Genomic DNA, 87,233 nt, shown 5'->3' on the forward strand with positions numbered 1-87,233 from the left:
AATCTAGACCAGCTTCCCAAGGTCAACAAAGACCAAATAACCAAAATCAATCTAGACCATCATCACAAGGGCAATCACGTCCATCAAATGCTGGTCAATCTCAGCAAAGACCAGGAAGTCAGTCAAATACTCAAGGTTCTAATACTCAAGGTTCAAACAATCAACCAAAGAAAACCTTTACTAATAATAACAAGCCAGGTGGACAAAATCGTCCGGGTGGCCAAAACCAAAACAGACCAGGTGGACAAAACAGACCAGGTGGCCGATTCAACAAGCGTAGAAAAGGACCAACTACTCCTGTTCAACCACCAGTTCCAAGAAAAGAAAGAGAACTTCCAGAAAGAATTACCTTTACGGAATCTCTTACAGTTACAGAGCTAGCGAAAAAATTAGGTCGTGAGCCTGCAGAAATCATTAAAAAATTGTTCTTACTTGGTGTAATGGCAACAATTAACCAGGAACTTGATAAGGATGCAATTGAACTTATTTGTGCAGACTACGGTGTAGAAGTGGAAGAAGAAATTAAAATCGATATTACCGATTTAGAAGTTCATTTCGAAGCTCCTGTTGAAGAAGATGCTGCTAACATGGGTGAACGCCCACCAGTAGTTACAATCATGGGACACGTTGACCATGGTAAAACAACTCTTCTAGATTCAATTAGACACACTAAAGTAACTGCTGGAGAAGCAGGTGGTATCACTCAGCATATCGGTGCATACCAAGTGGTAGACAATGGCAAAAAGATTACTTTCTTAGATACTCCAGGACATGCTGCATTTACAACGATGCGCGCACGTGGAGCGAAAATAACTGATTTGACCATTTTAGTAGTAGCAGCTGATGATGGTGTAATGCCTCAAACAGTAGAAGCTATTAACCATGCCAAAGCAGCGGAAGTTCCAATTATCGTAGCAGTTAACAAAATGGATAAACCATCTGCTAATCCTGATCGCGTAATGCAAGAGCTTACAGAGCACGGTTTAGTACCAGAAGCATGGGGTGGAGACACAATCTTCGTACCAATTTCTGCTTTAAAAGGTGATGGTATCGACAACCTACTTGAAATGGTTCTACTTGTTTCTGAGGTTGCAGAGCTTAAAGCTAACCCAAAACGTCTTGCTTTAGGAACAGTAATTGAAGCTCAATTAGACAAAGGTAGAGGTTCTGTTGCAACGTTATTAGTTCAAGATGGTACATTAAAAGTTGGAGATCCAATTGTAGTAGGGCATGCTTTTGGGCGTGTTCGTGCAATGGTCAATGATTTAGGTCGTCGTGTGAAAGAGGCAGGTCCTTCTACTCCTGTGGAAATTACAGGATTAAACGAAGTACCACAAGCAGGAGACCGTTTCGTTGTATTTGAAGATGAAAAAACTGCTCGTCAAGTAGGGGAAACACGTGCTTCTCATGCTCAAGTGAGCCAACGCTCTGAAAAATCACGAGTAACATTAGATAACTTGTTTGATCAAATGAAACAAGGTGAAATGAAAGAACTTAACCTAATTGTTAAAGCAGACGTTCAAGGTACTGTGGAAGCAATGGCAGCTTCACTTATGAAAATCGAAGTTGAGGGTGTAAATGTACGTATTATCCACACGGGTGCAGGAGCAATTACTGAATCAGACATTAGTCTTGCAGCTGCTTCCAATGCAATTGTAATCGGATTTAACGTTCGTCCAGATACAAATGCTAAACGTGCAGCAGAACAAGAGGGTGTTGACATTCGTCTTCACCGTATTATCTACAAAGTAATTGAAGAAATCGAAGCTGCAATGACAGGCCTATTGGATCCAGAATTCCAAGAGAAAATCATTGGTCAAGCAGAGATTCGTGAAACCTTTAAAGTTTCTAAAGTAGGAACTATCGCAGGATCCTATGTAACAGAAGGTAAAATTACACGTGATAGCGGAGTGCGAGTAATTCGTGATGGTATCGTTATTTTTGAAGGTGAATTAGATACGTTAAAACGCTTTAAAGACGATGCAAAAGAAGTTGCAAAAGGCTACGAGTGTGGGATAACGATTAAAAACTTTAATGATGTAAAAGAAAACGATATTATCGAAGCTTACATTATGGAAGAAATTAAACGCTAATGATTGTCTATGCAGAGTGTGAATTTCTTATTCCTACTGCACATTCATTGAAAGAAAAACGAGCAGTTTTACAACGAATGCTCACTAGAACCAAACAAAAATTCAATGTTTCTGTTTCAGAGTTAGATCACCAGGATGTGTGGCAACGTACCAAAGTTGGAATAGTTGCCATTGCTTCTGACAAGCGTGCGGTCGAACGCGAGCTAATGATGGCCATTAGGTTTTTAGAATCTAACCCTGAATGGGAATGTATTGAAATCAACAAAGAATATTTATGATGAAAATGAGGTGTAGCAATTATGTCAATGCGTGCGAACCGAGTTGCCGAACAAATGAAAAAAGAGTTAGGTGAAATCATAGGACGTAAATTAAAGGATCCTCGTATAGGATTTGTAACAGTTACAGATGTAGCAGTTACAGGAGACCTACAACAAGCGACTATTTATATTACCGTACTAGATGGAGACCGTAACGATACCTTAAGAGCTTTAGACAAAGCTAAAGGCTTCATACGTTCGGAAATAGGACAGCGTATTAGATTACGTGTAACGCCAGAATTATTATTTGAGTTTGATGAATCTGCAGCATATGGAAATCGTATCGATAATCTATTAAGACAGATTAACCAATCTTCAAATGAGGAATAACACATAATACAAAGAAGTCTGCTTAAATTGAGCAGACTTCTTTCGTGTATTTTGAAAAATGGGGTGAGCATGATGTATGAAGGAATATTGCCTTTATGGAAAGAAAAAGGAATGACCTCACATGACTGCGTTTTTAAATTACGCAAAATATTGAAGATGAAACGGATTGGCCATACAGGAACATTAGATCCAAGTGTAGAAGGTGTATTGCCAATTTGTCTTGGTCAAGCTACTAAAGTATCCGAGTATATAATGAATGAAGGAAAAACCTATGTAGCTACTGTAACGATAGGCTCATCTACGACTACTGAGGATGCAGATGGTGATGTAGTAAAGGTAGATTCAAGTGAAAAACAATTCTCTATAGATCAAATAAAAAGTGTCCTTCAACAGTTGACTGGACAGATTACTCAAACTCCTCCAATGTATTCTGCGGTAAAAGTGAATGGTAAAAAGTTATATGAATATGCCCGCGAAGGTAAAGAGGTAGAGCGACCTAGTAGACAGGTGACTATACATTATTTAAATCTTTTAGACGAAGATGATTTTTTTTCAGGTCAAGAAATTTCCTTTCAAATAGAAATTGGTTGCAGTAAAGGTACATATATACGTACACTTGCAGTACAAATAGGTGAACTTTTAGGTTATCCTGCACATATGTCTTCACTTGTTCGTACAGCATCAGGGAACTTTAATAAGTCACATTGTTTAACCCTTCAAGAGGTACAAGAAGCTTTAGAAGAGGGTGTATTGGATAACAATATATTACCTATTAAGCATGCACTCGCTAAATGGCCATCTGAAGAAATGGATGAGTCGTTAAAGAAATGGATTGCGAATGGAGCCGTCTTAGAGTTACATCCTCTCCTCAATACCAATGACAAAGTTGTTTTTACAGAGGAAGGGCAACCAGTTGCAGTTTATATTAAACATCCAACAAAAAATGGTATGATGAAACCAGAAAAAATGTTTTCATCAGAAAAAGGAGTATAATATGAACGTTTATCATTTATCTTATCCAAACCATTTATATAACATAAAGAACAATGAAGGATTTTCCCTAGCAATCGGCTTTTTTGATGGTGTTCATTTAGGTCATCGAGCTGTCATTCAAGAAGCCTTGGACAAAGGGAATAAAATGAATTTAAAAACAGCTGTAATGACATTTGATCCACATCCTTCTCTTGTTTTAGGTGGAAGGAAGGAACAGGTATTTTATATAACTCCCTTGGAGCAGAAAATCGATATTTTGGAACAAATGAACGTAGATACACTGTTTGTAGTGAGATTTACATCTGACTTTGCAAAGCTAACTCCAGTTGAATTTATAGAATCTTTCATTAAACGAGCTAATGTAAAGCATGTTACTGCTGGCTTTGATTTTTCTTTTGGTGCTTTTGGTAAAGGGACAATGAAGGATATGGCGGATCTTTCTGCTGGAGAGTACTCTGTTTCTGTAGTAGGTAAACAAGAAATGGAAGGCGATAAAATTAGTTCTACCAGAATACGTGGAGCACTTAAAGAAGGTAACGTGGAAGACGCAAAAGAACTTTTAGGTCGCCCATTTATGCTTACAGGCGTCGTGGTACATGGTGATAAGCGCGGAAGAACGATTGATTTTCCTACTGCTAATATACAACCAAAAGAAGGTCAGTTTATACCGGCTATAGGTGTTTACGCAGTGAAGATACGCGTGCAGGAACAATGGTATGAGGGAGTGTGTAATGTAGGATATAAGCCTACATTCAATAATCCGGATGAAAAAAAATTGTCTATTGAAGTACATATCATTAACTTTGACCAATCTATTTATGGTGAAGAAGTGGCAGTCCATTGGTACAAGCGCATACGTGCGGAGCAAAAATTCAGTGGAATTGTAGAGCTTAAAGAACAAATCGGCAAGGATAAGCAAGTTGCTATTGATTACTTCAAATTATAATTTTTGAACCAAATGTTTCAGACAAACTGCTACTATGTTTGGAGAAGAAGCGTCTATAAAAGTTGCTTCACGTAACAGATTATGCTATTCTTTATAAGTACAAAATGTACTTAACCTTTCCTTGGCTTTTTCGATTCTCCAACGATTGCTCAGGAACAGGGGATATTAAGAATATTAGGAGGAAACCTACATGGCAATTACACAAGAACGCAAAAACGAACTAATCGCTGAGTACAGAACTCACGAAAGCGATACAGGATCTGCAGATATTCAAATCGCAATCCTTACAGAAGAGATTAACTCTTTAAACGAACATTTACGTACACATAAGAAAGATCATCACTCACGTCGTGGTCTATTCAAAATGGTTGGACGTCGTCGTAACTTATTAAAATACTTACGTGAAAACGAAGTACAACGTTACCGTGAACTAATCGCAAAACTTGGTTTACGTCGATAAGATACACCTAGGAAAGCGGGATTTATCCCGCTTTTTCTATTGGTATAAATTTTAATATATTAGGGAAAATATTATATATTAGTATTAGCAAGTAATTTCTGTTTTTTTAGTAAAATATTTCGCATAGTTCCGATATTTTTGATACACTACTTATGATACATATAACCACTATAGCGCGCTAAACATTAGACTGCGTTATATTTCAAGTTGTATAGAAATAGTAGATGATTTGTGAAAGTGTGCACTTCTAATGAGAAGGAATCTTTCTTAGGATTGTCGAAAAATTTATTATAGCTAATTAAAAAGAAGTTTTTTGAAGTTGAGAGGAGTCCAGATTAATGAGTGAAAAGAAAGTATTTACACACGAATGGGCAGGCCGTCCATTGCAAGTAGAAATTGGACAACTTGCAAAACAAGCGAATGGGGCAGTTCTAGTAAGATATGGTGATACTAGCGTATTATCCGTAGCGACTGCATCTAAACAACCAAAGAATTTAGATTTCTTTCCATTAACAGTGAACTATGAAGAGAAATTATATGCCGTTGGTAAAATTCCTGGTGGGTTTATTAAGCGTGAAGGTCGTCCTTCTGAAAGAGCGATTTTAACAAGCCGTTTAATCGACCGTCCAATTCGCCCATTATTCCCGGATGGCTTCCGTAATGAAGTTCAGGTAATCTCTATTGTTATGTCAGTAGACCAAAACTGTTCTTCTGAGATGGCTGCAATGCTAGGTTCTTCTTTAGCACTAAGTGTATCCGACATTCCGTTTGATGGACCGATTGCAGGTGTTCAGGTAGGCCTAATAGGGGATGAGTTCATCATTAACCCAACGGTAGACCAAATGGAAAAGAGTATTTTAGATTTAACTGTAGCTGGAACAAAAGATGCGATTAACATGGTAGAAGCAGGAGCTAAAGAGGTTTCTGAGGAAGTCGTTTTAGAAGCAATTATGTTTGGGCATAGTGAAATCGTAAAATTGATTGAATTCCAAGAAAAAATTGTTGCAGAAATCGGTAAAGAGAAAAAAGACATTCCTTTATTTGAACTAGACAAAGAACTTTTTGGTGAAATTAAAGAACTATGCGAAGCTAAGCTAGTACAAGCTATCCAAGTACAAGAAAAGCATGCTCGTGAAGATGCAATATCTGAAGTGAAAAATGAAGTGTTAGAGCAATATAAAGAAAAAGAAGCAACAGATGAAACGTTGAAACAAGTGCGTGAAATTCTGGATGCTATGGTTAAAGAAGAAGTGCGTCGCTTGATCACAGAAGAAAAAGTACGTCCGGATGGTCGTGGTGTAGCTGAAATTCGTCCATTATCTTCTGAAGTAGGTGTTTTACCTCGTACGCATGGTTCTGGTCTATTCACACGTGGACAAACTCAAGCTTTGAGTATTTGTACATTAGGACCGCTTGGTGATGTGCAAATTATTGATGGTATTGGCTTAGAGGAATCTAAACGCTTTATGCACCATTATAATTTCCCACAATTCAGTGTGGGTGAAACTGGTCCAATCCGTGCTCCTGGTCGTCGTGAAATTGGTCATGGTGCCTTAGGTGAACGTGCATTAGAAGCAGTTATTCCAGACGAAAATGATTTCCCATATACACTTCGCTTAGTTGCTGAGGTGTTAGAATCAAATGGTTCTACTTCACAAGCAAGTATTTGTGCTTCTACCCTTGCTATGATGGATGCTGGTGTTCCGCTTAAAGCTCCAGTTGCTGGTATAGCAATGGGACTTGTTAAAAAAGGAGAGCATTACACAATCCTAACTGATATTCAAGGAATGGAAGATCACCTTGGGGATATGGACTTTAAAGTAGCAGGTACTTCTAAAGGGATTACAGCACTTCAAATGGATATCAAAATAGACGGATTATCTAAAACAATTTTAGAGGAAGCTCTTGAGCAAGCTAAAATTGGACGTATGCAAATTTTAGAAAGTATGCTTGCTACTATTGGTGAGCCACGCCAAAGCTTATCTAAATATGCACCAAAAATTACAGTTATTAAGATTAATCCAGATAAAATCCGCGATGTTATCGGACCGGGTGGTAAACAAATCAACAAAATCATTGATGAAACTGGCGTAAAAATTGATACAGAGCAAGATGGTACAATTTATATCGCTTCAGCAGATGAAGAAATGATTGCTCGTGCAAAACAAATTATTGAAGACATCGTGCGTGTAGCTAAAGTAGGAGAATACTACTTAGGAAAAGTGAAACGTATTGAAAAATTTGGTGCATTTGTTGAAATCTTCAACGGTAAAGATGGCTTGCTTCATATCTCTGAAATTCAAGAAGAACGTACGAAAAACGTAGAAGACGTTCTGAAACTTGGCGACGAGCTTTTAGTAAAAGTTATTGAAATCGACAACCAAGGCCGCGTTAACTTATCTCGTAAAGTAGTAATTAAAGAAGAAAAAGAACGCGCAGAACAACAAGATAACTAATAATTAAAATATACGTAAACAAAAGGTTGTCCGTAGATCCAATCTACGGCAACTTTTTTAAATAACTAAAGAAAAGCGCAACCGCCTGTCTCTGCCCCGACAGGCAAATGGAAAAAAGCGAGGAGGCAGCTCTACAGCCACCGCAGTATTTTCCCATTTGACCCCGAGGGGAAAGGCGGTGGAGCTAGACATAATAGAAAAGCGCAGGCGCCTATTACTGCCCCGACAGGCAAATGGGAAAATGCGAGGAGGCAGCTCTACAGCCACCGCAGTATTTTCCCATTTGACCCCGAGGGGCAAGGCGGTGGAGCTAGACAACAACCAGAAAAGCGCAACCGCCTGTCTCTGCCCCGACAGGCAAATGGGAAAAAGCGAGGAGGCAGTTCTCAGCCACCGGAGCTTTTAACCATTTGACCCCGAGGGGCAAGGCTGCTTGCGCTACAAATAAAAAATAAATGAATAGATTAGATAGAGGTGCTATATTGATAAAGAAGAAAACGTGTAAGAATGGGTTGCGTATAGTGCATGAGCATATTCCACATGTGCGATCTGTTGCAGTAGGCATATGGGTTCAGGCTGGATCAAGATATGAATTGCCAGAGGAAAATGGGTTAACTCATTTTATTGAGCATATGTTATTTAAAGGCACTAATACTAGAACAGCAAGACAAATCGCCGAAGAGTTCGATCGTATTGGTGGAAATATTAACGCCTTTACTTCAAAAGAAAATACTTGCTACTATGCAAAGGTTCTCGATCACCATGCAAAATATGCTGTTGAGATACTTTCAGATATGTTTTTTAACTCCACATTCGATCCAATCGAATTAGATAAAGAACGACAAGTAGTATTAGAGGAAATCAAAATGGTAGAAGATACCCCTGATGATATCGTACATGAGTATCTATGGCAGGCTATGTTCCCAAATGATCCTTTAGGTGCTCCTATATTAGGAACCGAAGATACATTAAATACATTTACAAGGGAATCCATCATATCTTATATGGAAAAACACTACACACCGAAAAATATTGTAATTTCAGTAGCAGGAAACATTTCTGAGGATCTATTAGGCTATATAGAGTCATTGTTTGGTGATTTTAAGCAACCAATCTTAGAGGTGGCACAATTTAGCACACCTGTTATTAAACCTGTGTATACGGAAAGCCATAAAGATACAGAGCAAGCCCACTTATGTTTAGCTTATCCTGGGCTTAGTGTGAAGGCGGACAATATATACAGTCTTGTAGTGTTGAATAATATACTTGGTGGAAGCATGTCCTCAAGACTTTTCCAAGAAATTCGAGAAGAAAAAGGGCTAGCCTATTCTATTTACTCATATCATTCGTCATATGAAGATACGGGAGTTGTTGCCATTTATGGCGGAACCTCTTGCAATCAATTAGAAGAATTAAAGAGCTCTATTAATGAAACGATTCAAACTGTCTTGGAGCACGGCTTTACGGAGACAGAAGTTTCAAACGCTAAAGAACAGCTTAAAGGAAACCTTTTGTTAGGACTGGAAAGCTCAAACTCTAGAATGAACAGAAACGGTAAAAATGAATTATTATATGGCAAGCATCGCTCATTAGATGAAGTAAGCGATTCAATTGATGAAGTTACTTTGGAGTCCGTAATGGACCTTACAAAAGAAATATTCTCTCATAAGCCTGCTATTTCTGTAATTATGCCTAAAGACGTCGAGTGTTAATCGACGTCTTTTTTATTTTTTTAAAAGCTTTGTTAAAGTTATTGGTTGTTTAGATTAACAATTTTTTATAGTGACTGTAGACATAAACACAGGAACTTTCAAATGGCTATTAAGAACATAAATAGTTATGAAATTGGGGTTGGTGACAGTTATTCAGGTTATTTATGCGAGTAAATTTTTTAGCGATCGATGCTAAAGCTGTTCCATTTATTGATTGGAGCGCCAGACGGCGACTCCTATGGGATGGGTGATGGCTTATCGCTCACCCCGAGGAAAGCGTCCGGCTGGTGCGAAAAATCAACTCTACTCTCTGATTTAAGATTTATTCATATCCTCTCCTGTAGTTACGCTAGGAGCCCATTATTTTAATGGGTTTTTAATTCACTTTGTTTTAAAGATGGCATATACATAAGTAGAGATTAAATGAGGAGGGGACAGATTGTTACTTTCGGAACTTGCAGAAAAAGAGCTTATTCAAGTGAAAGATGGATCGAGATATGGAAGGCTGGCAGACACTGAATTATTATTTAATCCACAAACGGGTAAAATACTTGGGTTTGAATTATATCAAAAATCTTCATCTTTTTTTCAATCCAATAAAGCTCCTAGGAGAAAAGAGTTTATATCCTGGGAAGAAATAATTCTTATTGGTAAAGATCGAATTTTGTTCAATGAAACTGACTCTTCGATAGAAACAAGTGTATACCCATGAAGAAAAAAATTGCAATTATCGGAACAGACCCACGCTTAAATTTTTTGCAACAATCTGTGTCTGACTATTTAGATACTCAATTGTATCCAACGATGACATGGGATACAGAACTCAGAGAAACTATTTTTGCATATGAACCAGAGGTTATTTTTTTACCGATTCAACCAATCCAAACAGATTGCTCCTTGGAATTGCCTCCCAGTTGTCAAACCCTTTTTATAGGTAAAACAAACGAAAGCATTGATAGGGAATCTAAAAAAGATACTATTCAGCCCTTTTATTATTTAGAGGACGAAGAATGGATTTGGGAAAATGCCAACCTCACTGCTGAGGGCTTTATCAATTATTTTTACTTATATGAAAAACAAGCAATTTATAACAAAAAATTCATCATTACCGGATACGGAAGGGTAGGTAAAAGATTAGCACTTGCTTTGCATCATTTGGGAGCCGAAGTTATTATCTCTGTTAGATCGGAGCTTCAACTTTACGAAGCTAAAAGCTCTGGCTATCAAATAGTAACCCTTGATAATGTTTTGGACCAGCAAGGTAAGGACGCCTATCTGGTTAATACAATCCCTACCAAGTGGTTAAAGAATGAAAATGCAGCCTCTTTCAATCGAGTTTTTGACCTCGCCTCCAATCCGGGCTGTCTCTTGGATAACGAAAATAACATCCCTCTGAATTACAGTCTCTCCACCAGCTTGCCAGGTATGTACTTTCCGCAAGATGCAGGACAATTACTTGCCAGGTCTGTTTTGAAGCATCTTGCTTTTTAGAGGAGGAAAAATAGTGTTAGAAGGTCTACGTATTGGTCTAGGAATCACCGCTTCTCATTGTACGTATGAGGAAGTGATACCAATGATTAAGCAATTTACGGATGTTGGTGCGACAGTTGTGCCAATCATCACTTTTTCAGTTTTAACAGCTGCTACTCGTTTCGGTACAGGAGAAGAGTGGGTAGAAAAAATAGAGGCAGCTAGTGGCAATAAGGTAGTTTCCAAGATAGTAGAGGCAGAGCCTTTTGGTCCAACTAATCCACTAGACTGTATGGTTATTGCACCAATGACGGGTAACTCCATAAGTAAGTTAGCTAATGCACAAACAGACTCACCTGTATTAATGGCTGCAAAGGCCACCTTGCGTAATGGTAAGCCTGTGGTGCTAGGTATATCCACAAACGATGCATTAGGCTTAAATGGAACGAATATTATGAAGCTGCTCACTACAAAAAATATTTATTTTATCCCCTTTGGTCAAGACAATCCATATAAAAAACCTAATTCTTTAATTGCAGATTTCACAAAAATTGTACCTACTGTTGAACACGCAATAAATGCAAAGCAAATTCAGCCTTTACTCATTGCCTATCAATTATAAATATTAAAAATAGTGTATTATTATTTAATTTATGATACAATATCGCCAATATGTTTTGATTTTTGAGAGGAGAGCTTTGCATGTCAAAAAATTATACAACAGCTATTGTAGGAGCTACAGGTGCTGTAGGTCAAAAAATTATAGAGCAACTAGTTAAGAGAAGCTTTCCTTTTTCTACCTTGAAGTTATTAGCTTCCAAAAAGTCTGCAGGAAAACAGATTGATATTGACGGGAAAATTTATACAATAGAAGAAGCTACACCAGAAGCTTTCGAAGGTGTTGATATAGCATTTTTTTCTGCGGGGGGCTCTATTTCAAAAGCATTGGCTAAGGAAGCTAGTAAGAGAGGCGCTATAGTAATAGATAATACGAGCGCATTTCGAATGGATCCGGATGTTCCGCTAGTAGTACCAGAAGTAAATAAATATGCTTTAAATGAGCAGCAAGGGATTATTGCTAATCCTAATTGTTCTACTATTCAGATGGTTGTTGCATTAGAACCAATTCGTAAGCATTATGGGCTATCAAAGGTCATCGTTTCGACTTATCAAGCAGTATCAGGAGCTGGGGCTGCAGCTATTCAAGAATTGACAGCTCAAAGTGAGAGAATAATAGAAAGACAACCAAATCCTGAAGTTTTACCTGTAAAAAGTGCAGAGAAGCATTATCCAATTGCAGGTAACGTAATTCCTCAAATTGATGTCTTTAATGAAGATGGTTTTACATTTGAAGAGCACAAAATGATGAATGAAACAAAAAAAATTATGTCACTTCCAGAACTTTCGATTGCTGCTACCTGTGTAAGGGTGCCGGTTGTAACAGGACATTCTGAATCGGTGTATATCGAGGTAGATCAAGAGAATGTATCCGTTTCTGATATTAAACAATTGTTATCTGAAGCAGAGGGAATAGTACTTCAAGATAATCCGAATGAGCAACAATACCCTATGCCTTATTTCTCAGAAGATGAAGATGCAGTTTTCGTTGGACGTATTAGAAAAGATCCTTCAAACGAGTATGGTTTCCATATGTGGATTGTTTCTGACAATCTATTAAAAGGTGCTGCTCTAAACTCCATTCAAATTGCTGAAGCATTAATCGAAGAAAAAATATTGTAAGCAAGAATAGTTTTTAGCTTGTCTAAGAGGTCGCTTGTTTGTGGGGGGATCGATAAGGAACCACCCATCACTTCCAAGTGGTTGTGGTGTTAAGCTTTCTCTTATCCCTACTTGTGGCACCGCTTGCCTTTAATAATGATAAAATATACTCCATTAAATATATTTAGATTTTTAGAGAGAGTTTTTTCTCTATTCATTTGGAAAAGCGCTAGCAGCCTTGCTCCACAGGTCAAATGGATATAAGCTGCTCGTCGCAAACTAAAACGTTTGCGGTGGCTGAGGAACTGCCTCCTCGCTTTATCCCATATGCCTATCGGTTCAAACATAGGCGCCTGCGCTTTTCTTATTGTCTAGCTCCGGCGCCTTGCCCCTCGGGATCAAATGGGAAAACAGTGCTCCTGCGCAAGCTCGTCGCAAACAAAAGCGTTTGCGGTGGCTGAGGAACTGCCTCCTCGCATTTCCCCATTTGCCTGTCGGGCAAACATAGGCGCCTGCGCTTTTCTATTAAATATAGAGAATTAAATAAGAGGTGTGGTTGAATGAATATAGGAAATGTTTCTACAGCAATGGTTACACCGTTTAGTTCAGACGGTTCTATTGACTATCATAATACTGAAATACTTATTGAGCACTTGCTTTCGAATGGAACTGATTCTCTTGTAGTTAGTGGTACGACTGGGGAATCTCCGACATTATCAACAAATGAGAAATTAGAACTTATACAATTTGTAGTGGAAAAGGTTAATAAAAGAGTACCAATCATTGCTGGTACTGGAAGCAATAATACAGCTGCATCCATTGAGCTTTCGCAAAAGGCGGAAGCGCTCGGAGTAGATGCTTTGATGATAGTGACTCCTTATTACAATAAGCCTAATCAACGAGGAATGATTGCCCATTTTGAGGCTATTGCTTCAGCTACTACGCTTCCTATTGTTGTTTATAATATCCCTGGGCGATCAGTAGTCAATTTGGAGCCAGAGTCGGTTATTTCCCTTAGTAAGATACCATCCATTCAAATTGTAAAAGAAGCTAGCGGCAGCCTGGATCAGATGACCAAAATCTTAGCTGGAACAAATGAGGATTTCCTTGTGTACAGCGGGGACGACGGCTTAACCTTACCTTTACTTTCAATTGGGGGGAAAGGAATTATTTCAGTCGCTTCTCATGTTATTGGTAACGAAATGCAGGAAATGATACAGCTGTTTCACCGAGGGGAACATGCTAAAGCTGCTAAAATCCATCAACAAATCTTGCCAGTCATAAAGGCATTATTTCAACATCCGAATCCTGTAGTTGTAAAATATGCACTTTCTAAAATTGGCGTAGAGGTTGGCTCCTTGAGACTTCCTTTAGTTGAGATGAACAAGGAAGAGAAGCTAGATTATGATCGTATTTGGGATAAATTTTTGGAAACGAAATAATGAGATGAGAAGCTGGAGTTCTAACTTCAGCTTTTTTTATTTGTGTGAAACGGTGACGTCCGATATAATAAAAAATAGTGGATGTTGGTCGGGTTAACAATTAGGAGGAAAAGAATTGGTAAAAGCTAAAAATGAACTTATACGTATTATACCGCTCGGCGGAGTTGGTGAAATAGGAAAAGCAATGTACGTAGTAGAAATAGACGATGAAATATTTATAGTAGATAGTGGACTTATGTTCCCAGAAAACGAAATGTTAGGAATCGATATAGTTATTCCAGATGTTACGTATTTAGAAGAAAACAAGGATCGTGTTAAAGGAATATTTTTGACGCATGGACATGAAGACGCAATTGGTTCTATTGCTTACTTACTGCAAAAGATTCAGGCGCCTGTATATGGATCTAAGCTGACGATTGCTTTAGCAAAAACGCATGTAAAGGCTATGCCAGTTAAACAACAAATAAAGTACTTTGAAGTTACAAACAAAAGTCGTATGAACTTCCAAAATACACACGTAACTTTCTTTCATACCACACACAGTATTCCAGACTCTTTAGGTATCGTATTCCATACATCTGAAGGTGCAATTGTGCATACTGGTGAATTTAAATTTGATCAGTCTGCTAGAGGGAAGTACCGTCCTGATATTGCTAAAATGGCTGGCCTGGGTGAAGAAGGCGTATTTATATTAATGTCTGATTCAACAGAAGCAGAAAGACCCGGACACACAACATCAGAGGCAGTAATCGAAAACCAATTATCTGAAACATTCCACGCTGCTAAAGGACGTATTCTAGTATCTTTATATGCATCCAACTTTATAAGAATTCAACAAGTGCTAGACAAAGCAACGGAAACAGGAAAAAAAGTTGCTATTGCAGGCAAAAGCTTGGAAAATATCTTTGCAATAGGGTTAGACCTAGGTTACTTTACGGTGGCAGAGGACACAATCATACCTATAAAGGAAATCTCTAAGTATAACGATGAACAAATAGTAATCATTGTATCTGGTAATCAAGGAGAACCTTTAGAAGCTTTAGAGAAAATGGTACGTAAGCATCATAAAGATATTAAGATTAAAGATACAGATACCGTGTTAATAACATTTACACCATCACCAGGTATGGAGGTTGGCGTATTTAATACGATGAACCTGATTGCCAAGGCCGGTGCCAAAGTGTTGACTTCCAGTAAAAATGTCCATGTATCTGGGCATGGAAGTCAAGAAGATTTAAAAATGATGTTAAATTTAACAAAGCCTAAATACTTTATCCCAATTCAAGGGGAATATCGTATGCTTATTGCTCACTCTAAGTTAGCCCAAGATATCGGGATGTCTAAGTCAGAAATCTTTATTGCTGATAAAGGCGACATCGTGGAATATAAAAATGGGAAGATAAGAATGAGTGGAAGAGTACAAGCAGGTAACGTCCTGATCGATGGCATTGGTGTAGGGGACGTAGGGAATATTGTTTTAAGAGATCGTAAGCTATTATCTCAAGATGGAATATTCATTGTAGTTATTACACTTAACCGTGCACAAAAGAAAATAGCGTCAGGGCCTGAGATTCTTTCTAGAGGGTTTGTATATGTAAGAGAATCCGAAGAGTTGATGGACGAGTCAGCTAAGCTAGTAAGAACAATTGTTGAAAAATATGTGAATAAAGAAACGTTTGAATGGACAAACATTAAACAAGAAATCCGTGATACGCTAAATTCATATTTATTCCAACAAACGAAGAGACGTCCGATGATTATTCCAATTATCATGGAATATTGATATCTAAAAATCAGGATTTCCTTTCCCCAGTGGAAGGAAATCTTTTTTATCTTTTTAAGCTGTTATATTTTACCTGTTAGGGACATCCTAATAGAGAATACTTAATGCAAAGCAGGTGATATTCTTGGCAAAGAAGAAAACAAAGAAAAAAGTTAACAAAAATAAAAGTAAGAAGAAATCCCTTCATCCTTTAATGTTTGAAATAATAGGGCTTCTCATATTGGGAATCGCAGTTATTTCATTCTTTGAATATGGCTTAGTTGGAGAAGTACTCGCTTATATTGGGTATTTTTTATTTGGAAATTGGCATATCGCGATACCATTTATGTTCGTAATTTATGCTCTTATTATAATGATCAAACAATCCTTTCCACCGTGGAATCATCGCTTGTTATTAAGTGGAGCCTTTATTTTAAGCAGCTTACTAATATTTAGTCATTTAGCACTTTTTGAGCAACTGTTTGAGGGCAAGGCACTGATGACGAACTCTGTTCTAAGGGAAAGCTACAGGGTCTTAGTAGAAAGTGGAGGTATTACGAATAGAAGCAGTTCTCTAGGAGGAGGTATGATTGGGGCTATTCTGTTTGCCTCATTCCATGTGTTGTTTGACTCTGCTGGTGCAAAAGTTATTAGCTGGCTACTATTATTAATTGGTATCGTTCTTTTGACAGGAAAAGCACTTGTACCTTATTTGGTAGAAGTATCTCCTAAGATGGCTGAAAGCTTTAAGAACCGACCAAAAGCTGAAAAGAAAAAGCCTTCAACGGAGCAGAAGAAGGTTTCGCGCAGATCTCGTAAAGATGCAGTACAAGAAGAGTCGGAGCAAGCTGTTACCATACTTGACTCCAATCATCCGCCACAAGAAGAACCAGAAATCCCATCTTCTCCGATTATCTCTGCTTTTACAGAGAGAATCACAAGAAAAGAGGAGACAAATGAATCGACAGAACCAACAGAACCTATTGAGATTAATATGGATGCGGATGAACTGGAAAACGAAGATTATCAGTTACCGAGTATTAATCTATTAGATTCTCCAGAGCACAATGATCAAAGTGGAGAGTTAAATGCAATTCAAGCTAATGCTAAAAAGCTTGAGCAAACGTTCTTAAGCTTTGGGGTAAAGGCAAAAGTTATGCAAGTCCATTTAGGGCCTGCAGTTACTAAGTATGAAGTACTACCTGACGTAGGAGTGAAGGTTAGTAGAATCGTAAGCCTTCACGATGATTTAGCCCTTGCTTTAGCGGCTAGAGATATCCGAATTGAAGCCCCAATACCAGGGAAGTCTGCTATAGGGATAGAAGTACCAAACAAAGAAGTAGCAATCGTAAGCTTACGAGAAGTACTAGAGGCAAAAGAGAATAATAAGCCAAGCCAAAAACTATTAATAGGTTTTGGTCGTGATGTTACCGGACAGGCAGTATTAGCCGAATTAAACAAAATGCCTCATTTACTTGTTGCCGGTTCGACAGGTAGCGGGAAAAGTGTATGTATAAACGGAATTATAACAAGCATTATGATGCGAGCAAAACCGCATGAAGTTAAAATGATGATGATTGATCCAAAAATGGTTGAGCTTAACGTCTATAATGGGATTCCCCATTTGTTAGCACCCGTAGTTACGGATCCAAGAAAAGCATCCCAGGCATTGAAAAAAATTGTTTCTGAAATGGAAAGAAGATATGACTTATTTTCCCACACAGGGACGAGAAATATCCAAGGCTACAACGACCATATAGAAAAATGGAATGAAGAAAATGAAGAGAAGCATCCGAAACTTCCATTTATTGTAGTAATAGTCGATGAGCTAGCTGACTTGATGATGGTAGCTTCAAGTGATGTAGAGGATTCTATCACACGACTCGCTCAAATGGCCCGTGCAGCTGGAATCCATTTGATAATAGCGACACAAAGACCAAGTGTAGATGTTATTACAGGAATCATTAAAGCTAATATACCTTCAAGAATTGCATTTGCGGTATCTTCTTCCATAGATTCGAGAACTATTTTGGATATGGGTGGAGCAGAAAAACTTCTAGGTAGAGGGGATATGCTCTTCCTACCAGCTGGCAGCTCTAAGCCTGTTCGTGTACAAGGCGCCTATTTGTCAGATGCCGAAGTAGAGAGAATCGTCGATTTTGTAATTGAGCAGCAAAAGGCAAACTACCAAGAGGAAATGATTCCAGATGAAGTGGAAGAATCTCAGGAGCAGTTAGATCTAGATGAACTGTATGATGACGCTGCACAACTAGTCATGGAAATGCAAACAGCTTCAGTTTCCTTGATCCAAAGACGCTTCCGTGTTGGATATTCTAGGGCTGCACGTATTATTGATCAGCTTGAAATGGGTGGAATCGTAGGACCATACGAAGGAAGTAAACCAAGACAAGTGTTAATATCAAAACAAGATTACGACCAAGATCCATTGTAAAAAAATGTGCTAACCATTTATGAGGAATAACATATGCAAACATACTAAAGATAATCGAGAAGCTCTATACTCGATTATCTTTTTTTAATTACTAAAGAAAAAATAATTTATTTTTTTAAGACACTACAAACATGCGTAAGCAAAGCAGAGTGGTTATCGTGCATTCCTGGAAGGTGACCACCAAAAGTTGGTAAATGTAAAATGCTTCTAAGAAAAATTTGTTTTTAAAGATTTAAAACAGTAAGGCTAAATAAAATTTATTACTATATTTTGAATGTAATTTTTATATATAATTCCTTTTTTTTACTACGATGTGAAGCAATTTAAAACACTGACAAAATTCAGTGTTTTCAAGGGTTTTTATCAATTAGTATCACACATTAAGAGATATATTATGACAAAATGATTACATTTATGTATTAACAACGTAAAAACAAATAAGAATTTCGTAAATAAAGTATTTATTTAAAAGATTAAAAGTGGTATAGTATGTACTGATTAGTAGGAAAGTTTTACATCAGAGGTCTGATCTCTTCATAATGGTGGTGTTTTAAATGACAATAAAAATGGATCAAAGGCATTTATACCTACAAGTAATCGATCGTCTTAAACAAGACATTGAAAAAGGGATTTTCAAAGAAAAGGAGAAATTACCTTCTGAATTTGAATTGGCCAAGCTTCTTGGGGTAAGTAGAGCAACTTTACGAGAAGCTCTGCGAGTGCTAGAGGAAGAAAATATTATCGTAAGAAGACATGGTGTAGGAACCTTTGTTAACTCAAAGCCTGTTTTTACATCAGGGATTGAACAACTCTCAAGTGTTTCGGCGATGATTAGAAACGCAGGGATGGAGCCTGGTACTATTTACCTTAGTTCAATGGAATCAGAAGCATCTGAAGATGATGCAAAACGATTCCAGTGTGAGGAGGATACGACCGTTGTTACAATGGAGCGGGTCCGAACTGCAGATGGTGAACCAGTGGTATATTGTATCGATAAAGTTCCACAATATTATTTACCGGCAGATTTTCTTATAAGAAAAGAAGGCTCTATTTTTACAGCATTGGAGGAATCAGGTGATATAAGGATTTCGCATGCGGTTACCTTCATTGATCCAGTGGGATATCATGAAGTAGCTTCACCAACCTTAAATTGTGATCCAGAGACTTCGTTGCTGATTTTAAAACAATTGCATTATGATGAGAATGATCGTGTAGTTTTATATTCGAAAAATTATTTTCGAGCAGACAAATTTAGCTTTCATGTAGTTCGGAAAAGGGTGTAAAAAAGTAGTTCCTGCTAAGAAGAAGAAAAATAATGGGGGTTTTCAAGTTGACGAAACGTAAATTTGGTTTAGGCTTATCACTTGTTTTAGCTGCTGGTACAATTCTTGGAGCATGTGGTTCTAAAGATGAGGAAACAAAAAAAGACGAAGGTTCTAATGCTGGTACTGGAACTGAAGAAACAGCAGACATCTCAATCGCAATGGTTACAGACGTCGGTGGAGTAGATGATAAATCATTCAACCAATTAGCTTGGGAAGGTATTGAAGCATTCGGTAAAGAGCATGGTCTTAAAAAAGGCGATGGCGGTTACGATTATTTACAATCACAATCAGATGCAGATTATATCAACAATATTACTAACTTAGTTCGTCGTGACTTCGACATAGTTTATGGTATTGGTTTCTTGATGGAAAAGCCTATCACTACAATTGCTGAACAGCAAAAAGATGCTCAATTAGCAATTATTGATGCGGTAGTTGATGCTCCAAACGTTGCTTCTGTAATGTTTAAAGAACAAGAAGGTTCTTACCTTGCTGGAGTAGCAGCAGCATTAATGTCTGAATCAAAACAAATTGGTTTTGTTGGTGGAATGGAAATTCCTGTTATTGAACGCTTTGAAGCAGGTTTCCTTGCAGGAGTTAAAGCAGTTGATCCATCTATTAAAGTAGATGTTCAGTATACTGGTAAATTTGACGATGCAGCTCTTGGTAAAACAACAGCAAATCGTATGTACTCTTCAGGCGTAGACATTATTTTCCACGCAGCTGGTGGAACTGGTAATGGTGTTTTTGCAGAAGCTAAAGAACGTAAAACAAAAGATAAAGATGCTAACGTATGGGTTATTGGAGTTGACTCTGACCAATACGAAGAAGGAGCAGTTGGCGACACTAATGTAACGCTTACTTCTATGCAAAAACGTGTTGATGTAGCAGTACAAAACATTGCAAAAGAAACAATGGAAGGGAAATTCCCAGGTGGTAAAACGGTTACTTACGGTTTAGCAGAAGAAGGTGTTCAGCTTGCTGATTCACGTGGAGCTATTCCTGAGGATGTTTTAGCGAAAATTGAAGAATATTCTAAAAAAATCGCTTCTGGTGAAATCGTAGTTCCTGAAACTGTAGAATAATTTGACTTAACATCATAAAGGCCGACTTGCTCGGTCTTTATGATATTTTAAATTAATGGACGAAAGATTTTAAATATTTAAAGTCTTTCCTGTATTAATTTAGTACTAGTATTCAAGTAGGGAGTGAAATTCATTGGATTATGTAATAGAAATGCTAGGCATTCGGAAAGAGTTTGGAACTTTCGTAGCAAATGATAATATAACCCTTCAATTGAAAAAGGGAGAAATACATGCTCTTTTAGGTGAGAATGGAGCAGGAAAGTCCACTCTCATGAACGTATTATTCGGTCTGTATCAACCAGAAGCAGGCGACATAAAAGTAAGAGGTAAGTCTGTGAAAATTACGGACCCAAACGTTGCCAATGACCTGGGAATTGGAATGGTTCATCAGCATTTCATGCTAGTGGAAAACTTTACAGTTACGGAAAATATTATTTTAGGTAACGAACCAACTAATGGCGGTGTCGTAAATATTAAGGATGCTGCACGTAAAATAGAGCAACTGTCAGAAACTTACGGATTAAATGTAGACCCTTATGCAAAAATAGAGGACATTTCCGTAGGAATGCAACAGCGGGTAGAAATTTTGAAAACGCTTTATCGTGGTGCTGAAATACTAATTTTTGATGAACCGACAGCTTCTTTAACTCCTCAAGAGATTAATGAGCTTATTCAAATTATGAAGCGTCTTATTAAAGAAGGTAAATCTATCATTTTAATAACGCACAAACTTAAAGAAATTATGGATGTGTCGGATAGAGTCACGGTTATTCGTAAAGGTAAAGGAATTGGTACTGTTATAACAGCAGAAACAAATCCAAACGAATTGGCATCGCTTATGGTTGGACGTCAGGTTGAATTTAAAACAGTTAAGGGCGAAGCTAAACCTAAGGAAGAAGCATTGATCATTAAAGACTTAATAGTGACAGACTATAGAGGTATTGAAAAGGTTAAAGGGTTAAACTTAACTGTTCGCAAAGGTGAAATTCTCGGTTTAGCAGGGATTGACGGAAATGGTCAAAGTGAGCTAATTGAGGCAATTACTGGTCTTCGTAAGTCTAAGAGTGGATCTATAAATCTAAATGGAATAGATATTACAAACAAAAAACCTCGTAAAGTGACAGAGGCGGGAGTTGGACATATTCCACAGGATAGACATAGACATGGTTTAGTTTTAGATTTTCCAATTGGTCACAATATTGCTCTTCAAACCTATTATTTAGAGCCTATTTCTAAAAGAGGAATTATAAATTACAAAAAAGTGTCTAACTTAGCGCAAAAAATTATTAAAGAATATGATGTACGTACACAAGGTGAGCATACATTGGCTCGAGCATTATCAGGAGGTAACCAACAGAAGGCCATTATCGGTCGTGAGGTTATACGTGACCCTGAGTTGTTGATCGCGGCGCTTCCTACTCGTGGTTTAGATGTAGGGGCAATCGAGTTTATTCATCAGCGTCTAATAGAGCAAAGGGATAAAGGAAAAGCAGTATTACTTCTTTCGTTTGAACTAGATGAGGTTATGAATGTATCGGATCGTATTGCAGTTATATATGATGGACAAATTGTTGATTCTCTTTTACCTAAAGAAACGACAGAGCAAGAGCTTGGTCTATTAATGGCAGGACAAACAAGAGAAAAAGATAAGAAGCAGGGGGATGTAGAGCATGTCGAATAGAGTAGTAAATATACTTGTCCCTGTTATTTCCGTAATACTAGGGTTAATCGTGGGTGCGATTGTCATGCTAATAAGCGGATACGATCCTATCTTGGGATACGCTGCGCTATGGGAAGGTATATTTGGAGATGCCTATAGAATGGGTGAAACAGTACGTCAAATAACACCATACCTATTATCAGGGCTTGCGGTGGCGTTTGCTTTCCGCACTGGGCTGTTTAACATTGGAGTGGAGGGGCAATTACTTGTAGGCTGGTTTGCAGCGGCTTACGTCGGTATTGCATTTGATCTCCCAATGTACATACATCTACCACTAGCAATACTTGCTGCAGCCGTTGCAGGAGGATTGTGGGCTTTCCTACCAGGATTATTAAAAGCAAAACTTCAGGTGCATGAAGTAATAGTAACGATCATGATGAATTACATTGCACTTCATACAACGAATGCGCTTATTAAAATCGTTGCTGATGGTGGCGACAGTACGGAATCTATTAAACCAACCGCTTCACTGACGTCTGCTTTCTTCCAAAGCATGACAGACTATTCTCGTTTACATTATGGAATATTTATTGCGTTAGCAATGGTTTTATTAATGTGGTTCATTTTAGAGAAAACAACTACTGGATATGAATTGAAGTCAGTAGGATTTAACAAGCATGCTTCAGAGTATGCTGGTATGAATGTCTCTAAGAATATCATCTTATCTATGGTTATCTCAGGTGCTTTTGCCGGTCTAGCTGGTGCTATGGAGGCATTAGGTACATTTGGTTACGCAAGTTCTAAAGGTGCCTTCACAGGTATCGGGTTTGATGGAATCGCCGTGGCTTTACTGGGGGCGAATACACCTCTAGGAGTAATTTTTGGTGCTACACTATTTGGATCTCTAAAATATGGAGCAACTAATATGCCTAACGCTGCAGGAGTTCCGATAGAAATTGTATCGATTGTTATTGCGATTATTATTTTCTTCGTTGCCTGTGGATATGTCATTCGCTATTTCCTTGAAAAGATTAGTAAGAAAAAGGAGGCGAATTAAATGAGCTTTTTAGATGTATTATATTTCATCGTTCCATCAGCAATTTTCTATGCAGCCCCTTTAGTTTTCACTGCTATAGGTGGAGTTTTCTCTGAAAGATCTGGTGTAATTAATATTGGTCTAGAAGGTATGATGGTTATGGGTGCCTTTATTTCCATCATTTTTAACCTGACTTTCGTTAGTACGTTTGGTGCTATGACACCTTGGGTTGCAGTTATTGCAGCCATGATTGTTTCAGGTATATTTGCTTTGCTACATGCAGTAGCATCTGTATCGTTTAGAGCAGACCAAACCATTTCTGGGGTAGCGATTAATATGTTAGGTGTCGCTATTGCATTGTTCACAGTAAAAATGATCTATGACAAAGGACAAACAGATTATATTCAAGAACGTTTTATACGCTTTGATATTCCTGGTTTAAGTGAAATACCAATCATCGGACCAATGTTATTTAAGGATGTCTACTCTACTTCTATTTTAGCTGTTGCAGTAGCTATTCTAGCATGGTTTGTTATTTACAAAACTCCATTTGGTCTTCGCCTTCGTGCAGTAGGTGAGCATCCTATGGCAGCAGATACAATGGGAGTTAATGTAAAGAAAATGCGATACATTGCAGTAATTATTTCTGGTATGCTGGCTGGTATTGGTGGAGCTGTATATGCTCAATCGATTTCAGGAGAGTTCAGTCACACTACAATTAATGGACAAGGATTTATGGCTCTTGCAGCCATGATTTTTGGTAAATGGCATCCGCTAGGAGCACTTGGAGCAGCACTTTTCTTCGGATTTGCGCAAGCTTTAAGTATCGTTGGTGGACAAATACCATACATTGATCAGATTCCAAGCTATTACTTGCACATTTTACCATATGCATTAACTATTCTTGCAGTAGCAGGGTTTATAGGGAAAGCAAATGCTCCTAAAGCGAGCGGTATTCCTTATATTAAAGGAAAAAGATAAATTTTTGCTTAGAATTTACCAATTAATAATAAAAAATATAGCGATTAAAAAGGGACCAATTAAGTTTGGTCCCTTTTGTTTGTATTGATATAATTAGAAGATGTATAGTGAAAAGGTATATGAGTAACACTAGAAAGAAAAAGGGGGAATTCTTTTCATGTTTCAACATTTTGAATTAGCCAAAGGTGTCCAGCTTTATATAAGACCTACAGAACAATTTAAAACCATTAATATTTCCTTTAAATGGAAGCAACCATTAACTGTAGAGTCTGCTGCAGTAAGAGCGGTACTTTCCAATGTACTGCAATATAGCAATGCCAAATATCCAACATATGCATCTTTTAGAAAACGTTTAGATGAATTATTCGGAGCGGTATTATATTTTGACACATCTAAAAAGGGTTTAAATCATATTTTTTCTTTAAATGCCGAAACAGTTAACGATGCTTATTTATCTAATGAAACTGTGGTAGATGAAGTACTTTCATTATTACAAACAGTGCTTTTCCAACCTAACTTAGAAAATGGAAAATTTGTTGAATCGGTTGTGAAGCGAGAAAAAGAACAAGTGATAGAACGTATTCAGTCGATGTACGATGATAAAACTCGTTATGCACAGCAACGATTATTAGAAAATATTTTACCCGATCATCCTGCTTCTATTAGCGCTAATGGTACGGTGGAAACAGTGAAGGCAGTAACAAACGAACAGTTATTAGAAATGCATCAAAACCTGCTTACAAAAGAACCATTATCTATCTATATTGTAGGTGATGTAGATGTAGAGGAAATGAAAGCTAAAATTAGTGAATTTTTCCCGTTTGAAGCTCGTTCTGCAGACATTCCAAAAGAAACAGAAAGTGCTGTTTCAACAAACGACAACGAGTTTTTACATGAAAAACAGGACATGAAGCAAGGGAAATTACATATCTCTTATCAAACTCCAGTCACGTTTTACTCTAATGAATTCCCAATTATGCAAATTACTAATGGTATTCTTGGTGGCTTTGCCCATTCTAAGATTTTCATGAATGTTCGTGAAAAAGAAAGTATGGCATACTATGCCTCAAGTAGCTTTTCCTCCCTTTATGGTCGCATTTTTGTATTTGCGGGAATTGATGCCAACCTACAGGAAAAAGCTGTTGCATTAATAGACGAACAGCTAAAGGAAATGCAAGAAGGAAATATATCTGATTTAGAGATCAATCAGACAAAATCCATGCTTAAAAACCAGCTTAAGGAATCTTTGGATTCTGCTAGAGGACAAATAGAAATTTACGATCAATATAAAGAACTCGATGAATCCTTTACAGTGAAAAACTGGACCGCTAAATGGGAAGATGTCACGAAGGAGCAAATTCAAGAAATGGCTTTAAATATCGAAAAGGAATTTGTCTATTTCTTATCTGGTAAGGACGGTGCAGACAATGAATGAAACTTACTTTGAACAGCTAGAAGAAACACTATATCACGAAGAACTTTCCAATGGATTAAATGTCTATATTTTGCCTAAAAAAGACTTTTCCAAAACATATGTAACCTTCACTACAAAATACGGTTCTATTGACCGAGAATTTATTCCTCTAGGTAAAAAAGAGCCTGTTACAGTACCAGACGGAATCGCCCATTTTCTAGAGCATAAAATGTTTGAAAAAGAAGAAGGAGATGTTTTCCAGAAGTTCAGTGAAAATGGGGCTTCTGCCAATGCATTCACGTCATTTACAAGAACTTCTTATTTATTCTCCTCAACAGATAATATATTAGAAAACACTAATACTCTTCTTAATTTTGTACAGGAGCCATATTTCACAGAACAAACTGTTGAAAAGGAAAAGGGTATTATTGGGCAAGAAATTACCATGTATGACGACCAGCCGGACTGGAGGTTATACTTTGGTACGATTGAAAATATGTACAAAGAACATCCTGTGAAAATTGATATCGCGGGCACAATAGAGTCTATTAGTCATATTACAGCTGAGCATCTTTACGAATGCTATAACACGTTTTACCACCCTTCGAATATGGTGTTGTTCGTTGTTGGGGCAGTAGATCCTAAAGAAATGATGGACTTTGTAAAAGAAAATCAGGCTAAAAAAGAATTTAAGGCTCCAGAGGAAATTGTTCGTTTTTACCCAGAAGAGCAGCCACAAGTAGATAAAAAAGAACGAACATTAAAAATGGACGTTCAAAAGTCTAAGCTTTTATATGGCATTAAATCGAACAATGTTAATATTACCGGTAAAGAAATGTTAAATTATGAGTTGGCTATGCAAGTGGCTGTTGAACTGATATTCGGTAGAACATCCTCGTTTTTCCAAGAGGTCTATGAAAAAGGGTTGATCGATGAATCCTATAGTGCAGACTTCTCTATGGAAGAAGGCTACGGTTTTGCGATGATAGGCTCCGATACAGGAAATCCAGAAGAGCTTGGTCAGAAGATCAAAGAAACTATTACTAAATTTGCAACAAATTGGACATTAGAAGAAGAGGACATGAAACGAATTACTAGAAAGAAAATTGGTCATTTCTTACGTTCTTTAAATTCAATTGAATATATTGCAAACCAATTTACTCGTTATAAGTTTAACGATATGAATTTATTTGATGTAGTACCAGCCTTAGAGAACTTAGGTGTGGAACAAGTCAAGAAGGCATTTGAAGCCTTTAAGGATGAGAATACACAAACTGTATTTAAGATTATTCCTTCGAAGGAAACAGATAATGGCTAAAAAGTTTGCTCTAGTGGTAGGGGCGTCTGGAGAAATAGGGATTGCTACTAGCCTAAGTATGGCGGAGGCTGGATGGTCCCTGTACCTTCATTTTGCGAGTAACAAAGAGAAGGTGGATGAACTTATAGTTGCCCTAGATCTTGCCTATCCACAACAGGAATTCATACCTATTCAAGCAGACCTATTAGATACAAGAGCAATTGAAGTCATTGTGAATTCTATTTACTCTCTTCAATCGATAGTCTTTGCCCAAGGCCAAAGTCTTTATAAAGGTATAGAAGAGACCTCTTTGGAAGAAATACGACATCTCTTTCAAGTACATGTAGAGCATCCAATGTTTTTAGCGGGAAGATTAGCGTCTAAGCTACGAAAGCATGAGCATAGCTCTATTATCTTTATTGGCTCTATATGGGGAGAAACAGGTGCTTCCTATGAGGCAGCCTATTCTGCTGCTAAAGGGGCTCAGCATGCGTTTGTGAAAGCCTATGCGAAAGAGGTTGCCATGCAAAAGACAAACGTTAATGTCGTCGCACCAGGTTTTATCGATACAAAAATGAACGCTCATTTAGATGATGAATCTCGAGAGTTTATATTAGAAGAGATTCCTGCAGGTATATTTGGCAAACCTCAGGATGTAGCCAATGTGGTTGTTTTTTTAGCAAGTGAGCATGCATATTATATTACTGGTCAGGTCATTCGAGTTAATGGTGGTTGGTATATTTAGGAAAAGAAAAGGGGGAAGTTAACTCTCTTTTCTTTTTCCCTTTTATTCGGTTATAAAATCATATATGATAGAACTATTAATGCATTGAGAACGTCATTCTATAAAGGGAGGAATACATGATGGCAAGTGAATGGTTTTTTGAATACGAAATTCAAGTAAATCGTCCTGGACTTTTAGGAGACATTTCTTCTCTATTGGGTATGCTGCGAGTAAATATAGTCACTATTAATGGAGTAGATGAGGGTAGACGTGGTATGCTCATTAAAGCTGAAAAAAAAGAAAATATTGAACGCTTTGAACATATCATTTCCACAATGGAAACAATTCATTTAACTAAGTTTCGTGAGCCGAAGCTAAGAGATCGTTTAGCTGTGCGTCACGGAAGATACATACAAAGAGATGCTGATGACAGAAAGACTTTTCGATTCGTAAGAGATGAGCTTGGTCTACTAGTAGATTTCATGGCTGAGATCTTTAAACAGGAAGGACATAAGCTAATCGGTATCAGAGGTATGCCTAGAGTAGGGAAAACAGAATCTGTAGTTGCAGCAAGTGTTTGTGCGAACAAAAAGTGGATTTTCCTTTCTTCCACAATGATTAAGCAAACGATTAGAAATCAACTCGCTGGGGATGAATTCAGCGATCGCAATATCTTTATTCTGGATGGAATTGTTACAAGAAAGTCAAATGATGAAAAGCATCTACAACTTGTTAGGGAAATGATGAGAATGCCTACTATTAAAGTAGTGGAGCACCCAGATATGTTCATCAAGCATTCCGAATATTCTATAGAGGATTTTGACTATATAATTGAGCTTCGTCATAGTCCAGAGGAAGAAATTACGTACGAAATGATGGAAAAAAATCATGCGATGACCGACAAAGGCATGGGTGGATTTGGCGGATTCGGTGAATTTAATTTTTAACGAAGTAGGTGTTTTAATTGACTGAACTTGGTACTCGTTTAAAAGAAGCGAGAACAGCAAAAGGATATAGTATCGAGGATTTGCAAGAAATAACAAAAATCCAAAAAAGGTATTTAGCTAACATTGAGGAAGGGAATTATTCTACAATTCCTGGTGCTTTTTATGTGCGAGCTTTTATCAAGCAATACGCAGAGGCAGTTGGCTTAAATGGGGATGAGCTTTTAGAGACATACAAATCAGAGCTTCCAAGTCCTACAAATGAGGATGTTGCAAAAACTATCCCTGCAACACCGTCTAGAAGAACTTTGGGTGGCCGAGCATCGAACAGATTTATGGAAATTATGCCGATGATTATAGTGGCATTGTTTGTTGTGGCGATAATTGTGATTGTATGGACACTTAGACAGAACTCTCCAGAGACGGAAGAGTCACCTGCAGTAGAAACAGAAGAACCAGTGACAATGGATATCACTCCTCCACCTTCGGATCAAACAGCTACAGATAATGAAGAAGAGGAAGAAGCTGTGGAAGAAGAAATTGAAGAAGAACCAGTGCCTAAACTAGCTTTCGCATTAGAGGGGACTCAAGGGGAAACTTCAACATATACTGTATCTGGTGCAGAAACTTATCAGCTAAAGTTAATGGCTAGCAGCGACAAGACATGGTTAAACTTAAAAGACCAAGCAAACAAAACTTTATATGATAGCTGGGTTAACACTGGAACGCCATATGAGCTAGATGTAACTACAACGGATCAAATTCGCGTGAGAGTGGGTAACGTTCCAGTTACGCAAGTCTTTATTAATGATGAGCTAGTGGAATTCCCAACAGATAAGAGTCCTCAAAATTTAGTTATAAAATTCAGCAAATAGTCATCGATTAGATGGCTATTTTGTTTGAAATATGAAAGGAGTATTTTTTGATGAAAATGAATATACCAAACCAAATTTCTATGTTCCGCATATTTTTGATTCCAGTATTTATGATTTTTATGCTAATTGATTTTAACTGGGGGGAAGCTAGTTTTTTAGGCGCAACTATTCCAGTAAATCACCTAATTGGAGCTATTATTTTTATTATCGCCTCTATTACTGATTTTATCGATGGTTATTATGCTCGTAAATATAATTTAGTAACCAATATGGGTAAGTTTTTAGATCCTCTAGCGGACAAATTGCTAGTTTCAGCAGCATTAATTATATTAGTGCAGTTTGGAGTTGCACCAGCGTGGGTAGTTATATTAATTATCAGCCGTGAATTTGCAGTGACTGGTTTACGCTTAATATTAGCGAATACAGGAGAGGTAGTTGCAGCAAACCAACTCGGTAAAATAAAAATGTGGACACAAATTATCGCGATTTCATCATTACTTTTAGGAAATGTATTTTTTGAAATGTTCAATTTCCCATTTGATATGATCATGCTATACGTTTGTCTATTCTTTACTTTATGGTCGGGATTTGATTATTTCTATTTGAATCGCAAAGTGTTACTTGACTCAAAATAGGAAGGAAGTTTTGGGATGAAAGCAGAGATTATTGCGGTAGGATCAGAATTATTGTTAGGGCAAATTTCCAATACGAACGCAAGATATATATCCTCCCAGCTGGCAGAGTTAGGGATCGATGTGTATTACCACACAGTAGTTGGAGACAATCCTAATCGTTTGTTAGAAGCCATAAAAATCGCAGAAAATCGAGCTGACCTCATTATTTTTTCAGGAGGTTTAGGACCTACTAAAGACGATCTTACTAAAGAAACAATTTCTAAACACCTTAACAAAAATCTTGTATTAGATGATCATGCAATCATTTATATTGAGGATTTCTTTAAAAGAGCTGGAAAAGTAATGACGGAGAACAATAAAAAACAAGCATTAGTTTTAGACGGCTGTACTGTCCTTGAAAACAAGCATGGGATGGCTCCGGGGATGCTGCTTTCCACAGAGAAACATACATATATGTTATTGCCTGGCCCTCCAAAAGAATTAGAGCCGATGTTCCAATTTGAGGCTAAGCCGCTGTTACCTAAACTGCTTTACAAAGAAAATGTAATTATGTCCCATGTCATTCGCTTTTATGGTATTGGCGAAGCAGAGTTGGAGAATGAGGTCCAGGATTTATTGGACAATCAAACAAATCCGACCCTTGCGCCGCTAGCTTCTGACGGCGAGGTAACCTTACGACTTACTGCGAAAGCAGATACGGAGGAAGAAGCTTGGAAAAGGATTGAAAAGCTACAAGCTGAAATCTTAAACCGCGTGGGCAAATATGTGTATGGATATAATAACGAATCGTTAGCCTCCAAGCTTAGAGATATACTAATTGACAATGAGCTAACAATTTCTGCTGCAGAAAGTATGACTGCTGGACTTTTTCAATCGGAGTTGGCGGCAGTCCCAGGAATGGGCGTAGCACTTGTAGGTGGCATTATCACCTATACGGAAGAAGTGAAAATCAATCAGCTTGGTGTTAAGAGAGAAACGATTGATGAACATAGCGTCGTTTCTAGTCAGGTTGCAGAAGAAATGGCTAGTCGAGTCAAAGAAAAGTTTGAAACAACGATAGGTATAGGTATTACTGGAGCAGCTGGGCCAGATGGACACGGAGATCAACCGGCAGGAACGGTGTGGATTGGAATAGCGTATGGAGACGTCGCCCCAATTTCTTATAAATTGAATCTATCCGGTATGAGAAACACAAATCGTTTAAGAACAGTTAAGTTTACTATCCATTATTTGATTCGACTTTTAAGAGAAGAAGGATTATCGAAAATTTAATTTTAACAAAGGAAAACGGCTCAAATTATCATTTTGTGCTGTTTTTTCCTATCAAAATCTAATAGTGTTAAAAAATAAACGAATAGATGTTCGCTTTTTTCTTGTAAATTTCTCAAAGACCGAGTATACTAAAGATAGTAAAAAAAATGATAGTTTCTAGGAGGAAATACATTTGGCTAATGATCGTAAAGCAGCGTTAGAAATGGCTTTAAAACAAATAGAGAAACAATTTGGTAAAGGTTCCGTAATGAAATTAGGAGAGAAAACAGACCGTGAAATCTCTACCTCTTCAAGTGGTTCCCTAGCTCTTGATGCAGCACTTGGAATAGGCGGATATCCAAGAGGTCGTATTATTGAAATTTATGGCCCAGAGAGCTCAGGTAAAACAACTGTAGCGCTTCACGCTATTGCAGAAATACAAAAAACAGGTGGGCAAGCGGCATTTATTGATGCAGAGCATGCGTTGGACCCTGTATATGCACAAAAACTAGGCGTTAACATAGATGAATTATTATTATCTCAACCCGACACTGGAGAGCAAGCCCTTGAAATCGCAGAAGCTCTAGTCCGCAGTGGTGCGGTTGAAATCATTGTTATCGACTCTGTTGCAGCATTAGTACCAAAAGCGGAGATAGAAGGAGAAATGGGAGACTCTCATATTGGTCTTCAAGCTCGCTTAATGTCTCAAGCATTACGTAAGCTATCAGGAGTTATTAACAAATCTAACACTATAGCAATCTTTATTAACCAAATTCGTGAAAAAGTTGGAGTAATGTTTGGTAACCCGGAGGTAACGCCTGGTGGTCGTGCACTTAAATTCTACAGCTCTGTCCGCTTAGAAGTAAGACGTGCTGAAGCTATTAAACAAGGTACAGACATTATGGGTAACAAAACGAAAATTAAAGTAGTAAAAAACAAAGTTGCTCCACCATTTAAAACTGCAGAAGTAGATATTATGTACGGAGAAGGAATCTCTCAAGAAGGAGAAATCGTTGATATAGGTTCTGAATACGATATTATCCAAAAAAGTGGTTCTTGGTATGCTTACAATGAAGAACGTATTGGCCAAGGGCGAGAAAACGCTAAGCAATTCTTGAAAGAAAACCCTGCTATTAAAGAAGAAGTGGCATTAAAAATCCGTCAATCTCTAGGTATGTCTGCTGGTGCACTTGTTATTGCAGCGCATGAGCCAGAGGACGAAGATGGCGAGTTCGAGCTACTTTTAGAAGATGAATAATAGTTAAAGTTAAAAAGATATCAAGAGACTCTCTCTTGGTATCTTTTTTTAAAATCTATTTCTAATATTTTTTGTAGTTTAAACTTATCACAAAGTCCATTTTACTTGAACTTTAGTAGTTGTGAATGATCTAAATTCAAAATTAGAAGCTTTACCTATTAAAAGCGTTCGTTGAAACGACAGGCAATGAATCTAGTCGGTTGAATGAACATTGATCATTCTTCAGAAAAGGACAACCAGAGCTGAAACTAATTATAATTTCTTTGCTGAGCAGATAAATATCATGATTTTTTTATTGATTGTTCCTTGTGGTTTTACATAATAAAAGAAAATATGAAATTGTTTCAAATAGGAATTATGAAATCATATTATTTAGGCAATACCTAAAGTAATAGATATCCTCTCTCTAAAACTAATAATATTCTTCCGTTTCCTTGACAGAGTATTTCTACATCTATACAATTAAAATTGTATAATTTCTTTATTAAATGACTAAAAAGCAGTACAAATATGCATTCAATTAGCATATATGTGCCGACTGAAACTTAAAAGTATAGCAAGAGGGGGTGTTCGAAATGACATGGGAAATTATCATCTCCGCTTTGCTTGGTCTTATTATCGGTGGCGCTGTTGGTTACGGTTATCTGAAAAAAGTGAATGATTCAAAAGTGACTGGTGCAAAACAATCTTCTGTACTCATTATAGAGGAAGCAAAGCGAGAGGCAGAAGCATTAAAGAAAGAAGCACTTTTAGAGGCCAAAGATGAAACTCACCAATTACGAAATGAAGCTGAATCTGACATCCGAGAACGCCGCATGGAACTGCAAAAACAGGAAAATCGGTTATTACAAAGAGAAGAGAATCTAGATCGTAAAGATGATGCTCTAAACAAGAGAGAAGTAAGTCTTGAGCGTAAAGAAGATGCTCTAACACAAAGACAACAGCATATCGAACAAAAGGAAAGTAAAGTGGATGAACTAGTTGAAGAGCAACAAACAGAGCTACAACGTATTTCTACTCTTACTCGTGAAGAAGCAAAAACTATCATTCTTCAAGAGGTAGAAAATGAATTGGCTACTGATATTGCTGTGATGACTAAAGAATCTGAAACAAGAGCCAAAGAAGAGGCTGACAAGAAATCGAGAGAAATACTTTCACTTGCTTTACAAAGGTTTGCAGCAGATCACGTTGCGGAAACTACCGTTTCGGTTGTAAACTTACCGAATGACGAGATGAAAGGACGAATTATCGGACGTGAAGGACGAAACATTCGTACACTCGAAACATTGACTGGTATCGATCTTATCATTGACGACACACCAGAGGCTGTAATTCTTTCCGGGTTCGATCCGATTAGAAGAGAGACTGCTCGATTAGCCCTTGAAAAATTAGTGCAAGATGGACGTATCCATCCTGCTCGAATTGAAGAAATGGTAGAGAAGTCTAGAAGAGAAGTAGATGAACAAATTCGCGAAATTGGCGAACAAACTACTTTTGATATAGGTGTTCATAACCTACATCCAGATTTGATGAAGATTTTAGGCCGTTTAAGATACCGTACAAGTTATGGTCAAAACGTATTAAAACATTCTACTGAAGTTGCCTATTTAGCTGGTCTCTTAGCTGCAGAGCTTGGAGAAGACGTAACACTTGCTAGACGTGCAGGCTTATTACACGACATCGGAAAAGCAATTGACCATGAAGTGGAAGGAAGTCACGTTGAAATAGGTGTAGAACTTGCAAGAAAGTATAAAGAACATCCGGTAGTAATTAATAGTATTGCTTCCCATCACGGAGATACAGAAGCTACTTCTGTCATTGCCGTATTAGTAGCAGCAGCAGATGCTTTATCTGCAGCTAGACCTGGTGCAAGAAGTGAAACATTAGAAAATTACATTCGCCGCCTTGAAAAACTAGAGGAAATTTCAGAATCCTATGAAGGTGTTGAAAAATCCTTTGCTATTCAAGCGGGTAGAGAAATCCGCATTATGGTTCGTCCTGATCAAATCGATGACATTACGGCTCATCGCTTGGCAAGAGACATCCGTAAGCGAATTGAAGAAGAGCTCGATTATCCTGGTCACATAAAAGTAACTGTAATCAGAGAAACTAGAGCCGTAGAATACGCAAAATAAAGTAAAAGCAATCATAACATTGAAAACAAAAGGCTTCGAAATGAAGCCTTTTTTTCGTGAAAGGACGTTATTGTAAAAATGAAAATACTATTTATCGGTGATATTGTTGGATCAATTGGTAGAGATACCTTGGAAAGCTACTTACCAAGACTAAAAAGAAAATATATGCCAGATGTTGTAATTGCCAATGGGGAGAATGCAGCTGCTGGTAGAGGCATTACGAAAACTATATTTAACTCTCTTTTACATATGGGAGTAGACGTAGTGACGATGGGAAACCATACATGGGATCAAAAAGAAATTATGGACTTCATCGATGATACAGATTATTTAATTCGTCCTGCCAATTTTTCAGAAGACGCTCCGGGTAAAGGAATGACCTCTGTAACGAAAAACGGCCACACTATTTCTGTCATCAATATGCATGGTAGAACATTCTTACCGCCACACGATGATCCATTTAAAATGGCAACTGAAATGGTTGAAGAAGCTAAGCAGCTATCCCCAATTGTATTTGTAGACTTTCATGCAGAAGCGACAAGTGAAAAAATTGCCTTTGGATGGCATTTAGACGGCAAGGCCTCTGTTGTAGTAGGAACTCATACGCATGTACAAACAGCGGATTCTCGTATTCTTCCTGGCGGCACTGCTTATATTACAGATGTCGGAATGACAGGTCCTTATGATGAAGTATTAGGGATGAAAAAAGAGGACGTACTATACCGTTTCCAAACAAATATGCCAACTCGCTTTGAAGTACCGAAGAGCGGTCGTTCGGTGCTAAGTGGATTTTTCGTAGAGGTGGATAACCAAACTGGTAAAGCGACACATCAAGAGAGAATATATATTAACGAAGATTATCCATTTGAAGCATAAAAAAGTCTAAAAAATTTCTTCCGAGCATAAGTTAGTTTATGAACGAAAGCAAGTTCATAAATATAGCGATAAAAGGAGAAATGATAGTGGATTCTTTAAAAGTATCTTCTCGTTCAAACCCCAATTCAGTTGCTGGTGCATTAGTTGCAGTTATAAGAGAACAAGGTTACGCAGAAATGCAGGCAGTAGGCGCAGGAGCATTAAACCAAGCTATAAAAGCTATTGCTATTGCAAGAGGATTTGTTGCTCCTAGTGGAACAGACCTAACTTGCTCACCGGCGTTCACAGATATTATTATTTCTGGTGAAGATCGAACTGCTTTGAAATTATTGGTAGAAAAGAAATCAAAATAATATATAGCAGCAAGGCTTTCTTCACAAAAGGCTTGGTACTCTATATAAAGTTTCACAAAAAGCCGCTACTGTCTTTAGTAGCGGCTTATAATTTGCGTTTCCATACTTTTTTGAATAAATCGTGACGGAGGGGTTCCGTCAAAGGTCTGAAATTCCATAAAAGTACAGGTAATACATAGTGTATATCGCTACTTCGTGATAAACTAATGAAGGAAAAAAGCATTTAAAGAGAACAGTAAGGAGATGTTTATATGTTGCAACAGCTTTCTTGGAAAGTAGGAGGGCAGCAAGGAGAGGGTATTGAGAGTACAGGCGAAATATTCTCTATGGCTATGAATCGCCTTGGGTACTACTTATATGGATACCGTCATTTCTCTTCTCGAATTAAAGGCGGACATACTAATAATAAAATTTGTGTGCGTCCTACTCAAGTACGTACCATTCCAGATAACTTAGATATTTTAGTGGCATTTGATCAAGAAACGATTGAAGTCAATTATAAAGAGCTTACAGAAAAAAGTATCATACTAGCAGATGCTAAATTTTCACCAGAGGCACCAGAGGACTGTTTAGCACCAATGTATATCGTACCTTTTACAGAGATTGCTTCTAGCCTTGGAACCTCTCTCATGAAGAACATGGTGGCAATTGGAGCTACGTCTGCTTTATTAAACCTAGACAAAGCCGTTTTCCAAGGAGTCGTTGATGAAATCTTTGGTAAAAAAGGTGAAGAAGTTGTAGAAAAAAATATGCAGGCGATTCAACAAGGATATGACACGATGGCTGAGCAGCTTGGGGACCGTCTTGGAGAGTGGGAAATAGCTCCAGCTGACGGCAAACAGCGTTTATTCATGATTGGTAATGATGCAATAGCTATGGGCGCATTAACTGCAGGCGTACGCTTTATGGCAGCTTATCCAATTACTCCAGCTTCTGAAATAATGGAGTATATGATTAAAAAGCTACCTCTATTTGGAGGAGCAGTCATTCAAACAGAAGATGAAATTGCTGCAGCAACAATGGCAATTGGTTCTAACTACGGTGGTGTACGTGCATTTACAGCGTCTGCAGGGCCTGGCCTGTCTCTAATGATGGAAGCAATCGGATTGTCCGGGATGACCGAGCAACCATTAGTAATTGTCGACACACAGCGTGGGGGTCCATCTACAGGATTACCGACCAAACAAGAGCAGTCTGATTTAATGCAAATGATCTACGGTACGCATGGGGAAATTCCAAAGGTGGTCATTGCACCAAGTACTGGAGAAGAAGCGTTCTACGATACAATCCAAGCTTTTAATATTGCTGAAGAATTGCAGCTACCTGTCATTATTCTTTCGGACTTACAGCTATCACTTGGTAAGCAAACAGTGGAGCCATTTGATTATTCGAAAATAGAAATCCGTCGTGGTCGTTTAATGGACAACGAAGAGCTTCCAGAAACAGAAGATAAAAGTTATTTCAAACGATACGAAGTAACCGAAGATGGTATTTCACCACGTGTATTACCAGGTATGAAGCATGCAATTCACCATGTAACAGGTGTAGAGCATGATGAAACTGGCAAACCTTCTGAAGCCGCATTAAACCGTCAAGCTCAAATGGACAAGCGTATGAAAAAATTAAAGTTTGTTAACTTCGATGAGCCAGTGTACGTTAACGCTCCTCATGAAGAAGCAGATATATTATTTGTAGGATTCAATTCTACTCGCGGAGTACTAGAAGAACTACAACAAACACTAAATGACAATGGAGTGAAAGTGAACCATGCACATATTCGCTTAATTCACCCATTCCCAACCGAACAAATGCAGCCGCTAGTAGCTAAAGCTAAAAAAGTAGTAGTGGTAGAAAACAATGCAACAGGACAATTGGCAAACATTATTAAAATGAACGTCGGCGGTCATGACAAAATAGTGAGTGTATTGAAATATGATGGCACTCCATTCCTGCCATTAAGTCTTGCAAAACAAGTGAAGGAGATGCTAACAGATGGTAACATTTAAAGATTTTCGTAACAATGTAAAACCAAACTGGTGCCCAGGATGTGGTGACTTTTCTGTGCAAGCAGCAATACAGCGTGCAGCAGCAAACGTAGGCATCCAGCCGCATGATTTAGCAGTCATCTCTGGTATCGGATGTTCTGGACGTATTTCTGGCTATATCCATTCTTATGGCTTCCATGGTATCCACGGCAGAGCTTTACCAATTGCACAAGGTTTAAAAATGGCTAATAAGGATTTACACGTAATCGCATCTGGTGGTGACGGAGATGGGTTTGCCATTGGTATGGGACACACAATCCACTCAATTCGCCGTAATATTGATTTGACCTATGTAGTAATGGACAACCAGATTTATGGATTGACTAAAGGACAAACATCTCCACGTTCAGCAGAAGGCTTTAAAACGAAGTCTACTCCAGGTGGAGCAATAGAACCTTCCGTTAAACCACTGGAGCTGGCACTGACTTCTGGGGCTACATTTGTCGCACAGGGCTTCTCTTCAGATATTAAAGAATTAACTGCAATTATTGAAGCAGGAATTCAGCATAAAGGCTTCTCATTTATTAACGTGTTCAGCCCATGTGTCACTTATAACAAAGTAAACACATATGACTGGTTCAAAGAGAATTTAACGAAGCTATCTAATGTGGAAGGCTACGACTCCACTAATCGTGAGGAAGCAATGCGAGTAGTAATGGAAAATGAAGGACTAGTAACTGGAATCATCTATCAGGATGAAAATGCACCTTCTTACCAGGATCAAGTACCTGGATATGCTCCAACACCGCTTGTTGATCAAAACTTGAAGATGAGTGAAAAAGAGTTTGATGCATTGTTAAAAGATTTTATGTAAATGAATACTAAGCTCATGAACGATTATCGTTCATGAGCTTTTTTGTGTTTATAGGGATAATTAAGAGTAGAATCTCTGCTAAGGATGTGTGGATGGTTGCACGTAAATGTTGGGAGGTGCACTTGTAGGGGGTAGGAGCGCACCTAAGCGAGAGAGTTGCACCTAAATAGTGTGGAGCCGCACCTAAAGGGTTGAGAAGTGCACGTAAAGTATATGGAAGTGTCACCTAAAGGATAGGAAAGCGCACCTAAACGAGAGAGTTGCACATTAATAGTGTGGAGCCGCACCTAAAGGGGTGAGAAGAGCACGTAAAGTATGTGGAAGTGTCACCTAAAGGATAGGAAAGTGCACCTAAGCGAGTGAAACCGCCCATAAGTAATAGCAAAGTGTCCCATAACAAGTTGAGAACCGCCCATAAAGTATGGACAAGTGTCCCATAAATCACAGTAAACCGCCCATAAACAAAGAAACCGCCCATAAGTAATAGCAAAGTGTCCCATAACAAGTTGAAAACCGCCCATAAAGCATAGACAAGTGTCCCATAAATCACAGTAAACCGCCCATAAACAAAGAAACCGCCCATAAGTAATAGTAAAGTGTCCCATAACAAGTTGAAAGCAGCCCATAAAGCATGGACAAGTGCCCCATAAACTCCAACAAACCACCCATAACCAGAAACTCACCAAACCGCCATACCAGAAGTTTCTCCTAAACCACCATTACAACTTAAAAAAGGACCCCCTAAAACAAGGGAATCCCAGCAGAACAACCTCTATTATTCAAATCACAATCTTATCTAATTCCCATTAAGTGCACTATATAAACCAAAAAACCGCACATATTTTGTCTAAATAAGAAATTTTAAGCTTAATGCCTTGTAGCAATGGAGCACTATTCAGTATAATAGGATGGATATTCGGATTTTGGCGAATGAAAGAAAGGGGAGTTCTTATGAACGAGGAATCACGTTTACAAAGTACTCAAATAAAAGAAACTACTTCTCCCGAGAAAAACGTGGAGAAAGATTATAGCAAATATTTTCAAGCAGTTTACACTCCCCCGTCCTTAAAAGATGCAAAAAAACGTGGGAAAGAAGAAGTGGCTTATCACAACGACTTTTCAATTGCAGATGAATTCAAAGGGATGGGACAAAATCGTAAATTTTATATACGTACCTATGGATGTCAAATGAATGAACATGACACAGAAGTAATGGCTGGGATTTTCATGCAGTTGGGATATGAGCCAACTAATACAGTGGAAGATGCGAATGTCATCCTTTTAAATACTTGTGCTATTCGTGAAAACGCGGAGAACAAAGTATTTGGTGAACTTGGTCATTTAAAGCATTTAAGAAGAAATAATCCTGATTTGCTAATCGGTGTATGTGGATGTATGTCCCAGGAAGAATCCGTAGTAAAGAAAATTTTGAAAACGTACGATCAAGTAGATATGATTTTTGGTACACACAATATTCACCGTCTACCTAACATTCTTAATGAGGCGTACCTATCAAAAGAGATGGTTATTGAAGTATGGTCTAAAGAAGGGGATGTAATAGAGAACCTTCCGCGAGTGCGTAAGGGGTCTATTAAAGCCTGGGTTAACATTATGTATGGCTGTGATAAGTTCTGTACATATTGCATCGTGCCATATACACGAGGTAAAGAGCGTAGCCGTCGACCAGAGGATATTATTCAAGAAATTCGCCACCTTGCAGCTCAAGGCTATAAGGAAATTACACTTCTTGGTCAGAATGTAAACGCTTATGGAAAAGACTTTACTGACTTAGATTATCGTTTTGGTGACTTAATGGATGATTTAAATAAAATTGATGTAGCGAGAATTCGTTTTATGACTAGTCATCCTAGAGATTTTGATGACCATTTAATCGAAGTTTTAGCAAAGGGTGGCAACTTGGTAGAGCATATTCATTTACCAGTTCAGTCAGGATCATCTGATATTCTAAAAATTATGGCTCGTAAATATACAAGAGAACATTATTTAGAGCTAGTAAGAAAGATTAAAACAGCTATTCCGAATGCCTCATTGTCAACCGACATTATTGTTGGTTTCCCTAATGAAACGGACGAACAATTTGAGGAAACACTATCTCTTTATAAAGAGGTAGGATTTGAAATTGCATACACTTATATTTATTCTCCACGTGAAGGTACTCCAGCAGCTAAAATGATTGATAACGTGCCAATGGAAGTGAAGAAGGAAAGACTTCAACGTTTAAATGCACTAGTAAACGAAATGTCTGCAGAGGCAATGAAAAAGCTTGAAGGTGATATTGTGGAGGTATTGGTAGAAGGGGAAAGTAAAAATAACCCTGATGTACTTGCTGGATATACCCGAAAAAGCAAACTAGTGAATTTTGTTGGACCTAAAGATATTATCGGGAAGCTTGTTCAAGTTAAAATTACAAATGCAAAAACATGGTCACTTACTGGTGAACTAGTAGAAGAAACAATTGAAGAAAAGGTGGGTATATAATGACTACTAAATACACTAGAGACGATATTATTGAGAAGGCTAGAGAAATAGCTACTATGATTGCAAACACGGAAGAAGTTGACTTCTTTAAACGTGCAGAAGCACAAATTAATGAAAATCAATCCGTACGCGAGAAAATTGCTAGCTTAAAGAGCTTACAAAAACAAGCAGTTAACTTCCAGCATCTTGGAAAAGAAAAAGCATTGAAGATGATTGAAGGTAAAATTGCTGCAATCGAAGAAGAAATCGACAGTATTCCAATTGTTCAAGAATTTAAGCAATCTCAAGGTGATGTAAATAGTCTGTTACAGCTAGTTGCTAATTCAATCTCAAACAATGTTACTAACCAAATTATTGAATCTACCGAAGGTGATCTTCTTAGAGGAGAAACTGGTTCTAAGGTTAAAAACACTACTTACGATAGCTGTTCATAATGATAAACGACAAAACATACACTGTATCTACACGATACAATGTATGTTTTTTTATTTGGACAAAATTCTTATTGTCTATTGAAATCTCTGGAATTAACGCTCGCTACTTTTCTGCAAATTAACGGAATTTACTTAATTAATTGACATCGTATGAAGTATTTATGATAGAATTATAGAGAACAAAGGGTACTTTTATATAAAAAGGGAGGAAATGTAAAATATGAAAACTAGACAATTTAAATGGTTAGCAGTCTTAAGCATTTTTGCTTTAGTATTTTTAGCAGCTTGTGGAACTAGTGACTCCGATAGTGGGTCAGACTCGGGTTCTGGGGACTCAGCCAAAACAAAAGCAGATTATAAATTTTTAAGTATATTAACTGGTGGAACGCAAGGTACGTATTACCCACTAGGTGGTACTTTTGCTGATTTAGTTACTGAAGAGACAGGTATAAAAACAACTGCTGAGGTATCTCAAGCTTCCGCTGCGAATATGACAGCTTTACATGAAGATGATGAAGGGCAAATTGCCTTCGTACAAACTGATATCGCTTATTATGGTACAGAAGGAACAGAAATGTTCGAAGGAAACAAGTTAGATACGGTAGTTGCAATTGGTGCACTTTATCCAGAAACGGTTCAACTAGTTACCTTAGCGGATTCAGGAATTAATTCATTTGAGGATCTTAAAGGCAAAAAGGTTTCTGTAGGGGCTCCTGGTTCAGGAACATATGCAAATGCTGAGCAACTTTTAGAAATTCATGGTCTATCAATAGAAGATGATATTGAAGCTCAAAACTTAGATTTTGGTGAATCTACTGATGGGTTATCAACTGGACAAATTCAAGCTGCATTTATCACTGCAGGTTACCCAACTTCCGCAGTGGAAGCTTTAAATGCAACTAAAAAAGTAAATATTATTTCTGTTACAGAAGATAAAGCAAAAGAACTTATTGAAAAATATCCTTATTATGCTGTAGATGCTGTGCCTAAAGGTACTTACGGTCTTTCTGAAGAAGTTCCAGTAGTTTCTGTATTAGCAATGCTAGCAGTTAAGAAAGACCTTCCAGAGGATTTAGTTTATGAAATCACAAAAGCGATTTATGGCAATACAGATAAAATTAGCCATGCTAAAGGTGAATTTATTAAAGCAGAAACAGCTCTAGATGGTATTGGAATAGAAGTTCATCCAGGTGCTCAAAAATATTTTGATGAAGTAAACAAGTAATCATTAGTGAAAAGAGGCTTTGATGCGTACAGCTTCGAGTCTCTTTTCTAATTAAGAGAGGCTTTCCACTTCATGAAAAATAAAATAATTATTGTTCTTATAATGATAACTTTCTCTTTTATCTTTATACCTTTTGTACCTGCCCTCTCCTTTACCGAAACACGTACGGAATTACCAATTACTCATTATCTTCCTTTAAAAAAGGAAAAAGAATTCCAAATTATTTTTACTCATACTATACATAAAACAGATGTTATTGAAAATTACCGGGTACTAAATAACAAGGAAATTCTCTTACTAACAATGGAATATAGTGACGTTGCGATTGGAATGCCGAGCTACGCAGAAGAGGGGCAAACACTTGTATATAAAGATGGTTTATACACTCTATCGTATGCTCATGAAGCGTTGCCTTCTTTTACTATGTTTGTAGGAGATGTTGAAGATCAGCTTTTTTTACAATACCAAAAGAAGAAATACAATTTAAAAGTAAAACTAGAAAAAGGGAAATCTTATTTATTCGAAGTGAAAAAGCTATCATTATTTGACATAGCGAGAGGAGTTAACCTGAATGAGCAATAATAAAGGCAATAAAAAAGAGCGGAATGCAGAAGAAAGTAATTTTAAAGAGTTGTCAGCTGAGGAACAGCAGGCGCTGCTAGAGAAATACGATCCAGAATCTAATACACGTAGTGTAGGTAGTAATTTTAAATATGTTATTTATTTTGGCTTGCTAGCATTCTCTTTATTTCAGTTGTATACGGCAATTTTTGGACAGTATCCAGCGCAAATACAGCGTACTGTTCATTTGGGCTTCGGTTTATTATTTGTATTTTTATTATTCCCAGCTCGTAAGAAACTTTCTAAAACAAAAATACCGTTTTATGATTATATACTAGGAGCAGCGGCAATTTTTGTAGGAAGCCATTGGGTAATTAATTACGAACGACTTGTTAAAAGTTTAGGTGGTCTAGAAACCTTAGACTTTATAGTCGGTTTAGTTGCTATTATATTAGTTTTAGAGGCTGCACGCCGAGCTGTAGGCTTGCCGATCACTATTATAGCAGGGTTATTTTTAGTATATGCCTATTTTGGAGAATACTTCCCTGCGTTTATGGCTCATCGAGGACAAAGCTTAGATAATATCGTTAAGCTAATGTTCTTTTCAACGGATGGAATTCTAGGAACACCGTTAGCAGTTTCCTCTACGTATATTTTTGCATTCCTATTGTTTGGAGCATTTCTAGTTAAAACAGGGGTTGGACAGTATTTTAATGACCTGGCAGTAGCTGTTGCTGGGAAAATGGTTGGAGGCCCTGCAAAGGTTGCAATCTTCTCATCAGCTTTACAAGGAACTATTTCCGGGAGCTCGGTAGCAAACGTTGTTACTTCAGGATCTTACACCATTCCGATGATGAAATCATTAGGCTATAGAAAAGAATTCGCTGGAGCTGTAGAGGCTTCTGCATCAACTGGTGGGCAGTTAATGCCACCGATCATGGGGGCAGCCGCGTTCCTTATGGTAGAATTTATCGGTCGTGGAGTCACCTACTGGGATATTGCGAAAGCCGCAGCAATTCCAGCGCTTCTTTATTTTACAGGAATTTGGATTATGACTCATTTTGAAGCAAAACGTTTGGGTTTAAGTGGGTTAACAGATGAACAAATGCCAGATCGTAAAGAAATCTTTAAAAAGATTTATTTAATCTTACCGATTTTCTTAATCATTATTTTAATGATGACAGGTGTACCTGTTATCCATGCTGCGTTATATGGCGTGGTAGCATGTATAGTTGTAGGTGCGATTAACAAAAGTACACGTTTAGGGCCAAAAGAAATTTTAGATGCTTTAGTAGACGGGGCACGAACTGCACTAGGTGTAGTAGCAGCCACTGCTTGTGCTGGGATTATTGTAGGAGTAGTCGTGAAAACAGGATTAGGTCTTAGTCTAGCAACTAGCTTAGTTAAGCTAGCGGGTGGAAGTATTATACTAACCTTATTCTTCGTTATGATTGCATCTCTAATTTTAGGAATGGGAGCTCCAACAACAGCAAATTATGTTATAACGTCGACTATTGCTGCACCAGCTATCATTACCTTACTAGCACCAGATGTAGCACAAAATGCAATACCACTAGTTGTCATATTGTCTGCTCACTTCTTTGTATTCTATTTTGGAATAGTAGCAGATATAACCCCTCCGGTAGCACTGGCCGCCTTTGCAGCCTCGGGTATTTCTGGTGGAGATCCTATTAAGACAGGTGTTCAATCTTCTAAACTAGCGATTGCCGCCTTTATAATACCTTATATGATTGTATTTTCTCCGACGTTGCTCATGATTGATACGACATTCGGGGAAATTATCTGGGTAACATTCACCGCTGTTACTGGAATGATTTCTATTGGAGCAGGTATGATTGGATATTGGTATCGAAAAGTCAGCTGGATTGAAAGAATACTGGCAATAGGTGCAGGTTTATTGTTAATCTATCCAGAAGGTATTTCTGATATTACAGGGTTAATTATTTTCGCTATATTATTCATCATCCAATTATTTACTCGAGAGAAAAAGGAAAAACAAGCTATTGCTCTATAAAAGCTAAAACCACGAGCTAATTATGGCTCGTGGTTTTATTTCATATGTAAAATTATGAATATATTGGTATAATTAAATTTAACAGAATACATAGAATAGAGGATATATTTATGACGTTAAAATTCATTCAAGCTGGTAAGCATACAAATGATATGATTCATTTTCCTGAATTTGATTTGACAATACAACCCGGAGAGGTAACGGCAATCGTTTCTACAGTAAATGTTAAAGAGCAGCTTTTAAATACATTTCTAGGAAAAACACGACTTTCCAATGGTAAAGTAGATTATCTCCCAGATAAAAAAATAGGTTTTTTCTTTTTACATGAAGGTTGTTATGAACGACTAACGGTAGTTGAAACTTTAAAATATTATCAAAAACTATTTAATTCCTCTGAACAAATAGAAAGCATATTACAAGCAGTGCAGCTAGATGCTCAAAAGAATAAGAAACTAAAGAGTTTGACTTACTCTGAAAGAAAGCGAGTACAGCTTGCATGGTTGCTTATACAAAACCCTGATATATACATAATGGAAGAACCAGATCAAAATCTCGATATCGAGTCGAAAAGGATTCTTTTTTCACTTTTAAGAGAGCTACGTCTAGCAAAAAAAGTAATCTTAATATTAACTGGCCAAGTAGAAAGTGGAGTTGCTTGTTCCGATAATGTATACCGATTAGATGAAAAAGGACTGCGCCCAGTTTTAACTAAGGAAGAAGACAATGGTGAAGTAATAGATAGGAGTGAGCCGACTACTGACAAAATTACCAATACCGATGAAGTAGTAGAAGAAAAAGTAATTCAGCCAATTCGTTTCGAAAAAATACCGACGAAAGTAAATGAAAAAATTGTATTATTTGACCCTCCAGAGATTGATTACATAGAAAGCACAGAAGGACAAACCTATTTACATATTAAAGGGGAAAGCTTTGCATGTTCCTTTACGTTGAATGACTTAGAAGAAAGATTATTGGCTTTTGGTTTCTTTCGCTGCCATCGTTCCTATATAGTAAATTTACAAAAAGTGCGGGAAGTCATTACTTGGACAAGAAACAGTTATAGCTTAGTACTAGATGACTCAGAAAAATCGTCCGTACCACTCTCAAAGACCAAAATGGCGGATTTAAAGGGAATGTTGGGCCTCAAATAAGCTCCATTCACCATAAAAAGGAGTTCATTCATCCTAAAATTAACTCCTTTCACGGTAATTATAATGTCTTTCCATTAAATATCTTCTAATCTTAGGTTGTAGATACGAAATGCTAAACCAAACAATTAGGAGGTTTTCAAATGGAAAATGTAATTGAAGTAAAAGGCCTTGCCAAATATTTTTCCAACTTTAAGGCAGTGGAGGATGTAAACTTTCAAGTAAAAAAAGGTGAAATTTTTGGATTTCTTGGACCAAGTGGTTCTGGTAAAACGACTACTATTAAAATACTAACGGGTCAGCTGGATCCCACAGAAGGGGAAGCGTTCGTTTTTGGCGAAAGTGTATCTAACTTTAAAAAGGCTAGTGAACGAAAGCGATTCGGTGTTCTTACCGATAATAGTGGACTCTATAGTAGATTAACAATTTTTGAAAATTTAAAGCTTTACTGTGAGCTATATGATTTACCGATTTCGAAAGTAGATGAGGCTCTTGGATTCGTTAACTTAAATGAGGCACGTAAGAAAAAAATCGCTGAATTATCTAAAGGAATGGTACAACGTGTAGTACTAGCGAGAGCTATTCTCCATGAGCCAGAGCTTTTGTTTTTAGATGAACCAACGTCTGCGTTAGATCCAACAAACACGTTACATATTTATACCGGCTTACGTGCATTAAATAAAAAAGGAACCACAATCTTTTTAACAACACATGACATGCAGGAGGCTGAAACCCTTTGCGATCGAGTTGCATTTTTAAATAAAGGGAAAATTCAATTATTGGATAAACCTAGCGAGCTGAAGAAACAATTTTCAGATGGAACGATGACCGTTGAGCTAACAAACAATGAAACGATCATAATCAAAAGGGATGAGGCTGGAGCAGATACGATGTTCCAATTGATGAAGGAAAATCGTATTTCCACTGTACATTCCAATGAGCCTACATTAGGTGATATTTTTGTCAAAGTGACTGGAGGAGAATTAATATGACATTTTCATGGAAACGTGTAAACGCAATTTTTCAAAAGGACTTTAAGGAATTTAGTAGAAACATGGCAGTCTCAGTTGTTGTCTTTTTACCTATTTTAATGGCAGCTATTTTTAGCCGGATGGGAATGGATCCATTGTTGAATGGTAATTTGACGATAGGCTTTGCGTTAACAATGGTAGGCTCGTATGTTCAATGCTGCTTGATTGCAGAGGAAAAAGAAAGAAATACATTGCGCGGATTAATGCTATCCCCTGCAAATACGTATGAAATTCTTGGTGGGAAAAGTGCATTATCATTCGTTTTAACAATGATAGTAGCTATTGTTAGTGTAATGCTTGCTGAGTATTCTCCAGCCAACGTACCTGTATTATTATTAGGATTAGCCTTATGTGCGATATTTTTTATAGGCTTAGGTACTTTACTAGGGTTAATAGCAAAATCAGTAATGGAGTCTTCTGTGATCGTGTTGCCAGTTATTTTATTGTTTTCTATGGGAACAGCAATCGAAAGCTTTAGTGATAAATATCCTATTTTAAGTGTAATTGAATATATACCAAACCTTCAGCTATTAGAATTAGCAACTAGGATAGATGCTGGAGCTGGGTTTGGAGAAGTTTGGAGCCATTTAGGTATAATCGCTCTATGGTCAGTAGTAATTTATATCATTACTGCTATTGTTTATAAAAAACAAATGGTAGACTAATAAAAGGAAATGTAAACCGACTGAAATATTAAAATGAATTTGATAAAGAAAAATAATGCCGAATATAGGAGAAGCTTTGTATCCCCCAGAGCTACTCCTTAAGGTATTTAGACGAGAGGATAAAAATAATGTATAGTCCAATTTAATTTAACTCCGTATTAAATGAACGAAATTAATATGGGGGATAATTATGAAACAAAATAAAAATTTTATAGTATTACTAACTAGTCAATCGATTGCAAACCTTGGAGATGTTTTTTATCTAGTAGGTGTTATTAGTGTTTTATATGACTTAACGGGTTCAGCCACCATTTCTTCCATAGTGCCATTTACGATTACTACTGCAATGTTTATTTCTAGTTTAGTGACTCCTTTATTTCTTGGGAAATATAGGCTAAAGTTCTTACTAGTATGGTCACAGGCAGGAAAAACTTTGCTATTAGCATTGTTAGTAGTTTTTCTATTGTTTTTTATGCATTCAACTAATTATTGGTACATTTTCTTTGTAATAGGTGGAATTGCTTTGTTAGATGGCTGTGCCAATCCGATCATGCGAGCTTTCCTACCTCATTATGTGGAAGATGCTCAGCTGATAAAGGCTAATAGTATCGTAGAAACTGTCACTCAGTTATTGCAAATTGGTGCTTGGTTGTTCGGCGGATTGTTACTTTTATTGCTAAGCCCCAATTGGTTAATACTTATAGTATGTGGCTTCTTTTTAGTTTCCACTATACTTATGTGGCTTTTAGAAGATGTAAGTCATGAGGAAAATGAGAAAGATACCCTCTGGAACCAGTTCTCCGAAGGCTGGATTAGTATAAAGAAAACTCCGGTTCTTAAAAAAATTATGCTAATGGATATTCTAGAGACGATAGCAGGGGCTGTTTGGATAGCAGCCATTCTGTATATTTATGTGGAGACTGCCCTCCATGAAGGAGAACAATGGTGGGGCTTTATTAATGGAGCATTTTTTATAGGATTATTAGTAGGAAGCATTATTTGTATGAAATATTCCACTGTGACAGATACCTATAAGCAATATTTTATCGGCTATGGCGCATTCATTAGCGGTATTCTTACCATCCTATTCGGTTCTATAAGTTTTCCATTACTAGCGATTATATTATCTGTAGCTATTGGACTAACTAGCCAATTGAAAAATATACCGCAACAAACAATTATTCAGCGAAGCGTCCCGAAAGAAAAGTTACTAACCGTTTATACATCTTTAGGTACAGTAGGTACTGGGCTGTTTGGTATATCTTCCTTAGCCATAGGTATTGCAGTAGATTTAGTCGGCGTAAGAATAGTATTTATTCTTTCAGGTGTACTACTACTTTTGGTGAGCTTGGTAGTTTTAAAGAATAGAAGGTTGTTTAATTAAAGTTGTCATGCAGGAGCTCAGTTATATTACTGAGCTTTCTGTATGTTGTTGGAACTGTATCAGTTATAATGAGTGTAAACAACGCGAGGTGATTTGCATGGATCGTGATTTCTTAATACATATTACTTCTGAAAGCCTCAAGCTAGTCAGAGTAGAGAACGACTATACCCAAGATAAAATGGCGGATCTACTAGGAATCTCCAAAAAAACATTAGTTCAAATAGAAAAGGGAAGGACACTAGCAAATTGGACGACCACTATCGCTATATGTGCCTTATTCCGTGATAGCCCAACCTTGCAAAATCATATTGGTGGAGATCCTATGGAGGTAATAGAGCTCACTGCCCACGATGTGATTATACGTCCAAAGGATAAAACATTAGGTGGCTATATATGGTGGAAAAATGTTGAAGAAAAAAATGGTTTTCGCTTACAGCAAAATGTACTTAGCAAGCATTTTCGAATAGTAGATGAAGAAAATTATCGAATTCTTAGCACGTTTGATGAAGCGGTAGCAAGAGATAAGTGGAATGTTATTAGTCAGAAAATTTAATGTTGTCTAAAACTCCCCTTTAGTGTAAAATTACACTAAAGGGGAGTTTTGGTATGAAGAATATAAACAAATATCAAATTATAATTATAGTTATTTTCATCAGCGCATTGCTTATTAATTTCATGCCTGCGATTAAATTTCCAGACCATCGGATAAGTATTTTCAACTTAGCTATTTCTGTACTGTTCTTAATAGGCATCCTATATTACTCGAGTGTAAAGGATGGCACTGCTTTATATGGCATTGGATTTGTAGCAACCTTAGTTATATTTGTTGTAAATCTTACGGAAAATCATCTTTTCGATTATGTTGTCTTAGATGTATTAGCTAATATACAATATCCTTTGTATGTTATTTTCGTCATTCCACTTTTTGGACTAAACAAATTATTGAATTTGAGCTACGGAAATTTTTCTTTGATTGTTTCTCTCCTATACCTAACCAGTTTAGCTGGCAGCCTTTTAAAGTATAAGTGGAAGGTGCGGAATACGAGTTTACTTATTTTGGTTCTTTTGTTTTATTGTTTGCCTTTTGGCTACTACGGCATGTATTTGGATTATACAAAAGGGTCATTGCTCGGATACCTATCAATGATTATCATTTGTATAGCTCTAGCGTATATTTGCAAAGCATTTCTATTTGTACCCGTTCTAGTTGTAGGGAATTTATTATCTGCTATTAGTTCTTTATATTTTATACACATGATGGATATAAAAGAGGATTGGGGATATTTTTTTAAACCATTTAGGCAAACAACTATATTTTTTATTATCTTCCTTTTAAATTGCATCCCACAATGGTTTGTCATTAGATCAACTGGTAGGAGGGATAGGAAAAGATGAAAAATTGGTTAGTTATAATTTTAGTTATAAGTTTATGTGTAAATGTATTGCTGTTTGGCAATATTTTCTGGAAAGGGATGTATACACCTAACGAAAAGGATCGGGTCATTTTAGGAGAAATGGTACAATTAGTAATAAGCAGTCAGAAATTTAAAACAATAGACGAATCAGAGGGAGTTCTAGCAGTCAATCAAATGGTTGATAGAAACAAGGGAGGGGTATTTCCTTATCACTATAACGTAATTGTATATACCAGTGAGCAGGCATATATCTTTGGTTGTAAAGATGATAAATGTGACGTAGTGGGATTAGTAGGGACTATGGCTTCTAAATACGAAGATTCGGAGCAACTATTACCGTTCAAATAATAAATCGGAGTTAGTGTTCAGAATGGGATATGAGCAATTCCGCCGTTAGATCTTTGAAACGAATATATTTTTTCCTCGTCTAATTCATAAAAATAAAGAGGGATTATAATGTATAAAATAGGTTTCCTTGTGTCTTTAATAGTTCTGTACTTATGTTTAGTGAGCTGTCAACAAAAGGTTGATAGGAAGGTTGATACCGAACCGTCTGATACGAAACCTTTAGATACAAAAGCCCAAGCTATAGAAGAAGATTTTGTATATCGACTTGTGACAGAAAAAGCAGAGTACGGTAAGAATGAACCTATAAAAATTTATGCTGAATTAGAATATACAGGAGAAAAAGATGAAATTGAAATTTTTCATTCAGCTTCCCCGTTTTCTTTCCCAATGGTTGAAACTACCAGAAACTTTGAAATCGGATACGGAATGGATACTCCATTATTAAGCACTAAACTAAGAAAAGGGGAACCACTCCGTGCAGAATATTGGGGAAGTGGCGGCTACACTTCAGAGGATAAAAAAGAATATGTAGATTTTATAAGTCAAATTATGAATCAGGAATTTCCAGAAGGACGTTATATCGTAAACGGCTCTGCTGATTTTTATGTGAAAGCTAACGAGAAAACTGAACAAAAGAAAAACTATAACCTTAAATTGCAAGTTGAATTTAAGGTTAATAATACTAACTAGAAAAAAATGTTAGATGAAAACAACTACTGTAACGTAAGAAAGGTTGTTAGCCAATTGAAGAAAGTAATAATAGCCATCATTTTATTCGGATTAATTGTAATTGTTCAAAGCGTTCAAGTTATTTACACGACCCATACATTTATTAGGGTGATGAATTTAATATCTACTATCTTCATTTCTGTGGCTATCGGTGCCTTTATTAGAGAAATGTTTATTTTAAAGAAGAGTAAATAAGTAGAATATTTAAAACGTATAAATTAATTTCATTCCTTAACATAGCCAGAAGAAAAAGAGGGCCTTTACGATTTATTTGGTAAGCCATTTAATTTCTAAAGCTTTTTTCTTTGCTAGTTGTAGAATTTGAAGTCTAAATGCTTGCTCGCTCTCTAGCTGTTTGACCATCATTTCAAATGTACTAAAATTACTTATAATATAACCCGTTTTCTCATTGTTAAAGTCATAGTTTCCAAGTATTTTTATTTTTGATAGGTACCAAACTTTATATGTATCGGTAGTAGATTCCAACTTCCTCCATCACTTCCCGCTCTAAAGCCTCCTCCAAACTCTCGCCATTTTCTATACGCCCTCCAATAGTGGTGATTTGCTGTTCTGCCTTGTCCCACGAAAGCATGATCATGCCTTGTTCGGTTATGGGTATACAATGAACACCAGCAATTCTTCTGTCCTTTGGTAGTGAATCCCTATCATTTAGCATCAAATTCCTCCTTACACCTTAAACTATTTCGATATAAATTTGTAAAAACCTCCTTTGAATAATAAAATGAAAAGCGAAAAAATGTTTACTTAATTTACAAATTTTAGAGTATAATAGTATTAACAGATAATTACAATAAATGTTTAAATGGGGGAATTATGGGGTGAAAAACTTATATATCATTTTAGCTACTGTCCTAGTAGAAACAGCTATATTATGGGGAGTTTCTATTCTATTAGATTGGAAATTCGTAGATGTCATTTTTCTTGGTAGTTTAGCGGTATTTGGCCTCATCTGGTTTCTTCAACTTAATTCTAATAGAAATAGCAATGAAGAGAACGCTCATTTGAAAGGCTGGAATGGACAGGATGGTGGCGGGGTTACACCTTTTCAATTTAAATTTAGAGGATCTCCTATTGTATTAGGACTACTGCTATTCATTGTAGTGAGCTTTTGCATAACTGCATTCACTTATTATCCTTATTTTATTGATTAATGAAAGAGGTCTAGGTATGGGACGATTGATAACAGAACAAGAGGATTTATTAATAGTGTTAGACAGTCTTTTAAGGGAGCCAAAATTTTTTTGGGACGATTTTTATCGTGATCGGAAAAGAGAGGTTCCTTTTTTCACGGTAAAGCCTGATGAAAATTTAGTACAATATGTGGAACGAAATATATTTAAACAAGGTAATGTGTTAGAGCTAGGATGTGGACCTGGCAGAAATGCCATTTACTTATCTAATAAAGGATTTGCAGTTGATGCGGTTGATATTTCAAAAGAAACAATACAATGGGCAACCGAGAGAGCAAAAAAAGAAAATATTGATGTTAACTTTATCTGTCAAAATATTTTTGAGCTGAATATTCAGGAAGGTAGCTATGACATTGTCTATGATTCAGGGTGTTTTCACCATATCGCTCCTCATCGGCGAATGAGTTATATCCAACTAATACAGAGAGCACTTAAATTTGGAGGCTATTTTGCTATTACTTGCTTTTCTCCAAATAGCGAATATGGTGGAGCGACAATTTCTGACGAAGAGGTTTATCGTTCACTAAGCTTAAAAGGGGGGCTTGGATATGATGAATCTAAATTACGAGCTATTTTTAAGGAATTTAAGGAGATAGAGATACGACAAATGAGGGAAATAAAGCCACCCGCAGAAACACTTGGCTTAGCTGGTTTTATGACAGCAGTTTTTCAAAAAAAGTAGATTGATGGGAGCAGTTTTATGTCTAAATGGGTACATCAAATGATAGAAACTTCTCGAGGAAATTTTGAGGTGTTTACAAAAGGAAAGGGAGAGCCGGTTTGCGTTACACACAATTACTCTGAATTCAACGATAGTGGTGATTATTTTGCTAATACTTATACAAGTACAAACAAAGTGTTTCTTGTAAACCTGAGAGATGCAGGTAACACAGACAAGCCTAGTTCTCCACACGAATTAAGTATGATTGACGCAGTACTTGATTTAGAGTCCATACGGCAGACCTATGGTTACGAGAAGTGGACCTTTGCTGGACATTCGACAGGTGGAATGATTGGTTTACTTTATGGTATCCATTTTTCTGAATCTCTTAAATCTCTTATTATTGTGGGATCTTCGGCAAGAGAGTTTAGCTCTTCCTCAACTAAGTGTATTTATAATGAAGAACACCCGAATTATGAAAGAATGCAAGAATTAATGCAACTTTTAAAAAATCCACTTCTTACAATAAAAGAACGCTATCAACTCTCAAAAGAAAGAACTCAATTTTCTTTATATAGACCTGATAATTATGAATCATTTTTTTCGAGTAACATACATAAAAAAATATGTGCTAGCAGACTAAACTTTTTTGGGAGAGAGGCTCTGATTTACGACGTGACACGTCAACTTGATAAGGTCAAAACTTCCGTGCATATTTTGTGTGGGAGACATGACGTTCAGTGTCCAGTAGAGTTTTCTTTAGAAATGCATGAAATACTAGAATATTCCACGCTCGATATATTCGAAGAAAGTAATCACTATCCATTCATAGAAGAAAAAGAGTTATTTACACAAGTTATAAATAGGTTTCTCGTAGAATGACTACAGTAAGCAAGTTATGTTCTCTAGAAAGAGAGGCTATATAAATATATGGATAAGTATGGCAATGAATTGTTCACAGGAACAGCTTTGTATTATTCCCGGTACAGACCTCTATATCCAGCTACTCTGATTCGATTTTTAATCCAAAGGTTCGCTTTAGACGGAACGGGACAAATGTTAGATCTAGGGTGTGGTGATGGAAGACTTGCGTTAAGATTTGTCGATTGGTTTGAAAGAATAGTGGGAATAGACCAGGAAGCAGAAATGATTCAGCAGGCTGTCCATTTACAGCAGGAGTCTAGATTTAGTAATATGGAGTGGTTTCTAGGCGATTTGGATAATTATAAAACTAATCATGAGGAATCATTTAAGCTAGTAACAATTGCCAAAGCTTTTCATTGGATGGAACGTGAAAAAACACTTGAACTGTTGTTTAGTATGGTTTCACGAGGAGGCGGTATCGCGGTTATTGACCCTGCTTCCACCAAAGTCACGCCTAGTTTGTGGGAACTCAAAGTGGATGAAGTCATGAAGCATTGGTATGGTGGCGAACGAAGAGCTGGAAATACTGTTTATCGACCGCCGAGTGAGACTTATGAACAGCTTATTAATCGTTCTAACTTTGACTTGGAAACCATTGAGCTTCCACCATATCAACATAGCTGGAACATAGATTCTATAATCGGCAATATATATTCATCCTCCTATGGTGCTAAACATTTTTTAGGTTACAATTCTCATGTGTTTGAAAGGCATTTAAGAGAGGAATTACTAAAAATTGAACCTACTGGACGTTTCGAGGAAAAAATCCAACTTTCAGTCCAATTAGCGCTTAAATAAGGAGTGTTATCACTATGCATAAACAAATTAAAACCTACAAGGAAGCTATACATATAATTGAAGAATTTGGGCTATTGCCCCTTGCGCCTCTTATCCCTGATTATCCTTCATTAGGAAGTATAACTGCTAAAGAAGTCTGGCATTCAGATACCGAATTTGATCCATGGATGTGGAGGACACAATTTTCGATGGATGGAACGGCAGGATACGGCAAGTTTATTAAGAAAAAGTCGGTGCTCATTTCAAGGGAGCTACTCCCATACTTTAAAAGGGTTTTAGGTGAAGAAGATTCAGTAGAACAACGTTTTGCAGATGGCAAACTATCAAGAGAGGCTTTAGTAGTTTTTCAATTAATTCAAGAAGAACAGGGAATAGATACTAGAGTTTTACGGAAAAAGTCGGGTCTGATACAAAAGGAGCAAAAGAAAGTTTTTGAAAATGCATTGTTAGAACTTCAAGGTTATATGGATATCGTAATTGCTGGAATTCAAGAGAAGACAGATGAACATGGAGAGAAAAATGGTTGGAACTCCACAGCCTTTGAAACCTATGATGCATGGACTATCAGAAATGGGATCCAGAAGCTTGGCCATAGTAGACAGGAATCTAAAGACTATTTAATTGCTCATTTTGAGAACAAGTGCAATGAGAATGCGATGAAAAAAATAATTAAAATACTGCAATAGAATGTGGGGGTTCAATGGAGTTTTTATATCATATGGTGCCAAAGAAAATGATTGGCGATGAACTATTACCGCTAAATTATATAAAAGGCTTAGACAACGAGCTTTATAAGCAATATAGCGAGAAATATCGTAACAGTCCAGAAAGGGAAAGTCTTTTGCAGAGGAAAATACCTAAACTAGATTGTTTGTGGAATGATGTTATATTTTTATTGCCACTTCATCCAAACTACATTTTTGAAGCATTGTCCGAGTTAGGGGTAAGCATAAAAAAGGACCTATTATTTTATGAAATCCCAATTGAAAGACTACATGATAACTTAAATGCAATCTATTATTATCGCAAAGACAATTACAAGGGACCATCTTCAGATATACCTGAAGAGGAAGTGGAAATTATTCAAATGGACTCTTTTCCAATGTTAAATGCAATCCCCGAAGATACATTAATCTACTTTGCTGAAGAAAGTAAGAAAGGTATAAACTTCGGGATGTTTGCCTATATTCCTCATGTTTTAAGTCTTGGAAAAATTAATATTTATGGTGTAAATCATGTTAACTGGAGTGAGAAGCAGATTTAAAAAATAGGTATAAACCTAGAAAAAGAACAGCGACTGCTGCTCTTTTTTTTGTATAGAAATTCTAAATTAGCGTATCACACATTTAAGAAGGGTATAATAAATACATAAGAAAAAAGTAATTGATAAGAAAGGAAGGTTCGATGTCAGAAACTCAAAACCAAGCTGGATGGAATCTAGACAATAGTTATACTAGTCTTCCGCCAATGTTTTTTACAATAATAGATCCTAATCCTGTTAGCTCCCCTAAGCTTACCGTTTTAAATCAATCACTAGCCACTGAGCTAGGATTGAATAAAGACTATCTTAAAAGTGAACAAGGTCTACAAATACTAGCTGGAAATAGTGCTCCAGAAGGAAGTAAGCCTCTTGCACAAGCCTATGCTGGTCATCAATTTGGACACTTTACTATGCTAGGAGATGGTCGGGCATTATTGTATGGAGAACAATTAACCCCTGATGGGAAGCGTTTTGATATACAACTAAAAGGCTCTGGTAAAACTCCTTATTCTCGCGGAGGAGATGGAAGAGCTGGACTTGGTCCTATGCTTCGTGAATATATTATTAGTGAAGCGATGCATGGATTAGGAATACCGACGACACGTAGTCTTTCAGTTGTAACTACTGGCGAATCAATAATCCGAGAAACACTTCAACAAGGGGCTGTAATGACGAGAATCGCTAACAGTCATATTCGAGTTGGTACGTTCCAGTTTGCTGCAACCTACGGGACATATGAGGACTTACAGGCACTAGCTGACTACACGATAAACAGACATTATCCTGCGTTGGAGGATAAAGAGAACAAATATTTACTTTTCCTCGAGGAGGTAACGAAGCGTCAAGCATCTCTTATTTCTAAATGGCAGCTAGTAGGGTTTATTCATGGAGTGATGAATACAGATAATATGAGCATCAGCGGAGAGTCTATTGACTATGGTCCATGTGCGTTCATGGACACCTATGATATGAATACTGTATTCAGTTCAATTGATACTCAAGGACGTTACGCATACGGCAACCAACCAGGTATTGGTGGCTGGAATCTGGCTAGACTCGCAGAAAGTTTATTGTCCCTTATTCATGAGGATCAAGAGGAAGCAATAAAACTTGCACAGGAAGTGTTATCTGCCTATCCAGAACATTTCCAAACAAATTACCTAAAAGGCATGAGAGCAAAACTAGGATTATTCCATGAAGAAGAAGGAAATCTAGCCCTCATCCAAGAGCTTCTAGAACTAATGCAGAAGTATAAAGCAGACTATACAAACACCTTCAGAGCTCTAACTATGGAAGAGCTAGATGAAAATGAACTTTTTAAATCTGTTGAATTTAATGATTGGCAAACAAAGTGGCTAGATAGATTAGAAAAACAACAAGAATCAAAACAAGAAGTAATACAAATGATGAAGGAGCATAATCCTACTGTCATTCCGAGAAATCACCGTGTGGAAGAGGCGATAGAGGCAGCGGTTGATAGAGGAGACTATCAAGTGATGGAAAGCTTAGTGTCAGTACTACAAAACCCTTACGACTATTCAGCCGATAACCAAGAGTACTCGAAGCTTCCACCAGACTCAAGCTGTGGATATCAAACTTTCTGTGGAACGTGAAATATAGATTCTAGTTTTGACTTTTATTTAATGAAATTAACTTTCTTAATCAATAAGTATCAACAAGAACCTTCCAAACAAAATATGTTTGGAAGGTTTTTTTTTGATTTAAGTAAAGAGCATCTAAATCATTAGACCTAATAGATTAAGGTAGGTATTATATATCAACTATAATTAAGACTCTTTTAAGACATATCTATAATTACAAAGGGATAATATACTGAAAATTGTAATTATGCTGATAAAGGAGGTTGTTTAATGGGGAGAAAACAATTTATTCGTGCTGTTTCTCTTTTTCTAAGCATCATGTTAATCTTTGCTGTTTTGCCTATGACTAGTTTTGCTAATTCTGTAGAAGAAGATGTAATAGCAAAGCTTAAGGATAGGGGATTTAAGTCACCTGTAAATCTCGGAATAGGTGCCTCAGAAGTTGTTCTATTAAACGCTGCTTTTGGAAAAGAAAATGGAAGAGATGTAGTTTATGCTACAGCGAATGGTGGAGTATTTAATGTAGTAGATGTGAAGGAAAATAAGCTAATATTTTCTCAGCAGCTAGCAAAGGTATCTCAAGTGTGGAGTCATACTATTGCTTCTAATGGGACAGTGTATATTGCTGCACTCGGAGAGGGAAATGTAGGAGAGCTTTGGAGCTATTCCCCAACAACAAAGGTTGTCGAAAAGCTAGGAACACCTAATGCTGGACACCAAGCATGGAGTAGTACTACGGACGATAATGGAAACGCATATATTGGTACGTATGCAGAAGGCGATGGGCGTATCTATAAGTATGATGTTGCCACTAAATCTTTTGTTGACTATGGAAAGATTGATGCTGACAATGCTAGCTATATTCGTTCTCTAGAATATCATGATGGATACTTATATGCTGGTTTAGGAGTGGAAGGCAAAGTCTACCGCATTAATGTAGAAACAATGGAAAAGGAGGATATTACAAAAAATGTACCTGACATTTTAGGGAAGCCTGTCAGCCAAATTAAATTCGTTTACGATATGGCTGTAGTCGGTAACTATCTATTTGCTCGTTTTGATGATGGAGGAGAATCGGCTATACTTTTTTATGATTTAATTAACCAAGAATGGGTGTCAGATAAAAAGCTTGGAAAACTACATGATGGATCGGCAGATGATTTTGGAAGCTTTGGTTTTATCCAGCTACCTGTCAATGGAGATAAAACCTATGTAATTCACAATCGTCACATTGAAGAAGTTGATATCAATACATTAGAGACGCGTGAAACAGGAATTAGATATGGAGCCGGCTTACGAGGAGGGGCATTTGTAGATTTGGGAAGAGAAGATCTTCCAGGTCTCTCTCTAGTAACTATGAATAGGACAGGTCAAATATTTGCTGCAAATCTAGAGACAAATAAAACTGTTACCCTGCCAACGGCTATGCAAGCACTTCCACTTAAACTTCATAACCTTGGGGAAGGTCCAGATGGTAATCTTTATATGACTACTTATCCGGGGGGACCAAAGGGTTCGAAATATAATATCCAAACAGGGCAATTTGTAACGTATTCCCAGGGACAGGCAGAGGGAATTGTAGCAGGAAATGGGAATGATTTATATTTTGGAATCTACGGAGGTGCTGCTATTCAAAGGATGAATACAGAAACAATGGCGTTAGAAACACTTTTTGATCTTAAGCCGGAGCAGCAGGATCGGCCGTACATTATGAAATTTGTAGAAAACAAATTATTAATCGGTACTATACCGGATTATCAAAAGCTTGGCGGGGCACTTACGATTTATGATTCTGTTACGGGAGATAGAAAAACTTATCGTAATGTGGTTCAGGATCAAAGTATTGTTGGATTAGCCTATAAGGACGGTTTAATTTACGGCTCCACTACAGTAAGAGGGGGGCTTGATATTCCTCCGAGCACGTCAAAGGCAAAAATGTTTATATGGGATATGGCAAGCGAGCAAAAATTGAAGGAATTTGAATTAGATATTCCAGAACTAGATGCTCCTCCAATAATTAGCGGATTAACGTTTGATGATAACGGAACATTATGGGGCGCAGTAGACGGCATTATTTTTGCAATGGATCCTGCGACTCATGAAGTGATAAAGTATAAAAATATATATCCAGAGATAAAAAATAGGGGGATGTGGAGACCGGTCCATATTGAAATCGGAAAAGATGGTCTGCTATACACAGATGTAGGTGGAAAGCTTACAGTAATAGACCCTTCCTCTGAAAACTTAGACCATGTTTCATTGATCAATTCAGGACCTGAAATTGACTTTATGGTTCTAGCGAATGACAATGAAGGAAATGAAAATATCTATTATATAGACGGCGATGCAACTCATCTATTTATGATTCCTGTAGTGGATGGTGGAGAAGTTGTAAATCCTGAGGAACCGATTTATGAGACTGTCAATGTTCCGATTAAAAATGCAGGATTCGAAGACAAGGTCAAGAAAGGAAGCATACCAGGTTGGTCATCCTTATTTGGTGCATTTCCATCCAATGCATCCTTTGAAATAAGCGATTTACGTAAAAAATCTGGTAAGAACAGCTTAAAAATTAACGATACCGACCAAAAGCAAACTGTTTTCGCACAAACCGATTCGATTTCTATAAAAGAAGGAATCGAGTATACAGCTTCTACTAATCTCTTTTTAGAAGACGGTAGCGTAAGCTTCTTTATTCGTTATTTTGACGAAAAGGGAATACAAGTAGGTAGTGATCGAGATGGTGAAAATATTATCCATATCCGTAACGGTCATAAGGAATGGCAGACGGTAAAAGCGACCGTTACAGCTCCAGAGGGGGCAAAATATGCTCGTCTATTTGCTGGAACATCCAATTACTTCACTACAACAGCTGCATACTTTGATGATTTTAAGCTGAGCTATGAAAAGGAAGTAAAGAAGCCTGGTAAACCTGGGAAGCCAGATAAACCGGGTAAACCTGAAAAACCAAAGCCAGAGAAGCCCGGAAAACCAGGCAAGTAAGGTATTAGAAAAAGAGGAAAAAGTGAATTTACACTTTCTCCTCTTTTTTAATTTATCTCTTTTTCTTCTTGCCTAGCTCTGCTGCAGCTTTACTTTTTTCTACTATTTTCTCAAATTCTATTTGAACATGCACATGATTGTTATCATTATAGGAGACGTCTAGAACCTTGCACTTGCGACCTTTAATTTTTAAGTCTTCGTCTACTGCAGGAATGTTTCTTAACGCTTGAGTTAATACAATTATATTATTTTCATAAAAATGTACTGCGAACATGTGCTTTTCCCCTTTATCAAATAAATTAATTCTGAAATAGAATCTCTATATTTTATGAGATAGAAAGGAATATAGAACAAGAAAAAGTGACAAGATAAAGTATGGTAGATATTGATTGTATTTATGAAGCAGACCGATCAATTATTTGGAAAAACCGACCGATTAATGAAGTTTACCGACCGATTATTTAGAGAAACCGACCGATTAATGGAGTCAACCGACCGATTATGAGATAAAACCGTCCGATTACCCTCTAAGCATACAAAAAAACGAAAAAGTTACACTGTATGTTTTACTTTTTCGTGGAAGTTTATTATATAGCTGTATGATCACTTTCTAATTTATTGAGCTTTTCATAAATTCTTCTTTTCCTGTAAAGCATGATGCCAGCCTCTGCTATATCTTGGATCATTCCTTTATTTGCAAATGCTCCAAATATAATTCCGGCTATGGGTACCATTTGAAAGAGCTTCTTCCACCCAAATTGATCACGATAGGTGAAAAATACTTCCTGCCAGCCTTTTAACTGGGACAGCATATTTTCTGACGTCGGTTTATTTTCATGAAGAACCGATAATTCATTTAAAATGGATTCTTTTCCAACGATATCAGCAGACGCAAATTGCAGACACTTAATGATAAACACACGCTCCTGTTTGTCGTTTGGATCATACCCATGAATAATCGCAATTTCCTGCAAAGTTTTTAGTGCAGTACCAAGAATCACGGGAATATCGATTGCTAGTGTAAATATGCCACCAACCCCCGTAGTCGCACCCTGAAGAGTAGCAAACTTCACACGTCCTTTTTGTAACCTTTCACTCAGTACGATTATATCTTTTAATGGAATGTTCCCAATATCCTCTATAGACTCAATAGGGTCGTAAGGAGTAGATGATTTAATCTTATTAATCATCGTTTGTTCATTGATTAAGTATTTACCACCCGTTTGTATATAGCTACCTATTTCAGAGACAAGTAAACCAATTTTTTCTTGTATAAAAGCAGGAGTTAACTTATCTAAGACCTTAAAAGGAAGACGTCCGAGCTTTTCCCAAAACCATAAACCCTTCTGATCTTTCTCCCAGGCTTCTATCTCTTCTAAATGTGTAAGAAGATAGTCTTTTGTTTCCATCTATCACTACTCCTTATAATAATATCTTATCACTACTATAATCTAATCTTGTTCAACTTACATACATGACGCGCTTAAATCTTTATTGGTTTCAATATTGTTAAGTTACTTGTGCATTTGTTACAGGTGCCAGGCACCTGTAACAAATGGAAAATATTATTTCGAAATAATTGTTTACCAATTCATAATTTTCGTGTTAAACTAGCATTTATATATAATTAATCATAAAATTTTAACATATCAAAGAGCAGGTACATCGTTAAATATGCTATCATGTTTAATATCGGAGGGAACAACATGAAAAAACTCTTACATAAATGGAACCAAGTAAGTCTCGTTAAACAAATTTTACTGGGTATTCTGATAGGCGTTATTCTAGCTTTAACAATACCTGAAGCTGCAAGCTGGGTTACTATTTTTGGTGCTTTATTTGTTGGTGCTTTGAAGGCTGTTGCACCTATACTTGTCTTGTTCCTAGTTATCCATGCAATTTCTTCTCATAGAAGCGGACAGCAAACGAACATGAAGTCAATTATTATACTTTATGGAATTGGAACATTTCTTGCAGCACTTGTTGGTGTTATTGCAAGCTTCCTATTTCCGGTTACGCTTACGCTTACGACTGGAGTAGAGGATGTTACACCTCCAAGTAATATTTTAGCGGTTTTAGAAACTCTTTTATTTAATGTGGTTGATAATCCTATTAATGCGATTTTAAATGCAAATTATATTGGAATTTTAACATGGGCTATTCTTTTGGGGCTTACTCTGAAGAATGCTGCAGAAACAACGAAAACTGCTATAGCTAATATTTCAGATGCCATTTCACAATTAGTAAAATGGGTGATCAAGCTTGCTCCTATTGGTATTTTAGGGCTGGTTTTTGATGCAATCGCAACGAATGGTCTTTCTGCTTTAATGGAATACGGCCAATTAATTATTATATTATTAGGCTGTATGCTATTTGTAGCTTTAGTTATAAATCCTTTAGTTGTTTACTTATACGTACGGAAAAATCCTTATCCATTAGTATTCCGCACATTAAGAGAAAGTGGAATTACAGCTTTCTTTACACGTAGCTCGGCTGCTAATATTCCTGTAAATATGGAATTGTGTAAAAAGTTAGAGTTGAACAAGGATACATACTCTGTTTCAATTCCTTTGGGAGCTACTATTAACATGGCTGGAGCAGCAGTTACAATAACTGTCTTAACCCTTGCTGCCGTTAATACGTTAGACATAAATGTAGATATTGCAACCGCACTAATTCTTAGTGTTCTTGCTGCTGTTTCTGCTGCAGGAGCATCGGGTGTTGCAGGTGGATCACTTTTACTTATTCCAATGGCATGTAGCTTGTTTGGTATTCCAAACGAAATTGCGATGCAGGTGGTAGGTGTAGGTTTCATCATTGGAGTCATCCAAGATTCATGTGAGACTGCATTAAACTCATCCTCAGATGTATTGTTCACAGCTACTGCTGAATATGCAAAGGATCGTAAAGAAGGAAAAGACGTTATTATTCACTCTTAATAAAAGAAAATCAAGTGCCTCTCTACAATCCGTTGTAGAGGGGTGTTTTTTATACATATTTTAAATGAATAGAAGGATACTAAAGCTAAAGGCCAAAGGAGAATCTTTATGTCCGAGTGTCCACTGTGCAATGCATTCAATGAATTTGAAGAGAACTGTCCAAAGTGTACTAACCCTTTAGAGGACGCTGGCAAGGAAAGTGATTTTCTAGATCCCTATGCTCATTACAACGACCTAGACACCATTAAAATGGCAGACGGTTATTCTCATACAAGCAAGGAAGAAATTTGCCCGCATCTCATTACATGCAATAATTGCGGATACGATGAAGTGAAATTTGTACAAGGAATATGAAACAGCTGAATAATCAGCTGTTTTATTTTTGTGTATTGAAGTAAAATATATGTAATATTGAAAAAAATGATGGAAATAAAAGAATTGAAGTCAAAAGCTTATAGGAATGTTGAGAAAACTGAGGAAATAACGGGTAGCCAGTTCGATAATTAAATGTAACAAAAGGAGAAAAAATTATGAAAAAGCTTTATATAAAGCAAAAGGTATTAAGTCTAAGTGGCAAGTTCACCGTAAAGGATCAGCAGGAGAACGATGTATATTATGTAGAGGGTAGCTTTATGAAAATCCCAAAAACGTTCTCCATTTTGAATACCTCCAGAAATGAAATAGCGCTCATTACGAAAAAAATGTTCAGTTTTTTACCGAAGTTTTTTGTGGAGGTAAACGGAAAAGAAGTGCTAACGATTAAGAAGGAATTCTCTTTCTTGAAGGCTCGTTATTCTATTGATGCTGCAGGCATAGAGGTAAATGGTAACTGGTGGGATATGAACTTTCAGGTGTTACAGCACGGAGAAGTGGTAGGTCAAGTGAGTAAGGAATGGTTCACATGGGGGGATAGCTATCAGGTGGAAATCTGGAAAGAGGACATGGAAGCCATCATCATTTCTCTAGTTATTGCGATTGACTGTGTAAAGGCTGACCAAGCAGCATCTTCATCTGCTACTGCTTCGATTTAAGCTTTAGATTGTCTACAAGCATCTCAAAATATGATTCTTGAATTCGAAAACAAGAATCATATTTTGATAAAAAAAATTTAACCTCCAAGCTTATTATAATAATGCTTCAATATCCTTTTCCATATCAATGGTATCTGTAGTAGATTCATAGCGATGAAGAACGTTACCATTACGATCTAATAGAAACTTAGTGAAGTTCCATTTTATCGAATTTCCTTGCATATAATGTGGTACCTTTTCATTAATGATGGAACTTAGTATTCGAGAAGACGGATGAGAATTGTTAAATCCTTTAAATGGCTTAACTGCCGTTAGGTAATTAAAAAGAGGTTCGGCCTCTTGATCTCTTACTTTTACCTTTGAGAACATTGGGAACTGTACACCAAAATTTATCTTACAAAACTGATTAATGTCTGAGTTACTACCAGGCTCCTGGTCATCGAAGTGATTAGATGGGAATCCGAGGACAACAAACCCCTGCTCCTTATATCTGTCATATAATTTTTGTAAATCTTCATACTGATATGTAAAACCACACTTGCTTGCAGTATTGACGATCAACACTACATTCCCCTTAAATTTTTCTAATGAAACCATGTTACCACCGATATCTGGTAATTTAAAATCAAAATCATAAATACTCATCTTTTCTCCCCTATCTCCATATAAAAACTTATAATAAGAGTACTTAGACCTAATCCGTAAGACTCATATAATTGATTCTATTATAGTTCTTAAATAATTGCCAAATTATTGCTTGGTAGGTTTATAGAATGATCACCCCTTATATTTAAACTGCAACTTATGTGGAAGAAAGAAAGAAAAATCTTTTGTTGTATTAATAATAGGAGAGTTTCTTGAGTCCCAATTTACTTAGGAAAAATCGTAAAAAAATACTAGATAGAGATACCATCTAGTATTTGAAAAAATTATAAATTTTCGTTTTGTTGTTTGATCTCGTCGCCAGTTAGAATGATATTCGCCTCTTCAAGTGCTTTATGTTTATCAACCGAGTCACCAGGAATATGGTTACCGTTTGGATAGGTAGACCCGTTTTCAATCGTTATTTTTTCTTTTTTAGGTGCTTTTGTAATAAAGTCATCCTGTTTTTTCATTTTTTCACTCCCTATTCATTATTAGCAACGTTTACCAATCTACTATTCCTGCTTTATTATTATGGACATCCTTTTAATAGACATACGTTTGGATCAATGAAAGATGGAATATGTCCACAATCTCGAAAAAATATATAGGAGGAATTACAATGAATCGCATAAATATTATCACACTTGGGACAAAAGATATTGTCCGTGCACATGAATTTTATAAGAAGCTAGGATTTGTTACTTCTGTAAGAGGACCAGAATCAAATCCACATATCATCTTCTTTAAAAATGAAGGTACTAAAATAGCTTTATATCCATTGGATGAACTTTCAAAAGACATAAATTCAGATAATCCACCGAATGTGTCCAATGGATTTACAGGCTTCACACTTGCTTATAACGCAAAAACAAAAGAAGAAGTAGACGAATTAATGAAAATGGCCTATTTAGCAGGCGCAACTATCCAAAAAGTAGCTCAAGCAACAGATTGGGGTGGCTACGGTGGCTACTTTACTGACCTAGACGGTTATTATTGGGAGATTGCCTACGCAGATACATGGGAGTTTGATGAAAATAATATGTTAATTATTGAAGATTAGCAGATAGGAGACTAAAATGGATAAGTTTGTTTTTATATTTGGACCCTAAGCAGTGGGCAAGATGACAGTTGGACAGGAGCTTGCGAGGGAAACAGGTCTAAAGCTGTTGTAAAAGGAGATAACTCATGCATTTAAAGATTAATGGAAAAGAGCTATACATCGAAGTAAGTGAAAACACTAGTGACAAGGCAGTCTTATTTTTACATGGTGGACCTGGAGGGAGCTGTTTTGAATTTACATATCATCAAGCTAAAAGACTAGGTCATCGCTTTAAGTTAATAGCAATGGACCAAAGGGGTGTTTGTAGATCGGAGGCTATTCATGATGGAGAGTCATTTAGTCTTAATGATTTAATAGATGATTGCGAGGAGCTTCGCAAACACTTAGGAATTCAAAGATGGTCTATTATAGGGCATTCCTTTGGAGGTTATCTAGCTACTTTATATGCTCACCGATACCCTAATTTTATTGAAAAAGTAATCTTTGAAGCTCCTACATTTGATTTTGGGCTGACTGGAAAAGCGCTCCTCTTAAAGACGGCAGACTTGTTTAAAAAATATCAACAGTCCGACCTACAAGAAAAGTGCCTGAAGCTCGCCAATAGTTCCTCATCACCAAAGGAGCTTGTTGAAGGGTTTACAGAACTAAGCACCTTTTTAGAGGATAAAAGAATGCACATATATACTTATAATTTTAGTAATCACACGGATACAACAGTTTATTCAGAGGACCAATGGGAAAGTTTTTATGATAAATCAGAGATCCATTTTAATCGTTTGAAAGAAGAAGGAAAAATTTTTACATCAGTTTTACACTTGCTAAAAGAAATAAAAATACCATGCTTACTCATGTTAGGTGAGCACGATGTGGTTACTTGTCCTATACAAGTAGAAGTCTTTAACAAAGATGTTTCCCAAGGAGAAGTGGTCTTGATAGAAAATTGTGGACATACCCCACATTACGAAACCCCGGAGGAATACTGTGAACTTGTAACCCGTTTTTTGATGGAATAGACATTATGGAAAGTGGAGGAATCTAATGTTTGTAATAGACTGCGAGGAAATATTTCTAAGAGAGTTTTCAATTGAAGATGTGGATGCTATTTATGAGCTGACATCACAACCAGAGATCTACGAGTTTTTACCTGATTGGCGTTCTACAAAAGAACAACGAGCAATCTGGGTTCAACATTATGAAATTCCATCGAATAAATCATTTTTGTCAGCAGTTCCGAACATCGATGATCAAGGGTATTTAAAGTTAGGAATTTTTTTAAAGGAAACTGACAAATTTATCGGTTTTTGTAATACAGGCTTGAAGGAGGGGCTACCCCAACCAAATCGAGAAATAGCTTATGCAGTAGCAAAGGATAATCAAAAACGCGGTTATGCAACTCAGGCAGTTAAGGGATTAATTCAATACTTGTTTACAAAGACAAATGTTCAACAGCTAAATACGGTGGTTCTACCTTACAATCATGGATCAATCCAGGTCATTCAAAAATGTGGCTTTAGTCTTAAAGGTAACATCCAAATACATGGTAAACAGCACGAGCATTATGTACTTTCCCTAGGAGATTGGAAGGGTGGTGAACAGAAATGAATATGATACCATCTAATGAGCATTTTAAAAGTTGGATTAATCAGTATGTACCGGAAAAAGATTTGTTCTTTATTAAAGAAGAGGACCTGTTTATTTTAGAGCTATATCTTACTGAAGTTCTAATCATACCGAAAAACGAATTTTTTGAGCATTCTTCCTATAATTATATTCAACTTGTGAATAGCTATGAATACTGGAATATAGATGATGATATTCAATTTGTTATCGTAGCGCAGCCTGGTTGGTTTAATCAATTACCGAATGAAATGAAAAAAATATTGAATGCTAGACAGGTGGAAATAAATAGAGGCTTAGTTTTACCATTACCTTCTCTACCGGAGAGTAATCCATTAATAGAGAACCATATAGTGATTAAAAATGATCAAGTATACATAGTCTTACAAAGCCAAATTTGGACCTCATTATCTGAGCAGCTAAAATTAGAATTGCTAAAGGAATATGCACAAGAATGGGATAGTTGGGATGGTTGTGTAGTTCCCCAAAATGCTCCAATACATATAAAAAAATTTGCAAATACTTTTCCTCATAATGCAGGCAGCAATTGCTTATCTGCTACGTTATATGCTGTCACTCAACAGGAGTGGATGATACATGAATGGGTCCACCAAAAGACATTTGAAGAAGGTATAAAAAGAGCAGGTTACTTTATTCATGATGGTGACTTTCAGGAAACTGATATAGTGGCTTGGGTTAATGACGAAGGAGTCATTCAACACGCTTCTTACTGCTTAGGTGATTATCTTTTTTTCAATAAAAACGGCCAAACTTTCTTTAACCCTTGGAAAATTGTTGAATGGTCCAAACTAAATGAGGAATGGCAAAGGTTTACTACAAGGATTTATAGAAGAAATAAACATTTATAAATTAAGAAGGAGCAATTAAATGAAAGTACTAATTCTTGGAGCCACTGGCTTTTTAGGATCTATCTTATATCAAAAGGCTCTTCATGAAGAATTGCTAACCGTTGTTGGAACATCTAGGTATTCAAACGTGGCAAAAAAAATCATTCCTTTAGATGTAATGGACAAGCATTTAGTTGCACAGACAATAGATAGTATAAAACCGGATGTCGTCATTTGGTGTCTTATGAGTATGGAGAACGAGGATCAGCTTATTGAAACTGGACTGAAAAATGTCGTAACACATTTGAGTGAGGTCACCAAATTCATATTCCTATCTACTGACGCGGTGTTCGTGGATGGTAGGGGTGATTACGATGAGCTTGATCCAACTGGTTTGCTACCTTCCGAAGCTCGTCTAGCTATTTACGTAAATGCAAAACATGCTGGAGAACAATATTTGATGAAGAACCATCCATACCACGTGATTGTACGGACAGGACCATTATATGGAGACAATCATTATATAGAAAAACGTACTCTCCAAATAATTGAACATATAAAAGAAAGTAAACCATATTACGCGTGGGAAAATGTATTTAGATCTTTTGTGAATGTCCATGATCTATCAGACGCATTGTTAGAGCTAACTAAAAATAACGTGATAGGCATTCTTCATGCAGGTCCACGACAAAAGGAAAGCTATTATACTTTTAATAAAAAGAGAGTGGAGCAGCTTGGATTCGACAGTACCTATATTTGCCCAGTGATTGTTCCAAAAGAAGAGAATCCCTATATTTCTCTCGATACATCCTTAAGGACGGATAAAATTTCTGAATTGCTGCCAACCGTATTTAGGAATATATAAATTACGGAAAATCGATAAATGCGGAGACAATGAATTTCAACTAAAACAATAAACACTCTCTAATCCTAATTCAATAGACATAATTACCATAGGAATATTGATAGATACTTCCCTTAACATACCACTCCGAAAATCCTCTTTTTTACTTATTGGAAGGAAATTTCTTCTTTAAGTGGAATATGTCCCTAATCTATTAATGCAAATTAGAATGGGGGAAGGTTATGAGGAAAAGGTTGGCAAGCCTTTTGATGGCTTGGGTCTTATTTGTGAGCATGTTTGGAATGGGGCAATTAGCTCAAGCAGAGGTAACAACTGAGGATGCTTTAAGTGAATCCATTTCGACAATTGTTCAAGAAAAATTGTCTGGGGCAAATGTAAGTATTGCGATTATGGACCGGATGACTGGTGAAGTGGTGTATGACTATAATGGCGATACACCTATTAAACCTGCTTCGAATATGAAGCTGATCACTACTGCTGCAGCGCTAGATGTTCTAGGAGAAGATTATCGTTTTAAAACAAGTCTTTATACGAGCGGTAAGCTATCTAATGGAGTATTAAAAGGAGATGTCTATCTACAGGGACAAGGCGACCCAACCTTAATGGAGGAAGATTTACGACAATTTGCACAAGCACTGAAGGCTAAAGGAATTCAAACGATTGATGGAAGAATTGTCGGAGATGACAAGTGGTTTGATGATGATTTGTTAACACCAGGTATATGGGCAAATGATGAATCGTATTACTATGCTGCGCCTATTTCGGCTTTGACTACTTCGCCAAATGCTGACTATGATTCTGGAACCATTATTATCGATGTAAATGGTTCTGCAATCGGGAATGCTCCAACCGTAAAAGCAACTCCTCATCTCGGAGATTTAGAGATTGTCAATCAAGCACAAACTGTAGCGGCTGGACAAAGTAATACTATTACAATAGAGAGATCGTATCGGACCAATGAAATCGTTATAAGTGGCAATCTACCTATTGATAAGACTAAAAGAGAGTGGGTAACGATGCAGCACCCAACTACTCATACACTGACAATGTTCCAAGCCATATTAGAACAAGAAGGTATAGAGTATAAGAAACATAAATTCTTTAGAGCAGCTACTCCTAAAAGTGCTAATTTAATATCAGTCAAGGAATCAATGCCTCTAAATGAATTACTCATTCCTTATATGAAGCTAAGTAATAATGGTATTGCGGATATATTGGTTAAAACAATGGGCAAGGTCAAGGGCAATCATGGAAGCACGAAGGCCGGCTTAAAGGTGATGGAGCAGTACGGTAAATCCATTAACTTAGATATGACTGATTGGAAATTTGAGGATGGCTCTGGAATGTCTCATGCAAACTCAGTATCTGGCTTTGCTATTAATGATTTACTTCTTAAGGTACAACAGGAAGATTGGTTTGACATTTATTTTAAAAGTTTACCAGTAGCTGCTCATCCTGACAGAATGGTAGGAGGTACACTAAGAAACCGTCTAAAAGATCCGCTTACTTCAGGTAACGTTTATGCCAAAACAGGTTCATTAACTGGCGTAAGTACTTTAAGTGGTTATATAGAAGGTAGTAATGGAGAACAATATATTTTTAGTGTATTGGTACAAGATAAGTCAGGTGCAGTTTCAGTAATTGATGAAATTGTAACGGTAATGGCTAGAAATCTATAAAATTATATAAAATTAATAGAAAGCCGGTAAACGAAAGTTTACTGGCTATTTCTATTGTCAAAATGAAAGTAAAAAGTATCAAGTTGGAGAAGTGGCGCTTAGTGAAATATATGGTTTTGATTAACATTCAAATCAAAAGGTATGCTAACATACATATTTATGACGAATAGCAATATTATTCTAAAAAATCTAATTATTATTTGATTTATTGCGATTAGTGAAATATATTAATAGAGTACTTAATGTGTTAAAAAAAGGGGATGGATGAAGTGAAAAAGAAATTTTTATGGGTGTTTCTACTTATCTTAAGTATTTTTCTAGTTGCTTGCAATGAGGATAAAAATACTAAAGAGAGTTCAACGAAAGAGCCAGAAACTACTGACGGGAAGGATTCTGCTGAACTTGATGAAGTACAAGAATTAAATCTTGTGGCAGGTGCAGAGATTCCATCAATGGACTCCGTTTTGGCCGACGATGCTGTGTCTTTTAACTACCTTAATAACGTAATGGAAGGGCTCTATCGATTAAATCAAGAAAATATTCCTGTGCCTGCAATGGCAGAAGGTGAACCAGAAGTTTCAGGAGATGGATTAACCTATACATTCAAATTGCGAGATGCAAACTGGTCCAACGGTACCCCAGTAACAGCAAAAGATTTTGTATTTTCTTGGAGAAGAGCAATTGACCCTGAAACAGGTAGCTCCTATGGTCCTTATATGATGCAAGGGTTAATAAAAAATGCAACTCAAATATCAATGGGAGAAATGGCAAAAGAAGAATTGGGCGTTGAAGCCGTGGATGATAAAACATTAAAGGTGACGCTTGAAAGACCAGTTCCTTATTTTATGTCCCTCATGTCATTTGGTACTTTCTATCCTCAAAATGAGGAATATGTAACTGAAAAAAGTAATTCCTATGCATCTAACTCAGATAACCTTATTTACAATGGACCATTTGTGCTTACTGAATGGGACGGGACAGGCTTATCCTGGTCATTAGAAAAAAATGCAACCTATTGGGATGCTGAAGTTGTCCAGTTGGATAAAGTTAATGTGGACGTAGTCAAGGAAACATCTACATCTGTTAACCTCTATGAGAATGGGGAAAAAGATCGTGTAGGATTATCAGGAGAATTTGCACTTCAATATGCAAATCATGAAGAGGTAATAAAAGAATTGAAACCTACTATCTACTATTTAAAGCTTAACCAAGAACGTGATGGTCAAAAAACAGCCCTTTCAAATGTGAAAATTCGTAAAGCAATTGCTATGTCTTTCAACAAAGAGGATTTGGCATCAGCTATACTGGCAAACGGTTCAATACCAGGTGATTTCCTAGTGCCTAAAGGACTGACATTCGATGAAAATAAAAAAGATTTTCGTGATATAAATGGAGATTTGACAAAGTATAACGCCGAAGAAGCAGCAAAACTATTTCAAGAAGGAATGGAAGAAGAAGGACTGACTGAATTAGAGCTAGAATTAGTTGGTAATGACAGTGAGCTTGCTAAAAATATGGATGAATATTTAAAAGCTCAGATGGAAGGAAATCTTAAAGGGCTTACTATTAAGCTGATACCAGTTACATTCAATGTGAAATTGGACAAGGATGCAGCGCAGGATTACGATATTCAAAGCACTGGCTGGGCACCTGACTTCCAAGATCCAATTACCTTCCTAGAATTATTTGTTACAGGTTCACCGCAAAATAATATGTCTTATTCAAACCCGGAGTTGGATAAACTGATTGACCTAGCAAAAAATGAACTTGCTTTGGAGCCTGAGGCACGCTGGGAAGCTCTAGCAAAAGCTGAAAAAATCATTATGGAGGAAGATGCTTCCGTCACATCGATGTATCAGTCGGGACTCATGTCGCTACAAAAACCATACGTTCACGGAATTATATCTCATCCGTTTACAGGTGATTACAGCTACAAATGGGCTTATATTTCAGGAAAAGAATAATCCGTAAATGATGAGTGTATATCCATTAATGGGTATACACTTTTTTTCACCTCTTCTAGATTGCATATTTATTACAAGGGTGGAAAGGATAATAGTATTCGATTAAAGGAGGCCATACATACTTTGAAGCAAGAAAATAATGAAATTGCTAAATTAGGAAAAAAAGACTTTGCCACGAATACAGCTTATGGAGATCCCATTAAATTTACCAAACCCTCAATAAATCAAGAATTTAAGCAAGCATCCTCTCAAATAGCAGATAGTACACAAAAGCCAATGATGAATGACTCTGGAAAACAGAATACTTCCAAGGAATATACAACGGATCGGTCATACGGAGACCCTTTAAAATCAGATGTACCACCTATGAATTATACAGATAAAGCAGCAAACTCCATTATTGCAGAGAGTACGGAGAGGGCTAGTACAAAAAAAGCGAATGAGAAGGAAGACCCCACTAGTTTCACTGCATACGGAAACCCAGTGGGTTCTTCTAGCGAATCTATAAATGAAAACTATAAAAATGCTTCTGCAATAATTGCAAAAAGTACAGAGGATACTGGGCATGATGGGGCTAGAATCAAATAGTATAAATATATAACAGCATTTAAATTGAGATATAAAGGATTAAGGGGTAGGATGATATAGAAAAGAGTTAAGGAGGTAATATTATGGACAGGCTTAAGGATAAGGTTGTTATTGTTACAGGAGGAGCAGGAGGCATTGGGCTAGGTATGTCCAAGGCGATGGCTAAAGAAGGAGCAATAATAGCAATTGTTGATGTGAACGAAGAAGCTGGTCAAGCAAGTCTAAAAGTACTTCAGGAAATATCACCTAAATCAATGTTTTTAAAGGCAAACTTAATGGATAGAGACAAGCTTCCTACAATTATCACTACAGTAGCAGAAGCGTACGGAAAAATAGATGTTTTAGTCAATAATGCACATGCATCTAAACAGGTGACGATTGAAGAAACAACACAAGCAGATTTAGATTTGTCATTCGGCACAGGATTTTACCCAACCTTCTATTTGATGCAGGCAGCACTTCCATATTTAAAAGAAACAAAAGGAAATGTGATTAACTTTGCATCAGGCGCTGGATTAGCTGGACACGAAACACAAGGGGCGTACGCTGCAGCAAAAGAAGCAATTCGAGGAATCTCCCGAGTGGCAGCCAATGAATGGGGTCGCTTCGGTATTAACGTAAACATTATTTCTCCTATTGCTAACTCAGAAGGTGTACAAGCATGGGCAAAAGCCCAGCCTGAATATTACGAAAATGTTCGCAGCAAAATCCCACTGGGACGCTTCGGTGATGTGGAAGAAGATATCGGTCGTGTAGCAGTTTTCTTAGCAAGCGAGGATTCTAAGTATATAACTGGTCAAACAATCATGGCAGACGGCGGATCAATAATGCTTCGATAAATATATGAAAAAGTCAGGGGGAGTTATTTATCACTCTGACTTTTTAAGTGATTATATTTATTATTCACCGCAAAGTACCACTCCTTTATGCTATTTCGTAAATAAACTAAATACTTTAGACTTACTAGGTGCACTAGACTATGGTAAATCTCCATCTGAACTAACAGTTCCATTTGAATTGTAGTAATTCATCGTGTGATTGTCGTAAAGTAAAGCAACATTGTAGTAAACGAGGACTAGAATGTCGTAAATTTCTTTCCAAATTAACAGTTTGATATGGATTGTAGTAATTCATCGTGTGATTGTCGTAAAGTAGAGCAGCATTGTAGTAAACGAACACTAGATTGTCGTAATTCCCTAGGTAATTGTCGTAAAGCAAAGCAGTAATGTAGTAAATGAGCGCTATACCCAATAGAGATGAAGATGAACAAAAAGAAGACTAATAAATAGCCTTCTTCAGATAGTTATTTCAAGAACTTAGGATCCTCATATTTTGGATTTGGATAATCATAAAATCCTTTTCCGTTTTGGATACCCAATCGTCCTTTGTCGATTAGCTCTGTTTTAAAGTATTCTGCTATTTTTGCCTTTTGCTCATTTCCTGATTTTGCTTTTTGAAGCGCAATGTTATATGGGGTGTTTAGTCCTATAATATCTAGCACTCCGAAGGGACCTCTGTTTACGCCCATACCTGCCATCCATGTTTTATCCACTGTCTCAGGATCCGCAATTCCATTTGCGACTAAATTTTGAGCGGCATCTAAAAATGGTACTAATAAGGAATTTAAAATATAGCCAGGCTGCTCCTTGTGGATAGGTAAAGCAATCATATTAATTGCTTTAGCAAATTCAATTACCTCTTCGAATACCTTGGGATCCGTTCCTTCATGTTTCATAATTTCAGCCGTGTTATTTACCCAAATTCTATTTGCAAAGTGCAAATGTAAGAATTTCTCAGGACGACCGGTAAACTCTACAAGCTGACTGGGAATCATAGTGGAGGAGTTAGATGCAAAAATCGTGTTCTGTGGAGCAACCTTCGACAAATTTTCATAAAATGCTTTCTTAATATCGATCACTTCCGGAACTGCTTCAATTACTAAATCCACATCTTTAACAGCCTCAGCTAAGTTGGTATATAAGGATAAACGATCATAAGCGGTATCTACCGCTTCTTGAGTTGCTCCTAAGTCTTCTTGATAATTTGCTTTCAAACCAGTAAGTCTTTCCTTAGCCTTCTCTAACGCCTCTTCATTAATATCGTATACGGATACTTTAAATCCGTAAAAAGCGGTTTGAAAAGCTATTTGACTTCCCAAAACTCCACTACCAGCTACCAGTACCTTATTAATATCCAAAATAGTTCACTCCTCTATGCTCTAATAACTATTAGTTATTATCTAATTTGACATTATTATGTATTAAAAATAAAAAATTTGTGCAAGACAGCTTACTAGTGAGTGAAGGTTGAAATTATAGAAAATTACATTTATTCATTGAAAAGTAAAGGAAAAAAATTAATTACATGTTAAAATTGATTAAGAATCACAAATTAGCAAAAAAAGGATTATGCACATCGAAAGGAAGAAAAAAGTGGATTTGAGAATAATACGAGAAGATACCGATGAATCTAAAAAAAATGTTAATGAACGATTGTATTATTTTAATCTGGCACACTTTCCTGAGGACTTGAGAGGGAGATATGAGGAAGTTAACTTATTTATAAAGGATGAAAAGGGTCAAGTGCTAGGAGGGATAATGGGAGAAGTATGCTGGAATTGGCTAGAAATTCATGTTTTGATAATGGATGAATCGCTACGTAAGAACGGGTATGGTTCAAAGTTATTGATGGAGGCAGAGGAAATAGCTAAGGAAAGAAAATGTGATTTCATTAAGCTGGATACTTTAAGCTTTCAGGCATTAGAGTTTTATAAAAAACATGGGTATGAAGTGTATGGAACTCTGCCTAATGTTGGTCGGGACTTTGACCATTATTATATGAAAAAAGATTTAATGTATTAAAATAGATAGGGGTAATTTAATGAACATGCAAACTATACATATGCTAGATATAGCATACTGTGAAACATTTACTAGAAGAATTGATACATCATGGGGGATTCTATTTTGTAATGAGAATCAGCCTGACTATTATGATGCTAATCATGCAAGAATAATGACTGCTTGCGACAATTCACATGAAGTAGCTGAAGAAGTTATTCACTTTTTTCAGTCCAAAAATATTGTACCAAGGTTCTACATATATGACCTAGAAAATCAGCAAAATCTATTGTCCGAATTAGAATCTAGAAATTTTAAATATGAAGAACTGATTAGCCCTGTACAATTATGGAATAACAAAGTTATTGATATCCCCACTGACCCCAAGGTGACGATTGAAAAAGTGACAAAAGAAAACTACCAAGAGGCTATTAATATAGAGGATAGTATTAAAGAGTTCGGTGGCCTGGAAGTAATGGAAAAAGTATTTGAGGAGCAATTTAATCATCCAGCATTTACTCATTATCTCCTTCGCTATGATGGGACAGCCTGCTCTACGGCTTGTATTTTTGAAGATGGCAATCAAGCAAGAATGGAAAGTGTAGCAACATTAGAAGCATTTAGAGGAAAAGGATTAATTGGACAAATCATTCATTATATTCAGCAAGAAGTTACAAAAAAGGGAATTGAAAAGCTATGGGTTTTCCCTATAAATGAAGCCATCGAAAAGGTCTATCAAAAATATGGTTTTGAGACAGTACATAAAGCAGTAGCGGGTCATGCATTTTTAAGCGGGAAAAGTATTAAAGAAATTCAAAGTTAATCTTCATGATAGCTTGGTTCGTATTAATCGAACTAAGCTTTTATTTATAAATCTATTTCATATAGGTAGATTTGAACTATCCTAAATGCAAAAAATATTTAATTAGTAAATGAGGTTGTTAAAAATGAAATATGCCCGATTTTTATATTTTAGTATAGTATTTATATTTATATTGTTATTTATAAATTTATATATTCTTGCTGAACCATTCCACCATATCGTTTTTATGATAGTAGGTATAACTTTTATTATATCTTCCTTTGTATATTATAAATATCTAGAAAAGAGTTAAAACGGCTTAATTAGCTATTCTTCATTTAATTCCTTAAAATAATTCTCAATTACTTCGGGGAGCACCTCTGCCCGAAGGATTGATAGTTTATTCGTCCCAGGGCTGGTTTCTATAAGAACTGATTCTGTACCATCATCATACTGAATAACGGTGAATTGCCGAATCATTGATGGGCTTCCTTTCTCGCTTTTTAATACGTCATATGCCTCTTTAGAAAAATATTTCTCATAACCCTGCTCCAACAAATGGTGAACACTCGTGAATTCTTCGGAGAATCTTAACTCTTGATAAAGCTCCAAGGAATTTTCAGGCTTCATGTAGAAGTCATATAACAAGGGGCCAAAAGAAATCACAACTATTAGCAATATCACGATTACTTGAATGATTGGTTTCCTCATATCACTTTCCTCCCTTTAGAAATGCTAAAAGAAACACTGTTCGTAGATGTGAATTTATATGATTATACCATGTGAATTATAAATGGGGTATATTTCCAAAAATGAAGCAATCGGATTGTCTCGAGTTTAAAGAGTAGTTTATTTACAAAAAATATATGAAGGATTAGATGAGGATGTATAAGCCAGGAATGGTTTCCATTTAGGTTGACAATATCAAAATGAGAACTTGTTAGATGGCTACGTGGATGTAACTTATAATGAGGATACCACGCAGCTAGCGACTTTGTATTCGTAATTACTACTAGGTACGAATAAAAGGAGTAAACTATTTGTATTTAATTTTGACTTTTCGTTTGACTTTTTTAATTCCAAATATTACAATCAAATTAAGGTTAACGAATTGTTAATCAAAAACCTTTGGAAAAGATTTTTTTCTTCAGAAGGAGTGATAAACATGTCTAACGAAGAAGCACTAAAGCAGTATGATATCAAAAAATATAAAACACCGGACGGCTATACATCAGATATCGCAGTTTTTACAATAGTTGCAGAGAACAAGGAAGAGCATAAGCCACCTATCATGTCTCTGAAGCTAATGCTGATCCAGCGGGCCTTACAAAACGCTGAAGGCGATACAAATATAGAGGCAGGAAAATGGGCGCTACCAGGGGGTTTTGTTCAAGAGGATGAAACGGCTTTGGAAGCAGCTAAGAGAGAGCTTGAGGAAGAAACAGGCGTTGAAAATGTGCTGATCAAACATTTCGGGGTGTACGACACACCTGGTAGAGATCCCCGTGGATGGATTATTACGAATGCTCATTACGCTATTGTTCCGATGGATTACCTTTCTAAAAGAAAGGCTGCAGATGATGCAGCAGAAGTGGAGTTATTCTCCATTGAAGAAGTGTTAAATCTCTCATTAGCATTCGACCATCGGGAAATCATTACAGATGCTATTCACATGATTACAAATGATTTGCTCCAAACGACTGTTGCTAAAAACTTCTTGCCAAAACATTTCACTTATTCAGAGCTTCAGGCAGTATTAGCAACTGTAACCGATGAACCGGGTATCCTAAGCGAGCAATCCTTTGCTAGGAAAATAAAGACACTGCCGTTTATTCAAAAGGTTCCGGGAAAGAAGACACAGAGAACATCTAAGTCTCCTGCTGCATTATACGAATTTTTGGAAATGGATATTGTGAAGTCTATTTACACGGCTAGATATTAATTTTTTTATTATCAATGATTAACAATTTGTTTATTAAAATAATATGTAGGAGGAAAATAAAATGAAAGCACTTATTAACATTGATTACACGAATGACTTCGTTGCGACGGATGGTGCATTGACATGCGGAAAGCCAGGGCAAGACATTGAGCAAGAGATTACGCGACTAACAGAATCTTTTATCAAGGAAAATCAGTACGTAGTGTTTGCAATAGACGTACATCATTTAAATGATCCGTATCATCCGGAAACCAAATTGTTCCCTGCTCACAATTTAGAAGGAACAGAAGGTCGTAAATTATACGGTAGCCTGCAGGAGATATACGAATCGTCTAAAGAGAGCAAGCAAGTATATTGGATGGACAAAACAAGATATTCAGCTTTCGCAGGAACGGATTTAGAGATAAAGCTACGCGAAAGAGGAATTACCGAGGTTCATTTAGTTGGAGTATGTACGGATATTTGTGTGCTTCATACTGCAGTGGATGCATACAACAAAGGATTTAAAGTCATTGTGCACAAGGATGCAGTCGCTAGTTTCAATCAAGTAGGACATGACTGGGCTCTAGGTCATTTCCAAGGGTCTATAGGGGCAGAGGTTATTTAATCGAAATTTAGACTGGGAGGTTTGTACAATGGAACGATTATATAAAGACGATAGCTTAGCTCTTCATACGGACCTGTATCAAATTAATATGGCCCAAACGTATTGGAGAGATGGATTTCATAATCAAAAATCGGTGTTCGAGGTTTATTTTCGTAAGTTACCATTTGGGAATGGCTATGCTATTTTTGCTGGTCTGGAGAGAGTGATCGAATTTATCAACAACTTCCATTTCTCTGAGACAGATATCGATTATTTAAGAGACCAAGGCTATGAAGAGGAATACTTAGATTACTTAAAGAGTATTCGATTTACTGGTACATTACGAAGCCTTAAAGAAGGCGAGCTAGTTTTCCCGAATGAGCCAATTATGCGTATAGAGGCACCACTGGCCGAGGCACAGCTGGTTGAAACACCTATCTTAAATATTATTAACTTCCAAACGCTTATTGCAACCAAGGCAGCACGTATTAAACAAGTGGTTGGAGAAGATATAACATTGGAGTTTGGGACGCGTAGGGCACAGGAAATGGATGCGGCTATTTGGGGTACAAGAGCTGCTTATATTGCAGGGTTCGATGGAACTTCGAATGTGAGAGCTGGAAAACTGTTTGGTATTCCAATTGCAGGCACCCACGCACATTCATTGGTTCAGGCTTATATCGACGAATATACAGCGTTCACCAAGTATGCAGAGAGTCATAAGGATTGTGTGTTTTTAGTAGATACGTACGATACATTGAGATCTGGTGTGCCCAATGCAATCCGAGTAGCGAAGGAACAAGGAGATAAGATTAATTTTAAGGGTATCCGATTAGACAGCGGAGATTTGGCCTACTTATCTAAAGAAGCTAGAAAAATGCTAGATGAAGCAGGATTTAAAGATACCAAAATATCTGCCTCGAATGATTTAGACGAGGCGACGATTCTTAACCTGAAGGCGCAAGGGGCCAAAATTGATATGTGGGGAATCGGGACGAAGCTGATTACCGCCTATGACCAACCTGCCCTAGGAGCAGTCTATAAAATAGTATCTATTGAAGGCACGGACGGAGAGATGGTAGATACCATTAAAATAAGTGCAAATCCTGAAAAAGTTTCGACACCTGGCTTGAAAAAGGTATATCGAATCATTAATCGGAACAATGGCAAATCCGAAGGGGACTACATTGCATTAGAAACCGAAGATCCTCAACAAGAAGAACGATTAAAGATGTTCCATCCGGTCCATACATTTATAAGTAAGTTTGTTACCAATTTTGAGGCAAGAGAGCTGCACCATACAATTTTTGAAAACGGCAAGCTTACGTACGAAACTCCTTCTATACTAGAGATTCGAGAAAATGTTCAAGAAAATCTGGAGCTACTTTGGGATGAATATAAGCGCCCGTTAAATCCAGAAGAGTATCCGGTCGACCTGAGCCAAAAATGCTGGGATAACAAGATGAATCGCATCGCAGAAATAAAAGAAAAGACACAGCAAATGATGAAACAGAAAAAATAGCATATAGGAGGAGTTAATATGGCTAGGATCGGAATCTATGGATCTTCCTTTGATCCCATCACGAATGTCCATTTATGGACAGCAAGTACGATTGGGCGCAGGTGTCGTTTAGATAAAGTAATTTTTTTACCTTGTTCACACAAAAGAAGAGATAAAGAGATGAATGTTGCTGACAACCATCGTTGGAATATGATCTTACTCGCTATCGAAAACAATGAAAAATTCGAGGCAGATGATTATGAGATGAATCAGGAAGCCTGGAATGCCAATACGTATCAAACGATGAAGCATTTCAAAGAAAAATACCCAAATGATGAAGTGTTCTTCATAATGGGAGCAGATTTACTCATAGACATCGGGGCAGGCAAATGGAAAAACGGTGAAGATCTTGTAAAGGAAAATAAATTTATCGTCATGGCTAGGGACGGAATAGATATGCTAAAGGTAATCAGCAAGTCCCCTATCCTGAGAAACAACGATGAAGGTTTCCACCTCATAGACAAGGGACTAGCAATGGAGATCAGTTCCTCCTATATTAGAGATGAATTCGCAATGGGTGGGGAGCCGAGATATCTTCTACCAGATAAATGTTATGAGTACATCCTAGAAAATACACTCTATCAACGGAAATAAATTGTTGGCGCCTAGCTAAACCGTAGGCGCCTCCTTTTTAATAAAAGATTTATGGAGAATTTTTATAGTCTAGCAAAATCTATAAAATTGGGAGATATGAGCTCATGATCAGAATGCACAATTTACCTGAAAACATCAAAGAGGCATTAAAACCTTTTTATACCAAAGATGAAAAACCAGATGTTTTTCCAGCGAAATTTTCTTTTAAAGGGGAACTTTATTATTATTTCACTTTTGCTCCAGCGGCAGAACAAGTGATTTTACGCAACGATGGAAGTGCTCCTTACTTCGAGGAGATAAAGGAAGAGGCGCTACTAGCAAACAATTTTAATGTTTGTATAGAGAAGTTTGTACATATTGGAGCTGGATGGGCAACGGCAAACAGGCTAGGTAACTACAAAAACTACAAAAACATACTTACTCAAATTGAAAGAAAATTAGGTCCTTTACCGGAGGATGTACAAAAAGCGTATAATGTAGCCAAGCATGTTCCTGATATAATAATAGACAATCAACATCAAATAGTAGATGCCGTGAAAAAGGCGGATGAGTTGTGGAAAGTAGCAAGTGATAAAGAGCTGGTTACCGATCAGGATGAAGAAAAAATGGAGTCCTATTTAGTTGAAATGATTCAGGCACAGGTTAGACAAAATGATATTCAAATGAAAACAGATGAGGAAAGAAGGATAATTAGTGAATTTGTTTCCTTAAAAAAATGGGTTAACTTACACGCATTTATATTATCCATCAGGCTAAGACCCTTTGATAAATACATGTTTAGTCGTAATCATGAGGATGCGGACGAATGGGCTGAGCTTAGAGACATGGCGCTATATAGTAATCGTAAAGCAGAGGAAGTAAAGGATCATCATTTGGTTTTCGATAGCCTAAGAAATCCTAGATTAAAGAGTGAAGGTATTTAGATGAGAGGAAAAATAAAATATTGTGATGTTTACCCTATCGTTCTAAGTGTTTTAAACATGTTAAGAACGATAGGGATTTTTTAAAGTTTACAGAGCAACATTGAGGAAGATAAAGTGATTATTCTCGTGCCAGAAAAGTGTATTCATGACACAAAATAGCAAAACAGTCTCTAGTACAGAATAATCTACTACTATATAATATATGATGCATGAAAGATCAATTGGAACGGAGAAAAATTATTGACGCACATTCTAGTAGTAACATTAGCGGGCATAATAAGCTTGTTTCTTAGTTTATATATACGAGTTAAAGCTAAGGATGCCCCAGGTGTAAAGCCGTATATTTTCGTTACAATATTGTCATCGGTTTTCACATTTGCTTATGCCTTTGAATTAGCAAGCACGACCTTAAAAGAAATGAAGTTTTGGCTTGGAGTTGAGTACCTTGCCATGCCATTCATTCCTGTATTTGTTCTATTTATGTGTATGGAGTATGTAGGGCGCAAGATTAAAACATGGAACTATGCTATTTTCATCATTCCCATCACTACGATATTTATGATGCAAACGAATGATCTTCATCATCTTTATTATAAATCGATGAAAATAAATAGAGATGGTCCATTCCCGTTATTAGAGCTAGAATGGGGCCCATGGTTTAATGTTCATGCTATCTTTTTATTTTTATGCTTAACTATATCTGTCTTCCTATTGCTTAAGGAATACCGTAAATCTCTGTTTTTGTTTCGTATGCAAACTTTATTGATGGTGGCAGGTTTTATTACGCCTATCATAGCTAATTATTTTTATTTAAATGATTGGAGTGAAGGGATAGATCTTGGTCCGATTTCTTTAAGTATTGCTTTTACGTTCCACGGGATAGCTCTTATATCCTTGCAAATGTTCAATGTCGCTCCCATTGCTAGGGATAGTGTATTTGAAAGCCTGAAGGAAGGAGTGCTTGTTTTAAATCAAAACAAGGTGATCGTGGATTATAATAAAGCAGCACTAATTGTAATTCCGACTTTAAGTAGTCATCATATTGGTAAAGCGATTGCAGAGGTTCTTGATGAAAATCCTAAACTTAAAGAGAGGTTAGATGAAGAAATAGAGTCTGATTATACTAGCTTACTAGATGAGCAAGTTATACACTTCCGAATTAATTTTACAGAAGTGATGAATAAAAGTGGGTTACGTGTCGGTAAAATTATTACCTTTATTAATGTTACGGAAAAAGTACAGATGGAAGAAAAATTAAAACAATTGGCAAGCATAGATGGGCTTACCCAGGTATTAAACCGTACATTCTTTATGAAAAAAACGGAAGTAATATTTGATGATATATCGATAGATGGAGGTAATATTTCTATTGTCATGTTTGATATAGACCATTTTAAAAGAGTAAATGACACTTATGGACACGAGGCAGGAGATGTAATCTTAACTAGTGTCACAAGCATAGTAAAGAAAAAATTACGCTCCACAGACTATATGGGTCGCTACGGAGGAGAAGAGTTCATTATTTGTATGCCTGATACTTCTTTGATAGAGGCTGCTAATAGAGCAAATATAATTCGACAAGAAGTGGAAGATAGCTTAGTCGCATTTTATAATGAAGAAATACAAGTAACATCAAGTTTCGGGATCTCTCATGCTCTTCTGGAAGTAGAAGAGGATAGATATTCCATTCAACAGCTAATTAGAGAAGCTGACCAAGCGTTATATACTGCAAAAAATAAAGGTAGGAACTGTGTGGCATTATATAATGCTGACGAACTGTTACTTCAAATCTAATAAAGACAAGTGAGTAAACAGGTGATCTGTTTACTCTTTTTTTAAATGAGAATAAAGACTTAGGAGTACTTAATGCAATAGACTTATTTTTTCTAGATAATAGTAATCCTTATGAATTGTTTTAATGATTTAATTCATTTCATTCTTTACCTTTCTTTATAATAAATGGAATATTATAGATAAAAAGAGATTACTGCAGGAGGAGAAAGTATGCCTAGTTCTAGGGGAATATTGTATAATAATGAAAACCGGCAATCCTTCCTATCATCGAGCATTTGGAGTGGTTGCCTATGAAAATATTAGACGTAGATTTACTTCAAGATGGATTGAAACGAAATAAAGCTATGCTTGAGCGCCTGAGAAATGAGACAGAGAATATCGAAAGAACGGTAAGTGGCTTAGTTGAAATGGACGAGCTGTTGAAGGGAGCGGGAGGCAATGCCATCCGTGACTTCTATGCAGAGTGTCACCTGCCCTTTCTCCAATTCTTCCAGCTGTTCTCCGTCACTTATCTTCAGACGCTAGAGCAAATGGAATCTGCCCTCCAATCTCTGGAGCCAGATCCAGCCGGATACATAAGGCAAGAGTTTTTAGAAGGGGAGCTGGAGCAGGGCCTAACACTGATTGGCAATCTGACAGAAGCCCTCACGAATGAGGCGAACAGTATCATGGACAGTGTCAGTGATATCGTGGCCCTGCCTCATCTCGATGACAGTGCAGTCCAGGAAGGCGTCATTACTTCCAAAAAGAAACGGGATGACACTGTACAAAAGTTGAACGAGTTCGATTACTCTCAGACCGTGTCATTGAATCCTGTGGAACAGGATATCCAGACAATGGACACATGGCTAACGGATATAGACGGAATGTTTCAAAGTGGTCTAACCGATGTCCATTTTCAGCCGAGTCGCTGGGGGATCTTGGCGAATACTTTGAAAATGGAGTTGGAAGCACGTACCTCACGGATTCCAGGAGACACCGCTATCCAACCAAATAATTATGACTTGACAACCATGTTTTCCACTTTTTTAATTGGGGCAAGCCCACTCCAATTTGGGTACGGAGGATTTATCCGAAAACCAACCGTTTTATATGGTCCTAGTATTCTAGGTTTTGCTAGTCTTCCTACTCATTCGACCACAAAAAATATAAATGAAAATGT

84 protein-coding genes and 1 pseudogene (1 of these 85 cut by a window edge) are annotated in these 87,233 nt (G+C 36.9%); 77 read left to right on the forward strand and 8 right to left on the reverse strand.

Going from position 1 to position 87,233, the window contains the following annotated elements; translation table 11 throughout:
• From infB to HF876_RS03555, 47 genes are all read left to right on the forward strand, one after another.
• A protein-coding gene (infB, locus tag HF876_RS03325; RefSeq protein ID WP_169358631.1) for a translation initiation factor IF-2 crosses the window boundary here: on the forward strand, positions 1-2,093 show its 3' portion. 337 nt of this gene lie to the left of the window's left edge; the window shows 2,093 of its 2,430 coding nt (coding positions 338-2,430); its start codon lies beyond the left edge, outside the window; it ends in the stop codon at positions 2,091-2,093.
• Positions 2,093-2,371: a DUF503 domain-containing protein gene (locus HF876_RS03330; RefSeq protein WP_169358632.1), complete on the forward strand. Its 279-nt coding sequence runs from the start codon at positions 2,093-2,095 to the stop codon at positions 2,369-2,371. The genes infB and HF876_RS03330 overlap by 1 nt, the downstream gene beginning before the upstream one ends.
• A 21-nt stretch (positions 2,372-2,392) precedes the next feature.
• On the forward strand, positions 2,393-2,740 hold the full coding sequence (gene rbfA / locus HF876_RS03335; protein WP_169358633.1) for a 30S ribosome-binding factor RbfA: 348 nt from the start codon (positions 2,393-2,395) through the stop codon (positions 2,738-2,740).
• A gap of 72 nt (positions 2,741-2,812) precedes the next feature.
• Positions 2,813-3,733: a tRNA pseudouridine(55) synthase TruB gene (gene truB / locus HF876_RS03340; protein WP_169358717.1), complete on the forward strand. Its 921-nt coding sequence runs from the start codon at positions 2,813-2,815 to the stop codon at positions 3,731-3,733.
• Between the two features lies 1 nt (position 3,734).
• Positions 3,735-4,679 carry a riboflavin biosynthesis protein RibF gene (gene ribF / locus HF876_RS03345; RefSeq protein ID WP_169358634.1) on the forward strand — a complete coding sequence of 315 codons (945 nt, stop codon included), beginning with the start codon at positions 3,735-3,737 and terminating at the stop codon, positions 4,677-4,679.
• Between the two features lie 190 nt (positions 4,680-4,869).
• On the forward strand, positions 4,870-5,139 hold the full coding sequence (gene rpsO, locus HF876_RS03350) for a 30S ribosomal protein S15 (RefSeq protein ID WP_169358635.1): 270 nt from the start codon (positions 4,870-4,872) through the stop codon (positions 5,137-5,139).
• A gap of 338 nt (positions 5,140-5,477) precedes the next feature.
• Complete coding sequence (gene pnp / locus HF876_RS03355) at positions 5,478-7,595, forward strand: polyribonucleotide nucleotidyltransferase (RefSeq protein ID WP_169358636.1); 2,118 nt, start codon at positions 5,478-5,480, stop codon at positions 7,593-7,595.
• Positions 7,596-8,077: 482 nt separating this feature from the next.
• Positions 8,078-9,307 carry a M16 family metallopeptidase gene (locus tag HF876_RS03360; RefSeq protein WP_169358637.1) on the forward strand — a complete coding sequence of 410 codons (1,230 nt, stop codon included), beginning with the start codon at positions 8,078-8,080 and terminating at the stop codon, positions 9,305-9,307.
• 439 nt (positions 9,308-9,746) lie between these two features.
• Complete coding sequence (locus HF876_RS03365) at positions 9,747-10,019, forward strand: YlmC/YmxH family sporulation protein (RefSeq protein WP_169358638.1); 273 nt, start codon at positions 9,747-9,749, stop codon at positions 10,017-10,019.
• Positions 10,016-10,798, forward strand: coding sequence for an NAD(P)-dependent oxidoreductase (locus HF876_RS03370; protein ID WP_169358639.1), 783 nt, complete (start codon positions 10,016-10,018; stop codon positions 10,796-10,798). Before HF876_RS03365 ends, HF876_RS03370 begins: the two co-directional genes overlap by 4 nt.
• A 13-nt stretch (positions 10,799-10,811) precedes the next feature.
• A complete protein-coding gene (locus HF876_RS03375; RefSeq protein WP_169358640.1) occupies positions 10,812-11,399 on the forward strand; it encodes a dipicolinate synthase subunit B in 588 nt (195 codons plus the stop codon).
• A gap of 80 nt (positions 11,400-11,479) precedes the next feature.
• Positions 11,480-12,517: an aspartate-semialdehyde dehydrogenase gene (locus HF876_RS03380; RefSeq protein WP_169358641.1), complete on the forward strand. Its 1,038-nt coding sequence runs from the start codon at positions 11,480-11,482 to the stop codon at positions 12,515-12,517.
• A 539-nt stretch (positions 12,518-13,056) separates the two neighbouring features.
• Complete coding sequence (gene dapA, locus HF876_RS03385; protein WP_169358642.1) at positions 13,057-13,938, forward strand: 4-hydroxy-tetrahydrodipicolinate synthase; 882 nt, start codon at positions 13,057-13,059, stop codon at positions 13,936-13,938.
• A 115-nt stretch (positions 13,939-14,053) separates the two neighbouring features.
• Positions 14,054-15,721: a ribonuclease J gene (locus HF876_RS03390; protein WP_169358643.1), complete on the forward strand. Its 1,668-nt coding sequence runs from the start codon at positions 14,054-14,056 to the stop codon at positions 15,719-15,721.
• 124 nt (positions 15,722-15,845) lie between these two features.
• Positions 15,846-18,152 carry a DNA translocase FtsK gene (locus HF876_RS03395; protein WP_169358644.1) on the forward strand — a complete coding sequence of 769 codons (2,307 nt, stop codon included), beginning with the start codon at positions 15,846-15,848 and terminating at the stop codon, positions 18,150-18,152.
• A 554-nt stretch (positions 18,153-18,706) separates the two neighbouring features.
• Positions 18,707-19,435, forward strand: coding sequence for a GntR family transcriptional regulator (locus tag HF876_RS03400; RefSeq protein WP_169358645.1), 729 nt, complete (start codon positions 18,707-18,709; stop codon positions 19,433-19,435).
• Positions 19,436-19,482: 47 nt separating this feature from the next.
• Positions 19,483-20,562, forward strand: coding sequence for a BMP family lipoprotein (locus HF876_RS03405; RefSeq protein ID WP_169358646.1), 1,080 nt, complete (start codon positions 19,483-19,485; stop codon positions 20,560-20,562).
• 133 nt (positions 20,563-20,695) lie between these two features.
• Complete coding sequence (locus HF876_RS03410; protein ID WP_169358647.1) at positions 20,696-22,243, forward strand: ABC transporter ATP-binding protein; 1,548 nt, start codon at positions 20,696-20,698, stop codon at positions 22,241-22,243.
• A complete protein-coding gene (locus HF876_RS03415) occupies positions 22,233-23,279 on the forward strand; it encodes an ABC transporter permease (protein WP_169358648.1) in 1,047 nt (348 codons plus the stop codon). The genes HF876_RS03410 and HF876_RS03415 overlap by 11 nt, the downstream gene beginning before the upstream one ends.
• Entirely contained in the window at positions 23,280-24,239 is a 960-nt protein-coding gene (locus tag HF876_RS03420) for an ABC transporter permease (protein WP_169358649.1), read from the forward strand.
• A gap of 157 nt (positions 24,240-24,396) precedes the next feature.
• Positions 24,397-25,674: an EF-P 5-aminopentanol modification-associated protein YfmF gene (gene yfmF, locus HF876_RS03425; RefSeq protein ID WP_169358650.1), complete on the forward strand. Its 1,278-nt coding sequence runs from the start codon at positions 24,397-24,399 to the stop codon at positions 25,672-25,674.
• Positions 25,667-26,971, forward strand: coding sequence for an EF-P 5-aminopentanol modification-associated protein YfmH (gene yfmH / locus HF876_RS03430; RefSeq protein WP_169358651.1), 1,305 nt, complete (start codon positions 25,667-25,669; stop codon positions 26,969-26,971). Before yfmF ends, yfmH begins: the two co-directional genes overlap by 8 nt.
• Positions 26,964-27,695, forward strand: coding sequence for an elongation factor P 5-aminopentanone reductase (gene ymfI / locus HF876_RS03435; protein ID WP_169358652.1), 732 nt, complete (start codon positions 26,964-26,966; stop codon positions 27,693-27,695). Before yfmH ends, ymfI begins: the two co-directional genes overlap by 8 nt.
• A gap of 119 nt (positions 27,696-27,814) precedes the next feature.
• A complete protein-coding gene (locus HF876_RS03440) occupies positions 27,815-28,621 on the forward strand; it encodes a DUF3388 domain-containing protein (RefSeq protein ID WP_169358718.1) in 807 nt (268 codons plus the stop codon).
• 17 nt (positions 28,622-28,638) lie between these two features.
• Positions 28,639-29,493: a helix-turn-helix domain-containing protein gene (locus HF876_RS03445; RefSeq protein WP_169358653.1), complete on the forward strand. Its 855-nt coding sequence runs from the start codon at positions 28,639-28,641 to the stop codon at positions 29,491-29,493.
• A gap of 56 nt (positions 29,494-29,549) precedes the next feature.
• Positions 29,550-30,128: a CDP-diacylglycerol--glycerol-3-phosphate 3-phosphatidyltransferase gene (pgsA, locus tag HF876_RS03450; RefSeq protein WP_169358719.1), complete on the forward strand. Its 579-nt coding sequence runs from the start codon at positions 29,550-29,552 to the stop codon at positions 30,126-30,128.
• 15 nt (positions 30,129-30,143) lie between these two features.
• Positions 30,144-31,400, forward strand: a complete 1,257-nt coding sequence (locus HF876_RS03455) for a competence/damage-inducible protein A (RefSeq protein WP_169358654.1) — start codon at positions 30,144-30,146, stop codon at positions 31,398-31,400.
• Between the two features lie 172 nt (positions 31,401-31,572).
• Positions 31,573-32,637 (forward strand): recombinase RecA, encoded by a 1,065-nt coding sequence (gene recA, locus HF876_RS03460; protein WP_277347068.1) that lies wholly within the window; start codon positions 31,573-31,575, stop codon positions 32,635-32,637.
• A gap of 575 nt (positions 32,638-33,212) precedes the next feature.
• Complete coding sequence (gene rny / locus HF876_RS03465) at positions 33,213-34,772, forward strand: ribonuclease Y (protein ID WP_169358655.1); 1,560 nt, start codon at positions 33,213-33,215, stop codon at positions 34,770-34,772.
• Positions 34,773-34,850: 78 nt separating this feature from the next.
• Positions 34,851-35,648: a TIGR00282 family metallophosphoesterase gene (locus tag HF876_RS03470; protein WP_169358656.1), complete on the forward strand. Its 798-nt coding sequence runs from the start codon at positions 34,851-34,853 to the stop codon at positions 35,646-35,648.
• Between the two features lie 86 nt (positions 35,649-35,734).
• Positions 35,735-36,001 carry a stage V sporulation protein S gene (locus tag HF876_RS03475; protein ID WP_169358657.1) on the forward strand — a complete coding sequence of 89 codons (267 nt, stop codon included), beginning with the start codon at positions 35,735-35,737 and terminating at the stop codon, positions 35,999-36,001.
• A gap of 251 nt (positions 36,002-36,252) precedes the next feature.
• Positions 36,253-38,007, forward strand: coding sequence for a 2-oxoacid:acceptor oxidoreductase subunit alpha (locus HF876_RS03480; RefSeq protein WP_169358658.1), 1,755 nt, complete (start codon positions 36,253-36,255; stop codon positions 38,005-38,007).
• Positions 37,994-38,860, forward strand: a complete 867-nt coding sequence (locus tag HF876_RS03485; protein ID WP_169358659.1) for a 2-oxoacid:ferredoxin oxidoreductase subunit beta — start codon at positions 37,994-37,996, stop codon at positions 38,858-38,860. Before HF876_RS03480 ends, HF876_RS03485 begins: the two co-directional genes overlap by 14 nt.
• A 951-nt stretch (positions 38,861-39,811) precedes the next feature.
• Positions 39,812-41,359 carry a tRNA (N6-isopentenyl adenosine(37)-C2)-methylthiotransferase MiaB gene (miaB, locus tag HF876_RS03490; protein ID WP_169358660.1) on the forward strand — a complete coding sequence of 516 codons (1,548 nt, stop codon included), beginning with the start codon at positions 39,812-39,814 and terminating at the stop codon, positions 41,357-41,359.
• Positions 41,359-41,793: a YlbF/YmcA family competence regulator gene (locus HF876_RS03495; RefSeq protein ID WP_169358661.1), complete on the forward strand. Its 435-nt coding sequence runs from the start codon at positions 41,359-41,361 to the stop codon at positions 41,791-41,793. Before miaB ends, HF876_RS03495 begins: the two co-directional genes overlap by 1 nt.
• 220 nt (positions 41,794-42,013) lie before the next feature.
• Positions 42,014-43,018 carry a TAXI family TRAP transporter solute-binding subunit gene (locus HF876_RS03500; RefSeq protein WP_169358662.1) on the forward strand — a complete coding sequence of 335 codons (1,005 nt, stop codon included), beginning with the start codon at positions 42,014-42,016 and terminating at the stop codon, positions 43,016-43,018.
• A 72-nt stretch (positions 43,019-43,090) separates the two neighbouring features.
• Positions 43,091-43,600 (forward strand): DUF1850 domain-containing protein, encoded by a 510-nt coding sequence (locus HF876_RS03505; protein ID WP_169358663.1) that lies wholly within the window; start codon positions 43,091-43,093, stop codon positions 43,598-43,600.
• Positions 43,590-45,614, forward strand: a complete 2,025-nt coding sequence (locus HF876_RS03510) for a TRAP transporter permease (RefSeq protein ID WP_169358664.1) — start codon at positions 43,590-43,592, stop codon at positions 45,612-45,614. The genes HF876_RS03505 and HF876_RS03510 overlap by 11 nt, the downstream gene beginning before the upstream one ends.
• 110 nt (positions 45,615-45,724) lie before the next feature.
• Positions 45,725-46,765: a LytTR family transcriptional regulator DNA-binding domain-containing protein gene (locus HF876_RS03515; RefSeq protein ID WP_169358665.1), complete on the forward strand. Its 1,041-nt coding sequence runs from the start codon at positions 45,725-45,727 to the stop codon at positions 46,763-46,765.
• A gap of 140 nt (positions 46,766-46,905) precedes the next feature.
• Positions 46,906-47,754, forward strand: coding sequence for an ABC transporter ATP-binding protein (locus HF876_RS03520; protein ID WP_169358666.1), 849 nt, complete (start codon positions 46,906-46,908; stop codon positions 47,752-47,754).
• Positions 47,751-48,458: an ABC transporter permease gene (locus HF876_RS03525; protein WP_169358667.1), complete on the forward strand. Its 708-nt coding sequence runs from the start codon at positions 47,751-47,753 to the stop codon at positions 48,456-48,458. The genes HF876_RS03520 and HF876_RS03525 overlap by 4 nt, the downstream gene beginning before the upstream one ends.
• Before the next feature lie 190 nt (positions 48,459-48,648).
• Positions 48,649-49,842 carry an MFS transporter gene (locus HF876_RS03530; protein ID WP_169358668.1) on the forward strand — a complete coding sequence of 398 codons (1,194 nt, stop codon included), beginning with the start codon at positions 48,649-48,651 and terminating at the stop codon, positions 49,840-49,842.
• A 97-nt stretch (positions 49,843-49,939) separates the two neighbouring features.
• Positions 49,940-50,395, forward strand: coding sequence for a helix-turn-helix transcriptional regulator (locus tag HF876_RS03535; RefSeq protein ID WP_169358669.1), 456 nt, complete (start codon positions 49,940-49,942; stop codon positions 50,393-50,395).
• Positions 50,396-50,448: 53 nt separating this feature from the next.
• Positions 50,449-51,237, forward strand: coding sequence for a hypothetical protein (locus HF876_RS03540; protein WP_169358670.1), 789 nt, complete (start codon positions 50,449-50,451; stop codon positions 51,235-51,237).
• Positions 51,234-51,605 (forward strand): hypothetical protein, encoded by a 372-nt coding sequence (locus HF876_RS03545; RefSeq protein ID WP_169358671.1) that lies wholly within the window; start codon positions 51,234-51,236, stop codon positions 51,603-51,605. The genes HF876_RS03540 and HF876_RS03545 overlap by 4 nt, the downstream gene beginning before the upstream one ends.
• 108 nt (positions 51,606-51,713) lie before the next feature.
• On the forward strand, positions 51,714-52,295 hold the full coding sequence (locus tag HF876_RS03550; protein WP_169358672.1) for a hypothetical protein: 582 nt from the start codon (positions 51,714-51,716) through the stop codon (positions 52,293-52,295).
• A 54-nt stretch (positions 52,296-52,349) separates the two neighbouring features.
• A complete protein-coding gene (locus HF876_RS03555; protein WP_240949605.1) occupies positions 52,350-52,529 on the forward strand; it encodes a hypothetical protein in 180 nt (59 codons plus the stop codon).
• A gap of 72 nt (positions 52,530-52,601) precedes the next feature.
• Here the strand turns inward: HF876_RS03555 and HF876_RS03560 are convergent, their stop codons facing one another.
• On the reverse strand, positions 52,602-52,820 hold the full coding sequence (locus HF876_RS03560; protein ID WP_169358674.1) for a hypothetical protein: 219 nt from the start codon (positions 52,818-52,820) through the stop codon (positions 52,602-52,604).
• The gene (locus tag HF876_RS03565) at positions 52,795-53,010 is read right to left on the reverse strand and encodes an NUDIX hydrolase (protein WP_169358675.1); all 216 of its coding nucleotides are present in this window, start codon (positions 53,008-53,010) and stop codon (positions 52,795-52,797) included. The genes HF876_RS03560 and HF876_RS03565 overlap by 26 nt, the downstream gene beginning before the upstream one ends.
• A gap of 163 nt (positions 53,011-53,173) precedes the next feature.
• Here HF876_RS03565 and HF876_RS03570 point away from each other — a divergent pair, with 163 nt between their 5' ends.
• From HF876_RS03570 to HF876_RS03605, 8 genes are all read left to right on the forward strand, one after another.
• On the forward strand, positions 53,174-53,506 hold the full coding sequence (locus tag HF876_RS03570; protein ID WP_169358676.1) for a hypothetical protein: 333 nt from the start codon (positions 53,174-53,176) through the stop codon (positions 53,504-53,506).
• Between the two features lie 16 nt (positions 53,507-53,522).
• Entirely contained in the window at positions 53,523-54,227 is a 705-nt protein-coding gene (locus HF876_RS03575; RefSeq protein WP_169358677.1) for a class I SAM-dependent methyltransferase, read from the forward strand.
• Between the two features lie 18 nt (positions 54,228-54,245).
• Positions 54,246-55,088 carry an alpha/beta fold hydrolase gene (locus tag HF876_RS03580; protein WP_169358678.1) on the forward strand — a complete coding sequence of 281 codons (843 nt, stop codon included), beginning with the start codon at positions 54,246-54,248 and terminating at the stop codon, positions 55,086-55,088.
• Between the two features lie 48 nt (positions 55,089-55,136).
• Positions 55,137-55,928, forward strand: a complete 792-nt coding sequence (locus HF876_RS03585) for a class I SAM-dependent methyltransferase (RefSeq protein ID WP_169358679.1) — start codon at positions 55,137-55,139, stop codon at positions 55,926-55,928.
• Between the two features lie 14 nt (positions 55,929-55,942).
• On the forward strand, positions 55,943-56,614 hold the full coding sequence (locus HF876_RS03590) for an AlkZ-related protein (RefSeq protein ID WP_169358680.1): 672 nt from the start codon (positions 55,943-55,945) through the stop codon (positions 56,612-56,614).
• A gap of 14 nt (positions 56,615-56,628) precedes the next feature.
• On the forward strand, positions 56,629-57,192 hold the full coding sequence (locus tag HF876_RS03595) for a group-specific protein (RefSeq protein WP_169358681.1): 564 nt from the start codon (positions 56,629-56,631) through the stop codon (positions 57,190-57,192).
• Between the two features lie 140 nt (positions 57,193-57,332).
• Entirely contained in the window at positions 57,333-58,802 is a 1,470-nt protein-coding gene (locus HF876_RS03600; protein WP_169358682.1) for a protein adenylyltransferase SelO, read from the forward strand.
• A 258-nt stretch (positions 58,803-59,060) separates the two neighbouring features.
• Complete coding sequence (locus HF876_RS03605) at positions 59,061-61,793, forward strand: carbohydrate binding domain-containing protein (protein WP_169358683.1); 2,733 nt, start codon at positions 59,061-59,063, stop codon at positions 61,791-61,793.
• Between the two features lie 52 nt (positions 61,794-61,845).
• Here the strand turns inward: HF876_RS03605 and HF876_RS03610 are convergent, their stop codons facing one another.
• Positions 61,846-62,067, reverse strand: coding sequence for a hypothetical protein (locus HF876_RS03610; protein ID WP_169358684.1), 222 nt, complete (start codon positions 62,065-62,067; stop codon positions 61,846-61,848).
• Positions 62,068-62,380: 313 nt separating this feature from the next.
• Positions 62,381-63,202, reverse strand: a complete 822-nt coding sequence (locus tag HF876_RS03615; RefSeq protein WP_169358685.1) for an EcsC family protein — start codon at positions 63,200-63,202, stop codon at positions 62,381-62,383.
• A 297-nt stretch (positions 63,203-63,499) separates the two neighbouring features.
• Between HF876_RS03615 and sstT the strand changes: the two genes are divergently transcribed.
• From sstT to HF876_RS03630, 3 genes are all read left to right on the forward strand, one after another.
• A complete protein-coding gene (sstT, locus tag HF876_RS03620) occupies positions 63,500-64,732 on the forward strand; it encodes a serine/threonine transporter SstT (RefSeq protein WP_169358686.1) in 1,233 nt (410 codons plus the stop codon).
• Positions 64,733-64,840: 108 nt separating this feature from the next.
• Positions 64,841-65,086 (forward strand): hypothetical protein, encoded by a 246-nt coding sequence (locus HF876_RS03625; protein WP_169358687.1) that lies wholly within the window; start codon positions 64,841-64,843, stop codon positions 65,084-65,086.
• Between the two features lie 176 nt (positions 65,087-65,262).
• Positions 65,263-65,763, forward strand: a complete 501-nt coding sequence (locus HF876_RS03630) for an LURP-one-related/scramblase family protein (RefSeq protein ID WP_169358688.1) — start codon at positions 65,263-65,265, stop codon at positions 65,761-65,763.
• Between the two features lie 93 nt (positions 65,764-65,856).
• On the opposite strand, the gene HF876_RS03635 is transcribed toward HF876_RS03630, so the two are convergent.
• Positions 65,857-66,408, reverse strand: coding sequence for a glutathione peroxidase (locus tag HF876_RS03635; RefSeq protein WP_169358689.1), 552 nt, complete (start codon positions 66,406-66,408; stop codon positions 65,857-65,859).
• A 284-nt stretch (positions 66,409-66,692) separates the two neighbouring features.
• Positions 66,693-66,878, reverse strand: coding sequence for a hypothetical protein (locus tag HF876_RS03640; protein ID WP_169358690.1), 186 nt, complete (start codon positions 66,876-66,878; stop codon positions 66,693-66,695).
• Positions 66,879-67,027: 149 nt separating this feature from the next.
• On the opposite strand from HF876_RS03640, the gene HF876_RS03645 reads away from it, so the two are divergent.
• From HF876_RS03645 to HF876_RS03685, 10 genes and pseudogenes are all read left to right on the forward strand, one after another.
• Positions 67,028-67,468, forward strand: a complete 441-nt coding sequence (locus HF876_RS03645; protein ID WP_169358691.1) for a VOC family protein — start codon at positions 67,028-67,030, stop codon at positions 67,466-67,468.
• A 16-nt stretch (positions 67,469-67,484) separates the two neighbouring features.
• A pseudogene (locus tag HF876_RS19230) lies at positions 67,485-67,574 on the forward strand (shikimate kinase); the annotation flags it as partial.
• 19 nt (positions 67,575-67,593) lie between these two features.
• Positions 67,594-68,481 carry an alpha/beta fold hydrolase gene (locus HF876_RS03650; RefSeq protein ID WP_169358692.1) on the forward strand — a complete coding sequence of 296 codons (888 nt, stop codon included), beginning with the start codon at positions 67,594-67,596 and terminating at the stop codon, positions 68,479-68,481.
• A gap of 25 nt (positions 68,482-68,506) precedes the next feature.
• The gene (locus HF876_RS03655) at positions 68,507-69,070 is read left to right on the forward strand and encodes a GNAT family N-acetyltransferase (RefSeq protein ID WP_169358693.1); all 564 of its coding nucleotides are present in this window, start codon (positions 68,507-68,509) and stop codon (positions 69,068-69,070) included.
• Positions 69,067-69,954: a hypothetical protein gene (locus HF876_RS03660; RefSeq protein ID WP_169358694.1), complete on the forward strand. Its 888-nt coding sequence runs from the start codon at positions 69,067-69,069 to the stop codon at positions 69,952-69,954. The genes HF876_RS03655 and HF876_RS03660 overlap by 4 nt, the downstream gene beginning before the upstream one ends.
• A 19-nt stretch (positions 69,955-69,973) precedes the next feature.
• Entirely contained in the window at positions 69,974-70,798 is an 825-nt protein-coding gene (locus HF876_RS03665) for a sugar nucleotide-binding protein (RefSeq protein WP_169358695.1), read from the forward strand.
• A gap of 221 nt (positions 70,799-71,019) precedes the next feature.
• A complete protein-coding gene (dacB, locus tag HF876_RS03670; RefSeq protein WP_169358696.1) occupies positions 71,020-72,477 on the forward strand; it encodes a D-alanyl-D-alanine carboxypeptidase/D-alanyl-D-alanine endopeptidase in 1,458 nt (485 codons plus the stop codon).
• A gap of 260 nt (positions 72,478-72,737) precedes the next feature.
• The gene (locus HF876_RS03675) at positions 72,738-74,441 is read left to right on the forward strand and encodes a peptide ABC transporter substrate-binding protein (RefSeq protein ID WP_169358697.1); all 1,704 of its coding nucleotides are present in this window, start codon (positions 72,738-72,740) and stop codon (positions 74,439-74,441) included.
• A gap of 123 nt (positions 74,442-74,564) precedes the next feature.
• Positions 74,565-75,029: a hypothetical protein gene (locus HF876_RS03680; RefSeq protein WP_169358698.1), complete on the forward strand. Its 465-nt coding sequence runs from the start codon at positions 74,565-74,567 to the stop codon at positions 75,027-75,029.
• Between the two features lie 83 nt (positions 75,030-75,112).
• Entirely contained in the window at positions 75,113-75,868 is a 756-nt protein-coding gene (locus tag HF876_RS03685) for an SDR family NAD(P)-dependent oxidoreductase (RefSeq protein ID WP_169358699.1), read from the forward strand.
• 464 nt (positions 75,869-76,332) lie between these two features.
• Here the strand turns inward: HF876_RS03685 and HF876_RS03690 are convergent, their stop codons facing one another.
• Positions 76,333-77,226, reverse strand: a complete 894-nt coding sequence (locus tag HF876_RS03690; protein WP_169358700.1) for a 3-hydroxyacyl-CoA dehydrogenase — start codon at positions 77,224-77,226, stop codon at positions 76,333-76,335.
• A gap of 235 nt (positions 77,227-77,461) precedes the next feature.
• Between HF876_RS03690 and HF876_RS03695 the strand changes: the two genes are divergently transcribed.
• Positions 77,462-77,890: a GNAT family N-acetyltransferase gene (locus HF876_RS03695; protein ID WP_169358701.1), complete on the forward strand. Its 429-nt coding sequence runs from the start codon at positions 77,462-77,464 to the stop codon at positions 77,888-77,890.
• Between the two features lie 19 nt (positions 77,891-77,909).
• Positions 77,910-78,692 (forward strand): GNAT family N-acetyltransferase, encoded by a 783-nt coding sequence (locus HF876_RS03700; protein ID WP_169358702.1) that lies wholly within the window; start codon positions 77,910-77,912, stop codon positions 78,690-78,692.
• Between the two features lie 306 nt (positions 78,693-78,998).
• On the opposite strand, the gene HF876_RS03705 is transcribed toward HF876_RS03700, so the two are convergent.
• On the reverse strand, positions 78,999-79,382 hold the full coding sequence (locus HF876_RS03705) for a hypothetical protein (RefSeq protein WP_169358703.1): 384 nt from the start codon (positions 79,380-79,382) through the stop codon (positions 78,999-79,001).
• A gap of 454 nt (positions 79,383-79,836) precedes the next feature.
• On the opposite strand from HF876_RS03705, the gene HF876_RS03710 reads away from it, so the two are divergent.
• From HF876_RS03710 to HF876_RS03740, 7 genes are all read left to right on the forward strand, one after another.
• On the forward strand, positions 79,837-80,613 hold the full coding sequence (locus tag HF876_RS03710) for an NUDIX domain-containing protein (RefSeq protein WP_169358704.1): 777 nt from the start codon (positions 79,837-79,839) through the stop codon (positions 80,611-80,613).
• 61 nt (positions 80,614-80,674) lie between these two features.
• A complete protein-coding gene (locus HF876_RS03715; RefSeq protein WP_169358705.1) occupies positions 80,675-81,220 on the forward strand; it encodes a cysteine hydrolase family protein in 546 nt (181 codons plus the stop codon).
• A 28-nt stretch (positions 81,221-81,248) separates the two neighbouring features.
• Positions 81,249-82,721 carry a nicotinate phosphoribosyltransferase gene (locus HF876_RS03720; protein WP_169358706.1) on the forward strand — a complete coding sequence of 491 codons (1,473 nt, stop codon included), beginning with the start codon at positions 81,249-81,251 and terminating at the stop codon, positions 82,719-82,721.
• Positions 82,722-82,739: 18 nt separating this feature from the next.
• Positions 82,740-83,354 (forward strand): nicotinate (nicotinamide) nucleotide adenylyltransferase, encoded by a 615-nt coding sequence (nadD, locus tag HF876_RS03725; RefSeq protein ID WP_169358707.1) that lies wholly within the window; start codon positions 82,740-82,742, stop codon positions 83,352-83,354.
• Between the two features lie 104 nt (positions 83,355-83,458).
• Positions 83,459-84,277 carry a hypothetical protein gene (locus HF876_RS03730; RefSeq protein ID WP_169358708.1) on the forward strand — a complete coding sequence of 273 codons (819 nt, stop codon included), beginning with the start codon at positions 83,459-83,461 and terminating at the stop codon, positions 84,275-84,277.
• Between the two features lie 240 nt (positions 84,278-84,517).
• The gene (locus HF876_RS03735; protein ID WP_205963990.1) at positions 84,518-86,071 is read left to right on the forward strand and encodes a histidine kinase N-terminal 7TM domain-containing diguanylate cyclase; all 1,554 of its coding nucleotides are present in this window, start codon (positions 84,518-84,520) and stop codon (positions 86,069-86,071) included.
• Between the two features lie 290 nt (positions 86,072-86,361).
• On the forward strand, positions 86,362-87,233 hold an 872-nt coding region (locus tag HF876_RS03740; RefSeq protein ID WP_205963991.1), incomplete at its 3' end, for a ribonuclease YeeF family protein.

It is taken from the genome of Psychrobacillus sp. BL-248-WT-3 (assembly GCF_012843435.1).
Taxonomy (GTDB): domain Bacteria; phylum Bacillota; class Bacilli; order Bacillales_A; family Planococcaceae; genus Psychrobacillus.

Excerpts from the sequence above, each read along its gene's own strand:
- HF876_RS03545 (WP_169358671.1), top strand. The coding sequence starts at position 51,234 with ATGAAAAATTGGTTAGTTATAATTTTAGTTATAAGTTTATGTGTAAAT.
- nadD (WP_169358707.1), top strand. The coding sequence starts at position 82,740 with ATGGCTAGGATCGGAATCTATGGATCTTCCTTTGATCCCATCACGAAT.
- HF876_RS03630 (WP_169358688.1), top strand. The coding sequence starts at position 65,263 with ATGAAAAAGCTTTATATAAAGCAAAAGGTATTAAGTCTAAGTGGCAAG.
- HF876_RS03625 (WP_169358687.1), top strand. The coding sequence starts at position 64,841 with ATGTCCGAGTGTCCACTGTGCAATGCATTCAATGAATTTGAAGAGAAC.
- HF876_RS03520 (WP_169358666.1), top strand. The coding sequence starts at position 46,906 with ATGGAAAATGTAATTGAAGTAAAAGGCCTTGCCAAATATTTTTCCAAC.
- HF876_RS03580 (WP_169358678.1), top strand. The coding sequence starts at position 54,246 with ATGTCTAAATGGGTACATCAAATGATAGAAACTTCTCGAGGAAATTTT.
- dacB (WP_169358696.1), top strand. The coding sequence starts at position 71,020 with ATGAGGAAAAGGTTGGCAAGCCTTTTGATGGCTTGGGTCTTATTTGTG.
- HF876_RS03530 (WP_169358668.1), top strand. The coding sequence starts at position 48,649 with ATGAAACAAAATAAAAATTTTATAGTATTACTAACTAGTCAATCGATT.
- yfmH (WP_169358651.1), top strand. The coding sequence starts at position 25,667 with ATGAATGAAACTTACTTTGAACAGCTAGAAGAAACACTATATCACGAA.
- HF876_RS03710 (WP_169358704.1), top strand. The coding sequence starts at position 79,837 with ATGTCTAACGAAGAAGCACTAAAGCAGTATGATATCAAAAAATATAAA.
- HF876_RS03515 (WP_169358665.1), top strand. The coding sequence starts at position 45,725 with ATGACGTTAAAATTCATTCAAGCTGGTAAGCATACAAATGATATGATT.
- HF876_RS03600 (WP_169358682.1), top strand. The coding sequence starts at position 57,333 with ATGTCAGAAACTCAAAACCAAGCTGGATGGAATCTAGACAATAGTTAT.
- rpsO (WP_169358635.1), top strand. The coding sequence starts at position 4,870 with ATGGCAATTACACAAGAACGCAAAAACGAACTAATCGCTGAGTACAGA.
- HF876_RS03550 (WP_169358672.1), top strand. The coding sequence starts at position 51,714 with ATGTATAAAATAGGTTTCCTTGTGTCTTTAATAGTTCTGTACTTATGT.
- rbfA (WP_169358633.1), top strand. The coding sequence starts at position 2,393 with ATGTCAATGCGTGCGAACCGAGTTGCCGAACAAATGAAAAAAGAGTTA.
- dapA (WP_169358642.1), top strand. The coding sequence starts at position 13,057 with ATGAATATAGGAAATGTTTCTACAGCAATGGTTACACCGTTTAGTTCA.
- HF876_RS03540 (WP_169358670.1), top strand. The coding sequence starts at position 50,449 with ATGAAGAATATAAACAAATATCAAATTATAATTATAGTTATTTTCATC.
- truB (WP_169358717.1), top strand. The coding sequence starts at position 2,813 with ATGTATGAAGGAATATTGCCTTTATGGAAAGAAAAAGGAATGACCTCA.
- HF876_RS03615 (WP_169358685.1), bottom strand. The coding sequence starts at position 63,202 with ATGGAAACAAAAGACTATCTTCTTACACATTTAGAAGAGATAGAAGCC.
- HF876_RS03500 (WP_169358662.1), top strand. The coding sequence starts at position 42,014 with ATGAAAACTAGACAATTTAAATGGTTAGCAGTCTTAAGCATTTTTGCT.
- HF876_RS03715 (WP_169358705.1), top strand. The coding sequence starts at position 80,675 with ATGAAAGCACTTATTAACATTGATTACACGAATGACTTCGTTGCGACG.
- rny (WP_169358655.1), top strand. The coding sequence starts at position 33,213 with ATGACATGGGAAATTATCATCTCCGCTTTGCTTGGTCTTATTATCGGT.
- HF876_RS03595 (WP_169358681.1), top strand. The coding sequence starts at position 56,629 with ATGGAGTTTTTATATCATATGGTGCCAAAGAAAATGATTGGCGATGAA.
- HF876_RS03590 (WP_169358680.1), top strand. The coding sequence starts at position 55,943 with ATGCATAAACAAATTAAAACCTACAAGGAAGCTATACATATAATTGAA.
- HF876_RS03645 (WP_169358691.1), top strand. The coding sequence starts at position 67,028 with ATGAATCGCATAAATATTATCACACTTGGGACAAAAGATATTGTCCGT.
- HF876_RS03510 (WP_169358664.1), top strand. The coding sequence starts at position 43,590 with ATGAGCAATAATAAAGGCAATAAAAAAGAGCGGAATGCAGAAGAAAGT.
- HF876_RS03575 (WP_169358677.1), top strand. The coding sequence starts at position 53,523 with ATGGGACGATTGATAACAGAACAAGAGGATTTATTAATAGTGTTAGAC.
- HF876_RS03660 (WP_169358694.1), top strand. The coding sequence starts at position 69,067 with ATGAATATGATACCATCTAATGAGCATTTTAAAAGTTGGATTAATCAG.
- miaB (WP_169358660.1), top strand. The coding sequence starts at position 39,812 with ATGAACGAGGAATCACGTTTACAAAGTACTCAAATAAAAGAAACTACT.
- HF876_RS03640 (WP_169358690.1), bottom strand. The coding sequence starts at position 66,878 with ATGAAAAAACAGGATGACTTTATTACAAAAGCACCTAAAAAAGAAAAA.
- HF876_RS03470 (WP_169358656.1), top strand. The coding sequence starts at position 34,851 with ATGAAAATACTATTTATCGGTGATATTGTTGGATCAATTGGTAGAGAT.
- HF876_RS03685 (WP_169358699.1), top strand. The coding sequence starts at position 75,113 with ATGGACAGGCTTAAGGATAAGGTTGTTATTGTTACAGGAGGAGCAGGA.
- HF876_RS03610 (WP_169358684.1), bottom strand. The coding sequence starts at position 62,067 with ATGTTCGCAGTACATTTTTATGAAAATAATATAATTGTATTAACTCAA.
- HF876_RS03525 (WP_169358667.1), top strand. The coding sequence starts at position 47,751 with ATGACATTTTCATGGAAACGTGTAAACGCAATTTTTCAAAAGGACTTT.
- HF876_RS03415 (WP_169358648.1), top strand. The coding sequence starts at position 22,233 with ATGTCGAATAGAGTAGTAAATATACTTGTCCCTGTTATTTCCGTAATA.
- HF876_RS03455 (WP_169358654.1), top strand. The coding sequence starts at position 30,144 with ATGAAAGCAGAGATTATTGCGGTAGGATCAGAATTATTGTTAGGGCAA.
- HF876_RS03380 (WP_169358641.1), top strand. The coding sequence starts at position 11,480 with ATGTCAAAAAATTATACAACAGCTATTGTAGGAGCTACAGGTGCTGTA.
- HF876_RS03635 (WP_169358689.1), bottom strand. The coding sequence starts at position 66,408 with ATGAGTATTTATGATTTTGATTTTAAATTACCAGATATCGGTGGTAAC.
- HF876_RS03480 (WP_169358658.1), top strand. The coding sequence starts at position 36,253 with ATGTTGCAACAGCTTTCTTGGAAAGTAGGAGGGCAGCAAGGAGAGGGT.
- HF876_RS03400 (WP_169358645.1), top strand. The coding sequence starts at position 18,707 with ATGACAATAAAAATGGATCAAAGGCATTTATACCTACAAGTAATCGAT.
- yfmF (WP_169358650.1), top strand. The coding sequence starts at position 24,397 with ATGTTTCAACATTTTGAATTAGCCAAAGGTGTCCAGCTTTATATAAGA.
- HF876_RS03650 (WP_169358692.1), top strand. The coding sequence starts at position 67,594 with ATGCATTTAAAGATTAATGGAAAAGAGCTATACATCGAAGTAAGTGAA.
- HF876_RS03665 (WP_169358695.1), top strand. The coding sequence starts at position 69,974 with ATGAAAGTACTAATTCTTGGAGCCACTGGCTTTTTAGGATCTATCTTA.
- HF876_RS03730 (WP_169358708.1), top strand. The coding sequence starts at position 83,459 with ATGATCAGAATGCACAATTTACCTGAAAACATCAAAGAGGCATTAAAA.
- HF876_RS03370 (WP_169358639.1), top strand. The coding sequence starts at position 10,016 with ATGAAGAAAAAAATTGCAATTATCGGAACAGACCCACGCTTAAATTTT.
- HF876_RS03705 (WP_169358703.1), bottom strand. The coding sequence starts at position 79,382 with ATGAGGAAACCAATCATTCAAGTAATCGTGATATTGCTAATAGTTGTG.
- HF876_RS03505 (WP_169358663.1), top strand. The coding sequence starts at position 43,091 with ATGAAAAATAAAATAATTATTGTTCTTATAATGATAACTTTCTCTTTT.
- HF876_RS03675 (WP_169358697.1), top strand. The coding sequence starts at position 72,738 with ATGGATGAAGTGAAAAAGAAATTTTTATGGGTGTTTCTACTTATCTTA.
- HF876_RS03720 (WP_169358706.1), top strand. The coding sequence starts at position 81,249 with ATGGAACGATTATATAAAGACGATAGCTTAGCTCTTCATACGGACCTG.
- pgsA (WP_169358719.1), top strand. The coding sequence starts at position 29,550 with ATGAATATACCAAACCAAATTTCTATGTTCCGCATATTTTTGATTCCA.
- HF876_RS03605 (WP_169358683.1), top strand. The coding sequence starts at position 59,061 with ATGGGGAGAAAACAATTTATTCGTGCTGTTTCTCTTTTTCTAAGCATC.
- ribF (WP_169358634.1), top strand. The coding sequence starts at position 3,735 with ATGAACGTTTATCATTTATCTTATCCAAACCATTTATATAACATAAAG.
- HF876_RS03585 (WP_169358679.1), top strand. The coding sequence starts at position 55,137 with ATGGATAAGTATGGCAATGAATTGTTCACAGGAACAGCTTTGTATTAT.
- HF876_RS03655 (WP_169358693.1), top strand. The coding sequence starts at position 68,507 with ATGTTTGTAATAGACTGCGAGGAAATATTTCTAAGAGAGTTTTCAATT.
- HF876_RS03420 (WP_169358649.1), top strand. The coding sequence starts at position 23,280 with ATGAGCTTTTTAGATGTATTATATTTCATCGTTCCATCAGCAATTTTC.
- ymfI (WP_169358652.1), top strand. The coding sequence starts at position 26,964 with ATGGCTAAAAAGTTTGCTCTAGTGGTAGGGGCGTCTGGAGAAATAGGG.
- HF876_RS03535 (WP_169358669.1), top strand. The coding sequence starts at position 49,940 with ATGGATCGTGATTTCTTAATACATATTACTTCTGAAAGCCTCAAGCTA.
- HF876_RS03440 (WP_169358718.1), top strand. The coding sequence starts at position 27,815 with ATGGCAAGTGAATGGTTTTTTGAATACGAAATTCAAGTAAATCGTCCT.
- HF876_RS03700 (WP_169358702.1), top strand. The coding sequence starts at position 77,910 with ATGAACATGCAAACTATACATATGCTAGATATAGCATACTGTGAAACA.
- HF876_RS03565 (WP_169358675.1), bottom strand. The coding sequence starts at position 53,010 with ATGCTAAATGATAGGGATTCACTACCAAAGGACAGAAGAATTGCTGGT.
- sstT (WP_169358686.1), top strand. The coding sequence starts at position 63,500 with ATGAAAAAACTCTTACATAAATGGAACCAAGTAAGTCTCGTTAAACAA.
- HF876_RS03485 (WP_169358659.1), top strand. The coding sequence starts at position 37,994 with ATGGTAACATTTAAAGATTTTCGTAACAATGTAAAACCAAACTGGTGC.
- HF876_RS03495 (WP_169358661.1), top strand. The coding sequence starts at position 41,359 with ATGACTACTAAATACACTAGAGACGATATTATTGAGAAGGCTAGAGAA.
- pnp (WP_169358636.1), top strand. The coding sequence starts at position 5,478 with ATGAGTGAAAAGAAAGTATTTACACACGAATGGGCAGGCCGTCCATTG.
- HF876_RS03330 (WP_169358632.1), top strand. The coding sequence starts at position 2,093 with ATGATTGTCTATGCAGAGTGTGAATTTCTTATTCCTACTGCACATTCA.